Raw genomic sequence first — 112426 nt, forward strand, 5'->3', positions numbered from 1 at the left:
TTATGCCCTTATTCGCACTGTTCGTGAATCCTGCACCCTGCACCAAATGTGCGGAAGAACCTCGGAATGTCCGACCGACCCGCGAGCTGGCGCATGCCGACCCCAAAACAGATGGAAAAGCTGGCCGCTGAAGCCGTCCGCAGGCGGGCCCCCTCCGCTGCGGCGCCGGATGCTCCCCTCCCGGCGGAATATTGGGAATCGGTCCTCAAAGACCCGCGCGCCGACGCGACCGGGGCCCAGATACGGCTGCGGCGTCTTTCCGAGATACAGCGCCACGTGCTGCGCGTCTCCTGCCGTCGCTGCGAGCGGACGGTGGAAATCCAGACCGCCGATGCAGTCCGATTGTATGGCGCCAACGCGGTCTGGAAGGACGTCGCGCAGCGGCTGCTCGACAATACCTGTCAGCAGCGCACCGGCAGGCATGAAGAAGACGGGTGCTGGCCGGCGTTCGAGACGCCATAGCCCGCTCTGGAGTTGCCGGTCCGATCTCTTTGCGCCTGGATGTCCGGATGGCCCCGAAGTATCACCCTACGCCGCTGTCGGGCGGCGACCGCAAGGCTCTGGCGAAGGAGCTTGGCAAGGCGCGGGCAATGGCCAACATCCTGGCTACCCGATCGGCGGAGACACGAGCGAAGGGGGAAGCGCTCATCCAGCAGGCCGACAAGTTGCTATGCGAGAGTTGGAACGAACGCATGTGGTCAGACGGAGAACCGATTGATCCATCTCCGACGATCGATCAAGCGGTGAATGGCGGCTTCCCCTGGCTGGAGATCCAGTGCGCGCGCTGCAAGACGCCGAGCGACGTTGACCTCGCGGCGATGAAGCATCCGCCGACCACCTTCGTGCACGATCTCGCCAGCCGGCTGCGCTGCCGCAAATGCGCCAAGGCGGGCCGGCGTCCTTCCGCGATTCTGCTACAATTGGCCTGGCAGCCGCGCCACCCTCGGACCGAAGCCTGACCGATGTGCTGGTGTGGACGGCCTCTCATCCCCACGGTTTGATGGCGCTCTCGGCGTCACGGAAGATGAGAGGAAAGTCTAATGAATATTCCCGTTCGTATCGGCATGGATACTTCGAAGTCGGTGTTCCAGCTTCACGGTGTTGATGAGAATGAGGTAGTGGTCGTTCGGCGCCAGTTTCGGCGAGCCGAGATGATCCGCTACTTGCCAGTTCTCGTCGCCATAGAGTCCTGCGGCAGCTCGCACCATTGGGGGCGCCTGCTGCAATCGTTTGGACACGAGGTAAAGCTAATCCCACCTCAGTATGTGAAGGCCTACGTGAAACGCGGCAAGAACGACGCGGCCGACGCCGAGGCGCTGTGCGAGGCGGTCACCCGACCCAGCATGCGGTTCGTATCGAAGGAACGGCAAGCGGCTTGCATGCTGATGACCGTGCGAGAACGCCTGGTGAGCGTGAAGTCTCAGCTCTCCAATGCTTTCAGAAGCTATGCCGCTGAGTTTGGTATCGTCGGCCCCGTCGGCCGGCAGAACGTAGCCGCACTCATCAAACGTGTGCTGGAAGACGATAGCCTGCCGGAAATGGCGCGGGATCTCTTCCGCTTTCAGGCGGACGAGTATGCCGCGGTTGAAGCCCGCCTGGCGAAGATCGAGGCCAAGCTGATGAAGTGGCATCGCGAGGATGACATCAGCAGGCGTATTGCGACAATTCCCGGCATCGGTCCGATTGGGCCGTCGATGCTCAGCATGAAGGCACCGCCGCCCGAGACGTTCAGATCGGGTCGCGACTTTGCGGCATGGCTCGGACTGACACCCAAGGATCATTCAACTGGCGGCCGGCAAAGACTCGGCGGCATCACAAAGGCTGGAGATTCTGTACTGCGATCGACATTGATTGTCGGTGCCACCGCGCTGCTGAGGCATATCCGCAAGGGTCGTCATAAGCCCACACTATGGCTCGCCTCACTGCTGGAGCGAAAGCCGCCGAAGTTGGTTGCGGTGGCATTGGCCAACAAGTTTGCCCGCATCGCTTGGCGCTTGATGATATCGGGCGGCGTGTACAACCAGCCGGTAGCAGCCATGCCGACTTGATCTGAAATCGGACCGCGAGCGAGGTTGCTCGGCGGATTGCCCACGAACTTGCAGGACGCAGTAGATGGAAGGACCGATCGGTCGATACGCGCGAGCTTCCGAAGATTACACTGGCACCACGAGTGTCGCCCATGTGCTTGGAGCGTGCGTAGCGAACACCATCTCGGCCGGCGGACTTTGTCCGCGCAAACAGGCCGGACATCTGATAGCAAGCGATCTGGTCAGAAGTCTGCTACAATCCTGACAAGTGGGGGGCCGTCCACATCTGCAATCTCTACTCGATCACGACCAACCAAGCCGCAATCAGCGCGTTGTTCCGCGTCGTGAACCGATACGTCGGCAATCTGGCGCCGATGCCCGGGGTTTTTCCCGATTACAAGGCACCGATCGTACGCAACGGGGCCGAGGGCCGCGAACTCGCCACGGCGCGCTGGGGAATGCCGTCGTCGTCAAAAGCGCTGATGGACGCCACCAAGAAACGAGCCGAGAAGCTGCAGGCAAGGGCAAGACCGTCGATTTCAAGGAGCTGCTACGGATGGAGCCGGACGGCGGCACGACGAACATCCGCAACGTGAAGAGCAAGCACTGGACGCGATGGCTGGGGACCGAAAATCGCTGCGTGGTGCCTTTCAACTCCTTCAGCGAGTTCAACAAGGCCGAGGGCGGCGATATCTGGTTCTCGCTCGATGAGACCCGTCCCCTCGCCTGCTTCGCCGGCATCTGGACCAACTGGACGTCCGTCCGGACAGTCAAGGAAGGCGAGACGACCAACGACCTCTACGCGTTCCTCACGACAGAGCCGAATGCCGAGGTTGGTGCGATCCACCCCAAGGCGATGCCCGTGATCCTGACGACGCCGGACGAAGTCGAGGCCTGGATGACGGCCCCCCTGGACGAAGCCCTGAAGCTGCAGCGGCCGCTTCCAAACGACACGCTCCGGATCGTCGCCCGCGGCGTCAAGGAAGATCCGGCCGGACCAGCAAGGTGACGATCGAGGACGACGACCAGGCAGGGCCGCCGCCCCGTCAGCGCAAGATCATCCACATCGACATGGACGCCTTCTATGCATCCGTCGAGCAGCGGGACAATCCAGATCTCCGCGGCAAGCCCGTCGCCGTCGGCGGATCGCGGGAGCGCGGCGTCGTGCGGCGGCCAGCTACGAAGCGCGCACGTTCGGCGTCAGGTCGGCCATGCCATCGGTTACCGCGAAGCGGCAATGCCCAGACCTGATCTTCGTAAAGCCGCGCTTCGAGGTCTACAAGGCGGTCTCGCAGCAGATCCGAGAGATTTTCGCCGAGCACACCCCGATCATCGAACCGCTGTCGCTGGACGAGGCCTACCTCGACGTAACCGAAAATCTGCAAAGCATTCCATTGGCGCGGGACGTCGCATTGGCGATCCGTGCGAAGATCAAGGAGGTAAGCGGCCTCAACGCTTCGGCCGGCATCTCCTACAACAAGTTTCTGGCCAAGCTTGCCTCCGACCACCGCAAGCCGAGCGGCCAGTATGTCATCACGCCGGAGATGGGGCCGGCATTTGTCGAAGCGCTTCCGGTTGGCAAGTTTCACGGCATCGGGCCGGCGACCAGCACCAAGATGAACTCGCTCGGCCTGTACACCGGCCTCGACATGCGAAACCAGTCACTCGAATTCATGCAGGCGAACTTTGGGAAGGCCGGCAGCTATTACTACTGGATCTCGCGGGGCGTCGACAACCGTGAGGTCCGCTCTGATCGAATACGAAAGTCGGTCGGCGCAGAGAATACCTTCTCTAGCGACCTGACCGATTTCGAAACCATGGTCGCCGAACTTCAGCCATTGATAGACAAGATCTGGTTGCACAGTGAAGACAAGGGAGCGCGAGGGCGGAAGGTGACTCTGAAGGTCAAGTTCAACGACTTCGAGATGATTACGCGCAGCAGGTCGGTACCCGTCGCCGTTTCGAGTCGCGCGGACCTCGAACGCCTATCGGTCGCATTGCTTCAGAACGAGATGCCCTTTTCGAAGCCAGTCCGGCTGTTGGGGGTGTCGCTTTCGTCGTTACAAGGCAACGAGGCAGAGCTGCAGCTTGGTCTATCGATCTAACGATCGCAGCTGACGCATCATCGTATGCTAGCGCCGCCGCAGAAGCCTTCGCGCGAACCCGCGATGAGCGGAACGAGCCGAGGCTTCCGTTTGCTGTGTAGTGACGCTAGCGCGGCGATCCAGGTTATTCGTAGGGCAATTCGCCGAACAGACCGATCATGAGGTCACCGTCGAGTTGCGCAAACGGAATATCGACGTAGTGATCGGGGTGCCGTGGTTTGGCTCTGCCGTCATTCGGTCCGTTCCTGGTGTGCCCGCGCACCTGCTCGCCGCTCTCTTTGATATAAGGCAAAATGACCAATCGGCCGTGGTTGATCGAGCGGATTGTGCCTTCCTTCCACAAGGTGCTTCCCTCGGACTCTTTGGTGGACGTGGTCTGTTTGATCTGCCAACCGATGCCGCCATCTTCTTCGTACCAGAAGACGATGCCGTTCGAGACCAGCACCTTATGACCATTGGCCAACGCTTCCGCCAGCATACGCTGCACGCTTGCGAGTTGCAGCAACTGGTTGGCGCGGGGCAACAAGATCTGACGAATCTTGGCCTTGGTCTTTCCCCAATGGTCGTCGGCGCTGTAGCCGAAGCCGTTGGCGATTCGTGCTCGCATCGCCTTTGCCGCAGATCGCTCGCCGGCGATGTAAGGCTTGGACCATTTATTGTCGTGCGAGAGGTAAAGAATGGAGCGGTGCCAACTGCGATTCGTCTCCCGGACCGTCACGATCACGACCCTCAAATAGGGCATGTCTGAGAGCTGTTCGCTCAATTCCTGACGAAAAGGAACTGACTCCGCAGGCAGCACAATTGCAGAAGGGTCCGGTCGCGGATCATTGGCGTGCCGGCGGCGTGCCTCGGCGAGCATAAGCTCTTCTTCGTCGCGAAGGCGTTCTTTGGATTGCAGGTTCTTTGCGACTTTAAGCTGGAGCGAACGTTTCCTCGCGGCATCCATCTCGCGCGCTGCGAGCGCGTCGTGCAGCGTCTGATTGAGTGAGGCGGCGGCCGATAGTGCGGCCTCGCGGTCCGAATAGATGTCGCCGCGCACGCGTCCATTCTCGGTCGGCACCCTGCGGTCGCGCCAGATCGGAGCCTTGTCGCCTTGCTCCACCAGTTCCTGCATCAGCCAGTTATCGAAGAGTGGGCGATAGTGCGGCCACACCGCCAGTGCGGTATCAAAATCTCGGGCGTTGTCTCCCCATTTCATCGCATACCCTCAAGATCAATCAGCTATATTTCGCCCGGCTCGGTCGGGTCTGCGACACGGCGTTGGTGGAAGTGAAGCGCGGCGCGGAGAAATCGGATCGGACCGACGTCGGTATCGCATCAGATCCGTGACGAAGGTGTCGAACGGCTCATTCCACTCTCCGCTCAACCTTGGAGCCGGACACGAGCACGCAGCCGCTCATACAATTGCACTTCTGCTTGATGGGTCAACTCCACCACGATTGCAAAGCGTTGTTGCGTTTCGAACGTTCCCGCCCAGCCGCTATCGCAACGCACGACTAGATAATAATTGTCGCCATAGGCTTCGGTGCCACGCGTAAACGTTACGCTCGCGGTTTGCAGAGTTCCGCGTTCACGCTCGCGCGGGCCCGGCTTCAGGTCGCAGTCGAAACGATTATCGATATCCGGCTGACGCCCCTCCTCCTGGGTTCTCCGTCGGAAGTGCTCGAAGATCCGTTCGGGACTGCATCCTCGCACGAGACGAAAATTCATGCCAATTCCGGCATAGTCGGCGCGGGTGTGACGAACTGGGGGATCGAAGGCAAGCGTCACGCGGATGCTGCGACGACCGCCACTCTGGAACAGTTCGGGAATCGGCAACTGATAGACCGCAAAGTGGTCGAGCGCCAATTCATCCTCGGCATACAGCACGACGCGATGATCATCCGAATATGCTGCTCGCTCTGAATCAACAGCGCCATGGCCGCAGATTGAACGCATGGCATCGTCACCGAGGGTTTGAAGCCTGAGCTGGGCCTCATCCGGAATGCGCGCCGCGCCTGCAAGCAACGCACGGACAAGGTTCGCAGATGCACGGGGAAAGCGCGCAAGAATCTGAGCGGCTTTGTGGGCAACGCGAGGGGCCGCATAGGACGTGCCAGACCCCGCCGCAAACAACCGGTCAAGAAACAGATGATGGAGCGTGAGAACACCGGCGGTCGGCAAGTCTTCGCCCAGCCGCAGCCGTCCTACTGCGGGATCGAATACCATCGTGCCTCCGACATCGACTAGATCCGGCTTGATGGAACCGCCGATGCCGGGCCCTATCCTCGTAAAGGGCGCAGGCTCGAACGCACGCGTAATGGGTCGGATATGAACATGCTCGGCAAGATCGGGCCCAAGACCCTCGCCGTGCGCCAACGCGCCGACCGTGAGAACGTTCATGGCGCCCGCAGGCTCACACAGACGGTTGGCCGGCTCGAGCAGATAGCCGGGATACTCCGTGACGGCTTGTTCCAGACGGTTGCCGCTGCGGGGCGCGCGATTGCCGGCCGACACGATGATGAGGGAATCGAGTTCGCGGGCGAGTTCATCGAGCGTCGCTGCCCAAGGCCCAACCTTGCCTCCGTCATAGGTGCGCTTTGGATCACCGAGCGCGACCACAAAGAGCCGACAACCGAAACGCTGATTGAGAGTGGTCAAGGCTTCGCGCATCTGGGAGGGAACAAGGCGACGCTCGTCGAACTGACCACGTTCGTTCACGACCTTGGCCGAAGCAATGCGCCCCGCTCGTACCAACGCACCAACAGCAATCTGATCGCGCAGATCGCCAAATAGCGACACGCCGGCAACGCGCGTGCCGTGACCCCAATCGTCGGCCGTGCCGAGCCTTTCCGGCACGCCGATCGCACCGACGATGGCACCCGCCAGCAACGGATGATCGTTGACGCCGCTGTCGATGATACCAATGACCGGCGCGTCGTTGCCAAGGTCGTCCGTCTCCGGCAAATCGGCGATCGTCAACTCAAACGCCTCGCCGGTGGCGATATCAGGTTCAGGCGGCAGATCGACATCGGCAACGTCTTCGACCGTCAGAAGCGTTTGTATTACGGTGCCCAACATGCGCGCCCGCAGCATCGTAATCGACGGGCCAACGTAGCGGTCAAGCACTTCGCCTCCCCGCGCATCAATGTACTCGGCGATTTGCTCAAGCTTTCGGGTGCGGAGTTCACGCCGGCCAATGTCCCATAGCTCGAGGTCGAGGACGAAGATCCGGTCCGCATCGAAGTCTTCAGGCAGGGTCAGCCCTTCTTCACGCAATCGCAGCCCGATACGATCACGAGGTTCCACCGCGCCAATCTCTTCGATGCGGGTGATGAAGCCATTGTAGGACGGGGCGGCTTGTCCAGGCGGGACTCCCTGCGCATAGGCTTGCAGGCGATCGCGAAAACCCTGCAGATCGTCATTCGATGCGAAGAGGATCAGGGTTTTGTCTTCATCGCTGGCGAGGAGGGTCAGTCCAAGCCGCTCCCAGTCTTCCTCCATCGTCATTCCGGTCATGCGAACGCGCAGAATGAGCGACGGGTCGACGAATTCCGGACGCCGGCGGCGTTGCTGCTCCGCGATCGCGGTGTCGAGCTCGGCCCGAAGCTTGCGGCTATGTCCGCCGACATCTCGTTGAGGAGCAGCACCACCTCCTCCATGCTTCCGGCGCTCGAGACGCTCGGGAAGCCGCAGGAGCTGGAGGTGGTCGTAGCGCGGCACGCCGGATTAGTCTTCCAAATGCTGCAGGCGTGCGGTGCCGGATCGCCGTCGAATCTCATCAGCGACGGCGTGACAGAAGTCCAATTCACGGACCTCTTTGCGGCGCTCGATTACGGCGGCCTTGATCGCCTGCACGCAAATGCGTTCGATTTCGGCGAAAGAATAGCCATCCAGCGAACCGACATGAGAGACTGGATCGAAAGCCGTTTTGATATTCTTGAATTTCAGCGCCAGGAAGTGCTCGATCATCTCCCGGTCCGGCTTTTCGAACCAGATGACCTCGTCGAAGCGGCGCCAGACCGCGGGGTCAAGGGACTGGTCGAGATTGGTCGCCGCAACCAGAAAGCCCTTCGGCTTGATCCGGTCGATGAAGATCAAAAGGCTGTTGACCACGCGCCGCAGCTCGTTGTGCTCGCTCGTATCATCACGCGAGCGCGCCAGCGCATCAAATTCGTCGAGAAAGAGGACGCAGGGCTGCTTGCGCGCGAACTCGAAAATCTTGCGAATGTTGGTCGCGGTTTCGCCAAGATAGGAGGAGATCAGGCGGTCGATCTTGACCACGAACAGCGGAAGCCCGAGCTCGCCCGCGAAGATCTCGGTGCAAAGAGTCTTTCCGCAGCCCGGAGGTCCACAGAACAGCAGCTTCGAGCGCACCGGGAGTCCGCTGCGGCGGATGTCATCAGCGCGGCGAAATTCCTGAATTAGTCCGGAAAAGATCCGGATATTGGCCTTGCTGAGAACAATGTCGCCCTTGGTGTGCTCCGGCTCGACGCGCTCGACGAAATCGTTGGCGGCGTCCGGGAACGGAATGAGCGGTGCCAGCGCCCGCGGTGGGGGCGCGCGGTTCGAGGCATGGTCTAGGGTTTGGCGGAGCGACCGAGCTAGAACGCGGTTGTTCTTCTGCTCCTCCTCCAGAATGATCTGTTCAGCAATCGCCCGGAATTCGTCGTCCCGGCCGTAACTCGCTAACAGCTTTTTCATCAACTCGCCGCGAGCCATTAGCGGTCCACTTATCTAGCTTGGCGTCAAACATAGTTTGGATCGTCCGGTCCCACCATGCCTTTCAGCCGTTAAAACCACGTCAACCACAGCCAGATGCGGGCTGACGGCAGCGGCTCAGCGGGTTGGCTCCGACCAATCCGGCGGGCATGTACAGGTGCTTATGCGCCAAGCCCAACAGATAGCGAACAAAACGAGAATCCGCAATAGTCGGCTCGCGCCCAAGAATCGGGAATTTGTGCGCCACCTCTAATCGCTCGTATGAGGTCCAACCCGCTCCTCATTTTCGGCAACGCATCGTCCTTGGCGACACCGCCGTCGCGCAGCGAAGCGAAGCGGTGGGAAGCTGGCTTCGGATATGCGCGGTTGTTGGAGATTCGCTGGCTCAGCGCTCCGCGACCGAAGCTTGTTTTCGTTGCTTGGGCACGTCCACAAAAGCAGGTTTATCTTGTTGTTGGTAAGACTTAGGGACCAAGCAATACCGCGATCCCTCGCTTGACTGCTTAGGAAACGAGCACTCATTCTGGAAGCATGAATTATGACTTTTCAGGTCTGTCCCATAGCGAATTTGAAGATCTGGCCCGCGACCTCGTCGGGCGAGAGATAGACCTGCGCTTCGAGGCCTTTCCGGCAGGCCCGGACGACGGGATGGACGGCCGCCATGCGCGAGCCGACGGATCGATTGTGATGCAGGCGAAGCACTACCACGGGTCCGGTTTTGCGGCGCTGAAGTCAAAGATGGCGAAAGAGCGGCTCTCGATCGATCGGCTGGCAGCGACGCGCTATATCCTCGTGACATCGGCGCCGCTCACGCCAAAAAACAAGAACGCGTTAGCGCAGATCATCGGCCCGTCGCTGCAAACGCCGGGCGACATTTTCGGTCCCGGCGACCTCAACGCCCTGCTTCGAAAATATCCGGACATCGAGAAAGCCCATCAAAAGCTTTGGGCGCAGAGCACCTCGGTTCTGGAAACGGTTGTCACGGAAGCGGTTGGAAAGGCTCTGTCAAAGCCCGGGGTGGTTCCCGCAGTTCTTGCCAATCTCCTTCCGCCTGCGGAGGCTGCCGGGAATGCAGCGCCTGTCGAGAAAGTAGCGCGAGACACCATATTTCTGATCAAAGCATCGCCTGTCGACGATGAGTTTGCGCTTTGGCTCGCGCCCAAGCTTGAGGCTGAGGGGTACCGCGTGTTCGCCGACATCCTCACGCTTCAGCCCGGCGACCGATGGCGCCGACAGATCAATGAGGCGCTGCAATACCGGGCCGTGAAAGTTCTACTCATCTGCCGCGATGCCACGCTCGCTGACCCTCATGTCCAGGATGATCTCGACATCGCACTGGAGTTGTCCAAGGAGCTCGGCGATTCCCGGTTCATTATTCCGCTCCGGCTCGAACCGGGAAAGAAGGTCAAGGGCATCGGGGATGCGGTTCCCGTCGATTTTGTGCGCGGCTGGGGAGAAGGCGTCGGTCTCCTACTTGACGCGCTGCAGCGCCAGAAAGTCCCGCGTCCTTCCGGCCAGCCGGTGATCGATCCGAATTGGGAGATTTTCCGGCGGCGTGGCGCGATCCCGCTCGTCGAGGAGGCCGAGCGACTGACCTCGAACTGGCTGCGCGCCGCGGAAGCGCCCGACGTCATCCGATTCTTTGAGAGCACCGGGGTGATCGAGGACCGATTGCTGGATCGGGCGCTCGAGGATTTCGGCTATCCGTGCGCGAAACAGGGTGCCGGGATCATCACTTTTGCTGAACAATCCGAAGTCGACGTCGCGTTCGCGTCTGCCGGCCGATTCAAGCTGAAGTACGAGATCCCTCTGCTGGAATTTATCGACAATGGCTTTTCTGCGCTTGGGATTGAGCGTCAAGTCGCTTCCAACCTAGTCATTGCAATGATTAAGAAGGCCTGGCTGTCCTTCTGCAGAGAGAAAGGCTTCGTCGAGTATCAATATTCCAACGCTGTCGGCTTCCACGCTTCGGCCGCGCAGGCACCGACGGGACACCGCATCCCCTGGGGCAAGCAAGGCGACCGGCGGTCCTCGATGCTGCGCAATGTCGCGAAGGGACATATCTGGCAGTTCGGCGTTACTGCGATGCCTTATTTCTGGCCGTTCTGGCATCTGAAACTCAAGTCGAGGGTATTGTTCTCGGTCGACAACGATACGGCCGAGGGGCTCGGCATCGATGACGCAAGGAAGCTACACCGCCTGCGCCGAAGCATTTGCAAGGGTTGGCGTAACAAGCAGTGGCACGGACGCATGCTCGCATTCCTTGAGCTATTGTCCGGCGAGGCGGCCTATATTCGGCTAGCGCTGTCGGCGAACGCTCCGCTCCTAATCGAAGCCGCGCCGATGTTGTTCACTTCACCGGTGAGCACAGCGCTTCCCGATGTTCTTGACGCCGATGAGGAAGAAGCCGACATCAGTACCCTCGGTCGCCCCGACAACGATGACGAGGCCGACGCGTGAGATTTCCGGACAAATCGCTTCGGGTCGAACACTTTGGCGAACCGCCGCTGGAGTTTGCGTTTTCGCAGCGCAGTCCGCATCCCAAGGACGGACTGTTCCTGTATGGACCTCACGCCAAGGCGAAGAAAAGCCGGGAAATCCGGGTCGGCCTGGTTGGCACCACTGATGGGATCGCCCATTTTCGTGCATGGGGTCGCAAGCTCAAATCGGCTGTCCGTGTTCCGCCGCCCGGAAAAGGCGAGAAGGCCGATCGGTTGCACCTGACGAACTTCCCGGGCTTAGATGAGGCGTTCGGCATTTCATTCGATCCGGACGAATGCAGCGCGCTGTCGATCCCGTGGAAGGACATCGATCGCGCAACGCGCATCGTCAACCTCAACGAGGCCGTCGACAAGGTCGCACGGCTCTACATCGATCGCGTCAAGCAGCATCTGCGCAACGACGAACGATCCGTAGACGTCTGGATCCTGGCTCTGCCCGAAATCGTTTACGAGCGATGCAGGCCTCAGTCCAAGCGGACCGGCCTGCCGCTGGAAAAGGGCGAGTTCACGAAGCGGCAGAAGGCGAAGGAGAGTGTCCCGCTACTCGCTGCCATGGGCGCCATTGATCAGACCGAGGAGGCGATTTTCGAGGACGTTCCCGATTTTCATCGCAGGATCAAAGCCGAATTCCTGGCGATCGCGCCGACGCAGCTGGTCCGTGAGACGACGATTGCGCCCGACGCTTTCCTCAATAAGGCCGGTTATCCACTGCGCAAGACACAGGATGCCGCAACGGTCGCCTGGAATCTCGCGACCGGGCTTTACTACAAGACGCAGCCCAAGCCGCCGTGGCGGCTGGCCGACGTTCGACCGGGGGTCTGTTACATCGGCATGGTCTACAAGAGCCTGCCCAACGACCCCGATGGTCATGCCTGCTGCGCGGCGCAGATGTTCCTCAACGAGGGAGACGGTGTTGTCTTCCGGGGTGCTAATGGACCGTGGAAAACCGGAGATTACGAGTTTCATCTCAAGGCACCCGCGGCGAAAAACCTGCTCGCTTTGGTGCTGAAGACCTACGCCGAGACGCATGGCGGCCCGCCTAAGGAGCTTTTCATCCATGGGCAGACCTATTTTAACGACGAAGAGTGGAACGCCTTTGTCGAGGCGGCGCCGAAAGGAACCAACATCATCGGCGTCCGCATTCGATCGACAGGCGGCGAGACCAAGCTTTTCCGCGATGGCGACTATCCCGTGCTGCGCGGGACCGCGCTCCTGCTCGATGATCAGACGGCCTATCTCTGGACGACGGGTTATGTGCCACAGCTCGATACTTACATTGGGCCAGAGACACCCAATCCGCTGCATATCACCGTCATGAAGAGCAAAAACGCAAAGCCGGACATCCGCACGGTGCTCGCAGACATCATGGGTCTTACCAAAATCAACTACAATTCCTGCAACTTCAATGATGGCCTGCCCGTCACTGTCCGATTTGCGCGGATGGTCGGAGACGTCCTCACCATGGGGTCGGCGAAAGGAGAGGAACGTCAGCCATTTAAGTTCTATGTTTAAGGGTGCGCCAGTTTCCTTGCGACCGTGGTCATGGGCGCAGAGCATTGGTCGTCCGGCATGATCAGCTTTGAAGAAGACGACCGAGGATTAGTCCTCCTGTACGAAGTCGAGAACAACGATCCTGAGTGGGCCTCCAAACGGCTGAAGGACGGCGGCGAGGTCACCGTAAGTAATGGCTTCACCTTTGAATCCGCCGACCTGTTGAAGGCTCCTTCGAAGCGCGGCGGCGAAGAGCCGATCTACGAATTCCGCTTCGCGGAGAAGAAAGCTGGCTATTATCGGATTCCGGGCCGGATTTTGGGGTGCGACCACGATGTGCTGATTGCGGTCAACGGCCTCCGCCTCGAGCGCAGGACCTTCATCGCGGAGCGCAACATCCGCATTTTCCCGCGCATCGAGAAGGTGAAGCCAACCTCTGGCGAGATCGTCGTCGGAGGTTCGCGGCAAGACAGGATACCGGTCGAGATTTTCCGCGAGCTTCTGGCAAAATTCCCGAACTCGACCGAGCTTGATCGCTACGCCGCGCGCGAGTTGAGACGATAGTGGGAGAGTTTTTCGATGGCAATGCGGCAGCGCGAGAGAAATACGAGGCCTATCTTGATCGCCGAGGCTCCATTGTGTCGGCCGCTTCCTTGGATCAGCCTGACCTCATACAAGCCGAAATCGACAAGTACGTGCTGTTGCGCGAAACCATATTGGCTTGGCTCGGAGATGCAACATCGTACAGCGAGAAGGACTGGCAGCGGCTGATCATCAAGGTAATCCTCCTGCTCTTTCCAAAATACGTTGCCGTGCTCGAAGGCGTCACTGTGGCAGATTTTTATTCCAAGCCCGGAACGCGAAAAAACAGGTTCATCGACATCTGCCTCATCGTCGCCGGGGGAAGTATCGATGTCATCGAGATCAAAAAACCCTTTGACGACGTGCTGCTTAGTCGGGGCCTTTATCGGGGCAACAGCGTTCCGACGAAGGAGCTATCCGGAACGGTCATGCAGGCCGAGAAATATCTCTTTCACCTTTCGAAATGGGGCGTCGAAGGCGAGCGGCAGCTCACCAAAAAATACGCCAGCGTGGTCCCGAACGGCATGCAGATCCGAATTACTAACCCGAAAGCCATGGTCTTGTTGGGACGCGACAAACGATCGGACGGGACATCCGCGCTTACGGACGATCAACTGTTCGATCTCGAGGTGATCAAGCGCAAGTATTCTAATATGATGGACATCCTAACGTATGATGACCTGGTGCGCCGCCTTGATAATGTTATCGCGTCCCTGTCCCAACTTCGAGGCGCGGGTAGTTTTGTAGCGAAGAGCCTGAAACGCTAGGTTCTGGAGGTAAGGAGCAACAATACCATTCAATTTAGAGCATGAAGGCGCACTCAAAGATGGGTATTTGCATGATCGGAATAATTGCTTGATGTGCCGCTGGTGCATACGAGCGACGGCCAGGGCTCGAGATAGCTGTTCGGACGGAGCTTCAGAGGCGCAACACGCCATCACAACGCCTGCTTAAGGTGCACCGGAAACGATCAAGGCCTTGGGGGTCTCGGACGCTATGGGCTTGATGGTCCGTCCGAACAGCGGCTGATCTGGAATCGTCGGGACAAACGAGAAATCGATTGGATCGAGGGTGTGCGTGTAGTCCTTCAGGAGTTCCGGAACAAAGGGCGCCAAGTTGAGTGTCATGCCGTTGACCAGTTGCGCCGTGACCGGACAGGCCAAGTAGAAATTAATGTTCTGAAGGACGAGCGACGTTGGGTTCGGCTCGAAGTGTAAGCGAATGGGAGACGCCTTCAACTGCCCACGGTATTCGGGCTCACCAGGCGAGCGTGCCAGGGTAACATCAACGCCAATCGACTGAGACGGTACGGTCACGCGAATATTCTTGTCCGCCGTCCACGGCAACTGACAGAGAATGTGGCCCGCGACATCGAGCGGCGTAAATTTGAAGCTGGTATCGAGGCTTGCTGAGCCGGTCGTTTCAAGCTTCATTGAAAGCTTAGCGAGGTCCGGGGCGAATGCCACGTCGCGGAAACATATCCTAAGATCACCCGTGCCAGAAATGCTGCCGTCAAAGTTTCCGACATTGCCGGTGCGATGGAGTGCGTCAACCGCCCCTTTATACGTCTCGCAAGCCATCTTGCGGCCGGTCTTCTCCGCTTCGCAGGCGAGCTTCTTGGTCGACTTTTCCGCCTCGCACTGAGCCTTCTGCGTGGCATAGAGCCCATTCTGGGTCGCCTTTTGGGCTTCGCAGGCAGCATCATAGAGGGGACCCAAATTTACGCAGGCTGTATAATCCGCGTCATAGATGGCGTTTTGCGAAGCTTTCGCCGCTTCGCAAATCGGATCATTGGCGCAGACGCCCACGACGCATTTGCGGCACTCACGCGTATCATGATTGTGCTGGCAGTTGCGAGAACGGCGGCAATCTCGTGTGTCCTCTTTGAGGTCGCACGCCTGGGTCTGCGTACAGTCGCCCCTCGGAGTGCAATCAATTGCCGAGGCGTCCGGTGTAGGGATCTTCTGCTCGAAGGTCTGCTTCGGGATGGCGCCCGTACCTGCGATGCAAGCCTGTGCTTGTGCGAATGCGCTGTTGAAGGTGTCGGCAATCAGCGCCTTCGCAACCGCAACCCACGCGCCGGTTGATACCTCGCGAAGATCAAATCCGTCCGACATGCGGCGCGTGAAACCGGCAGCAAGATCGCTTAACGCTCCCTTCGACGCCGTCTTTGCGGTTAAAGTGTTCGCGGGCGGCGTGAGTTGCGCAAGCACTATCACGCGGCTGTTGTCGATGAGTAACGTTGCGCTTCCGAGTTCGTAGGGGCTGCGGACGGGTTGCGACGAAAGCGTGAGCTTGAAACTGCTCCCGGATGCAGGGTTGATTTTGATCGGCCCAGACGGATCGAATTGATCCTGAAGGCTGGCGGGCAACTCGGCATTGAGGACCGGCGCGTTCGTCAGCGTGCCGATGATATTGTCGGCATAACTCTCGAGAAGGCTCGCAAGGAGCGCGCCGGCAGCGGTGGCATCGTAACGCTCCGCGAGCGTTATCTTGTCGATGTGAAGCGATTTGAATGCCGGCAGGAGTTTCACCTGTATGGCGCGCTTTGGTGCGGTGACCATGGCGGTGGTGGCGCTCAGGAAGAATTCAGCCCGCCCGGCGAGTTGTGGCTTGAGGCGTTCGATCCACGCACGCTTTTGAGGATCGTCACCCGCGTCTTCGGGACGCAAGGAGAGATCGAAAGCTGCCGTCACCTTTAGGAGTTGGCGGTCGGTCTCGACCGACAATTTTGTGACGCCCTTGCCCTTGAGCAACTCGCCCGCGATCATCTCGATCGTTTTGACGTCGACGCCCGCGGCGACGTTGGGAGTCGGCATCGCCTCCAGGGCGCTAAGCGCGCCATCGATCGCGGTTTGGCGCTGCTGCTCGGACGTCACCGGAGGCCAATGCGTATTGACGATATCACGAAGATTATCGCCTGACAGCGCGTACCACGTGCCAGCGCCCGCGAGGACGCCAAGAAAGAGGAAGATACCCCAACGCATTGCCTCGCCCCGCAATCAGAGAGTGCAAATTGCGATCCTTACAGTATCCGCATGCAGCGCCCAAGGGCGCGACACCGCTTGTCGACAGCTTTGCACAGCCCCCCCGTGCCCGGGTCGAGCTCAAAATGCCGCTAACGCGGGCTGGCCTATTCAACGTGCTTCGGGCTTCGCCGGAACACGGCGCGCCAGTGTATCACCAAGGCGAGCGCTGCCACCGCGGTCAACACAGCGAACAGGGTTGGCTCCAATCCCGGCAATAGGGTGGCGTTTTTCTCGCACGTCATTTTCCCGCCCTCGCGGATAAGGTCGGTGCAGATGCGCGCGGGATCATCGAGTTTGGCCAGCGCGGACCAGTCCCAGATACTGCTCACGGGCCTTGGCGGATCATCGGTCGTGACGACCTTGGCGCTGTTGAAGATGCGCCAGAAATGAATGAGGACCGCGGCGGGAAGAAGGGAAAGAAGAAAGAGTATCACCCCTTGGTAAACCTTGCCTTCCGGCGAGTTCGTCACGATGCTTTCGAAGCCGACGATCGGGATACGATCGTGCCAGTGGCCGGGCGGCGTCCGCTGGGCGTAGCGCAGTCCAACCAGGGAATTCACAAGCAGAACGATGCAGGTCAGGGGAATGCCCCACATCGCGGCAGGAACGCGGTTGCCGACAATCAACTTGGCGCCGAAGATCTCTTGCCCGCCCTGAACAACAATCCAAGTATTCAGCGCGTAATAGAGCAGAAACAGGCCGACGAACGTCCATATCTTGCTAAGTTGTTGCTGAGTCATCCCGTTTCCCACTGTGTGCGGCCGTTTGGAAGCGGAGAGTAGACAAGTAAGAACACGACTACGCAACGGAGAACTCGCAATTCGAGAGCTCACCGCGGAACTAAATGCTGTCGATAACAAGAAAACGATGGAGCGCATTGTTGCCGGAGTTGCGCTGGCTCTCGAAAACTTGTTCTCGACCTAAGGAGCAACCGGATGAGCCGCGAAGCCCAATTTGGCTTGAACCTCGAAGCCACGCCGCACGTCAGAACACTGATGCTGCAGAGAAGAGCCGGATCGTCCAGTCACGTTTGTTGCTACTGCGCTTTTACTATTGCGCGTGCGGAGGCTCTTAGGTTCCGATGCGGGCAGTACAGCACTTAGTCCAGCGACATCTAACTGTTGACCGTGCTTTTCTTTTCTCGCTCCGTCGGTCCAGTCCATCTTCCCGGACCGGCTTACGATGCCCTATAGGGAATGTCGGATCGGCTGATCGGGAAGCTCCAGTCGATGCCGATGGAACGGAGCATGGTGCGCACCGTCCGCTCCGTGTCAGGCGGCGCCGCGGGACCGACGACGATTTCGGCGATCTTGTGTTGAACGCGGAGCGGCATTGGTTGGGCAATGTAGGGAACGATCTCGCTGCCGCGAAATCGCGTGGTGACGAAGGGCGAGACGGTGGCCAGCGTTCCCATCATCACCAGGCGAACCTCCTGCTCGTGTTCATAGGCAGGGTGCTTCGAGGTCAGACAATTCCAGATGAGCGGCGAAGCGATGATCTCGCGGACGAACTGGTCCATGAAGGGGATGCTGATAGATTTGTCAGCCAATAAATCGGCGTTGGCGTCAGCGAACGCGAGAAAGATCGCCGCGGCTTCTTCGAGACAGGCTTCATGCCGGCCGCATACATCGGCGAGACTGTAGCGCACCGGCCCGACAAACTCCGGGAGTTGACCGGGCGGCGGGGCATCGGCGAGAGCGAACAGCGAGGGGGAAAGCCCGATTGCGATGCCGCGTCCATTGTCCGCATAGGCGCGCCACTGCCCGAGATCGTCCCGTGCGCGGCTGAAACAGGCGATGAAGAATTCCAGGCTCGGCGCAAAATTATCGTGCCGAAAGAGATCGAGGAAGTAGTCGAGAAACAGCCGGACCCGGCCATCCGCTCCGGCGGCAATGTGGTGCGCGACATCGCGGGCCATATCGATGCCGTGGGTCAGTTCGCTGGGATCGTTGAGGTGGCGGTAGTCGGTGAACCAGATCTGTCCGGCTTCGAGGATGCCCTTGAGACCGCGCACGTCGGTGTAATGATAAAGAGTCTGCGTAATCGTGCTGTTGTTCTGCTCGGATAGCAGATGCTGGCTCGTCCAGCCCTTGAAGGTCTCGATGGCCTGTTGAAGCTGCGGCGGCAACGGCACACGGCTGTAGTCGGGAGGGTCGGTTTCGGACATGGGATCGCCGTCACGCTGGTGTGAGGAGACGGCCGCTGGCGTCCATCTCGAAATGAATGGGGTGGCTGATCGCCGCGAGGTCGAAATAGCTCCGGCCATCGACCAAAACCGGCCAGGCGTACCAGGGCGACGTGCAGGTCGAGACCAGGTAGGTCTCGTCCGGCGCGTCGGCGCGGACGGTGGCGAGCGGCAGGTAAGCCTCAGTGACGCTGGAGACATTGGTGAGCTGCACGTCATTGTCCTCGAACACGAGAACGGTCCGGGCGGCATCCGACTGTTTCCAGCGGGCGAGCTTGGGAAACTTCTTTTCGCAGGCGCGCGCGATGCGCTCTACCCGTGGCGTCTCGGCGCCGCGCGTCAGATGCTTGAGCTGGAAGCGGCCCTCCATGCCGGCGATGCCGGCGAACCGCACCAGCGACACCTGAAACGGCACACCGGTCGGCTGGGTTGTCACCAGCGTGCCCCGATAGTCGGCATAGCGTCGTGGCGGCAGCGTCGGCGCGGTGGCGGTGATCCATGTGAGCAACGCGATCTGAATGGCGCGGACCTCGGGCATCTTGCGGTTCGTGAAGGCGTCGATCGGCAGGTGCATTTCGATGACGGCGCCGTCGGCCAGCACGGCGCTCAGCGATGCAGTCGCAGCCGCCTGAAGCGGCAGGAACAGTGACGATGCGCGATTCTGGTGCGCCATGAAGCCGTCGAACGGCTCGATGCCTGTGTGCTCCAGGGCATAGAGCTGGCCGCCCAGACGGAACGTCATCTCGACGCGGGCATCCGCCGACGTCTCGCTTCCCCTGTCGCGGATCTGCACGTCCGAGCGCGGCACGCGCTCGCGTTGCTCAAGGTGCTGGATGATGCCCTCGCACGTCTCGGTTTCGTGAAAGGCCAGCATCGCCGAGTCCCTTCTCACTGACGCTGGAAAGCACCGGGCGGTTGCCGCGATTGCTGCAGACGTAGGTCCGCCCGGTGGACTCGCTTGAGATCATCACTGATCCGCGACGGGGCTGCAGCACAGCGCGGATCGCGCGCTTGAAATCGGCCCACGACATATCCTCTGGCCGCTCGATCCGCAGCGCGGTCCTGTGCGGGATCGATTCGACGTCGAGACCCCAGGATCGCAAAATTTTCTTTGCGTTGCGGATGCTGTCGCCGACGACGCGGTTGAACTCTCCAAAATAGGTACGCATGACATCACTCCTCATCTGAATCATCGGCAGCAAAAGCGATCGACACCGTCGCCAAGCCGTTGTTGCGGCTGAATCCAATCAAGACCCCTTCCCGATTCAGGGCGAGACGGATTGCTTTCAGTGTCTCAGGTCTGGAATCCCGCCCACGCTCGACGTTGGAAACCGTGCCTGCAGAAATGCCGGCCTGGGCCGCGAGTCCTCCCTGATCCAGACCCGCCATCATACGCGCGGCCGCGTAGGTGCGGCCCAGCGCCTGACTATTGGAAAGATTGAGCGGCATTTCCCATCCTCGGTTCCAAGATAATAGTATTACCTTAATAATGGTCAAAATATGGCGCATATCTTATGGCTGTAATTTGTGGCCGTGATAGGCTGATGGTGATCGGGCGTCTGGCAGATCAGCGGCGGTCCCCCCTCCCGTCCGGTCTGCTCGTTGCTGCATGGCAAGGATGTGAACGACTACGAGCGACACATTCGCTGGGCTGAATACTGCCAGTGATGCTGGAGCTCTCGCTCAGCATTCCGACCCGGCAGAGCGAACTCGACCCGCCGCGTCCGATGACGTGCGGATCAACGAGACCGAGCCGGTCATGCGCGCGGCCGGTAACGGAATCGAACTCGTGCCGATGAATTTAAGCTTCCCGCCCTCCGGCGCTCGGGGCGGGCCGGTATTCAATTTCAGGTCCAAGGGACGGCAGTTCGATACTAGCAACCGTTGCCTCATTCCTGCAGCAGCCTTCTTCGAATTCACCGGCAAGAAATATCCGAAGACCAAGCATCGGCTTACCCTGAATGGCGCGCCCTTCATGGCAATTGCTGGCATCTGGCGCGAGGGTCACGGCAATCATCCGCCGGCCTTTACAATGCTGACGACCGCGCCCGGCGCGGATATGGAGCCCATCACAATCGCCAGATCCTGGTGCTCCGACCCGAAGATTGGGCGGCTTGGATTCACCTCACAAAACCTGAGGATGAACTGCTTCGACCGCTCGCCGCGGGCGGGCTGGTGGTCCAGACTGTGCGCGAGGGACGCGCATGAGCTTTGAGCTTCCCACGCCTGAAGGATTTTCCGGGCTCTTTTGGCCGGCAAGGATCGTGCATCCTTTCGGCCATGAAAGGAGCCCATGCCGATGACGACCCAAGACCTGTTGGACAAGATCACACAACTGCCAGAGAGGCCAATCGACGTCCCGACGGCGCCGCCGATCGAACTGGTGGCGTTCGTGGTGCGCTGGAACCGCGGCCTGCGGCAATGGAAGACGACGACACTCGCCGACTTCGCGCGTGTCTCGGTCTCGACCGTGGAGCGCATCGAACGCGGCGAGCGCGTGAGCGACGACGCTCTGGATAGGATCGCCCAGGCATTCGGATATGAGGCGGGATATTTCACGGCGCCCCGCCTGCCATTGGGCGCCGAGGAAGCGGCCGCCAGCCTGGTGGAGACCTATTCCCATCTTGAAATCGTCCCGGTCGGGCCGATGACGACGCATCGCGCTGTTCGCGACGCCGCGCGTTGCGATGCCGTCCTGATTCATCGTCCGGAGGTCTCCGACGTCTATGACGATGACATCGCAGGTTTGCAGGAATGGCTCGATCTCGCGTCATTTATCCTGTCGGATATCGCCGATCCCCCGCCGTCCGCGCGGGGTCGGCGCGACCTCTACAACGACATCCTTGCCTGTGTCGGCGACCTCGAACGACGGGGCCTGACCGTCCTGTCGGGGGTGATGCCGGCTCCGCAAGATCGTTTGCCCGACTGGAAGGTCGCGGTCGTCTCGATCACGCCGCGGCTCACCGACCCCGGCGCGGCGAAGCGGCGGCACCTGATGGTCGATCGCCGCGTGGTGACGTTACCGTCCGGGCCGAAGACTACGTGAGGCGCCGGCCTCTGCGGCCGGCGATGATTGCGAGCATGTTCACGACCGACCAAGTCCCTTCGGCGCAGAGCGCGGCGGTTCTAAAATCGGCGAACCGCTTGTGCTGGAGCGCCAAGGCCAGGCGGACCGCCGCCTTGGCGTGAGCGCGGGCCTCTTCGTTGCTTGAGCCTTTCAGCTCCGCTTCGAAAATTGCCTCCAGCATCCGTTTGGCGTCGGTGTCGCTCGGGGTCTTGGCGTCGATGAGCGGATGCCGGGCGGGATCGTAAACCTCCTGCGCCACGGAGATCAGCGCCTCGCGGCAGAGCAGCCCGACGCCTTGATATTGCTCCTCCGTCTCGGCGCTATCGAGCCGAAGCCGCATCTCCTGGAGCTGGCGGTCGACTTTCTGCCAGCCGGTCGGCTCCTCGAAGACGACCGCGCGGCGGGCGGATTGCGCGACAAAGATCGGTTTGCCGGAAATGGTCTTTCCGGCCACCACTTGATAGCCGTCAGGCGTCAGCGCCTCGTTATAGACACGCACGAGCGTCGATACTTCATCGTCGGCGGGCCGTACGACCGGGTGCACGGTCTCGCAGAGAAAGCGGAGAAATTCGGCATCCGGTCCGTACATCAAATTGAACCGGCGATCGTAGAAGACCCAGTCGCTCTCCCAGTCGCTATTACGTACACAGTGCTGATAGATGTCGCCGGCGGCATCTTGATAGCGATAGTCATAGGACGGCAGCTTCGATAAGTCGTAAAGCCTTGCCAGAAATTCGTCGTCCTGCAGCCGGCCGGCCCAACTCAGCTTCGCAATGCTGAAATGGTCGATAACGGCGCGGCGCGTAACCTCCGAGATTTCCTTCGGCGCTTCATCTACATCGGAGGTCATCGGTGTCCTGTCCATAGTGACTAGGCGGGGGCAAGCACGGCCAAGCGCTCGCAGACGAATTGTGCGATCTGCGCCGGGCTGAACCTGCGCGCGTCGACGTAGCCGTCGGTCTTGAAAACGCCGTCGACAGCGCCGTCGTCGGTTCGCACGAACATGATGCGGGCGTTGTCGCGCTCCATGATGATCTCCCTGATCGCGCGAAACTCGATGCCACACCAGTCCTTCCTCTGATAATCGGAGCCCAGGAACACGACGATGAGCTTGGAACGATACCGATAGATCTCCTGCAACAAGGTGTCGAGCGATGGCCGCGCCAGTTGCGACACGTAGTTGCTGTCGTAGAAGTAGGAGTTCGGGCCGATTCTTGCCTCCAGCTCGCGCGCGACTTGTTCGACGATCGCTCTCACCTCTCCCGGAAAAGAAAGAGCCACGTCGAAATCATGCCTGGTGATATCGACAGTCTTGGTTGCCTGCCCGGTCCATGACGGCAGCGTAATACGCCGCGCGGCATGCAATTCCTTCGCAAGATTGACGTCCTTGACCGCCCAATGCGTCCGGTTCATCTCCCAATTACCGATGTCGAGCTCGAAGGTGAGCTGTTCCAGATCGTCGGCGGACAGAAATGGATCAATCGCTTGGAGCTCGTATTCGATCCGAACCTGTCCCTGCCGTTTGGCGATATCACGGATCAGGCCGAATTTCGGCGCGAGCTGGTTGAATGCTTCGTAGGCGAAGATACACGGCAGACGTTTGAGTTCCGAGACGGCGGCCTCGTCCAGTGCTCCGAACCGCTCGGTGATCGCGTTTTCGGTGTATTCGCGGACACAGCGCGAGAATTCGATCTGCCAGGGCTCGCCGTTCCAGGCCTGAGCATTGGAGGAAACAAGAAGATTGTACATCGAGACGACCGCTGTTGCCGGTTTCGGGATTGGGCTTCGTGCTTTAGAGGTGTTACCGGCGGTTTTATCGGAATTTTCACGCCGGCGCACTGATCCGATCGTCCAAGGTCCGACGAAGATGAGCAGAAATCCCCGCTGAGGCCGTTCGGCAAGGACAAGCGCAGATCGCCAGTGGCCTATTAGGGGTCAAATAGCCCATCGAGTCCGGGCCATTCATTCAGAACCCGCCCGGCTCTCGCGCCGATGACCGCCGGAGCGGTTGGCACCGCGAGCAGTACGACGCCGTAGGGCACAAAGAGCATGGAGACAGATCTCCAGCCCTGGGCTTGAAGCACGGCAGCGGCCCGCGCATGATCGGCGGGCTCAAGCGGCCACAGGTGCCGATTGTGAAGATCGACGTAGACCAAGGCGTCCAAGCTCGCGCACGTGGCGGTGCCATAACGCGCGGCTTTTTCCGACAGACGATCGGCGACGAGCTCTGCCGAGTCGCCGAACGACATCGGCTGCGATGGCGTGTACGGCTCCAGTACATCTGCGACACGTTGTGCATCGCGATATCGGTCCTGACGCTGACGCCACTCCAGTCCGCGTCTCTTGTTGCCAATGATCTCCATGATTTGGAAATCGGCGCTTCGGAATCTGACGTCGATCGGCTCTTCGCTGCTCGCGATGATCTCGCCGTCCTCGAAGGCTTCCCCGGCACAACGGAGGAATGCGCGCACGATCATGCGCTCACGCTCCGGCTTTTGCGGATTTGAGAAAAGGCGCCGGGCGCGATCAGCGTATTCGCGCAGTTTGGCGAGAATTGCGTTATCGGAAAAGGTCATTGTCTCCAAAGATAGCGCGCTTAGTCACGGAGCGTGTGTGACTTGTTCTTCACACGGCACCGCGGTCGCGGCAATCGCGTCGCGCAACTCGGCCAGCTCCTGGTGAATCCCGGCGCAGCGCCTGGTCGCGTCGCGCACCTGCTGGACATCGAAGACGTTTGGACCGTGGTCAGCGCGCTCGAATTCGTCGAGATATTCAAGGTTCTTTTTCACGAGCCCGACCCGATAGGGCTGGCGCGGCTTGCCCTTGAAGGCACCTTCCCATGTCTCGCCATGGACCAGGAAATTGCGTATCGGCCGCAACTCATCCAGGTCCTTGTAGAGGCGTTGCAGCGTCGCCTTGTGTTCATCGGGCACACCCCCGAAGTCACACCATTTCTTGAAGATCTTGATCTTGTCTGCGAATGTTCGCCCGGAATATTCGTCGAACAGAGCTTCGAGCGGTGCCTCATTGATGAGGTCCATCAACAGGAGCATCCTGAGCTCGACGCGGCCCATCTCGGTCAAAAACTCCCCGAGCGCCTGATGTATCGCATCGGACGGCGTTCGTACCCCAGACTTGAGGCGGCGCCGCCATTTCCGTCGCCGTTGAGCTTTTCTTGAGTTCCTCGACATAAATATCCCTTAAGCAGGACCGAGGCCCACTGGCCGGAGCGTGTTCACTTCGATATTCCAGCCCGGGGTGCCGCAATTCGGCGATCCCCTTTCAGTAGCAGGACAGTGCCGGGCGGCGTAGGGCTTAAGCTCGCGGCGGCGACGGTTGGTGACAATGGCTTGGCATAACACTTCAGACGGCTCGTTCCTGGATCATAGCGGTAATGTTCTGTTCTTCAGCAAAGATCGGTTCGTGAACGACATCTGTCTTGGCCGCTGCTGCTTTATCTGCGGCGCGCAGCCTGGGTCAAAAGTGTTCAACGACGAGCATGTTATTTCCGAGTGGGTGCTGCGGAAATTCAATCTGTTCGACAGGACGATCACCCTGCCGAATGGCGGGACCGTCAAGTATGGACGCTTCAAAGTCCCCTGCTGCCAGGACTGCAACTCGCTGATGGGACGCCAGATCGAAGAGCGGATCAGCAAGGTCGTCAATGCCGGCCCGGAGGCCGTGCAGAAGCACATCGCCGAGGGCAACGGTTTGGAGTTCTTCGTCTGGCTGGGCCTGATCTTTCTCAAGGTCCATCTCAAGGACAGGGAGTTTCGAATACACCACGATCTTCGCAAACCGGATGACAAGATCGGAGACCTGTATGACTGGCAGGCACTGCATCATATGCACTGCCTTGTGCGATGCTTTGTGAACGGAGCTTCTCTGGAGAAAGAAGTGTTTGGATCGTTGGGAGCTTTTGCAGCGAAGACCGCGGGATGGCGTGAGGAATTTGACTATGGCGACATATTCGACGCCCAGACCATGCTGCTGAGGCTCGGAAATGTTGCGCTGGTCACGACGTTCAACGACGCATGCGGAGCAATAAATGGCGCGATGCCAAAGCTCGAGAAAATCGAAGGATCGTTGTCAGAGATCCAAGCTCGCGAGGTCATGGTTGACTTCGCCTTCATGAATCTGAGTCTGAAAGAGCGCCCGCGTTTCTATACCGAGTGCGACATGGGGAACGAGACGATCACCGAGAAGGCCGTGATGCCAGATCCCTTCGAGTTGGGTGAACTCAACTTTGCACTGCGAGGACGCCTGCTGCGCGACTCGTTCGGCGAAAGCGTGAAGCAGATACGAGTCGCAGGGAAGACGCAGCAGGAGATCGAACAGGCGATCGACGGTGGACGCTTCAGCGTTTTGGTCGATGAAACTGGCAAGTTCATCAAGCAGAGTTTCACGCCTGATTCACCGTGAGCAGCGGGTGTGATGATCACCACAGCAGGTGCTCGTGACGATCTCAACGTACAGCAGAACACGACGAAGCCTAGCCGGCGATGGAAGCGAGAATATGCTGCGGCTGGGCCTAGTGATTAGCGCGGCGGAGTTCGCCAACGTTCGCCGACGCTTATTCAACGGATATTCGACGACTTCTCCAAAACGGATCTAAGTCATTGAAATTTCTGGCGCTCCCTAGGGGAATCGGACCCCTGTTTCAGCCTTGAGAGAGCATTGGTATCAACGCTCGTAACAAGTTGATTCGATCAACCGGCGCATCCGAGACGGTGCCGGTGCGAGTCAGTTCATCTTCATTCACACCGGCCGGACTAAGTGGCATCTGGACAACGTGCCTGGCACGTGAATTTCGGTCGCGCTCAAGCGAGCGCAATGCACCGGCGCTCTGGTGGTAGCTATCTGGTAGCTACAGCAACTCACAAGCCCTCGACGATTTCCATAAGCGTTTGATTTTGTTGGTACAGTTGGGTGGGCTCGAACCACCGACCTCCTGTTCCACAGACAGGCGCTCTAACCAACTGAGCTACAACTGCATCCTTGCGAGCCGCCCCTGGGGCTACCTGAAAAGGCCGGTCACCGAGCGGGGCTGGACGGGGCGGAAACTAGGTGCAACGGCCGTTTTTGGCAAGGCCGCAAACGGGCGGAATCCACCCTCAAACGACGTTATTTCCAAAGGAAAACCCGGGCCTGGGCCCGGGTTTCTTATTATTTGGGCATGATCTTGTCGGAAGACCGCCGTGCACTTCGCGCGCGGCCCTTCGGGTCCGGATCAGGCCCTGATCAAACCGGCCCCGTCGCTCAGGCGGCGGGCGGGTAGAGCTTCGAGGCGCTGGCCTTGATCGGCTCGGCGGCGGCGGTGGCGGCGCGCTGGGCGATCTCGGCGAGCTCCTTGGCCTGGGCCTGGAAGGTCTCGAGCTGCTTTTTGCCGTGGCTGCTCCACAGCGCGAACGCATCCGACGGCGACTTCACGCCGAGCAGCTCCTGGGTGAAGTCCAGATGGGCGGTCGTATTGGCCTTCATGAACTCCATCAGCTTGGCGGTGTACTCGTTCGCGCCCTTGCTGGCGGACGAGAACACGGCCTCGATGGTGCCGTTATGGCTTTCGGCCGCGTCCTTGAACTTGGCGTAGCTCTCGCGCGCCTGCGAAACGCCCTTTTCGGCGAACGCACGCACCTGCTCCGGCACCTCGAACGGGATGATGGAGGCGGAGAATGGATCAGTCGCACCTGTCATTGTTGTCCCTCACGATCATGGAAAATGGAGTGAGCCTTCTGGCGCGCCCGCCGGCCAACCGGGGCCATCTGTTGGCGGGTACGAAGACTGGATACGCGTAACGAAAAAGATGGCTCGTCCAACGCCCAGCAGTATCTCTGCGTAACATGTCAACATTGTGCAGCGCAACGCGATCCGGGGTGCGCAGGGAAAATTTAATCCCGGAGAGGATGAGGTTCCGGGGTACGGGAACCCGTGGTTGAGGTGCACTTCGTCATTCCGGGGAGCGAGCGGAGCGAGGGAGCCATGATGCGCAATTGCGCATCTGAGAATCCATCGGGCTACCGGAGATCGCGGGGAAATGGATTCCGGGTTCGCGCCAAGGGGCGCGCCCCGGAATGACATCCCCCGGAGGGGCTCGCGTGCTTCGGCCGGGCTACACCCATGCAGCGCGCGAATCCTGCGGATGCAGCGTCTGCGCGGCTTGCGGGGTTGGCCGGATTAAGGTTATCGCGGCTTTAGGGCTTCCCCCGTAGGCTGGGGCCGTGGACCTGCCCGCGCCTGCGCGCGATACTAACCCTTTCTTAAGGCTGTCATTCCCGGCAGCCCTAAGGCTAGAGGCGTGACAGCGAGACCAAAAGCCGGTTGGATGAGTCATTCGGATTTCCAGTTGCGAGGCGTGGGCGATCCCCGGCTGGCCGTGCATGCGACCTCCCCGCTGCCTGCGTGGCTCTGGTCGGTCGACGGCGCGCGCGTGCTGTGGGCCAATCCGGTCGGCGCAAAATTCTTCGGCGCGGCGCATGCCGCAGTGCTGGCGGAAAAGACGTTCGGCCCGGCCGACAGCCATCGCCGCCAGGTCGCCCGGCTCGCCCGGCAGCTGCCGGCGAGCGGCACGGTGCGGCTCGAACGGCTGCGCGGCTTCGGCGCCCGGCTCGGCACGTTGATGACCTGCGCCTGCACACGGCTGAGCTTCGCCGATGGCGGCCAGGCCGTGCTCGTCACCGCGATCGACCCTTCGGTGCGCACCATGCCGCTGGTCGAGCGCCTGCATCGCCTCGTCGCGGGCGCCAAAATGCCGATGGCGGCGTTCGCGCCCGACGGAATGTTCGTCGGCGCCAGCGAAGCCGCCCGCGCCCTGCTCGGCTTCCGCGATCTCGGCGAAGCCGGGCTCGAACGGGCCCGCGGCGATGCGCTTCGCAACGGCCGCGCCGAGACGCCGATCGGCATCGGCCAGATGGTGCTGCAACGGGTCGGCCTCGGTGCCGATATCGGCCTGGTCGCGCTGATCGAGCCGGCCGCCGCGCAAGCGGCAGCGGCGAGCGATGCCGCCCCGGCCGCATCCGCGCCGGAGAGCACGCCTGAAGTCACGCCCGCGGCGCCGATTGAATCCACGCCGCAAGCCGCCGAGGCTCCGAACGCACCGCCGCCGTCGAACCAAGCGCCGGCCGCTATCGCGATGTTCGACGCCTTCGCCGAGCCGGCCGAAACACCCGCGCCGGCCGAGGCGATCGCGCCCGCGTTGCCCGCGAGCGAGGCGGCGCCGGAGATCGCAACGGTCGAGGAGACTGTCGAAGAAGCCATCGACGACGCTCTCGAAGAGACGGTCCAAGAGCCGGCCGAACAACCGGCTGACGCGCCGAAAACTCCGGTTGAAAACCACCCCTCAGCCATTGTCTCGCCGCAGGCCGCGCCGATCTCTACCGGCATGGTCGAGCCGCTGTCGGGTCCCGCAGAGACGCCCGCGCCGCATCAGCATCCGCTGCGCTTCCTCTGGCAGATGGATGCAGAGGGCCGCTTTGTGCTGGCGTCCTGCGAGTTCATCCGCCTGATGGGCGCGCACACGGCCGCCGGCTTCGGCCGCCCCTGGCGCGAGATCGCCGAGCAATTCTCGCTCGACCCGGAGGGGTGCGTGGCGCAGGCGCTGGCCAGCCACGACACCTGGGCCGGGATCACCGTGAACTGGCCGGCGGACGGCGGCGAGCATCTGCCGGTCGAGCTCGCGGGCCTGCCGGTCTACGACCACGCGCGCAATTTTGCCGGCTTCAAGGGCTTTGGCGTCTGCCGCGATCTCGACGGCCTCAACCGGCTCGATGCGCTCCGGCGCTTCGAGCTGCTCGCCGAACCGCCGGCGCAGCACGGCCTGTCCGCCGACATCGCCGAGCCAGATCCGGAGCCCGTGGCAGAGGCGCCGCCGCCGCCGGCCGAGCCGCCTGCACCCGAGCCTGAGCCCGCACCCGAAGCTGAACTGCCCGCCCCCACCCTCGACGCGAATTCACATCCAACCGATCCGGAAACGCCAGTGGAAACGCCTCCCAACGTCGTGCCGTTCCGCCCGCCCGGCGATACCAGATCACCTGGTGATCAGAGATCGCCGACGCTGACGCCGATCGAGAACAGCGCGTTCAACGAGCTCGCCCGGCAATTGTCCGAGCGCCTCGAACGCGAGCGTGAGACGATCGCCACCGCGACGACCGAACCGCCGGCGGAGAGCACGCCCGAACCGCTGATCGAGGCGCCGCACGCGGCCGAATGGCTGACCGAGCCGGAGCCGCCGGCGCGCGGCCACAGCATGCGCGACCGCGCGCTGCTCGACCTCTTGCCGACCGGCATCCTGATCTATCGGCTCGACCGCCTGCTCTACGCCAACCCGGCGTTCCTCGCGCGCATGGGCCATGCCAACGTGAGCGCGCTGGAGAATGCCGGCGGCCTCGATGCGCTCTATGTCGAGCCGGGCGTATCGCCCGCCAGCAGCACCTCGCAAGGCGGCACGCCGGTCACGATCAGCGCGACGCTTCCCAACGGCGATGAGCCGCTTCCGACCACCGAGGCGCATCTGCACACGATCGACTGGGACGGCGAGAGCGCGCATGCGCTGGTCTGCGCGCTGCCGGCTGCTGCGCCTATCGTTGCTGCGCCCGCCGTTGCCGAGCCTGTCGTTGCGCCGTCCGTTGTCGCCGAGCCTGTCGTCACCGAGCCACTTGTCGCGGAGTCCTTCCCCTACGCGTCCGAGCTCGAGTCCCAGGCCGGCGATGCGGACGCCGAGGATCTCGCCGCGATCCTCGACACCACGGCCGAGGGCATCGTGATGTTCGATGCGGAAGGCAACATCCTCGTCTGCAACCGCAGCGCCGAAGCGCTGTTCGGCTACGACGGCGAAGCGCTGCTCGAGCAAAACCTGGTGTCGCTGTTCGCGCCGGAGAGCCAGCAGATCGTCGCCGACTATCTCGAAAGCCTGAAGAGCCAGGACATTTCGAGCCTGCTCGACCACGGCCGCGAGGTGCTGGGGCGCGAGAAGAAGGGCGGCGTCATTCCGCTCGCCATGATCATGGGCCGCACCAGGCCCGACGGCCCGAACTTCTTCGCCGTGTTCCGCGACCTCTCCCAGAGCAAGAAGGGCGAGAGCGAGCTGACGCAGGCCCGCCGTCTCGTCGACGGCGCGGCCAATGCCAAGGCCGACATGCTGGCACGGATCAGCCACGAGATCCGTACGCCGCTCAACGCCATCATCGGCTTTGCCGAGGTGATGATCTCCGAACGCTTCGGCACGCTCGGCAACGAGCGCTACGGCGAATACATGAAGGACATCCGCGCCTCCGGCGAGCGCGTCATCGCGATCATCGACGATCTGCTGGAGCTGTCGCGGATCGAGACCGGCAAGCTCGACCTCAACTTCGCCAACCTCAACCTCAACGACCTCGTCGAGGCCTGCGTCGTGGTGATGCAGCCGCAGGCCAACCGCGAGCGCATCATCATCCGCACCTCGCTCGGCCATGCGCTGCCGCAGGTGAGCGTGGACGCGCGCGCGATGCGGCAGATCACCATGAACCTGATCTCGAACTCGATCCGGCTCGCCAGCGCCGGCGGCCAGGTGATCGTCTCGACCGCGCTCAACGATCGCGGCGAGGTCGCGCTTCGCATCCGCGACACCGGCCATGGCCTCAGCGAGCGCGAGGTCGCGGCCGCGATGGAGCCGTTCCGCACCCCGCCGCCGGGCGATGCCGAGGACAACTCCGCGCTGAGCCTGTCGCTGACCAAGGCGCTGGTCGAAGCCAACCGCGCCCGGTTCAACATCAAGAGCGCAGGCCACGGCACGCTGATCGAAGTGGTGTTCGCGCCCGCGCTGGCGCGGGCGTGAGGCTCGGCGAAATCAAACCTGGTCGACTGGGCGAGGACCACCTCTCCCCAGCGGAGAGGTGGCGCGAGCCCGCGGTTCGACCGATCGAACCAAGCGCGAAGGCTCACGCCGCGCGGACGGTGTCGCTGCGCGGTACTCAGGGAAATGCTTGCGCCCCGATGGATTGGCCGAACCATCGGGACGCGGCCTGAGCAACCTCCTCATGGTCGGGCACACCATCGCAGGCCCACGCGACGAAGCCGTCGGGGCGCAGCAGCACGGCACTCAGGCCCAGCCGGTCCTTCGCGTCATCGGCGACATATGTGATCCGGTCGCTCCAGCGGCTTGCAAGCATCCGAAGCGGCGCACGGGCGCCGAAGTCCAGCAATATCCCTTTCGCCGTCCTGAGACGTTCTCCGACCGTCGTCCCGTCAGCGAATTCGAAATCGGGAACACTCCGGCCGACAAGCGGATGGCTGCCACCGAGATCGTAGTGGAGCGAAACGCCGCGCACGCGCTCGGCGAAATAGGTCGCACCGTCCCGCGTCCCGATGAGATCGCGAATGATGGCTTGAAGCGCGCGGGTGCTCGGCGTCGGCCGCATGATCGCGACCTGCGCGCGCGACCAGTCGAGGATTTGCGCGCCCACAGGATGCCGCTCGCGCGAATAGCTGTCGAGGAGATCGGCCGGTGCTTGCCCGCGGATCGTCGCCGCCAGCTTCCAGCCCAGGTTCATCGCATCGCCAAGACCAAGATTGAGGCCCTGGCCGCCCAGCGGCGAATGGATGTGGGCAGCATCGCCCGCCAGGAGCACCCGCCCTCTGCGATACGTGGTTGCCTGATGGGCTCGATCCGTCCAGCTGGCGGCGAGCCGAAGCGCCGTGACGGTGACGTCGGTGCAGGAGACGCGACGCAGGACGCTCTGCACATGCTCGCGCGTGATCGGCTCGGTCCGGTGGAAAGCTCCGCCGTCGAAATCGACCATCGCGATCGTCCCGGGCCGCGCATAGGTATACATGCCGGCGGGCGTGTGGTTGCGGCCCTGGCGAAGCCTGTCCGGATCGGCCAGCTCGACATCGATGGAATAGCCCGTGAACTCGGGGTCGGTGCCGACGAAGTCGAAGCCACCGATCTTGCGTACCGTGCTGCGGCCGCCGTCGCATCCGACAAGCCAGCGTCCCCGGAAGGTCTCGCCGGCCGCCTGCACTGTCACGTCTTCGCTCGAGGCGACAACGGCATTCACGGCAAAACCGCGCCGGATCTCGACGCCCATGCTGCATGCGCGCGCGGCCAGAACGGATTCGAGCGTTTCCATATCGACGGCGAGGTTGGCGTCGGCTGACGTTGGCAGACGCCAGGACCACTTCGCGGCATCGATGTTGTCCTGATAGAACTGGATGCCGGCGAAATGACCCGCGGGCCGTCGCGTCTGCTGCATCCAGTGGGCTGCACGCTTGATCGCGCCTGAGGCGGGCTGCTGCGCGGCCACGATCTCTTCCAGCAGGCCACGCCGGTGAAAGGCCTCGAGTGTGGAGATCGAAAGACCGCGCAGGCCATACGGGAGTTGCTTCAGGGCCGAATGCGAATCTTGCGATTGCTCCAGCACCAGCACCTGGAGACCGGCGAGCTGCAACTCGCACGCGAGAAACAGGCCGACGGGACCGGCACCGGCAATGACGACGTCGTATGGAATCGAGGATTGATCGTGCATGAGACGCTCCTGTGGTCGATGTTCGACCGGAGCGTTCCCTGGCTCGAGAATCACACGGACGAACGATTGGGCGCCCTGGTGGCGTCCGATGTTCGTCGCGGGGATCTCGTGCACAAGGCCAAAGACCAGAGCTTTCGTTACCGAAAGGACTTGGGCTTACCAGACCAAGTCTGCCTTTTCCGACGGAAGACGTATAGTTTCGTGACGATCGATCTGCAACGAAAAAGGCACGGCGCTTGCGGCGCCGTGCCTTTCACATTCATGTGGCCCGGATCAGCTGTAGATCTCGAACAGGCCGGCGCCGCCCTGGCCGCCGCCGATGCACATCGTCACCACGCCCCACTTCGCCTTGCGGCGCGCGCCTTCCTGGAGCAGGTGGCCGGTGAGACGTGCGCCGGTCATGCCGAAGGGATGGCCGATCGCGATCGAGCCGCCATTGACGTTGTACTTGGCGGGATCGATGCCGAGCTGGTCGCGGCAATACAGGCACTGGCTGGCGAAGGCCTCGTTGAGCTCCCACAGATCGATGTCGTCAATCTTGAGGCCGGTGCGCTTCAGAAGCTTCGGAATCGCGAACACCGGGCCGATGCCCATCTCGTCGGGCTCGCAGCCGGCGGTCGCCCAGGCGACGAAACGGCCGAGCGGCTTGAGGCCGCGCTTCTCGGCGTCCTTGGCTTCCATCAGCACGACGGCGGCGGCGCCGTCCGAGAGCTGGCTGGCATTGCCGGCGGTGACGAACTTGCCGGGGCCCTTCACCGGCTCGAGCTTGGCAAGGCCCTCCAGCGTGGTCTCGGGCCGGTTGCACTCGTCACGGTCGACGACGTAGTCGACGATGCTCTCCGCCTTGGTCTGCTTGTCGACGACCTTCATCTTCGTCTTCATCGGGACGATCTCGTCCTTGAACTTGTTCGCCTGCTGGGCCGCGGCCATGCGGCGCTGCGATTCCAGCGAGAACTCGTCCTGGTATTCGCGGCTGAGCTTGTAACGCTCGGCGACGATGTCGGCGGTGTCGATCATCGCCATGAAGATGTCGGGCGCGACCTTGAGCAGTTCCGGATCGATCGATTCCTTCGGCGTGCCACCGCCGGGCACCGAGATGCTCTCGACGCCGCCGGCGACGATGCAGTCGGCGCCGTCGGAGCGGATCGAGTTGGCGGCCATCGCGATGGTCTGGAGCCCTGAGGAGCAGAAGCGGTTCACCGAGACGCCGGCGGTGGTCTTCGGCAGGCCGGCGAGCAGAGCGGCCTGGCGGCCGATGTTCGGCGCGCCGTGGGCGCAATTGCCGAGGTAGCAGTCCTCGACATAGTCCTTGTCGACGCCGGCGCGATCGACCGCGTGGCGGATGGCGTGGGCCGCGAGCGACATCGGCGGCGTGATGTTGAACCCGCCGCGGCCGGATTTCGCAAGACCCGTGCGCGCATAGGAAACGATGACGGCTTCACGCATTGTTTTCTCCCTTGTCGAACGATTTTGAACGGAGCGTCCTGGTCGCCATTGGTACACAAAGTTGGAAGGCTGCGGGAGAAATAAAAACGCCGCCCCCGGTGAGGGAGGCGGCGTTGTTCCGCGGGTCGGAATATATGATACGCGTCATTCCGGGGCGGCTCGAAGAGCCGAACCCGGAATCTCGAGATTCTCAGGTGCGCAATTGCGCACCGGAGTTTACTCTTCGCGTGCCCCGGAATGACGGAGTGTCAGAACGTCAGCGCCTTGGCCTGCTTGACCTGCGGCAGCGCCTGCACCTTGGCGAGCACGTCGGCCGGCACCGCGCCGTCGACCTCGACCAGCGCGATGGCGTCGCCGCCCAGCTTGACGCGGCCGAGATGGAAGGTCGCGATGTTGAGCTTGGCGGCGCCAAGCAGGCTCGCGAACGCGCCGATGAAGCCGGGCTTGTCCTCGTTGGTCACGTAGATCATCGACTTGCCGAACTCGGCATCGACGCGGATGCCCTTGACGTCGACGAGGCGCGGCTTGCCGTCATGATACACGGTGCCGGAGACCGAGCGCTCCTGGCGCTCCGTCGCCACCGTGACGGTGATCAGGCTCTCATAGTCGCTCTGGGCGGCGCGCACGATCTCGTCCACCACCATGCCGCGCTCCTTGGCGACCACGGGCGCGGACACCACGTTGACCTCGCCCAGCATCGGCCGCAGCAGGCCCGACAGCACGGCGGAGGTGATCGCCTTGATCTTCATCTCGGCGACGTGGCCCTCATAGGTGATCTCGACCTTGAGGATGCCGCTCTCGGTGAGCTGGCCGGCGAACGAGCCGAGCTTCTCGGCGAGCGCGATGAACGGCTTCAGCTTCGGCGCTTCTTCCGCCGTGATCGAGGGGAAGTTGACCGCGTTCGAGATCGCGCCGGTGAGCAGATAGTCCGACATCTGCTCGGCGACCTGGAGCGCGACGTTCTCCTGCGCTTCGGTGGTGGAGGCGCCGAGATGCGGCGTGCAGATCACGTTGGGATGGCCGAACAGCACGTTGGTATTCGCGGGCTCCTCGACGAAGACGTCGAAGGCGGCGCCCGCGATGTGCTTGGAATTCAGCGCATCGACCACCGCCTGCTCGTCGACGAGACCGCCGCGGGCGCAGTTGATCAGGCGCACGCCCTTCTTCATCTTGCCGATCGCGGCAGCATCGATGATGTTCTTGGTCTTCTCGGTCAGCGGGGTGTGCAGCGTGATGAAGTCGGCGCGCTTGAGGAGGTCGTCGAGATCGACCTTCTCGACGCCGATGTCCTTGGCGCGCTCCGGCGACAGGAACGGATCGAACGCGACCACCTTCATGCGCAGGCCGAGCGCGCGGTCCGCGACGATCGAGCCGATATTGCCGCAGCCGACCACGCCGAGCACCTTGCCGGTGATCTCGACGCCCATGAAGCGGTTCTTCTCCCACTTGCCGGCCTGGGTCGAGGCGTCGGCCTGCGGGATCTCGCGGGCGAGCGCGAGCATCAGGGTGATGGCGTGCTCGGCGGTCGTGATCGAATTGCCGAACGGCGTGTTCATCACGATGATGCCCTTGGCCGTGGCGGCGGGGATCTCGACGTTGTCGACGCCGATGCCGGCGCGGCCGATCACCTTGAGGTTGGTTGCCTTCTCGAGGATCTTGGCGGTCGCCTTGGTCGCGGAGCGGATCGCGAGGCCGTCGTAATTGCCGATGATCTCGGCGAGCTTGTCCTTGTCCTTGCCGAGATTGGGCTGGAAGTCGACCTCGATGCCGCGATCCTTGAAGATCTGCACGGCGGCGGGCGAGAGCGCGTCGGAAATGAGAACTTTGGGTTTGGTCATGGGAATGATCCTCTACCTTCCTCGCAAAGAGGGGCGGCCTTCGGGAGCAGGGTGATGCTGTTTCTTCTCCCTCTCCTCGTTCTTACGGGGAGAGGGTTGGGGTGAGGGGCAGCCACAGGCGAAGGTACTCGCGGAGAGAGCCCCTCACCCGGATTGCTGCGCAATCCGGCCTCTCCCCGTAAGAACGGAGAGAGGCTAAGAAAGCTCACGCCGCCTTGGCGAGCTGCGCCTTGGTCTCGGCGAAGGCCCAGTCGATCCACTGGGTCAGGAGCTCGACGTCCCTGGCCTCGACAGTGGCGCCGCACCAGATGCGCAGGCCGGCCGGTGCATCGCGATAGTAGGCGAAGTCGTAGCCGGCGCCTTCCTTCTCGACCAGCGCGACCAGCTTCTTGGAGAACTCGGCCTGCGCGTCGTCCGAGAGCGCGGTGAGCGCGGGATCGATGAACTTCAGGCACACCGAGGTGTTGGAGCGGATCGAAGCGTCCTTGGCCAGGAAGTCGATCCAGGGCGTCTTCGCCTTCCAGTCGGCCAGCACCTTGGTGTTGGCGTCGGCGCGCGCGATCAGCGCCTTGAGGCCACCGATCGACTTGGCCCAGTTCAGCGCATCGAGATAGTCCTCGACACAGAGCATCGACGGCGTGTTGATGGTCTCGCCGACGAAGATGCCTTCGTTGATCTTGCCGCCCTTGGTCATGCGGAAGATCTTCGGCAGCGGCCAGGCCGGCTTGTAGGTCTCGAGCCGCTCCACCGCGCGGGGCGACAGAATCAGCATGCCGTGCGCGGCTTCGCCGCCGAGCGCCTTCTGCCAGGAGAAGGTGACGACGTCGAGCTTGGCCCAGTCGAGGGCCTGCGCGAACGCCGCCGAGGTGGCGTCGCAAATGGTCAGGCCTTCGCGGGTCGCGCTGATCCAGTCGGCGTTCGGGACGCGCACGCCTGAGGTGGTGCCGTTCCAGGTGAAGACGACGTCCGACTTCGGATCGACCTTGGAGAGATCGGGGATTTCACCATAGGCCGCATTGAGCTTGGTGACGTCCTTGAGCTTCAATTCCTTGACGATGTCGCTGACCCAGCCTTCGCCGAAGGATTCCCAGGCGAGCGTGGTGACGGGCCGCGCACCAAGCAGCGACCACAGCGCCATCTCGACCGCGCCGGTATCGGAGGCCGGCACGATGCCGATGCGATAATCGGCCGGCACTTCAAGCACTTCGCGCGTCAGATCGATCGCGAGCTTGAGCTTGGTCTTGCCGACCTTCGCGCGATGCGAACGGCCGAGCGCTGCGTCCTTGAGATTTTGGGCATTCCAGCCGGGGCGCTTGGCGCAGGGGCCGGAGGAGAAATGCGGCACGTTGGGCCGCGAAGCGGGCTTCGCTACAGTCATATTCTACCCTTCCAGATAGTAAGCCTCCCGTTGGGGGGAGGTGTCCCGCCGCGGCTGATACGGGAAACGGGAAGAGTCGTCAAGGAAGTTCCGGCACCTCACGCGCGAGTGATGGCGCTTCCGGCGCGATATCGGGGGATTCAACCCTGGCGAGCGCGTTCAGCAGGTCCGTGGCCTCGCTGATCAGTTGCGCGGCTTTGCGTCGGCTGCCGACCTTCAAAATGCATTTGTCATTGGCCTGCACAACGTAGTCGTTGCCGACCTTGATCATCGAATAGCTTGTCATCGAAATCCCCGAACCGACCGAGCTCGGTGTCTGACGCTGCCGTAGCACCGTTCGTTCCCGGCTCAACGTGAACGACGGCTGGGTAGTTTACCGGCTCTTAACATGAACGAATGCGCGATCCGAATTCGCTGATTACGCAAGGCGCGCGACCGGAGCCCCATTCCGATACAATCGGAATGGGGCTCTTGATTTTGGTGTTGACGCGTTTTCTTTACGCGAACCGGTATCCACTTCGCTCGAAAACGCTCTTACTGCCTCAAAAGCGGACAGTCATGCCGACATGACTCGCTGTGAATCCGAGCCGCTTGTAGAAGCGCTGCGCGTCTACTCGCGTCTGATGCGTCAACAGCTCGACCAGGTTGCAGCCACGCGCTTTCGCTTCCGCGATGGCCCATTGCACCAATTGCTCGCCGATGCCGCGGCTGCGACAATCGGCGGCAACGCGCACGTCTTCGAGCAGACCGCGGATGCCGCCTTGCGAGCTGATGCCTGCCAGCACAGCAAGTTGCAGGCAGCCGACCACCCTGCCCTCGCTCTCGGCAACCACCAGCGCGAGATTTGGATCGCGCTCGACCCGCGCGAACGCCTCGTAATAGGCGGCAGGCAGCGGCTCCTCCACGCGCTCGCGGCCGCGCCCGAGATGATCGTCGGCGAGCATCGCCACGATCGCAGCGACGTCCTCGCGGCGTGCGCGACGAATGGAGACGGATTCGGCGTTCATACGGAAACTCCAGGACTCAGCGCGCCGGCGGCAGGCCGAGAAAGGTCTCGACTTCGCCGATCCAGCGGCGGACCGCCGCGTAGCGACCAAGATCGAAGCCGCCCTCATGCGCGACGCGCGTATAGGCGAGCAGCGAGACGTCGGCGAGCGAAACCGCTTCGCCGGCGAAGAAGCGGCTACCGGAGAGATGCTGCTCCATGCGGTCGAGCGCCGCATAGCCGCGCTTGACCTTTTCGGGATCAAGCTCGGAGGCGTCCTTGCCGAGATAGACGAGCTGAAAGCGGCACACCGCGATATAGGGCTCGTGGCTGTACTGCTCCCAGAACAGCCATTCATCCATCTTGGCAGCAGTAAAGGCGTCGCGCGGGATCAGCGCGCTGTCGCGGGCGAGGTAGCGGATGATGGCGTTGGACTGCGCCAGCGTGCGGCCGTCGTCGAACGCAACGGTCGGCACCTGGCCGGCGCCGTTCATCGCCAGAAATTGCGGCGTGCGCGTCTCGCCCTTGCGGGTGTCGATGTCGATCCAGTCGTAGGGCAATGCGAGCTTGTCGCAGACCCACTTCACCTTGAGACAATTGCCGGAGTTGGTATCGCCGTAGATCTTCATCGCTGCCGCCCCGCTTCGGAGCGACAGAGCATCAGGACGGAGGGAAACTGTCAACCGCGCTGCGGCGATCCAGCGTCAGAACTTGTAGCCGAGTCCGACGCGCGCATTGTTCAGCGTCACCGAGGTGTTCATGACCGGCGAGAATTTCACGTATTCGTATTCCACGCGCGCGAACAGACCGTCCCAGATGCAGTATTCGACGCCGAGGCCGGCGGTCCAGCCCACCGCGAATGCGTTGGTTCGACGCTGAGTCTGCGACTGAGACTGAGCCGGAACGGCCTGCGGCGCTCCGAAGGTGGTCGTGGTCAACGTGGCGCCGCCGACGACAATCGTATTCGTCACATCCTGACGCAAATCCACAATGCTCGTCACCGAGCGGGACACGTCCATTCGGCCAACCGCAGCGCCCATGAAGGCATACGGCATGAAATCGCCGCCGTCCCAACCCACCCGGCCCCGGAGCGTGATCATGTCCTTGACTTTCGCCGCGGCAGTGCCGGTCAGCGTCACGTCATAATTGTCGGTGACGTTCGCAGCGTGTGCGTCGCCGGGCGGGTTGACGATCGTGAGCGAGTTGGTGCCCGACGTGAGCGTCGAGAGGTTGTTGAAGTAGCTGTAGGTGCCCTCAAGACCGAGAATGGCATCGTACCATTGCCAGTTGCGGCCGACGAAGGCGCCGAAATTTGTGCTCTGCGTGTTGGTCTTGTTCATCAGCGACCAATTCGCGGTCGGCTGCTGCAGCACGCTGTCGCGGAAAATGAAATTGGTCAGGCCGACGACGCTCTGGCTGAAATCGGTCGCGTCGGCCGTGTAGCCGCCATTGACGCCGACATAGGCGCCATCCCAACGATGGGACGTCTTGGACAGACCGTCGGTGAAGCCGCCGCGCAGGACGGGCAGATCCGGCATGTCGGCCGCGTGTGCGGCGGATACAGATCCGAACACCGCCGCCACCAACCAAAGCCTACGCATTGCAACGCTCCAAATCGAACTCGAACTTTCGCCATGATCATGGCTCGTTAACCTTAACCAATGGTTGCGCCGGAGCCCTTCGTCGCCGCGAGCAATGAAAAATACGCAAAGCAAAACGGCGCGGGATGATCCCGCGCCGTTAAGAAGTCCTAACCGATGAGGCTGACGATCAGCCCTTGGTGACGAGCGGCGGCGGCACGTAGGCCGGCGGGCTGTTGAGATCCCAGCGCACGCCGAGCTTGAGGTCGTGCGAGGTGAGCTCCTTGAGCTTGATCGAGGTCGGGCCCGAAGCGCTGTTGTCGAACAAGCGGAAGTTGCCGGGCGCCGCGTCGCCGAGGTTCATGTAGCTGTAGGCCAGTTCGACGGTGAACCCGGGATTGACCTTGTAGGCGAGACCGGCGTGGGCGGCCCAGGCGAAGTTCCACTTTCCGCTGTCGGCGAAGTAGGCAACGCTGGCGCTCGGGGTCGGGGTCAGTGCGGCGAGATAGGCAATGCCGTCGTCGCGGAAGCCGCTGATCTTGTTGTAGGAGCCGCCGACACCGGCGCCGATGAACGGGGTGATGCACCACCAGGTGCCGAGATCGACATAGGCGTTGGCCATGACGACCCACTCGGACTTGCTGCCGCTGTAGTTGTCGGAACCGACGAAGCCGGGCCCAATGACGTTGTCCGCACCATGCAGGTTGGCCTTGCCCCGGTACTGGCCGATCACGTCCGCACGAAACCAGTTGTTGAAGCGATAGCCGACGCCGAGGTCGAACAGCGGGGACGAGTCGAAGCCGAGTCCCTCCGTCGTCTTCGTAAACCCGGGCGCTACGGTGGCCTCGATGCTCTTGGCGCGCTGGTTGGTCATGCCGATGTCACCGCGCAGATACCAGCCGCCGAAGTCGGCGGGCGGAGCCGGCGGCGCGTACATGGGAGGGGGCGCCGCGATCGGCATATCGGCGGCGAACGCCATCGACGAGATCAGGGATGCCGCACCCGCGGCAAGGAGAGACTTAACGCTACGCATTGGCTTCGTCCTTATGGCCGGTGAGGCAAAATGCAGACGCCTCACGTTCTGGAAACTCACGGCCCGGACGATGGCAGCAAATGTTTAAGCGCCACTTAACCCTAATTTTTAAGGTTGATTTTTTCTGACTGTACACGCGGATGCGGCGGAAGCGTTGCAAAAATGCAGCGCCCTTTGTCCTCATTTGCTAACGATGTATGAAGCCGCGTTGCTGCAAAAAAGGATCTGTTAACGCGCGTGCCGCGGCAGTTTTGGCAGGAACACGGCGAGCAGCCCGATCGCCGGGAGGTAAGCGCAGACCTGATAGACGAACTCGATCGAGGTGTGGTCGGCGAGCTTGCCGAGCACGGCCGCGCCGAGGCCTCCGATGCCGAAGGCGACGCCGAAGAACACGCCGGAGATCATGCCGAAGCGGTGCGGCACCAGTTCCTGCGCGAACACGATGATCGACGACGTCGTCGACGAGATGATCAGGCCGATGATGACGCTGAGCACCGCGCTGGCGTGGAGCCCGGCATAAGGCAGCGCCAGCGTGAACGGCAGCGCGCCCAGAATCGAGATCCAGATCACGATCTTGCGCCCGAAGCGATCCCCGAGCGGACCACCGAGAAACGCGCCGACCGCGTTCGCGGCAAGGAAGACGAAGAGATAGATCTGCGCGGCCTGCGTCGACACGCCGAAGCGGTCGATCAGATAGAAGATGTAGTAGCTCGACAGGCTCGAGACGTAGAGCTGCTTCGAGAACAGCAGGGCCACCAGCACGAGCAGCGCGACCGCGACGCGGCGCGAGCTCGGCGCGTCAGGATGGGCTTGAACCGCCGCCGTCTTCTTCGCCTTGATCTGCGGCGCGTACCAGCGGCCGATGCGCCAGAGAACGACGATGGCAAGGAACGCGATCGAGGAGAACCAGGCGATGCTGCCCTGCCCGAACGGCACCACGATCAGCGCCGCCAGCACCGGGCCCATCGACGTGCCGAAGCTGCCGCCGAGCTGGAACACCGATTGCGCGAAGCCGTAGCGGCCGCCGGAGGCGAGCCGCGCGATGCGCGCGGATTCCGGATGAAACACCGCCGAGCCGAGACCGACCAGCGCAGCGGCGACGAGGATGACGAGATATTGGTGCGCGGCGCTGAGCAGCAAGAGACCGAAGAAGGTCGAGGCCATGCCGATCGCCAGCGAATAAGGCTGCGCCTTCTTGTCGGTGTAGTGCCCGACCACCGGCTGAAGCAGCGAGGCCGTGAACTGGAAGGCCAGCGTGATCATGCCGATCTGCGCGAAGTCGAGCGCGTAGGTGTCCTTCAGGATCGGGTACACCGAGGCGATCAGCGACTGCATGGTGTCGTTGAGGAAGTGCGAGAAGCTGATGCCGGCGAGCACGACATAGGCCGGCCCCGCAGCCTTGGCGGCAGCGGGCGCCACGTCGCTGACGACGACGGGCTCGGTCAGCGTTTCCGCAGGTACGACGACAGGCTTGTTCAACGGACCAATCCCGGCAGGCGCGGCGAACCGCCGCATCCGCTAGTTACGATGCAAGCGGCGGTGGAACCACCGCCAAACGTCGATGGCTGGGATGCGCTCGTCTGGCCCTCTCCCCTTGTGGGAGAGGGTGGATCGCCGCGCAGCGGCGAGACGGGTGAGGGGTCTGCCTCCGCGAGTCGATCTAGCAGCTGTGGTCGGGGATAGAACCCCTCATCCGGCGCTTCGCGCCACCTTCTCCCACAAGGGGAGAAGGAAGAGCTCAGGCCGCCGCCTGTCCGAGCGCCGAGACGATGGTGTCGACGACGTCCTCGACCAGGATGCGGTCCTCGCCTTCGCCCATGACGCGGATCACGGGCTCGGTGCCGGAGGAGCGGATCAGCAGGCGGCCATGGCCGTTGAGGCGCTTCTCGCCGTCGGAGATCGCCGATTTGACGTCGGAATCGTCGAGCGGCTTGCCGCCCTTGTGCCGGACGTTCTTGAGGATCTGCGGCAGCGGATCGAAGCGGTGGCAGACTTCCGACACCGGCCGGCGCGACTTCTGCACCACGGCCAGCACCTGCAAGGCGGCAACGAAGCCGTCGCCGGTGGTGGCGTAGTCGGACAGGATGATGTGGCCGGACTGCTCGCCACCGAGATTGTAGCCGCCGCTCAGCATCTGCTCGAGCACGTAGCGGTCGCCGACCGGCGTGCGCACGAGATCGAGCCCCTGCCCTTTCAGGAAGCGCTCGAGCCCGAGATTGGACATCACGGTGGCGACGATGCCCGGCCGCGACAGCCGGCCGTCTTCCTTCCAGCTCTGCGCGATCACCGCGAGCAGCTGGTCGCCGTCGACGACATGGCCGCGCTCGTCGACCAGGATGACGCGATCGGCGTCACCGTCCAGCGCAATGCCGATGTCGGCGCGCATCTCGCGCACCTTCTTCGACAGCGCTTCCGGCGAAGTCGAGCCGCAATCCTTGTTGATGTTGAAGCCATCGGGCTCGACGCCGATCGGCACCACGTCGGCGCCCAGCTCCCACAGCGCTTCCGGCACCACCTTGTAGGCGGCGCCGTTGGCGCAATCGACGACGACGCGCAGCCCGTCGAGCGACAGATCGCGCGGCAGCGTGCGCTTGGCGAATTCGATGTAGCGGTCATGCACGCCGTCGATACGGCGGGCGCGGCCGAGGCTCGCGCTCTGCGCCAGCCGCTTGTCGATGGGCTCGTCGAGCAGCTGCTCGATCTGCTTCTCGACGTCGTCGGAGAGCTTGAAGCCCTGCGGACCGAACAGCTTGATGCCGTTGTCCTCGAACAAATTGTGCGAGGCCGAGATCATCACGCCGAGATCGGCGCGCATCGACTTGGTCAGCATCGCAACCGCCGGCGTCGGCATCGGGCCGACCAGCAGCACGTCCATGCCGACCGAGGTGAAGCCGGCGACCATCGCATATTCGATCATGTAGCCGGACAGGCGGGTGTCCTTGCCGATCACGACCCGATGGCGGTGGTCACCGCGCTGAAACGCAAGGCCCGCGGCCTGGCCGACCTTGAGCGCGAGCTCCGGCGTGATCAGTCCGTTGGCGCGGCCCCTAATCCCGTCCGTCCCGAAATATTTGCGGCTCATATCGTCCCCCACGCAACAACCAGGGAATCCCCTCTACAACCACGGAGTGCCCGAACGGGCCCCGCATCCCTGATTTGCTGAGGTCTTATAAGGCCATCACGGCTAACTTGGCTTCAAAAAATGTGATTAATCATTACGGAATAGGGGCCGCCTTCGCCCCGCTAACTAATTGTTAACACTATATTTCCCGTTAGGGAACCGAAATGGGGCGGAACCCGCCCCTATTTGGAGCGCTTCACATGGCCGTCGCCGCGGCTCGGCGCCGGCTGGGTGACGTTGACGGGATCCGAGCCCGGGAAGGTCTCTTCGAGGCCCTCTTCCAGGGCGTCCTCGAGGTCCTTTTTCTCCTTGATCTCTTCCGGTGTCGGTGCGGCGTGCGGTCTCGTCATGGCACCCTCCTCTCAAACGATTTGGCTGTGCATCCAACCATGCTAGATGACCCCTCGATCTTCCGATGCAAGACTTTCGGATACGAGACGGGCCCGGGGACACGTTCATGAAGCACATCACCTGTATCGACGATCTTCGCGCGCTGCATAAGCGCCGCGTGCCGAAGGCGTTCTTCGATTATTGCGACCGCGGCTCCTATGCCGAGGAGACGCTGCGCGCCAACCGCGAGGACATGCAGGCGATCAAGTTTCGCCAGCGCATCCTGGTCGACGTCTCCAAGCGCGACACCTCGACCACGATCCTCGGCGAGCCCTCGACCATGCCGCTGGTGCTCGCGCCCGTGGGCCTGCTGGGCATGCAGCATGGCGACGGCGAGATCCACGCCTGCCGCGCCGCACAGGCCGCCGGCATCCCGTTCACGCAGTCGACGATGTCGATCTGCTCGATCGAGGACATCGCCGCCAGTGTCGAGAAGCCGTTCTGGTTCCAGCTCTACGTGATGAAGGACCGCGGCTTCATCAAGGCGCTGATCGAACGCGCGATCGCGGCGAAATGCTCGGCGCTGGTGCTGACCGTCGATCTCCAGGTGATCGGCCAGCGCCACCAGGACATCAAGAACGGCATGACCGTGCCGCCGGAATGGTCGCTCTCGAAGCTGATCGATTTCGCCACCAAGCCGGCCTGGGTGTCGGGTGTGTTGCAGGGCAAGCGCCGCACCTTCGGCAATCTCGCCGGCCACCTGAAGGTCAGCGACGACATCACGTCGCTGTCGACCTGGATCAACTCGCAGTTCGACACCTCGCTGAACTGGAACGACATCGATTGGATCCGCAGCATCTGGCCGGGCAAGCTGGTCCTGAAGGGCATTCTCGACGTCGAGGACGCCGAGCTCGCCGCGAAGACCGGCGCGCAGGCGATCGTGGTCTCCAACCATGGCGGCCGGCAGCTCGACGGCGCACCGTCCTCGATCGAGGTGCTGCCCGAGATCGTCGATGCCGTCGGTGACAGGATGGAGATCATGTTCGACGGCGGCATCCGCTCCGGCCAGGACGTGATGCGCGCGCTCGCGCTCGGCGCAAAGTCCTGCATGATCGGCCGCGCCTACGCCTACGGCTTAGGGGCCGGCGGCCAGGCCGGCGTCGCCAAGGCGATCGACATCATCCAGAAGGAACTGCTGACGACCATGGGCCTGTGCGGCGTCAACAGGATCGAGGAAATCGACGATCACATCATTGCGGTGTGACCGCAGCGTCGGTGCCGTAGGGTGGGCAAAGCGAAAGCGTGCCCACTATCCTGCAGGTCTGCGGATCGATGGTGGGCGCGGCGCAGGCACACCTTTGCCCACCCTACGATTCCGAGGCGCTCGAAAGCCTCCACAATCTCGGCTGTCGTCCCGGCGCAGGCCGGGATCGATGACCACAAGCAGGCGCGGTTACGGGGACTCGGAGTGACCTGCTTCGCGCAACAACTTCATCTTGTGGTTATGGATCCCGGATCTGCGCGCGCCTAGGGGCGCGCTTGTCCGGAACGACGGAATTTGTGGCAGTAGTCGCGCCTCATATCTCGCACCCTCACATCGGCGGCGTGATCCCGTCCCTGCCGACGTTGACGCGGTTGGCTTCCAGCGAGCCGTCCTCCTTCTTCGCCGCGCCGAAGATGATCAGCTTGGCGCCCGGCTTGATCTCGGACCTGTCGCTGGCGACGAAGCTGACGATCGGGGTATCCGGCGGCACCACGACTTTCTTCTCGCCGTCCTTGTATTTCACCGTGATGTTCTGACCGTCGGTGCCCTTCACGGTCTGCGTCACGGTGGCGTTGGTCATGGTCGAGTTGGCGCGCGCGTCCCAGGGCCGAAAACCTTCGGCCGCGCCGCGCTGGTTCTCCGGGAAGATATGCACCGCGATCGCCCTCTGGGTGCCGTCGGGCTCCGGCATGGCGGTGACGCCGATATAGGAGCCTTCCTTGATCTCCGACAGCTCCGTCTTCACCACGGCGAAGACCGCGACGTTGTCGGTCATGCGCACATTCACGTCGCTGCCTTCGCGCGTCTTGATGTCGAGCATGTTGCCGTCGACGTTCGCGATGGTGCCGCGGATGCGCACCGTCGGCGCCTGCTGCGCCGAGACAGAGGAAACAGCGATAAAGGTCGCGAAGGCTGCCGCGACGGCGCGCGGCATCCAGTTGTTCGGCTTCGGCATGATTATCCCCTCCAGGGAGTTGCGACGGTCAAACACGGCAACCCCGTGTGACCGCCGCTATTCCCGGCCGTGACGATCACATCGGCGGCGTGAGGCCGTCGCGCCCGACGTTGACGCGGTTGGTCTCGAACGAGCCGTCCGGCAACTGCTTCATGAAGGCGATCACCTTGGCGCCGGCCTTCAGGTCGGTCTTGTCGCCGGGCACGAAGGTCACCACCGGCGTGTTGTCGGGGACGAACACCTTCTTCTCGCCGTCCTTGTACTTGACCAGCAGCGTATGGCCGTCACTGCCGACCACGCTCTCCGACACCGTGGCGTTGGTCATGCTCGAGTTGGGCTTGAGGTCATAGGGGCGCGAGCCTTCGCCGGTGCCGCGCATGCTCTCCGGAAACACATGCACCTCGACGGCGTTGTCGCCGCCGTCAGGCCCCGGCACGGTGGTGGCGCCGACGAAGGAGCCGGGCTTGATGTCGGCGAGTGAAATTTTGGTAATGCCGGACACGCGCACATCGGATGCGATGTGGAGCTTGACGTCCTCGCCGCTGCGCGACTTGACCTGCAGGATGTCGCCGTTGACGCTCTCGATCGTGCCGCGCACGCGCGTCGGCACCGGCGCCCTCTGCGCGAAGGCATAGAGGGTGGAAGCGGCCACCATCGCGACGGCGATGAGCGGACGTGTGAAAGTTGCACGTTGAACAGGCATGATTGTCTCCGATTGTCCCACTGGGATAGAACTCCGGAGGTGGTGCGCTATTCGCCGTTACCCTCTCAAGACTTTGTGAGATCGGCCTCGACCAATGCGCGCAGCTCGTCCGTGACCCGCGGCCGCCGGCCGAACCACAGCTCGAAGCCGCGCACGGCCTGGTGCAGCAGCATGCCGAGACCGTCGGCGGTCCTGAGGCCGCGTGCCTTTGCTGCGGCGAGCAGCGGCGTCACCAGGGGGACATAGACGAGATCGGCGACGACGGCCGCCTGCGGCAGGCGTGCAACATCAACATCGAGTGAAGGCTGACCGCGCATGCCGAGCGAGGTCGTGTTCACGAGAAGTTTTGCACGCGGCAGCACGTCGTCGATCCCGTCCCACGTAACGGGCTGCACGTTCGGCCCGAACTGCTTCGCCAGCGTCTCGGCCCGCGCGATGGTGCGATTGGCGAGATGGATGCGTTTGATGCCGCGCTCGCGCAGGCCGAACACGACCGCGCGCGCGGAGCCGCCGGCCCCGAGCACCAGCGCCTCCTCGGCCGTGTCCCAGCCGGGCGCGCTGGCATCGAGATTGTTGATGAAGCCCTCGACGTCGGTGTTGGTCGAGCGCAGCTCGCCGTCCTCGAACCACAGCGTGTTGGCGGCGCCGACGGCCTTGGCGCGCGCATCTGGCGTCGACAGCGCCAGCACGCCCTCCTTGTGCGGGATGGTGACGTTGGCGCCGACGAAGCCGCGCAGCGACAGCCGCAGCACGAAATCGCGGAGATCCTCGGGCGGGACGGCCTCGATGACATAGCCGCCGGCGATACCGAGCGTGCGCAGCCAATAATGATGGATCAGCGGCGAGCGCGAATGCGCGGCGGGCCATCCGATCAAACAGGCTGCGGGAGCCTTGGTCACGGTCATCTTCTCCCCGGATCGTATCGGAGGCGATCCATTTCGCGTCCCGCGGGCTCTGTCAAGCGCGCGGGCACGATTCCCGCACAGCGCTTCCGCAAGGCCGTGATGCGGCGCCGGCTTGAGAAGGTGCGCGCCGTCAGGTCGCGGCCATATCATCGGCCGCGGACAGAGCCGCGCCGCCCTTGATGTCGGCGACCGCGCGCGCGATGGTCACGCGATAGCGCGCACGGGGCGGGACGCCATATGGGTGAGCAGCGCGCGGCGGACGGCGGGCGAGGCGCCGGTGATGAACAGCCGGATGCCCCGGCGGTGGGCCTTGGCGGCGACGCGGCCGAGCACGTTGGCCGCCGTCGAATCCAGGAACGGCACCGCGGCGAAATCGACCACCATGCCCTTGCGCTTGTCGGCGATGCCGTCGAGCACGCTTCCGATCGCGGAGGCGGCGCCGAAGAAAAACGCGCCGGTGATGCGATAGACCAGCACGTCGCGATCGACCAGACAGTCTGGATTGCTTCGCTGCGCTCGCAATGACGGAGAGGAGGAGGCTGCGTGAGTCCAACTTTCGCCGCACGCGTGGATACAGCCCCTCACACCCTCTCCCCGTAAGAACGGGGAGAGGGTGTGAGAGAGCGTGCTTCCCTCACTGCGCGAGAGACAGACTCACGCCGCGTGCTGATGCGCGGCGATGATCTGGTCGGCGGCGCGGCCCGTGACTTCGGCCATGTGGTCGAACGTACGGGTGAAGCTGCCGGCGCCGGCCGTGGCCGAGCGCAGCTCGACGATCAGCTCGCCGATCTCGGCTTCCGGCATCATGGCGCGGACGCAGTCCCAGCCGCTCCAGCCGTCGCGGGTGTCGAAGCCGAGGATCTGGCCGCGCCGCGCCGACAGGATCGCGTTGATCTTGGCGGTGGCATCCGTCGGGCAGACGATCTCGACCACGTGGATCGGCTCCAGCAATACCGGCTGGCATTGCGGCAGGCCTTCATTAAGTCCGACCCGCGCGGCGGTGCGGAAGGCGAGATCGGAGGAATCGACGCTGTGATAGGAGCCATCGGTCAGCGTCACCTGCACGTCGGTGACGGGGAAACCGAGCGGACCGCGCGTGAGCCCGTCGACGACACCTTCTTCCACCGCCGGGATGTAGTTGCGCGGCACCGCGCCGCCCACCACCTTCTCGGCGAATTTGAAGCCGTCGCCACGCGGCAGCGGCTTGATGTCGAGCACGACATCGCCGAACTGGCCGTGGCCGCCGGACTGCTTCTTGTGACGGCCGCGCTGGGTGATCGGCTTGCGGATTGTCTCCTGATAGCCGATCGCGGGCGGCTGCGCGGTGACCTTGACGCCGAAGCGATCGCGCAGGCGTTCGCTGGCGACGCGCAGATGCATCTCGCCCTGGCCCCACAGCACGGTATCGTGGGTCTTTGCGTTCTGCACGACCATGAGCGAGGGATCCTCCTCATGCAGCCGCGTCAGCGCCTGGCCGAGCTTGACGTCGTCCTTGCGGTCGGTGGCCGCAACCGAGATCGCGAGCACAGCCGATGTTGGTTCTGCCGTGACCAGCGCCGCCGGCTGGGTCTTGCCGCTCGAGACCATGTCGCCGGTCTTGACCGGATCGAGCTTGGCGAGCGCGACCGTGTCGCCGGCTTCCGCCGCGGCGCGCTTGGTGTCGTAGGCACCGTTGACGGCGAGGATGCCGGAGATGCGCCCCGCGCCGCCGGAGGAGGATTGCAGCGTGGCACCGTCGTCGAGATGGCCGGCGAGCAGCCGCGTCAGCGACAGCTTTCCGCCATGCTGCGAATGCAGCGTCTTGAAGACGTAGCCAAGCGCGTCCTTGCTCTCCGGTGCGCCGAGACGCTTTGCAGTCTCCGCAACACCCGGCGCCTCGTGGCGCAGCGCCTTCATCAGGCGCAGCACGCCGTTTTCGCGCGCCGCGGCGCCGAGCAGCACCGGGCAGATCAGCCCTTCGCGCAACTCGCGGGCGAGATCGTCGAACACGGCATCGCGCGGCGGCTGGATGTCTTCGAGCAGTTGTTCCATCAGCGCATCGTCGTGGTCGGCGAGCTTCTCCAGCATCGAGAAGCGGGCCTCCTTCTCGCGGTCGCGATCGCCGCCTGCGAGCGCGATGACCTCGGAGGCCTTGTGCTCGCGATAGATGAAAGCGCGCTCCAGCGCGAGATCGACGAAGCCCTCGATCAACTCGTCCTTCCAGATCGGGATCTGGCGCAGCACCAGCGGCACGCGCGAGGCGGGCTGGAGCGTTGCGAGCGTCTCGCGGATGCGCTTGTTGGCGCGGTCGATCTTGTTGAGGAACAGGAAACGCGGAATCTTCAGCTCCTCCAGCTCGCGCAGGATGATCTGAAGCTGGGGCAGCTTCTTCTCGTCGGCTTCGCAGACTACGACCGCGGCATCGACCGCGGGCAACGCGGCGCGCATGTCGTGGGCGAATTCGACGGAACCGGGACAGTCGAGGAAGGTGTAGCTGTCGCCCATGAAACTCGTGGTGGCGGCAGTGAGGCCGACGGTCATCTTGTGATGACGGGCCTCGGGCGTGGCGTCGCCGACGGAAGTTCCGGCATCGACGCTGCCGGCACGCGGGATAGCGCCCGTTCGTGCCAATATCGCTTCAAGAAGTGTGGTTTTACCGCTTTGGAATGGGCCCACCAGCGCAATGCACCGTGGACCTCGGGGACTTCTGACGTCTTGTCCCATTCGCCGCCTCCTTGGTGTGGAGCTCGGCCCATGATTGGGTCGGCAAACGTGGATGCTCTGCCCGTCCCCGAGATTTGGCAAGCGTCAAACGTCGCTGCGGTGCGTCCTTGTGATCGCGCCGGTGGAACGGCGCGATCACACGCATAATTGTTAACGGCCGGGGCGGAGTTCCAGGCTTTCGAGGCCGGCGGCGACGTTGAGTCCGACCTGGCCCTGCACGCTGAGCGGCTGGAGCGCGATCGAATTGTTGGAGCCGCCGACCAGCGCATTGCCACCGATACCGACGCCGACCGAAGCGCTACCCTGCGCGCCGGCATAATTGCCGGAGAGATCGCCGGGGCCGAGCCGGTCGACCGGCGCGAACACGCCCCAGGCCAGCGTCGTCTCCTGGGTGATGCCGATGTCGAGACCGACTTTGCGGATGGTCGCGACATAGCGATCCTCCGGCAAACCGTCGGCACGCAGGACGCAGCCGAGATTGGTCACCGATCCCACGATGAAGCCAACGCTGGCACCGCCGCGGCATTCGAGCACGCCAACCCGGACCATCCGCTGCTGCTGAGCGTCGCTGTTTGCGACGGAGACAACGAGGCTGGCGGCAGTGAGCCCGGCGAAGATGAACGAACGGCGCATGAATGTCTCCGGCGATGAATGTGATGCGAGCAGAGAGTCGCGCCTGCAAGCGAGGCGCGACGTTCTATGCCACAAGAGTCGTAGTGGTGCCAGATCACGCGTGACGATAAGCGTGCAAACAATAAAAGGCCCGCCAGAGGCGGGCCTTTTCGATAGGTATTTGCGACAGGCTCAGCGGAGATTGCCGCAGAAGCGCTGGATGCGCTTGCAGGCGTCTTCAAGGTCCGAGGTCTTGGTCGCGTAGGAGATGCGGAACGCCGGGCCGAGGCCGAAGGCCGAACCCTGCACCACGGCGACGCCTTCGGTCTCCAGCAGCTCGGTGACGAACTGCTCGTCGTTGGAGATCACGTTGCCCGACGGCGCTTTCTTGCCGATCGTGCCGGCGCAGGACGGATAGACGTAGAACGCACCCTCGGGGCGCGGGCACTCGATGCCGTTCGCCTGGTTGAGCATGGAGACGACGAGGTCGCGGCGCTCCTTGAACACCTTGTTGTTGGCGGGGATGAAGTCCTGCGGACCGTTCAGCGCCTCCACCGAGGCCCACTGCGCGATCGAGCACGGGTTCGAGGTCGACTGCGACTGGATGGTCGCCATCGCCTTGATGAGCTGGGCAGGGCCGCCGGCATAGCCGATGCGCCAGCCGGTCATGCAATAGGCCTTCGACACGCCGTTCACGGTGAGCGTGCGGTCGTAGAGGCTGGGCTCGACCTGCGCGACCGTGGTGAACTGGAAGTCGTCATAGACGAGGTGCTCGTACATGTCGTCGGTCATCACCCACACATGCGGGTGCTTGACCAGCACGTCGGTGAGCGCCTTCAGCTCGGCCCTGGTGTAGGCAGCGCCGGTCGGGTTCGACGGCGAGCACAGGATCACCCATTTGGTCTTCGGCGTGATCGCGCGCTCGAGCGCTTCCGCCCCGAGCTTGAAGCCGGTCGCCGCGGTGCAGACCACCGGCACCGGCTCGCCGCCGGCGAGCGCCACCATCTCGGGATAGCTGACCCAGTACGGCGCCGGGATGATCACCTCGTCGCCAGGATTGATGGTCGCCATCAGCGCGTTGTAGAGCACCTGCTTGCCGCCGGTGCCGACGATGACCTGGTTCGGCTTGTAGACGACGCCGTTCTCGCGCTGAAACTTCGCGATGATGGCTTCCTTCAGCTCGGGGATGCCGTCGACCGCGGTGTACTTGGTCTTGCCGGCTTCGATGGCGTGGATCGCCGCCAGCTTGATGTTGGCGGGCGTGTCGAAGTCGGGCTCGCCGGCACCTAAGCCGATAACGTTGCGGCCCGCCGCTTTCAGCGCGCGTGCTTTATCCGTGACCGCGATGGTCGCGGACGGCTTCACACGGTCGAGCGCAGCGGCAAGGAAGGACATCGTCATCTCCTGACAAGCGTCGTGACCCATGGGTCGTCACGACTCTGATTGTGGGAATGAAGCCACCCTAAAACGTGTGCCGCTGCGCCGCAAGAAACTTCGGCCCGATCTCGAAAAAGTTTACGGATTCCGGCGTTTCGAGGCGGGATTTCCCGCAATATTCCGTAACTTTGCCGTCCGAATCCCTCATATCCGGCAAGGCCTGTCCTCGGAGCAATTTTGCGTGTTTGCCGTCGCCAAACCAGACCGTCGTCATGCCCAGGCTTGGCCGTCCGAAGGACGGCGTCGCTTTCGCTCTATGTCCCGGGCATCCACGTTCTTTCTGCCATGCGGCGAGGCGTGGATGGCCGGGACATAGGCGAGCGAAAGCGACGCCGTCCTTCGGACGGCTATGCCCGGCCATCACGATGTGGAAGCATGGCGCCCTGAACCGATCGCCCCTCTCGCGGAGCAACGCATCCACACGTTGACGCAAGCGTGATCTGATTTGCATCGTCGCGTGGAAATGATCTTCCGTGGCGTTGCAGTGCGGTAGGGTTTTCGAGTTTTTCTATTGGCTGGCTCTTGCGGCGGATTCGCATCGGCATCATTGTTTAGCCGCGTTGCGGGGCAACAAGCGCCGCGCCTTCCCGTCCTCGGTTTAGAACTCCCAGAATGTACAAGCTCTATTCGATGCAACGCTCCGGCAACAGCTACAAGGTCCGCCTTGCGCTGGCGCTGTTGAACTTGCCTTACGAAGCGGTCGAGGTGGACATTCTGCGCGGCGAGAGCCGGACGCCGGACTTTCTGTCCAAGAACCCGTCAGGCCAGGTGCCGCTTCTCGAGGTCGACGGCAACCGTTATCTCGCCGAGTCCAACGCCATCCTCTGGTACGTCGCCGTCGGCACGCCGCTCGCGCCGGAGAACCGCATCGATCGCGCCGAGGCGCTGCAATGGATGTTCTTCGAGCAGCACGCGCTCGAGCCGAACATCGGCGCCGCCTATTTCTGGCTGTCGCTGGTCAAGGGCGGCCGCGACCTCCAGACCCATTCGCTGGAGGACTGGATGGAACGCGGCTATGGCGCGCTCCAGGTGATGGAGAACCATCTCAAGACCAACGCCTATTTTGCCGCGCGCCAGCTCACGGTCGCCGACATCGCGCTGTACGGATACACCCATCTCGCCGACCGCTGCGATTTCGACCTTTCGACCTTCCCGGCGATCCGGGACTGGCTGAAGCGCGTCGAGGCCGCGCCCGGCTTCGTCGCGATGGACTGGCGGCCGGCCGACGTCGACGACCCCGCCAGCATCGCCGCCAGCGCCTGATGGCGCGGGCCCGGGCGAATAGCGGGCATAAGGGTCGTCTTTGCCGCAATACCGCCATTTTCGTTGCGGCAGCCGCCGCAATATTGCCGGTTGAAACTGGGAAATTCTGGAAAGTCGCGGGTGATTCGCTCGCACGTTGAAGGATTTAGACCCATGATTCGGGCGTCCGGCACGGCAGGCTTTCAGGGCCAACCCGCTACCGTTTCGTCTTCCCGGCTGACCAACGCGGTCGCGGCCTCGCTCGCCGTCGCCGCGCTCTCGCTGTGCCTGATCGTCACCCTGACGGTGCTGTCGACCAAGGCGACCATGGCGATGGGCCTGCCGGTCTGATTCCCGTTTCATCCTGGACCAGCCTTCAGGGCGCCGCGTGACCCGCGCCGACCGGCATCGCGACAGGACGTCGATGAAGTCACCTGTGGTAGTCGTTGCAATCACCCTGACTGCGGCCATCCTGGTCGCGGCGTCGCTGTTGATTTTCACCGGCATGCGCAAGAGCTCGGGCACCTCGACGCTGAATGCGCCCGCGTCGCAGCAACGCGTCAGGCACGCGCACTTGGTCTAAAATCATCCGAAAGCTTTGCGCACCGCCGCAAGCCGCCCTTAAGCACTTCGCACGAATTCGCACCGCACCGGTGCAACCATCAGTCACTGTTGCCGCCTTACCTCGTTCAGGGAGGAACGAGACAGGCCCATGCGATACGGATGGCGTGCGATCTGTGGTCCGGTGCTGACAGCGGCGACCCTGCTGCTGGCGATCCTTTTCGATCGCGCCATCCCCTCGCCCGCACCGCTGCTCGTCTGCATCGTGGCGCTCGCGGGCGCGCTGTCGGGTTTCGCCTCCGCCATCACCAGCGCAGCCCTCGCCGTGACCGGCACGGTGCTGCTCCTGTTCCTCCACCGCGCAATGCCCTTGGCGACCGCGGATCTGGTGCAGCTCGGCCTCCTCGCGGTGACGACCGCCGGCACTGCCGCGATCACCGGCCTGATGCGCGAGCGGCTGCTCGGCACCTTTGCCGCCGAGCGCCAGAGCCACGCCACCGCCGCGCGGCTGTCGGCCGCGCTCGACCAGGTCGATATCGGCATCGTGCTGCTGGATGCCGAGACGCGCGCCGAATTCATCAACCGCGCGTTCCGCGATTATTTTGCGGTGCCGGACGACATCGCCGACGGCAAACCGCCCTTCGTCGCGCTGATGTATCACGGCCGCGACACCGGCGCGTTCGAGCTGCCGGAGGACGAGCTCGCCACCTTCATCGCGCAGCGCATGGAGATGGTGCGCATCGGCGATGCCACGCCGATCAACATCGCCTTGCGCAGTGGCGAGGTGCTGCGCTTCGTCTGCGCCGCGCTGCCCGATGGTGGGCGCATGCTGAGCTACACCCCGGTAACCGACCTCGTGCGCCACACCGATGCGCCCTCGCGCGCCGACTATTACCGTTCGCTGCGTGACCCCACCGGCCGCAGGCTGATCCGGCACCTGCGCGCCGCTGAATAGCGTCACAGCACGATTGATCGACGCGCCCTTCATCACGTATGAAGGTTGCTTCATCGATCGCGGAATTTCCAGATGTCGCTCACGGTTCGCTCCGTCACCAAGCAGGACTACGATCAATGGCTGCCGCTGTGGGACGGCTACAACGCCTTCTACGGCCGCTCGGGCCCGACCGCGCTCGCGCCCGAGATCACGCGGATGACGTGGCAGCGCTTCTTCGATGCCTATGAACCCGTGCATGCGCTGGTCGCCGAAAGCGACGGCCGGCTGCTCGGGCTGACGCACTACCTGTTCCATCGCAGCACCACCGCGATCGAGCCGTCATGCTATTTGCAGGATCTGTTCACGCTGGAGGCCGCGCGCGGCAAGGGCGTCGCCTCGGCGCTGATCCATGGCGTGTACGAGCGGGCGAAACTGGCGGGATCGCCGCGGGTCTACTGGCAGACGCACGAGACCAACGTCACGGCGCAGCGCCTGTACGACAAGGTCGCGGAGCGGTCCGGCTTCATCGTCTATCGCAAGCTGTTCTAATCCCGCGCGCAGCCTGTGGATAACTCCCGCTGTCACCTACGCGTTACATAGCGGGACTAGGCTCCACCTGCGTCTGATCAGGCCCCCCGTCACCGATCAAGCGCCCCAAAGCGGTCCCCGTCAGTCGCCGCGTCTGACAGGGGCCGCATTTTTTTGTCCGCTCTGCCGGCATGGCAGCAGCGCGGCGAGCAGCTTGCTGGCGCGGTGCACCGCGGTCACAATGCGCCGCTGCTCGTCTCACAGGATCTCCCATGGAAATTCGCAATCTCGGCGCCTCCGGCCTTCGCGTGTCTGCGGTCGGGCTCGGCTGCAACAATTTCGGCCAGCGCACCGACCTCGAGACCTCGCGCAAGGTGATCCATCGCGCGCTCGACCTCGGCATCACGCTGTTCGACACCGCCGACATCTATTCGAACATGGGCGGCTCGGAAAACGTGCTCGGCACTGTCCTGGGCGATCGCCGCAAGGACATCGTGCTGGCGACGAAATATTCCAAGCCGATGGCGGAGGACGGAACCAAGCAGGGCGCCTCGCGCCGCTACATCATGGCCGCCGTGGAAGCGAGCCTGAAGCGGCTGAAGACCGACTACATTGATCTCTACCAGCAGCACGACTATGACCCGCTGACGCCGATCGAGGAGAGCTTGCGCGCGCTCGACGATCTCGTCCGGCAGGGCAAGGTCCGCTACATCGGCAATTCGAACTTTCCGGCCTGGCGGATCGCCGAGGCCGAGTACGTCGCACGCGCGATGAATGTCAGCCGCTTCGTCTCCTGCCAGGACGAATATTCCCTGGTGGTGCGCGACATCGAGAAGGACTTGCTGCCGGCAGCAACGGAATACAAGCTCGGCCTGTTGCCGTTCTTCCCGCTCGCCAGCGGACTCCTGACCGGAAAGTACCGGAAGGGCGAGAGCGCGCCTGACGACACCCGCTTCGGCAAGGTGCCGCGGCTGCGCGACCGCTACGTCACTCCGCGCAACGAGGACATCGTCGAGAAGCTCCAGGCCTTCGCCAAGGCGCGCGGCCACAGCATGCTCGAGCTTGCCTTCTCCTGGCTCGCCGCGCGCCCGCAGGTGTCGAGCGTGATCGCCGGCGCCACCCGCGTCGAGCAGATCGAGGAAAACGTCAAGGCGATCGCGTGGAAGCTCAGCACTGATGATCTTGCCGAGATCGACACGATCACCCTGGGCTGACGTTTGAAGCGCGGCGCTATTTCGCGCCGCGCCCCACCGTCTGCATCACTTCGAAGCCTTCGAATTGCGGATGGCCAAGATAAAGCGGCTTGTTGTCGCCGGCCTTGTGATGCGCGGCCCGAAAAGCCTCCGACTTGGTCCACGCCTCGAACGCCGCGTGGTTCGCCCACACGGTGTGCGAGGCATACAGCGTGTGGTCCTCGAGCTCGGGGCCGCGCAGCAGATGGAATTCGACGAAGCCCGGCACCTTGTCCAGATGCGTGTCGCGCGAGAGCCAGACCTGCTCGAAGGCGGCCTCGGAGCCCTTGGCGACGCGGAAGCGGTTCATGGCGATGTACATGGGTGGTCTCTCCTGATGCTCAGGCGATTATCTCGTCATTCCGGGATGCGCCGCAAGGCGCAGGCCCGGAATCCATAGCCCCGATCGGGAGTATGGATTCCGGGCTCGCGCCAAGAGGCGCACCCCGGAATGACGGCGTTTGTGGATTAGGCCACCAATCCCTTCATCGGCCTTGCGCTTGCGCTGTCCGGGAACACCGTCTCGGCCAGCACGCGATCGGACAGGCCGAACTGGCCTTGCAGCACGCCCTTGATCACGGAGCGCAAGTCCGTGGTGGGCTTGAGGTCGCGGGCCTCATAGAGGTTGGCGGGCTTGAGGCCCGGCCAGTCGGAGATGACGCGGCCACCCTTCACCGCGCCGCCGGCGAGCAGCGCGACGGTGGCGGTGCCGTGATCGGTGCCGTCGGTGCCGTTGATGCGCGCGGTGCGGCCGAATTCGGTGGCGACGACGACGACGGTATCGCGCCAGCGCTCGCCGAGGCCGTTCTCGAATTCGGCGAGCGCGCCGTCGAGCCCGCCGAGCAGGAAGGCGAGGCGCCCGACCGGGCCGCCTTCATTGGCGTGCGTATCCCAGCCGTCGAAGGCGAGCGCGGCGATGCGCGGGCCGTCGTCGGCCGCCATCAGCTTGGCTGCGCCGCGCGCGACCTGGCGCATCTGCGCGACCTGATTGCCGCCCTTCGGCTTCATGTCGTCGCCGCTTGCGGCCTTCTCCAACTGGAGGCCCTGCGAGAGGGCCATCGCCAACGCGGGATCGCGGTGACGGTAGAGATCGACGAGCCGCATCGCGGTGTCGTCGTCGGCCTGCGGCAGCGCCACCGGCGCCCAGCCGACGGTGGGCGCATTGCCGCGCAGCACCAGCGGCGTGGTCGGCCCGACGGCAAGGCCGCTCGACACGCGCTCGCCGCGCGGCAGCGCTTCCAGCGCGCGGTTGAGCCAGCCGGACTGCACCCGGCCGGGGCCGGCATAGCCGCTTTCGAGCACGTCCTGGCCGTCGAAATGCGAACGGTCGCGGTAGGGCGTCGCCACCGCGTGGATCACCGCGGCATGCATGTCGCGATACATGCGCGCGAATTCCGGCATTGCCGGATGCAGCGCGAAGAAGGAATCGAGCATGATCGCGGGATGCGCGCCGTCCGACGCGAGCGCGATCGACCCGTGCAGGCCGGCATAATCGGGGTCGCCGACCGGCGCGACGGTCGAGAGCCCGTCGAGCGCACCGCGCAGGATCACCACGATCAGCCGGGGATCGCGACCGTCGGCCGCGCGCGCGAATTTCGGCAAATAGGCCCAGGCCGCGAAGGAGGCCCCGCCGAGCAGGAGGCCGCGGCGCGAGGTGAGGAGCCGGTTCTCGACGCAGTCGATCATCATCATCTCCTCTGCATTTCCGGCGACATCAGCAGCAGCGCCAGCGCCTGCTGGCGCGATTCCGCGCGCTCGATGGTCCGCCGCGTTTCGATCGACGCCGCGTCTGCCGCTGCGAATTCCAGCAGGTCGAGCGGGTCGATGTTGTTGCCGAGCCGCGCGCCCATCTGCGCGGCGATGTCGAGCCGCAGCTTCATGCCTTCGGGCGCGGCCCAGGCCGCAACGGTGTCCGGGAAACCGTTGGGACCGGACGGCGACCACAGCGGCTGGCCGAGCAGATTGAGACCGTTCAGATAGGCGCCGGGATCCTCCGGCACGCGCGCGAGCAGCCGGCCGCTCGCGACCAGGAAATCGTAAGGGCTGCGCATCTTGGTCAGCGGCGCCTTCCAGGCCTCGTCAGAATCGACCAACGCGGTCGCCATGGCCTTGAGATCACCGTCGGTCTTGACGAAGACGTCGCGCAGGCGCGCGACCAATGCCTGAGGCGGATCGTCGGCGACAAAATGACGGACGAGCTTGGTCGCGATGAAATTCGCGGTCGACGGATGCCGGGCGATGTCGGCGAGCGCCGCCTCGCCCTGCGCCAGCCCCGTCGGCTCGTAGGTCTTGCCGAGCAGCACTTGCGGCCCCGGCTGGTGCGCGTTGACGTTGAAGGCGAAGGAGCCGGGTGTACCGAGCCCGCCTTGCCTTCCGGCAAAGGTCCAGCCCGTGATGATGCGCGCGAGCGAGGTGACGTCCTCCTGCGAGTAGCCGCCGCCGACGCCGAGCGTATGCAGCTCCATGATTTCGCGCGCGAGATTTTCGTTGAGCCCGCGCTTGCGGCTTTGACCCGCGCGCGAGTCCGGCCCGAGCGATTGCTGGTTGTCGAGGAAGAACAGCATGGCCGGATGCTGCTCGGCCGCCTTGAGCATGTCGGCGAAGCGCCCAAGCACGTGCGGCCGGATCGCCTCGCGCTCGAACGCGCCGGCCCAGATTCGCGCCAGCTCGCCCTTGCTCGCGGAGATGCAGAAATGGTTGGACCAGAACACGACCAGCCGCTCGGTGAAGCCGCACTCGACCAGCGTGGCACGCTGCAAGCGCGCCAGCGCTTCGGCACGAAAGGTTTTCTGGATCACGTTGAGCGGCTGCGGTGCAGGTTTTGCGGCCGGCGGTGCAGCCATGTTCGGCTGCATGGTCTCGGGCTTCGCCGCAGTGTCGGCCGGCTTGGCTTCGGCCATCTGGCCGGCGATCTCGGTCGCAGCCGTGTTCAGCGAGAGATTGCGGCGCGGCCCGGGCTTCTGATCAGCCGGCGCCTGCAGTGGCGGCGCTTCGGGCGGCGTTCCGGCCTTGGCGGCGGCCTCGCGCGCCTGCTTGACCTGGTCCTGATAGGCGAACACGGCCTGGCCGAGTTGCGGCGTCGATAGCAGGCCGGGCGCTTCCAGCAGCACGCCGTTGGGGCGCGCCAGTTCCGCCTTCACGAAGCCGCGCGGATCGGACGCCGCGTTGATCAGATCGCCGGATGCCCCGCCGCGGGCGCCGAAGCCGAAGCGGTTGAGCGCGACGAGGGCGGCTTGCGAATCGCGGGCCATCGATTTGTCCTTCGCGGATTGCCAACCGCTTTCCTGGTCTGTGCGCGGCGGATAATATACCGCGGCGGGAGATGAACCCGACATGAAAATGACGGCACAGCTTTTGCGCAAATCATGACAATTCCGAAAGAATCCTCAATGCAGGAACCGCGCCGTCTCACCTGCTCCCGCTGCGGCACCGAGTTCGGCTGCGACCTCTCAGGCACCTGCTGGTGCGCGGAGGAAACCGCGCGACTGCCGATGCCGGTCAAGGGCGAGGACTGTTTGTGCCGGGACTGTCTGCGCAAGGCGGCGGCGCGTAGCCCGGATGGAGCGCAAGCGTAATCCGGGCTACGGCAGTATCGTAGGGTGGGCAAAGCGAAGCGTGCCCACCATTTTCATTGCGCGTGTGGGGAGATGGTGGGCACGGCGCTTTGCGCCTTTGCTCACCCTACGAAGCGACAAAACTTACACCGCATGCCCCGGCGAGGTCCGCGCCATGCCGTCGAACGCATCGAGCAGCTTCTCGCGCCAGGCGTAGACCGGATCATCCGCCTCCAGCAGCTTGAACGGGCTCGTCACGCGCGCCCACTGAAAACCGCCGAACACGATGTAGTCGGCATAGTTCGGCGCGCCGCCGCCGATGAAGGGCTGCTTCTTCAACGTTTGCCGCATCATCTCCAACGATTTGCGGAAGGCGACCACGCCGGCATCGCGGCTGGCCATGATCTCTTCCAGCGTCTTGCCGCCAAAGCGCGCCTCGCGCGATTGGCGGAAATAGGCGGCATCGACGTCGGCGAGATTCTTCGCGATGTCGGCGATGATCAGCGGAAAGATGCCGCCGACGATGGCGATGTCGCCGAAGGCGTTGATCATGCGCGCCATTGCGCGGCCGCCCTCGCCGCCGAACAGCGACGGGCGATCCGGAAACCTGTCTTCGAGATAGTTCGCGATCGTCCAGGAATCGACGACGGGCTTGTCATCATGCAGGAGCACCGGGACCTTCTCCGAGCCGTGCGGCGCGATCGCGCTCTTCTCGGTGAAGCGCCAGGGCAGTGATTCCGCCGCCAGCCCCTTGTGCGCCAGCGCCATCCGCGTGCGCCAGCAATACGGGCTGAAGGGACGCGAGGCGTCGGTGCCGACGAGTTCGAACAGTTTGAGCGACATGGCCGGTGCTCCGTCATCGCGAACGCAGCGAAGCAATCCAGACTGCCGCCGCGGAGACATTCTGGATTGCTTCGCTGGCGCTCGCAATGATGATGTGGAGACCTCACCGCCCGTGCGTGCGCAAGAACCTCTCGCCGTCCTCCGTCACCGCGATCACCAGCCCGAGGCCTGCAACCGTCTCGCGCGCGACGTAGCCGCGGTCGGCGGCGTCTTCCCAGATGGTGAGGCGCGGGCACGAGGTCTTCCAGGTCGAAATCACCTCGGCATAGGCGCGCGGCTCGCGCGCGACCCATTCGACGAAGTCCAGCACCAGCGGATCGGCAGTCTCGCTCATTGCAAACCTCCCTTGTCGAAGGCCGCCAGCACCGGGGTGCGAACCAGGAGCCAGCCGCCATAGGCGACGTAGTAGCAGGCGATGGTGGTGATCAGCTTGTTCGACCAGACGATGAATTGCTGGTCGGTCATGGCTTCGAGAATGCGGCGCGCGAGCGTGGTGCCGAGCATGGATGCTGCGATCGCGACGCCGGCGAGCACGGGATCGAGGCTCGCGGCCTGGTCGATGATGCCGCCGAAATAGATCAGCTTGGTGAAGTGGCTGACGAGCTGGCACATCGCCTTCGTCGCCACCTTCTCGCGCCGGCCGAAATCGCCGCCGAGGAAGAAGGTGTCGAGCAGCGGCCCCGACACGCCGGTCATCAGCATCAAGCCCATGCAGATCGTGCCATAGACGGTGCCCTGCCAGAGCCTATCAGGGTCCGGCTTGATGTTCGTCGGCAGCAGCCGCGCCATGAACGGGGTGATGCCGAGCAGCAGCAGCGCCATCGGCTTGTCAGGCACGTAGCGGGTGAGCGACCAGGCCGCGAGCGCGATGGTCGCGCCGACCATATAGTTCGCGACCGGCCGCCAGCGGATATGCGCCCGCCACAGGAACGCACGCCAGCCGTTCGAGGCCATCTGCGTGATCGCATGCAGCACCATCGCGGTCGGCAGCGGCATCAGGGCCAGCAGCACGCCGATCAGGATCAGCCCGCCCGCCATGCCGAACAGCCCCGACAGGAACGCGGTGGCGACCATCAGCAATCCAAGGGCAGCGATCATCATGGGCGTCACGCGGGGTCTCCGTGGCAAGTGAGGGACGCAGACTGTGCGCTCTCCCTCGCCCCGCTTGCGGGGAGAGGGTGGGATGAGGGGGAGCCTCCACAAGGGAGGTGGCAGTTGGACTCGCGGAGACTCCCCCTCACCCGGAATTTGCTGTCGCAAATTCCGGCCTCTCCCCGCAGGCGGGGAGAGGCGAAGAAGCAGCCTCCCGCTCAACAAAATCAGCGTGGATTACGCTGATATTTCTGCCTCGCTTGCTCCCCTCGCGCAAACTGAGTTATCTTGCCCTGGCATCAGCTTTCCTGAGGGTCGGTCATTTGCGGCGGCTGCTCTTTCTCAACGGCATCAAGGCATTCGAGGCGGCGGCGCGGACCGGCAGCTTTGCTGCGGCGGGCGTCGAGCTCAACGTGTCGGCGGCCGCGGTCAGCCGCATGGTGCATCTGCTGGAGGAGCGGCTCGGCGTCGCGCTGTTCGAGCGCAAGGCCAACCGGCTGGTGCTGACGCAGGCGGGACGCGCCTATCAGAGCGGGCTGACGCCGATCTTCGATGCGCTCGCCAGCCTGACCGCGCAGGTGACGGCCCCCTCCAGCGTCCGCGTGCTCACCATCGGCGTCGGCCACACCTTTGCGATGCGCTGGCTGATCCCGCGCCTGTCGGAGTTTCGCAACGAGGAGCCCGACATCGAGGTGCGCTTCACCACCGGCGGCGCGTCGGTGCCGTTCGGCGAGGACTGGAGCTGCGGCATCAAGCTCGGCACCGGCGACTGGCCCGGGCTGGTCGCCGAGCCGCTGTTCGCCGGCGACCTCACGCCGGTCTGCGTGCCCCGTCTCGCCGCGAGCCTGAAGCGTCCGGCCGATCTCAGGGGACCCAGCCTGATCCGCGTCGCACATTCGGCCGAGGACTGGCCGATCTGGCTGAAGGCCGCCAACCTCGCGCGCATCAATGCGCGCGGGCCGGAATTCCAGTTTTACGGCCAGGCGCTCCAGGCCGCCGCCGACGGGCTCGGCATCGCCATGGGCATCCGGCCCTACATCGACGACGATCTCGCCGCCGGGCGCCTGGTAGCGCCGTTCGACCTCTCGGTGCCCAAGGGCATGCGCTGGTATCTGGTCTATCGCAGCTTCCAGACCGAGCAGCGCGACTTTGCAGCGTTCCGCCGCTGGATCATGCGGGCAGCGTCGGAACCCGCCGCCCGTCCGGCGAGGCGCACCGGCCGCACCACCGCGCGGAACTGAAATTCAGCGGTTCCGCGGGCAAAAAACCCCGTCGCATGTGAACCGCTTCACATCCTGAAATCCGCAAACGTGGTCCCCTGACCCTCCAACAAGGCGCTCGAGCAACAGACTCGACCAAGACACTCCGGGGACTACCAATGACGACCATCTATGACGGCTTTGACATCGAATCCTTCGAAGCTGGCAAGGGGCTGTGGCACGCCCGCATCCGGCGCGCCGATTTCAGCCTGGTTGCCATCGACGGCGTGCTGTTTCCGGCCATGGAGGTCGGCTTCGCCTGGCCCGATCGCGACGCCGCGATTGCCGATGCCAAGCACCACATCGATCGCTTCCGCCGGCGGGCCGACAGCGACGACGAATAATCGGTCAGGGACGGCGAAGGGGAACCGGTCATGTCAATCACCGAATTCGACGACGGAGCGCGGCCTCGGATCTACAACCGCGCCGTCCTGTCGAATTGTCCCGAATGCGACGGCGATCTCACGGTGCTCCGCGTGATCGGCGGCCGCGCCGGGTGCGAGTACTGGACCATGCGCTGCACCGATTGCGGCGGGATCCACCTCGACATCCTCAAGCCGCATGGGACGGCCGAGGACAACGAGGGCCCGCTGCCGGCGGCGTGACGTTTCGGCCTGCTGCCAACCTGCTGTCAGCAGCCTGCGCACGGACGGGCATTCGCCCTTTCCTGAGGGGCGGACTCGTCCCATATTCGCCTCATGGCGAAGAAACCTGCATCCTCCGAAAAATCCGGCAAATCCCCCAAGTCCAAGGCTCCGTCCAAGGCCCCGAACTCGAAGGCGCACCGCCCTGACGTGCAGCCGATCGGGCCGGCGCTGGCCGAGCTGCTCAATCCCGCCATCAACCGCGGCGATGCCGGGCTTGGATCGGGCACCGGCCTCCAGCCGCCGCCGGACAATTCGCGCGACCGCCGCGCCGGGGGCGAGGCCGCCGCGCATCGCGCGCGTGCCTCGACGCCGAAGGACTTTCCTCCCCCTCCCAACCCTCCCCCGCGTGCGGGGGAGGGAAAGGGTGGGGTCGGACTCGACGAGGCGCCGCAGGCCAATTACGGCACCGCGGCCACGATCCCGACGCTCGATCCGGAACTGGCGCGGCAGCTCGGCCTGCCCACCGAGGAGGACGATGCCGAGGCGCTGGCGCGTCCGCCGCGCAGCAAAATGGAGGCGCTCGGCGTCAAGGCGACCGCGGATGCGCTGGAGTCGCTGATCCGCGAGGGCCGGCCGGAGTTCCGCAAGGACGACGGCTCCACGAAGGTATGGACCCCGCATCGGCCGCCGCGCCCGGAAAAGTCCGAAGGTGGCGTGCGCTTCGAGATCAAGTCGCACTACGAACCGCGCGGCGACCAGCCGACCGCGATCGCCGAGCTGGTCGAGGGCATCCAGCGCAACGACCGCAGCCAAGTGCTGCTCGGCGTCACCGGAAGCGGCAAGACCTACACCATGGCCAAGGTAATCGAGGCGACGCAGCGCCCCGCCATCATCCTGGCGCCGAACAAGACGCTGGCCGCCCAGCTCTATGGCGAGTTCAAGAACTTCTTCCCCGACAACGCGGTCGAATATTTCGTCTCGTATTACGACTACTACCAGCCGGAAGCGTACGTCCCGCGCACCGACACCTATATCGAGAAGGACTCCTCGATCAACGAGCAGATCGACCGCATGCGCCACTCGGCGACGCGCGCGCTGCTCGAACGCGACGACGTCATCATCGTCGCCTCGGTGTCCTGCATCTACGGTATCGGCTCGGTCGAGACCTACACCGCGATGACCTTCGCGCTGAAGAAGGGCGAGCGCATCGACCAGCGCCAGCTGATCGCCGACCTCGTCGCGCTCCAGTACAAGCGCACCCAGGCCGATTTCACCCGCGGCACCTTCCGGGTCAGAGGCGACGTCATCGACATCTTCCCGGCGCACTATGAGGACCGCGCCTGGCGCGTGAACCTGTTCGGCGACACCATCGAGACCATCGAGGAGTTCGATCCGCTCACCGGCCACAAGCAGGACGAGCTCGAATTCATCAAGATGTACGCCAACTCGCACTATGTGACGCCGCGCCCGACGCTGGTGCAGGCGATCAAGTCGATCAAATCGGAATTGAAGCAGCGGCTCGATCAGCTGCACGACCAGGGCCGCCTTTTGGAAGCGCAGCGGCTGGAGCAGCGCACCACCTTCGACCTCGAGATGATGGAGGCGACCGGAAGCTGCGCCGGCATCGAGAACTATTCGCGCTATCTCACCGGACGCCTGCCCGGCGAGCCGCCGCCGACGCTGTTCGAATACGTGCCCGACAACGCGCTGGTGTTCGCCGACGAAAGCCACGTCACCGTCCCCCAGATCGGCGCCATGTTCAAAGGCGACTTCCGCCGCAAGGCGACGCTCGCCGAATACGGTTTCCGCCTGCCCTCCTGCATGGACAACCGCCCGCTCCGCTTCGAGGAATGGGACATGATGCGGCCGCAGACCATCGCGGTGTCGGCGACGCCGAGCGGCTGGGAGCTGAACGAGAGCGGCGGCGTGTTCGTCGAGCAGGTCATTCGCCCGACCGGACTTATTGATCCTCCGGTCAACATTCGCCCCGCCCGCACCCAGGTCGACGATCTCGTCGGCGAAGTCCGCGCCACCGCGCAGGCCGGCTATCGCTCGCTGATCACGGTGCTGACCAAGCGCATGGCGGAGGATCTCACCGAATATCTGCACGAGCAGGGTATTCGCGTCCGCTACATGCACTCGGATATCGACACCATCGAGCGCATCGAGATCATCCGGGATCTCCGGCTCGGCGCCTTCGACGTGCTGGTCGGCATCAACCTCCTGCGTGAAGGCCTCGACATTCCCGAATGCGCGCTGGTCGCGATTCTCGACGCCGACAAGGAAGGCTTTTTGCGCAGCGAAACGTCCTTGATCCAGACCATCGGCCGCGCCGCGCGCAACGTCGACGGCAAGGTGATACTCTATGCCGACCAGATGACCGGCTCGATGGAGCGCGCCATCGCGGAGACCAACCGCCGCCGGGAGAAGCAGGTCGAGTACAACACCGCCAACGGCATCACGCCGGAGAGCGTGAAGAAGCAGATCGGCGACATCCTCAATTCCGTCTACGAGCGCGACCACGTGCTGGTCGAGGTCGGCGGCCACGACATGACCGACGACGTCATCTCGATCGGACACAATTTCGAAGCCGTGCTCGCCGATCTCGAAACCCGCATGCGCGAGGCCGCGGCCGATTTGAACTTCGAGGAAGCCGCGCGCCTGCGCGACGAAGTCAAGCGCCTGCGCGCCACCGAGCTCGCGGTGGTCGACGACCCCACCGCCAAGCAGCGCACCGTCCAGGGCAAGGCCGGCGCCTATGCCGGCACCAAGAAGTACGGCGACGCGGCGAACCTGCCCGTCAGCGCGATGAAGAGGAAAACCGTGAGCTCCGCGCTGAAGGCCAGCGGCGGCGGCAGCGGCTCGAAGGTGCACAAGCCGCATCTCGACGAGATGCACGGCCCGGAATCGCTGCCCTACCGCGAGAAGCCGAGCCTGCCCGCAAAGCCGTTCGGCAGCACGAGCCGGATCATCCAGCCGACGGACTCGCGACAGTCAGGACCGGAGTTCGGCCCCACCCCGCGCTCCAGCGGCGGCGCGCCGGGGCATCGCGGCGGGTGGAAGAAGAGGTAAGGGGCGCGGGGTCATCCGCGTTGTTCGTGGTTATGGATTCCGGGCTCGCGACTTCGTCGCGCCCCGGAATGACGAGGGAGAGATATGCTCCCTCACCCCACGCTCGCCGTCACCACGGCCATTACCGACAGCAGCAGCACGATGGTCACGAGCTGGAGCGAGGCGACCGGCTGGGTGCGCCAGGCGGTGATCTTGTCGCCGAGCGACAAATGGGCTTCGAAGAATTTCGGTTCGTAGACGGTCTTGAAGACGGCGGGGAAGCTCGGGCCCAGGGCCACCGCGAGCAGCGCGTGGGCGAGCTAGGCGATTGCGACGAAGATGGCGACGCCGGGGTCGCCGACGCGGTCGTGGTTACCGAGCAGCTTGAGCAGCATCGCGGCCGTGGCGAAGGTCGGGAAGCACTGGAGGGTCGCGGTCAGCGCGAGGCCTTCGAGCGCGTTGTGGAGGCGGGACTTTCTCGCGGCGATCGTGGCGGCTATGGCACGTCTCCCTGGTGACATGGGCATGACGTTAGTCGCGATGCCGCACGGGTGATGTGAGTTGGGTCACGCGCCTTTTTGGCGCCGGAACAAGAGGCGAGATGGATTCCGGGTTCGTGCCAAGTGGCGCGCCCCGGAATGACAGGGAGCTACAGCTTCCCCTGCCCGTTCACCTGGCCCTGCTGTTGCCGCTGCCTTTCCTGTTCCTTGGCGTGGTGCCGGCCGTAGAGGCAGCCGGCGGCGGCCCCGAGGACGCCGTGGTGGCCGGCATAGTGGCCGGCGACGCCGCCGACGACGGCGCCCTTGATGCAGCCCTTGGCGTTGGCGGTGGAGGTTGCGCCGAGCACGAGAAGCGCGGCAGCGACGGCGAGAAGCGGGGATTTCATGGATCGATGTCTCCGGATGCGGTGTCGGCGTCTCAACGGGCGCGGGCGCATCGCGGTTCCACGCGCCTGCGCGGCCCCGGCATTGCGCATTGGTCCACGCGCCTCGCGCGCCATGCAGCCCAATGCAGGGCGATTTCGTGCAGGCGCACGGGCGCTCAACCCATAATTGCAGCCATGAACCTGGCATTGCGCTTGCGCGTCATATCGACTGCAACATTCCTGTGGTTTCGCGGATTGCCGGTGCGCGAAACCGCGCGTTAGCGTTGCGCAACGCCATGCGGCCAATGAGGACGGGCGGAATGACAGTCGAGAAGCTCAATCGCCAGCGCGTCGTGCATCTGCTCGACGCCTTCGCGCGCGGCGACATCGAGGCCGCGCTGTCGTGCTGCACCGACGACGTCGACTTCCTCACCCACGCGCCGATCGACATCCTGCCGCACATGGTGCCGCGCCACGGCAAGGCCGAATTGCGCGCGCTCTGGCAGACGGTCTGGGTGCGCTATTCGGAGATCCGCTACAAGGCGCCGCACATCGTCGCCGAGGGCGACGAGGTCGCCACCTACATGCAGACCTATTTCAGGAAGCGCAGCAACGACCGCGTCGTGCAGTTCGACATGGCGGTGTTCTATACCTTCCGCAACGGACAGGTGGCGCAGATCCGCGAGATTATCGATTCCTACGATCTGGTGCAGCAGGTGCTGGAGCGCGAGATCGGACCGCTGATCGTGGGGGCGCGGGTGGACGGGAGTTAATCCCGACCGCGCTCTTCGCGACGTCGTCCTGGCGAAAGCCAGGACCCATTACCCCAACTGCCGATATGGTGGCACCTTGCTAACCGCTAGCGTGCCCATTGCAGGATTCGGTGGCTATGGGTCCTGGCTTTCGCCAGGACGACACCGAGAATGCGGGAACCAGCGCTCGTACGCTTGAGCCCCCCGGAAGATTACGGGGTTCTGTTGTAAATCTCACAAAACGCGATCAATTGTGCATTGCGAAAACGTGAATTGCGTTTTGGCCGAAATTCCGTATTTTGTTCGCATACAAACGAGTTGAGCGGCCCCGAGGCACGTTTCCTGTGCATCGGGCTGTTTTCCGTTTTTTTGCAAGCCAGCTTCAGGACTGCCCAAAATGACAGAGCACAGCCTCTGGCGTTTCTCGCGCGCATTGCACCGCGCGATCAACGACCGGCATTTCGAGGATATCGAGGCCCTGATCGACGAGGACGTCGAGTGGGCGCTCTATGGCCCGATCGACATGTTTCCGTTCCTCGGCGCACGCCAGGGCAAGGACGCCGTGCTCGACGTCATCCGCCAACTCGCCGACAATTTCCAGGTCCGCCGCTTCGATCGCGAGAGCATCATGCTCGGCGTCGATTCCGCCGCCTCGATGCTGCGCTATTCGCTGACGGCGCTGGATTCCAACAAGCCGATTTCCTTGCGGGTCGCGCAGTTCGCCCAGTTCAGGGCGGGCAAGCTCGTCAGCTTGCGCGTGCTGATCGACACCTTCGACCTGGTCGAGCAGGCACTCGGCCGTGCCATTCATCTGCCGAAGATGAGCAGCGTCGGCTGAGGGGGGACGCCAACGGGCCCCGCTCTTCGGGACCGATGACGATGCGTGGCGCGACGTCCTGGCCTCCAGCCCCGCCGGATGCCGTCGTGCCGGAAGCCCGTCGTCGGACGCGCGCCTTTCGCGCGGCCCGTTGGTTCGCGTCCCCAGGCAAGCGTCCAAAGGCGAGCCGCCACAATTTCGCAACGATAGGTCAGCATCCTCGCTGCAGAATGGCGCATGGTCATTGCGGAAGTCCGCTATATATTATCGGACAGCATGCGCTGGGGTTCGCGGGCAGGACGATGGAATTCTCGACAGGTTTTGGCTGGACCAGGCTGCCGGCGCTGGCGGCCGCGTTCATTCTGGGCTCGGTGCTGACGGTCTCGGCGCAGATCATCCCGCCCTTCTCCCCACCCGCGGCCGCGCCCGACGAGGACGCCGAGGCGGCCGAAGCCCCCGACGCCAACGACCCCGACGTGCTCAAAGGCATCGACGTCGACAAGCTCGACTGGGGCCAGCTCGCGATCGACGCCGGCACGCTCAACGACCTCATCGCCGCCAAGAAGCGCGCGCAGGCCGCCGCCAATGACGGGATGAACTGGGCGTCGAACGCCAATGCCAACGGCTCCTCGGCGGTGACGGTGAAGCAGTCGGTATCCTCGTTCTGGGACGCCCGCATCGGCGCCGACATGACGGTGACGAGCGAGCCGCGGACGATGTCCGAGCTCTTGGCGCAGAAGGCCGCCAATGGCGGCAACCTGCCGCAATCCTCCGGCAGCGCCTGGGCGGCGGCGACCGCGCCCGGCGCGGGCCCGATCTGGGACAAGACGGCGGTGGAAGCCCGCGTCGACCCCGGCGCCGAGCAGAGCAAGCTCGGCGCGTCGCTGACCAAATCGGTGCCGCTGTCGGGCGACACGTCGCTGACGCTGCAGAACGGCTACAGCGTCAACCAGCAGGGCACGACCGCGGTCCCCGGCATCGGCGGGCACATCACCCGCAATTACGAGACCGACCAGTCCGCCAAGGTCACCCTCACCGACACCGGCACCAGCATCACCGCCGGCCAGACGCTCTCGACCACCGACGACAAATGGCTGCGCAAGTTCGGCGCCGAGCAAAAGCTGTTCGACAACGTCACCGTCTCCGGCTCGGTCGGCGAGACCTCGCAGGGCGCGATCAACAAGAGCCTGACGGCGGGGTTCAAGAAGAGCTGGTGAGTGTGTTTTCGCCTCCCCCCGCAAGCGGGGCGAGGGAGTCAGACACCGGCCGTGCCGCGAAGGCGCTCCGCCGCAGCCGCCGTTCAGACATTCCTAACCATACGCCACGGCAAAACCCCCGAATGGTCCGCCCTTGCCGCATCTCGGCCTAGTTACGGTCAAAATCCGACGCCCTGATGGGGATCGCCTTACAGACGTCGTCGTGCGGGGGACACTCGCGCTGCGCTCAACGCGAACAGGGGAACAACGATGAACGCCATTCGTCCGGAAAAGATCGAAGCCGCCGAGACCGAGACCGTCGACAGCAATCTGGCCGCGGTGACCGAGGTCGAAGCCGGCATCCGCGACTTCGTCCGCAACGACATCGCCTATCTGCGCCGGCCGGCGGCGACGAGCGCCGACGCACCGCCGCTCGATCCGAGCGCGGAGGCCACCGTCACCAACGTCAACTCGCTGATCCAGCGCGTCGCCGGCACCTCGCTCGCCGAGATCGAGAATCTGATCTCCGAGCTCGAGAGCCTGCGCGACCTGCTCCATGCCGAAGGCCAGCGCGTCCAGCGCGAGATCTCCGGCTACGCCCAGCTCAGCCAGGCCGCGATGAAGTCGACCCGCATGATCGCCGACAACGTCGCGCAGTGGAAGCGCGCCGCCGACGGCCTGCGCAACAGCTGATCGGTCAGCACCCGGCATCACCGGCCGCCGCGTTCCGAAAGGGGCGCGGCGGTTTTGATTCCGGGGCGGTGTGAATGCGCGTGTCCGCACGCTGTCTCCCCAATGCAGGCGTCATCGCCCGCCTTGTGCGCACTTGCGCACTGGAGCGGGCGATCCAGTATTCCAGAGACGGCGGTGATTGAGCGGAGACGCCGCGGCGTACTGGATGCCCCGGACAAGCCGGGGCATGACAGCGGAGGGCTTGGCAGGCGGCCACGCAAGTACGTCGGCCAGAGCCCCCCTTTGAACCCTCCACCCCTCCCCGGCGACCAATGCCAGGCGCCCGTCGGTTTACGCGGGCTCAGGGGGACATTTCATGGAAAGCATTCGGCCCGACACCACGGAGCCCATACCGCTGCGACCCGCGCCGAACCAGTTCGGCACGATCATGCTGCGCTTCGTTGGATTATTGGCGGTTGCGATCGCGGTGCTGGCGTTCGTCTATAGCCGCTGAGGGGAAGCCGGACACCGGCCCCGAAACGTTAACGAGCTCTTACCGGGCGGCTTCCACGGTCGAGGCTTCCAGGGTGTAGGCGCCATCGGCATAGCCCTTCACCACCATGCCGGCGACCAGCATCACGGCCAGCGTCGCGGTCGCAAAGATAAATCCGACAAACTTGAGTGCGCCGCGGTCAGCCATGGTCCTCGTCCCCTGTCCTCTGCCTATTCGTTCAAATAGACAGCGACAGGTTCATAATTGGTTAGCAACTCGATGGTTCCCCCAACTGCTTCGCGGGCAACCATGTTGCGCAGGCTTATGGCAGCCGCCCGGAATCGCGTCCATAGCGCGCGGGCAACACTCGCGCTCTTTTCAGCCCTTCATCTTGGAACTGATCTAACCGCCCTTCCGCATCGGCACGAAGGCTGAGGCGGTGATGGCGTAGACCTCTTCGCCGCGCTGGTTGGTGCCGGTGGTGCGGGCCGTCAAAATGCCCCAGCCGGGGCGCGAGGCGGAGCTGCGCTTGTCGATGACGACATTGGCGTAAGAGACGGTGTCGCCGGCGAGCACCGGCCTGATCCAGCGCAGGTCGCGAAAGCCCGGTGACGGGCCCCACACCGCGACCTCCTCGCCGCGCGCTGCGGCCTCTCGCGCCAGACGCTGGCCGTCCGCGACAAGCAGGCTCATGCAGGCCGAGCCGACATGCCAGCCCGAGGCCGCGAGCCCGCCGAACAGCGAGTTCTTGCCTTCCTCCTCGTCGAGGTGAAAGCGCTGCGGATCGAATTTTTGGGCGAATGTCTTGATCGACTCCGCGGTGAACGTATAGGCGCCGATCTCACGGCGATGGCCGATCTCGATCTCCTCGAAAAACGGCATCAGACCGCCCCCTCGCGCCGCTCGATCAGGATCGGCGAGGTCATCTCGCACAGCGCCTGCCCCTTGGCGTTGCGCACGGTGCATTTGAACTTGACGATGCCGAGGTCGGGGCGGCTCTTCGAGGCGCGCGCCTCCATGACATCGACGTCCAGCATGAGGTCGTCGCCGGGCCTGAGCGGCGACAGCCAGCGCACCTCGTCAACGCCGGGGGAGCCGAGCGAGGCGGCGCGGGTGATGAAGCCGTCGGCCATCATCCGCATCATCAGCGAGCACAGGTGCCAGCCCGAGCCGGACAGGCCGCGCAGCATGCTCTTGCTGGCGGCGTCCTCGTCCAGGTGCATCGGTTGCGGATCGAACTCGGCGGCGAAGGCCAAGATCTCGTCGCGGGTGACATGGCGCGGGCCGAACGTTCCGAACCGGCCGGGCGGGAAGTCTTCAAAGGTCAGGGTCATCTTGGGATTGCTGGCGGAAATGACAGATTGTGGCCGCACTTTGCGGCAATCTCAACCCGCCGGCCCGCATGGCTCGTGCTACATTCGACGCGGCGATTCTGGCCTTGAGTCGGGTCAACCGAGGGCCGAAGCCCGATTTGACAAGGCCCGATTTGTCCGGGGGAGAGCGATGTTTTCATTCAGCGACCTGTTTCAGTGGGACCGCTTTATCACGCCGACGATCATCAAGACCTTCTACTGGCTGGTGATCGCGCTGATCTGCCTGTTCGGCCTCTCCGGCATCTTCTCCGGCCTAGCTGCGATGGCGATCAGCCCGTTCGGCGGCTTCCTGGTGCTGCTGTCGTCGATCGCGAGCGTCGTCGTCGGCATCGTGTTCTCGCGCATCGTCGCGGAACTGATCCTGATCGTCTTCCGCATCAACGAGCATCTCGGCGCGATCCGGGATCAGGGCGGCGGGATGCGGTAGCCCGTCATTCCGGGGCGCGCGCAGCGCGAACCCGGAATCCATCGGGCCTCAGAACAAGTGGATGAATGGATTCCGGGCTCGCGCCAAGAGGCGCGCCCCGGAATGACAACTCCGGCTTACGTATTGAACCGGAAATGCATCACGTCGCCGTCGGCGACGACGTATTCCTTGCCTTCGAGGCGGAGCTTGCCGGCATCGCGGGCGCCGGCTTCGCCGCCGAGCGCGACGTAGTCGTCAAACGCGATCGTCTCGGCGCGGATGAAGCCTTTCTCGAAATCGGTGTGGATCACGCCGGCCGCTCCCGGCGCCTTGGTGCCGCGATGGATGGTCCAGGCACGCGCTTCCTTCGGGCCCACCGTGAAATAGGTGATGAGGTCGAGCAGCGTGTAGCCGGCGCGGATCAGGCGGTCGAGGCCGGCCTCTTCGAGACCCAGCGTCTCCAGGAAGTCGGCGCGTTCTTCGCGCGAAATGGTGGCGATCTCGGATTCGATCTTGGCCGAGATGACGACGGCGACGGCGCCCTCCTTGGCAGCCTGCTCCTGCACCGCCTTCGAGAACGAATTGCCGGTCGCGGCCGAACCTTCCTCGACGTTGCAGACATAGAGCACGGGCTTGGACGACAGCAGGCCGAGCATTCCGAAGGCGCGCTCCTCCTCCGCCTTGCGCTCGACGAGGCGCGCGGGCTTGCCCTCGCGCAGCAGCACCAGGGTGCGGTTGACGAGGTCGAGCTGCTCCTTGGCGTCCTTGTCGTTGCCCTTGGCCTTCTTGGTGAGGTTGTCGACGCGCTTCTCGAGGCTGTCGAGGTCGGCGAGCATCAGCTCGGTCTCGATGGTCTCGATGTCGGCGAGCGGGGCGATCTTGCCCTCGACATGGGTGATGTCGGAGTCTTCAAAGCAGCGCACGACATGCGCGATGGCGTCGACCTCGCGGATGTTGGCGAGGAACTGGTTGCCGAGGCCTTCGCCCTTGGAGGCGCCGCGCACGAGGCCCGCGATGTCGACGAAGGTCAGCCGGGTCGGAATGATCTGGCCGGACTTGGCGATCGCCGCAAGCTTGTCGAGCCGCGGATCGGGCACGGCCACCTCGCCGACATTCGGCTCGATGGTGCAGAACGGATAGTTCGCGGCCTGCGCCGCGGCCGTCTCGGTCAGCGCATTGAACAAGGTCGACTTGCCGACATTGGGCAATCCGACGATCCCGCATTTGAATCCCACGAGCGTTATTCCTTGCCGTTGTCGTCCTTGGTCAAAAACCCCTTCGCCTGCATGGCAAGATGCACCCTGTTGGCGAAGGTCGCGTCCGTGCCCTTGGCGATCAGCGCGGCGTGCTCGGCGACCGCGTCGCAGAGCGTCGCCACCCAGTCGTTGTCGGCCTTGGCGAAGTCCGACAGCACGTGGCCGTGCACCAGTTCCTTGACGCCGGGATGACCGATGCCGAGCCTGACACGGCGGTAGTCGTTGCCGATATGCGCCGAGATCGAGCGCAGACCGTTGTGGCCGGCGATACCGCCGCCGACCTTCACCCGCACCTTGCCCGGCGGCAGCTCGAGCTCGTCATGGAACACGGTGACGTCGCCAGGGGCGATCTTGAAGAAGCCTGCCGCCTCCTGAACGCTCCGGCCGGAATCGTTCATGTAGGTCGTCGGCTTGAGCAGGATCACGCGCTCAGTGCCGAGCGCGCCTTCCGAGGTCTCGCCCTGAAACCTGCGGCGCCATGGCGAGAAACCATGACGCCGCGCGATCTCGTCGACGGCCATGAAGCCGATATTGTGCCGGTTACGTGCGTATTTCGCGCCGGGATTGCCGAGCCCAACAAAGAGTCGCATGACGCGGCGCGCCCCTCGCTCGGCGCGCGGGTCACAGGACCGCGCGCCAGCTCTTTGAGAGATTACTTCTTCTTGTCGCCGCCGGCGGGAGCCTTGGCAGCCGCTGCCGGAGCAGCAGCAGCCGGAGCAGCCGCACCAGCCGCAGGAGCTGCCGCAGCCGGAGCCGCGCCACCAGCAGCTGCCGCAGCAGCAGCCTTCTGCTCTTCGGCGTAGCCGGACGGCGGCACGATGGTGACGAGGGTCGCGTCCTCACGGGTCAGCGCCTTCACGCCGGCCGGCAGCTTGACGTCCGACAGATGCAGCGAGTGACCGATTTCGAGCGAGCCGACGTCGGCCTCGATGTACTGCGGGATGCTCTCGACGCCGCATTCGAGCTCGATCGCATGGGCAACGATGTTGACGGTGCCGCCGCGCTTCACGCCCGGGGAGGCTTCCGACTTCACCACGTGCAAGGGAACGCTGATGCGGATGGTGGCGCCTTCGCCGAGCCGCATGAAGTCGACATGGATCGGGAAGTCCTTGACCGGATCGAGGTGATAGTCGCGCGGAATCACGCGGTGCTTCTTGCCCTCGAGGTCGATGTCGACCAGCGTGGTCAGGAACCGGCCGGCGAGGATGCGCTGGCGCAGTTCGCGATCTTCAATCGAGATCGTGACGGGGGGCTGGTTGTTGCCATAGATCACTCCGGGCACTCTGCCGGCGCGACGCTCAGCCCGGGCGGCCCCCTTGCCGCTCTTCGGACGTGCGGTCGCCTTCAATTCCTTGACGGTCGTCGCCATGTCGTTAAGTCCTTGTTTTTGCAAAAGTTAATGGGCCGCAGCGCGGCCCATGGCATCGTCCACAGCAAGCCTCCAGGGGTGCGGGGGCCGCGGACGTGGCGGGCTTTTACCCGGAAGATGCGGAAATGACAAGAAGAATGGGCTGGCGGGCCGCGCCGGACTAGCCGTCATTCCGGGGCGGTCGCGACAGCGACCGAACCCGGAATCTCGAGGTTCCGGGTTCGATGCTGCGCATCGCCCCGGAACGACAAATACCTATCCCCCCAGCTTCGCCTCCAGCGCCGTGATGCGCGCCTTCAGGGCCTCGTTCTCCTCACGCGCCAGGCGGGCCATGTCCTTGACCGCCTCGAACTCCTCGCGCTTGACGAGGTCCATGTCGCGCAGGAATTTCTCGGCCTGGGTCCGCATCACCGTGTCGAACTCGCGCTTGACGCCCTGAGCCGCACCGGCGGCGTCGTTCATCAGGCGGCCGATCTCGTCGAAAAACCGGTTGTTGGTCTGGGTCATGTCGGTCTCCTGGCGGCTCCGATAAACTTTGCGCGAACTCTCGGAAAGACAATGGCAATCCGATCGGGCCGGATCAAGGGCCGATCGGCCGTATCCTTGTCATGCCCCGGTTTCCTTGCAATCGTATTCAACGTCCCGGCATAAGAAGAATCACAAGGCGCACGAGATGATCGACCAGCAGATCGCGATTCCCACCAAGGACGGCCACACCGCAACCTTCATCAGCCATCCCGAGCGTGGCGGGCCGTTTCCGGTCATCCTGTTCTACATGGATGCGCCGGCGATCCGCGAAGAGCTGCGCGACATGGCGCGCCGGCTCGCGACATCAGGCTATTACGTGATGCTGCCGAACCTCTATTACCGCTCCGGCGTGATGGAGCTGGGCGCGCTGCCGGCCGACCCGAACGCACCGGAGCGCAAGCGCATGTTCGCGCTGATGAGTTCGCTCTCCATTCCCATGATCATGGACGACACAAGCGCGCTGCTCACTTACGCCGAGGGCCAGGCCGCCGCGAACACGAAGATTGTCGGCACCGTCGGCTACTGCATGAGCGGCCGCTACGCGGTCAACGCCGCCACGCATTTCCCCGATCGCGTCAAGGCCGCCGCCTCGGTCTATGGAGTGCAGCTCGCAACCGACCAGGACGACAGTCCGCATCTGGCCCCAGCCAAGACCAGGGCCGAGCTCTACTTCGCCTGCGCCGAGACCGATGTCTACGCGCCGCCGGAGATTATCGAAAAGGTCAAAGAGGGCATGAAAGGTGCCAAGGCCGAGGTCGAGATCTATCCCGGCACGCATCACGGCTTCGCCTTCCCCAAGCGCCCGGTCTATGACCGCGACGCCGCCGAGCGGCACTGGGAGCGTCTGCTGGCGCTCTATCGCCGCAATCTCGTGTGAGCAGCAGTATGATCGGCCTATCCGCGAACTCGGTGCACCTCTCCCGCTTGCGGGGGAGGTCGGCGCGAAGCGCCGGGTGGGGGTTCTCTCCACACGGAGATTATCTCGATTGCGGAGACACCCCCTCCCCAACCCTCCCCCGCAAGCGGGAGAGGGGGCGCAGCTCCGTCGGGGCCGCAGCTTGCCCATCAAACTCTAGAAACAAGGCGTGATGCCCTTTCTTCTCATCGACTTTCCCGCCTTCAAGCCGATCGCGATCGAGATCGGTCCGTTTGCGATCCGCTGGTACGCGCTGGCCTATATCTGCGGCATCGTGTTCGGCTGGCTCTATGCGCGCTCGCTCCTGAAGAACGAGCGCTTGTGGGGCGGGCCGGCGCCGATCTCGCTGGTGCAGGTCGACGACTTCATCCTGTGGGTCACGCTCGGCATCATCCTCGGCGGCCGCACCGGCTACGTGCTGTTCTACAATCTGCCCTTCTTCATCGAGCACCCCGCCGCGATCTTCCGACTGTGGGAGGGCGGCATGTCGTTCCACGGCGGCTTCCTCGGCTGCGTCGTCGCGGTGATGTGGTTCGCCTACCGCAACGGGATCCCGATCCTGTCGCTCGGCGACATCACCACCGCGGTCGCGCCGGTCGGGCTGCTGCTCGGGCGCATCGCCAATTTCATCAACGGCGAATTGTGGGGCCGTGCCACCGATGCGAGCCTGCCCTGGGCGATGGTCTTCCCCAACGATCCCACCCAGCTGCCGCGCCATCCGAGCCAGCTCTATGAGGCCGGCATGGAGGGCATCCTGCTATTCACGGTGCTTGCGATCATGATCCGCCTCGGCGCCCTGAAGCGACCCGGAATGATCCTCGGCGCCTTCATCCTGATCTATGGTCTGACCCGGATCGCCGGCGAGCATTTCCGCGAGCCGGACGTCCAGCTCGGCTTCCTCTGGGGCGGATTAACCATGGGCATGCTGTTGTCGATCCCGATGCTTATTGTAGGTCTCATACTTATTGTATTGGCTATCAGGCGCGGGGCGCCGAGGCCGATCGAGGCCATTCGTTAATTCCTTTCGAGAAGAAGGCCGTGACCGAACAGCCGCTACTCAACGAGATCAAGGCGCTGATCAAATCCTCAGGCCCCATGCCGGTCTGGCGGTACATGGAACTGTGCCTGATGCATCCGCGCTATGGCTATTACGTCTCTCGCGATCCGCTCGGGCGTGAGGGCGACTTCACCACCGCGCCCGAGGTCAGCCAGATGTTCGGCGAGCTGCTGGGCCTGTGGACCGCCTCGGTGTGGAAGCAGATGGGCTCGCCGCAATCTTTGCGGCTGATCGAGCTCGGCCCCGGCCGCGGCACCATGATGGCGGATGCGCTGCGTGCGCTCCGCGTGCTGCCGCCGCTCTACCAGGCGCTTCAGATCCACCTGGTCGAGGTCAATCCCGTCCTGCGCGAACGGCAGAGTGCGACGCTGTCGGGCGCGCGCAACGTCGCCTGGCACGACAGCATCGACGACGTGCCCGAAGGCCCGAGCATCATCCTCGCCAACGAATATTTCGACGTACTGCCGATCCACCAGATGGTGAAACGCGAGAACGGCTGGCACGAGCGCGTGATCGAGATCGATCCCAACGGCAAGCTTCAGTTCGGCGCGGCCTCCGAGCCGACGCCGCGCTTCGACGTGCTGCTGCCGCCCCTGGTGCGCGCCGCGCCGGTCGGCGCCGTGTTCGAATGGCGTCCCGACGGCGAGGTCATGAAGCTCGCCACGCGCGTGCGCGATCAGGACGGCGCGGCGCTGATCATTGATTACGGCCATTTGCGCAGCGATGCCGGCGACACCTTCCAGGCGATCGCGCGCCACACCTTTACCGATCCCTTGAAGGCGCCGGGTCAGGCCGACGTCACCGCCCATGTCGATTTCCAGGCGCTGGCGCGTGCGGCCGAGGATGTCGGCGCCCGCGTGCACGGGCCGGTGACGCAGGGCGATTTCCTCAAGCGCGTCGGCATCGACACCCGCGCGGCCGCCTTGATGCAGAAGGCAACGCCCGAGGTCGCCACCGACATTTCGGTGGCGCTGAAGCGCCTGACCGACACCGGGCGCAGCGGCATGGGCTCGATGTTCAAGGTGCTCGGCATCTCCGAGCCGCGGCTAACTGGCCTTGCCGGCCTCAGCGATCTCGAACACGCCGGAGGGAACTGATGACCCTCGCTTCGTCACTGCTGTCGGCGGTGCCAGGGCTGCGCCATTCCTTCTTCACCCGTGAAGGCGGCGTCTCCGGCGGCATCTACTCGGCGCTGAACGGCGGCCTCGGCTCCAACGATGATCAGGCCCTCGTCGCCGAGAACCGCCGCCGCATGGCCGAGCATGTCGGCGTGGCGCCGGAACGTTTCCTCAGCCTGCACCAGATCCATTCGCCCGACGTGCTCATTGCCGAGACGCCGTGGCCGAGCGGGCCGCGGCCGAAGGGCGACGCGCTGGTCACCAGGACGCCCGGCATCGCGCTCGGCGTCTCCACCGCCGATTGCGGGCCGGTGCTGTTCGTCGATCCCAATGCGCGCGTGATCGGCGGTGCCCATGCCGGCTGGAAGGGCGCGCTCACAGGCGTGCTGGAGTCCACGATTCTAGCGATGGAAAAGCTCGGCGCCACGCGCGGCGGCATCATCGCCGCGATCGGCCCGCTGATCCGGCAGGAGAGCTACGAGGTCGGCAACGAGTTCGTGGCACGCTTCATCGAGGCGGACGCGGACAACGCGATGTTCTTCATCCCGTCGGTGCGCGAGGGCCACGCGATGTTCGACCTCGCCGGCTTCATCCGGACGCGGCTGGAGGCCGCCGGCATCCTGATGATCGACGACCTCGGCCTCGACACCTATGCCGACGAGCGCTTCTTCAGCTATCGCCGCTCGGTGCATCGCAAGGAGCCGGATTACGGCCGCCACGTCCACGCGATCGCGCTCGAGGGGTGAACACACAGGCAACACGCCGTCATTCCGGGGCTCGCGAAGCGAGAACCCGGAATCATCGTGCAGCAATTTATGCGGAGAAATGGATTCCGGGTTCGCGCCAAGTGGGCGCGCCCCGGAATGACAGTGGGATGTGTCGCCCCTGCCCTAGACGTTAATGCGTTTTAACGATATCGCTGCCCTCCATAATGAGGGACGCGTCATTCATCCTGGGCCGCGCGGGTTCGCGCGTGCTGGCGGTCATGCTGCTGGCAGCGGCGACCGCGCTTGGCGGTTGCGCCGGCGGCGGCGGTGCCGCCAACTCCTATGCGATGGCGCCGAGCGCCGGCAGTGGAGCGACGGTGGCGTTCGAATCCATCGACGGGCCGCCGCCACAGGTGTTCGACCGCATGGTCGGCGTGCTCGACAGCGAATCCAAGCTGCGCAGCCTGTCCGTGGTCTCCCGCGAGGGGACGGCTGCCTATCGCGTGCGCAGCTACCTCTCCGCCCAGATCGTGCGCGGCAGGACCGTGATCGCCTGGGTCTGGGACGTCTACGACGCCAACCAGCAGCGGGCGCTGCGCCTCTCCGGCGAGGAACCCACCTCGGCCAAGGGTGGCCGCGATGCGACGCGCGATCCTTGGAGCGCCGCCGACGACCTGGTGCTGCGGAAGATCGCCCAGGCCGGATTCAGCGGACTTTCCAACATGATCAACGGCACGCCGGAGGCGCCGAGCGCTGCTCCGGGCCTGCGGGGACCTGCGGTGGCAAGCGTCACCCCGGAGGCTCCGGCACCGGAGATGCCGGCCTCGGCGCTCGGCTACGCCGAGCGATAACCCCCGCTAAACCACGGCCTCAAGTTGCGGCCAAACCGTTGGCCCGACTCAGGATTTTCAAAGGGAAAACGTAGCATCCCGGGTTGCCATTGCAGCCCCCGGCCTGATATTTCCTCGCCCGTCGTAACCGTGCTTCGAGTGGGTATTCCCAGATGTTGAACGTCCTATCCAGCAAAGCGCGGGAGGAAGCGTCCATGTCGGCCAAGAACGGCTCCATCAAGCTTGTCGCCGGCAACTCCAATCCGGCTCTCGCCCAGGCCATCGCGCAAGGCCTCCACCTGCCGCTGACCAAGGCGGTGGTCCGGCGCTTCGCCGACATGGAGATCTTCGTCGAGATCCAGGAGAACGTCCGCGGCTCGGATGCCTTCATCATCCAGTCGACCTCGTTCCCGGCGAACGACCATCTGATGGAGCTCCTGATCATCACCGACGCGCTGCGCCGCTCCTCGGCGCGCCGCATCACCGCGGTGCTGCCCTATTTCGGCTACGCCCGGCAGGACCGCAAATCGGGCTCGCGCACGCCGATCTCGGCCAAGCTTGTCGCCAACCTGATCACGCAGGCCGGCGTCGACCGCGTCATGACGCTCGACCTGCATGCCGGTCAGATCCAGGGCTTCTTCGACATCCCGACCGACAATCTCTACGCGGCACCGCTGATGGTGCGCGACATCAAGGACAAGTTCGACCTGTCCAAGACGATGGTGATCTCGCCCGACGTCGGCGGCGTGGCCCGCGCGCGCGGCCTCGCCAAGCGCATCAACACCCCGCTCGCCATCGTCGACAAGCGCCGCGAGCGGCCGGGTGAATCCGAGGTCATGAACGTGATCGGCGACGTCGCCGGCTACACCTGTATCCTGGTCGACGACATCGTGGACTCCGGCGGCACGCTGGTGAACGCGGCCGACGCGCTGATCGCCAAGGGCGCCAAGGACGTCTACGCCTACATCACGCACGGCGTGCTCTCCGGCGGCGCGGCCGCCCGTATCACGAACTCCAAGCTGAAGGAGCTCGTGATCACCGACTCGATCCTGCCGACGGACGCGGTGAGCAAGGCGCCGAACATCCGCACGCTCCCGATCGCCAGCCTGATCTCGGACGCGATCGCGCGCACCGCCGCGGAAGAGTCGGTGTCGAGCCTATTCGATTAATTCATCTACGCCGTCACGATCGCAAGGTGGGCAAAGGCGCGGCGCGCCGTGCCCACCTTTTTTGTTGCCATGCCTTTTATTGCCATGACGGTCATGGGCACGCTTCGCCCCACCCTGCCAGCTCGTGCTCCGACTGCACCGCAGCACAAGCCCCACGGGTTGTTGCCAATCGCGGCCCATGACATCATCCGGACGCCGAGTCATCTCTGCCCTCTGGATGCCTGATGCCACGCCGGAAATTTGCCTGGGAGAAGCTGTCGGACGACGAATTGCTCGCGCAACGTCTCTCTAGCCTGAGGGTTACGGTCGAAGGCACCTGGCTCGAGGATTGCGTCGCCACCCTCCACGAGGAGCTCGAAGAGCGGGGCATCCGGCTGCGACCGCATACATGGATCTCGAGCGAATGGTTCAGTCCGGGCGATGTACCCGGCATCGCCATCCCATTCTATCTCGCCCATCCCCGCCTGATGAAGCTCGAGAAGAAGATGATGTTCGACGTCGAGGGCGGAACCTGGCGCGAGTGTATGGCCATACTCCGTCACGAGGCAGGCCATGCCATCCAGCACGGCTATCAGCTGCAGCGCCGCCGGCGCTGGCAGCAGCTGTTCGGTCCGTCGTCGAAGCACTATCCGCGCTACTACCGGCCCAATCCGGCGAGCCGGCGCTACGTCCAGCATCTCCGGCTCTGGTACGCGCAGAGCCATCCTGACGAGGATTTCGCCGAAACTTTTGCGGTGTGGCTGCGGCCGCGTTCGAACTGGCGAACACGATATGCCGGCTGGCCCGCACTGAAGAAGCTCGAATATGTCGACGAGCTGATGGGCGAGATTGCGGGAAAGCGGCCGCTGATCACGACACGGGAGCGTGTCGACCCGTTGAGCAAGCTCGGCCAGACGCTCGAAGACCACTACAAGAAGAAGCAGGCGTTCTACGCCTTCACGCCGCCGAAGACCTACGACCGCGACCTCTCGAGGCTGTTTTCCGCCGATCCACGGCATCACCGCTCAAAACCGGCTTCGAGCCTGATCAGACGGCACCGCGCCCAGATCAGGCAATTGGTCGCGCGGTGGACGGGCGAGAACCAGCTCACGCTCGATGCCGTGCTTGACGACATGATCTCCCGCTGCCGCGAGCTCGATCTGCGCGCGGTCGGCCCCGAACAGAAGCTCGTTCTCGATTTCACCGTCCTCGTGACCGCCAAGACGATGCACGCGCTGTTTGGCCCGTCTCGGCGCAAATGGATCGCGCTATGAGACGCTTGCGCATTCTGGTCCTGATGCATCCGGATTTCATGCCTCCGGATTCAAGCGACGGATACACCGCGCAGGAAATCAACGCATGGAAAACGGAATACGACGTGGTGAGCACCTTGCGCACGGCCGGCCACGAGGTTCGCGCCCTCGGCGCGCAGGACGAAATCAAGCCGGTGCGCGAGGCGATCGAGGAGTTCAAGCCGCACGTGGTTTTCACGTTACTGGAGGAATTCCACAACAACGTCGCCTACGACCAGCACATCGCCAGCTATCTCGAGCTGATGAAAGTCCCTTATACCGGGTGCAATCCGCGCGGCCTGATCCTGGCGCGCGGCAAGGATTTGTCCAAGACGCTGGTGCATCACCGCCGGATCGCGGCGCCGGCCTTCGCCGTCTTCCCGATGCGCCGCAAGGTGAAACGCCCGACGCGCCTTGCGCTGCCGCTGATCGTCAAGAGCCTGAACATGGACGGGTCCTTCGGCATCTCGCAGGCATCGATCGTCGATACCGACGAGAAGCTCGCGGAACGGGTCGCCTTCATCCACGAGCGGGTCGAATCCGCCGCGATCGCCGAGCAGTTCATCGAGGGGCGCGAGCTTTACGTCGGCGTGCTCGGCAACAACCGGCTGCGCGTCCTGCCGATCTGGGAACTGAAATTCGGCAGCATGGGCGGGCGCAGGTCACGGCACATCGCCACGGAGAAAGCCAAGCACGACACCGACTATCAGGAGAAGGTCGGCATCGTCGACGGGCCGGCGAAGGACCTCGCGCCCGAAGTCACCGCGCGCATTCAGCGCGCCGCGAAACGCATCTACCGAGCGCTTGGCCTCGACGGCTACGCCCGTATCGATTTTCGTCTCGCCGCCGACGGCACGCCGTATTTCATCGAGGCCAATCCCAACCCCGAGATCGCCAGGAGCCAGGAGTTCGCCACGGCGGCTCAACATGCCGGGCTCAAATATCCGGATCTCCTGCAGCGCATCCTGGCTCTCGGAATAAGCCGGGCCAAGGCGGGGGTGTCGCTGGGGTAATGCAAGATGGCAGCGATCATAAGGTAACCCCTCATCCTTCGAGACGCGCTACGCGCTCCCTGGGATGAGGGGTGATGGTCGTTGCGTTGGGTTAGGCAATTCCCGCCGCGACCTGGCCGCGCAAACGCTCCAGGCCTAGCAGCGTGTTGGCGCAGGCTTCCGCGACCTCGACGCCCTTGATCGCAAAATGCCTGCGGAAGAAATCGTAGTGCACTTCGGTCTCGTGGAATTGCTGCGGCGTCAGCACCGCCGAGAACACCGGCACCTCGGTGCGCAGCTGCACGTCCATCAGCGCCTTGATCACGGTGTCGGCGACGAACTCGTGGCGATAGATGCCACCGTCGACGACGAGGCCGGCCGCGACGATCGCGGTGTAGCGCCGCGTCTTGGCGAGGATCTGCGCGTGCAGCGGGATCTCGAACGAGCCCGGCACCTCGAACACGTCGACATGGGTGAGGTGACGCGCCTCGGCCTCCTTCATGAAGGCGATGCGGGCCTCCTCGACCACGTCGCGGTGCCAGCAGGCCTGCACGAAGGCCACCCGCTGCGGCTTTGCAAAACGCGGATGCTCGATTGCCGGCGGGTCCACGGGAACCGGCGGCTGGGTTGTCTCGGCAGTTTCGGCTTTGGAAGTTTGGACTTGGGAAGTTTGGACTTGGGGATCTTGCAACATCTGATTCATGGCTTTCCTCAGTTAAGGACCAGAATCAGGGCACACGGAACGACAAACAGCCGCACCTTGCGATGCGTCTGCCACCGACCGTTCTCTTTCATCCGGACTTTAACCGTCGGCTTCGGAGTTGCACCGAATCTGCTGACCCTTCCCTCTCAAGGGGTCCCCGAGGGAATCCCTATCAAGGAGAAGGCGCTCGCGGGCTTGGGCCTTTCGGCCCTTACCGCCGGTGGGGACTTTCACCCCGCCCTGAGAACTTATCCACCCGATATGGGTGGACTATTTCGAATTATGACGAACAGGGAGGCGGCCAGCAAGAACCTTCCTTATGGGTACTACGCATGTGCCTATGACGTCAGGGCGAAACTCTGCGAAAATCCTGCGGGGCAGAAGGTCGAACAGGGCGGGACCGATCCGGACCCGCAAGGAGGGCACCGGCACGTGGAACGCAGCAGGCGCCGGCGGATCCGATTCCGGTTTGTTCTCCTCCGTTAAGAATTGTGGCGGAGATGAGCTGTGGACGAACGAGTCCTGACTTGTGGACGGACTCGGCAGCCAGTTGCGCAGATTCCGCAAATCACATCAGTTGATCCGCGACAAGCCCGCGCTGATCCCGGGATCGCGAGAGCGACGCCAAGGGATCGCCTTAGCAATATTAAGGGAGCGCGCGCCGGACCAACCGCGTGCGTATCAAAGACAACAAGAAGGCAAGAGGTCGAGACGGCATGTCCCTGCTCGAAGGCGCTATCGATTCCCGAAATCACCCGCTCGCGGTGGTCGAGGATATCGCTGCCAGCAACAACTGGCCGTTCGAACGCTCCGGCGAAGACGAACTCACGATTGTCTCGAAGGGACAATGGACCGACTACCAGCTCTCCTTCACCTGGATGGGCGGGATCGAGGCGCTGCATCTGGCCTGCGCGTTCGACATGAAGATTCCGGTCGCGCGGCGGAGCGAAGTGCAGCGGCTCGTCGCCGCCGTCAACGAGCAGTTGTGGGTCGGCCATTTCGACCTGTGGACCAACACCGGCATGGTCATGCACCGCCAGGCCCTGGTGCTGCCGGGCGGGCTTACCGCCTCGACCGCGCAATGCGAAGCCATGCTCGCCGGCGCCATCCACGCCTGCGAGCGCTACTTCCCGGCGTTCCAGTTCGTGGTGTGGGCGGGCAAGACCACGACGGAAGCGATGGACGCGGCGATGTTCGACACGGTGGGAGAGGCGTAGGGCCTCTCGTGACGTAAGGGCGCTCCCTCCCCACATCATCCCGGACAAGCGCGCCCAAAGCGCGCGCAGATCCGGGATCCATACCGCGTGATTTCGTTTGTGGCACGCGGCTTGTTGCCAACAGCTGCATCCACTAGAAACATTCGTGGTTATGGGTCCCGGCCTTCGCCGGGACGACACCGAATTTGTGGTGACCACAGTGGCGAACAGCACTCTTCAAAACATCACCGGCACCATCCTTCTCGCCGGCGCCGGCAAGATGGGCGGCGCGATGCTGACCGGATGGCTGGCGGGCGGACTCGATCCGCGCCGCGTCGCGGTGGTCGACCCGCACATCGCACCTGAGATCAGCGCGCTTGCCGCCAAGGGCGTGGCGCTCAATCCCGATGCGAAGGCGGCAGGCCAGGTCGAGACGATGGTCGTCGCGGTGAAGCCGCAGACGTTCCGCGAGGCCGGCGCGAAGCTGAAGCCCTTCGTCTCGGAGAAGACCTCCGTGGTCTCGATCATGGCGGGAACCACGATCGCCTCGCTTCAGGAGGTCTGCGGCGGCGCTGTCGTGCGCGCGATGCCGAACACGCCGGCCGCGATCGGCCGCGGCATCACGGTGGCGGTTGCGGCGAAGAACGTCAGCACCGCGCAACGCGCGGTGGCCGACGCGCTGCTGCGCGCCACCGGCTCGGTCGAATGGGTCGAGGATGAGAGCCTGATGGATGCGGTGACCGCGGTGTCCGGCTCGGGACCGGCCTATGTGTTCCTGCTCGCCGAGGAACTTGCGCGCGCCGGTGTCGAAGCGGGATTGCCCGAGGCGCTGGCGACGAAGCTCGCGCGCGAAACGGTGGCAGGCTCGGGCGAGCTGCTGCATCAATCCGAGCTGCCCTCCGGCACGCTGCGCCAGAACGTCACCTCGCCCGGCGGCACCACGGCCGCAGCGCTCGGCGTGCTGATGGGCGAGCCCGGCCTGCGCGACCTGATGATCCGTGCAATCGCAGCGGCGACGCAGCGGTCGAAGGAATTGGCGAAGTAGCAAGATGCCGTAGGGTGGGCAAAGCGAAGCGTGCCCACCACATCTGTCTTGCACGCTGAGCAATGGTGGGCACGGCGCTTCGCGCCTTTGCCCACCCTACGATTTCGAGCCTGCCCCGAGCCGCTTGTTGAACATCTCGACATTGACGAGCCCGCGCGCGTGGCGGCCCTCGCCGAGCTTGCGCGTGCCCTCGAACGCCTCGACTTCGAAACGGATGACGCGGCGCTCGACCGCGACCACCTTCGCGGTGGTCCGCACCGTCGCGCCGACCAGGGCGGCTGCGAGATGGCGGATGTCGACCTCGGTGCCGACGGTGACCCAGCCCGGCTGAAGCGCAGGGCGGATCGCATCGCCCGACGTCATCTCCATCTCGAGGATCATCATCGGCGTCGCATAGACAAAAGGCATGCCCGGCACGAAGTGCCCGACCGTGCGCTCCACTGGGACCACCAGCGTGCGCTCCGCGCTCATGCCTGTCGTGATGAAGTCGCGTGCGTCCATGGTGCTTGCTCGTCATTCCGGGGCGCGCGAAGCGCGAACCCGGAATCCAGAAGTTTACAGCTCGAGATTCCGGGTTCAGCCCTAACGGGCTGCCCCGGAATGACGCTAACGCGTCACTTCTTCGCAGCCGCCGCGCGCTCCACGAACGTCTTGCCGCCCTTCATCTTGTGGCGGAGCGGGGCTTCGTTGATCTGGATGACGACGGCATCGGCGTCGACGCCGAGATTCTTCACCAGTGCCTGCGTGATGTCACGCATCATGCCGGCCTTCTGTTCATCGGTGCGGCCTTCGGCCATGCTGACGGTGATCTCAGGCATCGTTTTCTCCCTGCTGCTGTCGTCATGATCGGGCTTGTCCCGATCATTCAAAGTCGTGTGCATCAAACAGGACGTGGATGCCCGGGACAAGCCCGGGCATCAGGCGATGCGCGAATAGCTAGCCCCAGCTCACGTCATGGCGCGCCAGCACCTCGCGCACCTTTGCGACGAGATCGGCTTCGCCGCACGAGAACTGCGCCGGGCGGCTCTCGCGCCATTCCTGGTTGGAAGCAATCGCAGCGGCCGCTTTCGCGCCTTCGATCAGGTCCTTGATCTGCAGCTCGCCGCGCGCCTTTTCGTCCGAGCCCTGGATGATGACGCAAGGGCTGTTGCGGCGGTCGGCATATTTGAGCTGGTTGCCCATGTTCTTGGGATTGCCGAGATAGAGCTCGGCGCGGATGCCGGCGGTGCGCAGGCTTGCCACCATCTTCTGGTAGTCGGCGACGCGGTCGCGGTCGAACACGGTGACGACGACGGGACCGAACTCGGGCCGCGTGTCGAGCTTGCCGAGCAGCGTCAGCGCAGCCTGGAGCCGCGAGACGCCGATCGAGAATCCGGTCGCCGGCACCGGCTCGCCGCGGAAGCGCGAAACGAGGCCGTCGTAGCGGCCACCGCCACCGACGGAGCCGAAGCGTACCGGGCGGCCCTTCTCGTCCTTGGTGTCGAGCAGGAGTTCGACCTCGTAGACGGGGCCGGTGTAGTATTCGAGGCCGCGCACAACGGAGGGGTCGATCTTGATGCGGTCCGCACCGTACCCCGACGCCATGACCAGCTTGGCGATCTCTTCCAGCTCGCTCACGCCGGCCTGACCAACTTCGCTCTTGGCGAGGTAAGCTTCCGCCGCGGCAATGGCTTCTTTCCAATCGTCGCGCGGTTTGGTGATGGCCAGAACAACGTCGGCCTCCGCCGCGCTCAAATTGGCGCCTTTCGTGAAGTCGCCCTTGCCCTCTTCGCCACCATCCCACCTGCCGGGACCGAGCAATTTACGCACCTCATCGGCGGGAAACTTGTCGAGCTTGTCGATTGCGCGCAGCACAGTCAGCCGGCGTGCGGCATTCTCGTCGCCGGCAAGTCCAATGGCTTCCAGAACACCGTCGAGCACTTTTCGGTTGTTCACCTTCACCACGTACTGGCCGCGCTGAACGCCAAGCGCCTCCATCGTGTCCGCAGCCATCATGCAGATCTCGGCATCCGCCGCCGGCGTTGCCGAGCCGACCGTGTCGGCATCGAACTGCATGAACTGGCGGAAGCGGCCGGGGCCGGGCTTCTCGTTGCGGAAGACGTAGCCGACGCGGTAGCTGCGGTAGGGCAAGACCAGACCGTCCGTCCCGTAGCGCTCGCCGACATAGCGGGCGAGCGGCGCGGTCAGATCGTAACGCAAGCTGATCCACTGCTCGTCGTCGTCCTGGAACGAGAACACGCCCTCGTTCGGGCGGTCCTGGTCGGGCAGGAACTTGCCGAGCGCGTCGGTGTATTCCATCGCCGGCGTCTCCACCGGCTCGAAGCCGTAGAGCTCGTAGACGGCGCGGATCTTCTCGACCATCTCGCGCGTCGCCCGGATCGCGGCGGGATCGCGATCCTCGAGCCCGCGCGGCAGGCGCGCCTTCAGTTTCTGGGGTTTTTTGGGTTTTTCGGCCATGCGCGGCGTTTACCAGCCGACGCGCGAGGCGGCAACCGGGGCGGCAAGCCGGGGGGCCCCAAGTCCACCCGCCTCGGCGTCATTCCGGGGCGATGCGCAGCATCGAGCCCGGAATCTCGAGATTCCCCGGTGCGCAACTGCGCACCTCAGGTCTGGTCCTTCGGACCATCCCGGAATGACGACTGCTTCCCTACGGCTGCTCCATGCGCGCCCGGAGGGCGTCCGCGTCCGCCTTCGGCAGCGACTTCAGCGTCGGCTTGATGGTTTCGCCGCCGACGATCTTGCCGTTGCGCATGAACATCCAGTCCGAGATGTCGGCTTCGCTGAATGTGACCTTATCGCCTGCCCGCTTGCCGGGCAGATCACGCGGTTCGTTGGCGAACACGCCCGAATAGGCCCCGTTCGGCAGTTTCTTCACCTCGGCGATCCAGATGTGCTCGCCGCCTTTGCGGGTGAAAAAGCGCACTTTCAGGGCGTGCCCGGTTTCCGACGGCTTGGGCGCCTCATAGGACGCCCAGAAGGTCGGGAGGGTGCCGCGGGCGCGTGCGATCGCGGTGTTCATCTCGGGGTCGGTGGTGCGCACATCGACAACGGGCGAGCGGTCTTCGGCTGCGACCTCCGGCTTGGGGCCGATGGTCAGGATGCCGAAGACGGTGATGCCGGTGATTGCGGCGAGGACGACCCATTTCAGGGGCTGGGAAAGCGTGGATGCCATGATCGCGATGTCCGGATGCGTCAATATCTCCGGGCTTTGTCGCGGGATCGTGGCGGGGCGTTCATGATGCCCGCTCTTCGCCTCTCCCCGCTTGCGGGGAGAGGCCGGAATGCGCGCAGAACGCGCGGATTCCGGGTGAGGGGTACTCTCCGCGAGTCCAACTGCCAGCGTCCCCGTGGAGACTCCCCCTCATCCCGACCCTCTCCCCGCAAGCGGGGAGAGGGAGAAAAATCAAAACACCTTGCGGATCCAGTTGTGGGGATCGTTGGTGCGGCCGTACTGGATGTCGACGAGCTGCTTGCGCAGGCCCATGGCGACCGGGCCGGCGGCGCCGCCGCTGATCTCGAAATCGCCGCTCACCGAGCGCACCTTGCCGATCGGCGAGATCACCGCCGCGGTGCCGCAGGCGAAGGCTTCCTTCAACTTGCCCGAGGCCGCATCCTTGCGCCACTGGTCGAGCGAGTACGGCTCCTCGCGCACCGTCTTGCCGGCATCCTTCGCCAGCGCGATGATGGAGTCGCGGGTGATGCCGGGCAGGATCGTGCCGAGCGGCGGCGTCGACAGCGAGCCGTCCTCGAACACGAAGAAGATGTTCATGCCGCCGAGCTCCTCGACGTAGCGGCGCTCGATCGCATCGAGGAAGACCACCTGATCGCAGCCGTGCTGAATGGCTTCCGCCTGCGCACGCAGACTCGCGGCGTAATTGCCACCGCACTTGACGGCGCCGGTGCCGCCGACCGCGGCGCGCGTGTAGTTCTCCGAGACCCAGATCGACACCGGCGCAGGTCCGCCCTTGAAATAGGAGCCGACCGGTGAGGCGATCACCGCGAAGATGTATTCGGACGACGGCTTGACGCCGAGGAAGGTCTCGCTCGCGATCATGAAGGGGCGCAGGTAAAGGCTGCCCTCGCCGCCCGGCATCCAGGCACGATCGATGCGCACGACCTGCTCGACCGCCTCGATGAAGACGTCTTCGGGCAGCTGCGCCATCGCCATGCGATCGGCCGAGTCCCTGAAGCGCCGCGCATTGGCGTCGGGGCGGAACAGGTTCACGCCGCCGTCGTCGCGCTTGTAGGCCTTGAGGCCCTCGAAAATTTCCTGGGCGTAGTGCAGGACGGCGCCGGCCGGATCGAGCTGGAAGTTGGCGCGCGCCTCGATGCGCGCCTCGTACCAGCCGCCCTTGGCCTGGTTGTAACGGACGATCGCCATGTGGTCGGTGAAGACCCGCCCGAACCCGGGGTCCACCAGCTTGGCGACGCGGTCCTTTTCTGGAGTAGGATTGGATGCGGGCTGGATGTCGAATTTCATGCTCATGTCCTTGGCTCCCGCTGCCGGTAGCGGCGCTGTTCTGGCGCCCGCCTGCCCTGTTTCGGGTCCGGCTGGCTTGATTAGAGTTGTGGCCGGGCCACCGCCAGCCTTGTTACGGCCGGTTTCCGTGGCCAGCATGTCGCCGAGGACATGCTTTTGCGGAAGGCGGAAGTCCAGTATGTTTTGTCGAAATGCCGCTCGACAATCGCACGGTAGATCTGATCCGGCCGTCGCCGCCTGTCCGGCTCTCTCCGGCCGCCTCAGCTTCGATGCCACCCGACGCGAAACGATCTAAAATTTCGTGCGGGCTGATCGTTTTGTAACATTGAACCCAAGATACGTCAATATGCCTGACATAAATTTCGCGACTCCCCCTCAAGACGCTGCCGAGCCCCGGCCGGCGGCAGGCGATGGAGGCAATTTGCGCTGGGATATCATCGAGCTGCTGTTCTTCGCCTATCGCGACTTCGTCGGCGATCCCGACCAGGAGCTGGAGGCGTTCGGCTTCGGCCGGGCCCATCACCGCGTCATGCACTTCGTCTACCGCTATCCCGGGCTCAAGGTCGCCGATCTCCTCGACGTCCTGCGCATTACAAAACAGTCGCTCGGCCGGGTGCTCAAGCAGCTCCTGGACGAGGGCTATATCGTGCAGAAGACCGGCGACAATGACCGCCGCCAGCGCCTGCTCTACGCAACGCCGAAGGGCGAGGCGCTGGTGCAGAAGCTCGCCGGGCTCCAGACCACGCGGATCACCAAGGCGCTCGCCGAGATGGCGCCGCAGGATGCGGAGACCGTCAAGCGCTTCCTGCGCGCGATGATCGATCGCGACGATCCGGACAAGGTGCTGGAGACGATCTTCGCCTCCGTCAATCAAGACCCAAAGGAGTGACCGTGCCACTCGCTGCCACGCTCGCCCGTCCGCCGGTGCAACCGGCCGACGACGCCCCGCATCTCCTGCTGGTCGACGACGACCGCCGCATCCGCGATCTGCTGTCGCGCTTCCTCGCCGGCGAAGGCTATCGCGTCTCGACCGCGGCGAGCGCCAGCGATGCGCGTTCGAAGCTCATGGGCCTGCATTTCGACCTCTTGATCCTCGACGTCATGATGCCTGGCGAGACCGGCTTCGACCTCGCCCGCTTCATCCGGACGTCCTCCTCGGTGCCTATCGTGATGCTGACGGCGCGCCACGAAGCGGAAGCCCGCATCGAAGGCCTTCAGATCGGCGCCGACGACTACGTGGCAAAGCCGTTCGAGCCGCGCGAGCTCGCGCTGCGCATCAACAACATCCTCAAGCGCGCCGCCCCGCCGCCGCAGGCAGCGGTGGTGGAGAAGATCGCGTTCGGCCCCTACGTCTACCATCTCGATCGCGGCGAATTGCGCCAGGGCGAAGAGGTCATTCACCTCACCGACCGCGAGCGCGAGATGCTGCGGATTCTCTCGGAGACGCCGGGCGAGACCGTGCCGCGCAGCGCACTGACCGGCAATGGCAGCGTCAACGAGCGCGCCGTCGACGTGCAGATCAACCGCCTCAGGCGCAAGATCGAGACCGATCCCGCCAATCCGCTGTTCCTCCAGGCGGTGCGCGGCATCGGCTATCGCCTGGTGGCCTCGCCTTAAACCGCAGTGAAGCGCGACCGATGAGCACGATCGATACCGGCCTGACGCTGCTGAAGAGCGCCGCCGGCCGCGTCTCCGCCGCCAATGGCTGGATGGGCAATGCGTTCAAGGGCTGGATGCCGACCGGCCTCTATGCCCGCGCGCTCCTCATCATGATCGTGCCGATGGTGATCCTGCAATCGGTCGTCGCCTTCGTGTTCATGGAGCGGCACTGGAACACGGTGACGCGCCGCCTGTCGGCCGCAGTGGTGCAGGACATCGCCGCGCTGATCGACATCTACAAGGGCTATCCGCAGGACAAGGATCGCGACCAGATCCGCCGCATCGCGCAGCAACGCCTCGGACTCGTGGTCGACTTCCTGCCCGCCGGCGACATGCCGCCGCCAGGACCAAAGCCGTTCTTCTCGCTGCTCGACCAGACGCTGTCGGTGCAGCTCGGCCGCCAGATCGGGCGCTCGTTCTGGATCGACACGGTCGGCCGCTCCAACCTCGTCGAGATCCGCATCCAGCTCGACGACGCCGTGATGCGCGTGTTCGCGCAGCGCAGCGCCGCTTACGCTTCGAACTCGGAGATCTTCCTGTTCTGGATGGTCGGCACGTCCTCGATCCTCTTGATCGTCGCAGTGCTGTTCCTGCGCAACCAGATCAAGCCGATCCTGCGCCTTGCCGATGCCGCCGAAAGCTTCGGCAAGGGCCGCGAGGCGCCGAACTTCAGGCCGCGCGGCGCGCGCGAAGTGCGACGCGCGGCGGTCGCCTTCCTCGAGATGAAATCGCGCATCGAGCGCACGATGGAGCAGCGCACCGCGATGCTGGCCGGCGTCAGCCACGACCTGCGCACCATCCTGACCCGCTTCAAGCTCGAGCTGGCGCTGATCGGCGACAGCCCGGAGCTCGAAGGCATGCGCAAGGACGTCGACGAGATGTCGATGATGCTGGAGGACTACCTTGCGTTTGCCCGCGGCGATTCCGGCGAGCAGTCGCAGCCGACCGACATGGCGCAGGCGCTCGAGGAGCTGCGCAGCGATGCCGAACGCCACGGCCACGCTGCAACCGTCGCATTCAACGGACTGCCGGTGGTGACGGTGAAGCCGGCCTCGTTCAAGCGCTGCCTCGCCAACCTCGTCACCAATGCGGCGCGCTACGGCAAGAGCATCGCCATCACCGGCCAGCGCGATCACCGTTATCTGACCGTCACGGTCGACGACGACGGCCCGGGCATCCCCGCGCATCTGCGCGAAGAGGTGTTCAAGCCGTTCCTGCGGCTGGACAACGCCCGCAACCAGGACGAAGGCGGCACGGGCCTTGGCCTCGCCATCGCCCGCGACATCGCCCGCTCGCATGGCGGCGACATCACGCTGGGCGACAGCCCGATGGGCGGATTAAGGGCGAGCGTGCGGATACCGGTGTAACTGCCGTAGCCCGGATTTCGCTACGCTCCATCCGGGCTACAATCTCGCCTACTTCGGCAGCAGGGCCTTCAGCTTGTCGACGTCGCGCACGTTCATCTTGAAGCCGCCGGGCATCACGATGTCGCCGGGCTTCTGGTCCGGCTTGCAGGCGCCCAGCCATTTCGCTTCGAGCGTCATGGTGGTGTCGCGCCCCGCCGCGCCGGCGGCGCCGCCTTGCGCGTGCGAGGTGGTCTTCACCGTATAGGCCGAGTTGAAATCGCCGGTGATCTCGGCGTGCGAGGTGGTGCTGATGCCGGCGACGCTGCACTCGGAATCGCTGACATAACCGGTCGCGGTCTTCTTGATGTCCTGCTTGGCGCAGATCTGCTTGGCCATCGGGGAGACGTTGTTGTTCATCTCCTTGTCGACGGTCTCGTCGGTGCAGTGCTGCATGGTCATTTCCGGCATCTGCGAGCCGGTCCTGACCATTTTCAATTCCCACAGGCCGGCCTTGCGCACCGGCAGATCGTCGGCACTGGCGCCGCCTGCCGACACCACAAGGCAAAGGGCCGAGCCGAGCAAAGCAAGTTTGCGCGTCATGTGGGAAGCTCCCGGCTGAGAGATCGCTGCGTTACGAAAACGCCTCAGTACAGCGTGCGGATCGGCTGGCTGGCGGCGCCATAGGGCACCCAGCGGCAGGAGAACGAGATGTAGCCGCCCTCATAGGCCTGCACGCCGAGGAATTTGACGACCTTGCCGTACCGCGCGCAATGATCGACCGCGACCTGCCGCGCGTCGACCTGATTGGCCATCGAATAGGCGATGATGCCGCCGGTGTCGTTGCCCTTGAACGGGGGTACAGGAAGGATATCGGCGCGCGCCGACTGGCCCGCCATCATACCCAGGGCAAGAAGGCCCGCGGCCGCAATGATTCGCATTTCCCGTTACTCCAATTGGTTGGCGCCAGTTTACGGTGCCGGGACGGAAGTGAAAAGAACTGAAGCCCTGTCGGATGCGACGTTCTGGTCAACTCCTGGCCAAGTGTTGCCGCGCTGCACTTGACCTCACCCGCCCTTCGCGGCACCGTCCGACCTCCGCAGATCATCTGTCTGGATTGCCCATGCGCGCCTCGACCTCCCTGAAATCGCTCCGCTTTGCCGCCGTGCTCGGCCTCATGTTCGGGGCGCTGTCGCTCGGTGAGGCCAGGGCCGCCAATCCGCTGGAGCTGAATTTCTGGCTGAGCGGACCGCGCTATGACGGCAATGTGGCAGATTGCGACAAGGCGCTGCCGACGATCGCCACCCAGTTCTGGGAGAAGGAAAGCGCCTTCTGGAATTCCTCGTTGAAGATCACCGGCTTCTCCGCCGTGCACGAGACCGCGTTCCGACCCTGGCAGTCCGACAATATTCCGCGCCGTTATTGCACCGGCGAGGCCATGCTGAACGACGGCAAGGTGCGCAAGGTGCATTTCTCGATCATCGAGGATGGCGGCTTCGCCGGTTACGGCAATGGTGTCGAATGGTGCGTGGTCGGGCTCGACCGCAACTGGGCCTACAATCCGGCCTGTCGCGCCGCCAAGCAGTAATTCGACAGCCCTGATTCGGACCGGGCCAGCGGCCTGACGAGGGCCGCCCGAATTTTGTTCTTGAAATGTTCTTATCGCCTGCTAGGCTCGATTGCACAGTCTAGTTGAGGGGCGTCGCCATGTTTCATTCCAGATTGCATTCGTTCTCCCGCCTGATGATCTCGCTGACCCTGGCCTTGACCTTTGCCGCCGGGCTGGTCTTGCCGGCGGGCGTCGCGACAGCGCAGGACAGGCGGCAGAACGCGCCCGGCGAATTCGATTTCTATGTGCTGTCGCTCTCGTGGTCGCCCTCCTTCTGCGAGGAGGCGGCGGAGCGCGGCGGCCGCTCCCAGATCCAGTGCAGCGGCCGGCCCTATTCCTTCGTGGTGCACGGGCTGTGGCCGCAATATGAGAACGGCTTCCCGGAATATTGCCAGCGGCCGGCGCCGCGGCTGAACCGCAGCATCGTCTCCTCGATGCTCGACCTGATGCCGGCGCCGGGCCTGATCTTCAACGAGTGGGACAAGCACGGCACCTGCTCGGGGCTCGCCGACCGCAGCTATTTCGAGACGATCAGGAAAGCGCGCGCCGCGATCAAGATTCCGGCCGAATATCTCGAATTGTCGCAGGCCAAGACCGTGGCGCCTGCCGACGTCGAGGAGGCCTTCATCAAGGCCAATCCGGGCCTCGGCAGCGCCGCCGTCTCGGTCACCTGCAACCGGACGCGGCTGTCCGAGGTCCGCATCTGCCTCAGCAAGGACCTGCAATTCCGCGCCTGCGAGGAGATGGACCGCCGCGCCTGCCGCCGCGACCAGGTGACGATGCCGCCGATCAGGGGTGGGTAGCTGCAAAATCAGCTCCGTCATTCCGGGGCACGCGAAGCGTGAACTATGGTGCGCAGTTCGGTGCTACGTACCGCCCGGGAATGACGGGAGTTACTTTCATCGCGCGATGTCGTAACTCTCCGCCATGAACTACCGTCACGCCTTTCATGCCGGCAACTTTGCCGATGTCATCAAGCACATCGTGCTGGCGCGCATCCTCACTTATTTGCAGGACAAGCCGGGGGCGTTCCGCGTCATCGACACCCATGCCGGCGCCGGCCTCTACGATCTCGAAAGCGACGAGGCGCGGCGCGGTGGCGAATGGCTAACCGGCATCGCGCGACTGATGCAGGCGCGCCTGTCGAACGAGACCGCGGCGCTGACAAAGCCTTATCTCGACATCGTCCGCGCCTTCAATCCGAAGGGCGAGCTCAAGGCCTATCCAGGTTCGCCGCTGATCGCGCGCGGCCTGCTCAGGCCGCAGGACCGCCTCGTCGCCTGCGAACTCGAGCCGAAGGCACGCAAGGCGCTGATCGACGTGCTGCGCCGCGACGAGCAGGCACGCGTGGTCGATCTCGACGGCTGGGTGGCACTGCCGGCCTTCGTGCCGCCGAAGGAGCGGCGCGGGCTCGTGCTGATCGACCCGCCGTTCGAGGCAAAGAACGAGTTCGAACGGCTGGGCGAAGCCTTCTCGGAGGCTTTCGCAAAATGGCCGACCGGTATCTATGTAATCTGGTATCCCGCCAAGAGCCGGCGCGCCACCGATGCGCTGGCACAGCTCGTGGCGCGGCTCGCAGCCGCAGCAAAGCCACCGGGCAAATGCCTGCGCCTCGAATTCAGTGCCGCGCCGCAAGCGGACGGCGCAGCCCTCACCTCCACCGGACTGCTGATCGTCAATCCCCCTTACACGCTGCACGGCGAGCTCAAGACGATCCTGCCCGAGCTCGAAATGCCGCTCGGCCAGGGCGGCGCTGCCAGATTCCGATTAGAGGTGCCGAGGCCGTAACACTCCGGCATTCTTGGGAAAAATATGCAGGAGCGGTAGTCAATCTGCAAAGAACCGTATTATGCTATTTCCGTGACTGGCTTTACGTTCCGCTTCCGCGAATGGTTGCGGCGGAGTGAAGGCCTAAGAAAGATCCGGCCGGACCGAAAGGTCCGCCCAAGGATGGCCAGCTCCCGGGCTCCGTACGGCCCGGTCATGTCGTGACGTGAGTCTGCGTCACGACGGAGGAGCAATGAGGGGGAGTTTCCCGATGGCCATGACGGGAACGGTCAAGTTCTTCAACGGCGAGCGCGGCTACGGCTTCATCAAGCCGGATGACGGCGGTCGCGATGTCTTCGTTCACATCACTGCTGTGGAGCGAGCGGGACTGAAGGACCTTGCCGAAGGACAGCGTATTACTTTCGAAGTCGAACCGGACAAGAAGGGGAAGGGACCGAAGGCGGTCAATTTGGTCATCCTCTCCTAGCGGGCCTGACGCAAAAAAACCTGGCGCAAAAAAAGTCCCGGCCGCGAGCGGCCGGGAGGTTATTGTCCGGTATTTTCTTATTTGGCTATCAGAAGTGATAGTTGACGCCTGCGCGCACAACGCTGGCGGTATAGCCGTTTGACACGCCTGTAATTGCGAACTGACTCGTCGACAGATCGATGTAGAGATATTCGAGCTTGGCGCTCCAGTTCGGCGCGAGGCCGACTTCCGCACCGGCACCGATGGTCCAGCCGGCGCTGGTGTGCGACTCCGTCCAGCCGAAGGTCTGCGCGCGCAGTTCGCCGAAGGCGAGGCCGGCGGTGCCGTAGAACAGCACGTTGCTGAAGGCATAGCCGGCGCGGCCGCGCAGGGTGCCGAACCACGGATTGGAGAACTTCCAGGGCGCGAAGGTGTCGTCGGCGCCAGCGGCCTGGATGTCGCCCTCGACGCCGAACACCCACGGGCCGTTCTGGAAATTGTAGCCGGCCTGAATGCCGCCGACGAAGCCGGACGGCTTTGAGGGATTGTTGTCGACCGAGCCCCACTCATAGCCGATGTTGCCGCCGAGATACGGACCGGCCCAGCTATACGCGTTCAGCGGCTGGTTGACGGTATAGGGGGCACGCTGCCCGTAACTGAGATCGGCGGCCTCTGCCGAAGCTGTCCAGCCGGCGGCAACCAACGCGGCTGCGCCCACAACGAGCCTCTTCATCACACACTCCAACGCAACTGCCGCAACCGGTGCGATGCCGGCGCCGCCGCGCCATGTCGCGTGGTTACGGAACCAAGACTTTTCGCGTAAGATTTATCGAGAGTTTTAAGTTAAAGGGCTGTTAAGACCCGTTACCGCGCGCTTAACAGACTTAAGGAAGCGTTACCGGGAACTGCGCCGCCATCCTGTGCGTGCAGCATGGCCGGAACTTCAAATCGGTCCCCCCAGCGCCTAAATTCGTCCCATGGTTCACGATTCCACCGACGATCCGGACGACACCCGCGTTCGCAAATCAAGGCGCGGCACGGCACCGGACGCCCCGTCCCAGGAGACGGCACCGCCCGACCTCGATCCCGCCACCACGGGCGGCGACGACGAGGACGACGCGCTTCTGCCTGACATCCTGGAAGAGAGCGGCGCAGTCGGCGAGGAGCCGCTGGCGAGCGGCCATGAGGCGATCGAGCGCGCGGTCCGGCTCGCGCCGACCTCGCCCGGCGTCTATCGCATGCTCAACGCGAATGCCGACGTGCTCTATGTCGGCAAGGCCAAGAACGTCAAAAAGCGCCTGTCCAACTACGCGCGCCAGAGTGCGCCGCAACCGGCGCGCATCCTGCGCATGATCGCCGCCACGGTGACCGTGGAGATCGTCTCGACCAACACCGAGACCGAAGCGCTGCTGCTGGAAGCCAACCTCATCAAGCAGCTCCGGCCGCGCTTCAACGTGCAGCTGCGCGACGACAAGTCGTTTCCCTATATCCTGATCACCGGCGACCACTGGGCGCCGCAAATCCTGAAGCACCGCGGAGCGCAGACCCGGCCCGGACGCTATTTCGGCCCGTTCGCCTCCGCAGGCGCCGTCAACCGCACCATCACGGCGCTGCAGCGAGCGTTCCTGATCCGCTCCTGCACCGATTCCTTCTTCGAGAGCCGCAGCAGGCCCTGCCTGCTCTACCAGATCCGCCGCTGCGCCGGTCCCTGCACCCGCGAGATTGATTTCCCCGGCTATACGACCCTGGTGCGCGAGGCGACCGACTTCCTCTCCGGCAAGAGCCATGCGGTGAAGCAGGAGCTCGCCGGCGAGATGGAGAAGGCGGCCAATGAGCTCGAATTCGAGACCGCCGCGCTCTATCGCGACCGCCTTGCCGCGCTGTCGGCGATCCAGTCGCAGCAGGGCATCAATCCGCGCACGGTGGAGGAGGCCGACGTGTTCGCCATCCACCAGGAGGGCGGCTTCTCCTGCGTCGAGGTGTTCTTCTTCCGCACCGGCCAGAACTGGGGCAACCGCGCCTATTTCCCGCGCGCGGAGAAGACCTTTACGCCCGAAGAAGTGCTCGGCTCCTTCCTCGCCCAGTTCTACGACGACAAGCCGCCGCCGAAGAACATCCTGCTTTCGCATGAGATCGAGGAGAGCGAGCTGCTTGCCAACGCGCTGTCGATCAAGGCCGGCCACAAGATCGAGGTCACCGCGCCGAAGCGCGGCGAGAAGAAGGAGCTCGTCGCCCATGCGCTGACCAATGCGCGCGAGGCGCTGGGCCGGAAGCTCGCGGACACCGCGACGCAGGGCCGCCTGCTCGACGCCATGGCGACGACGCTGAGCCTGCCGCATGCTCCCAAGCGCATCGAGGTCTACGACAACAGCCACATCCAGGGCACCAATGCGGTCGGCGCCATGATCGTCGCCGGCCCGGACGGCTTCGTGAAGAACCAGTACCGCAAGTTCAACATCAAGTCGGAAGGGGTCACGCCCGGCGACGACTACGGCATGATGCGCGAGGTGCTGGAGCGCCGCTTCAAGCGCCTCATCAATCCGCCCGAGGAGGGCGCCAAGGTCAAGGACGACGATTTTCCGCAATGGCCCGACCTTGTCATCATCGACGGCGGCCGCGGCCAGCTCAACGCCGTCCGGGAGATCTTTGCAAATCTCGGCCTGACCCAGGTGTCGCTGATGTCAGTCGCCAAGGGGCCGGACCGGGATGCCGGCCGCGAGACCCTGTTCATGCCGGAGCGCGAGGCGATCAAGCTCGAGCCGCGCGACCCCGTGCTCTATTTCATTCAGCGCCTGCGCGACGAGGCCCACCGCTTCGTCATCGGCTCGCACCGCAAGCTGCGCAAGAAGGACATCCGCGAGGCCGGTTTGCAGGAGATTCCGGGCATCGGCCCGTCACGCAAACGTGCCTTGCTGCATCATTTCGGAACCCTGAAGGAGATCGAACGGGCCTCGATCGCCGATCTCGGCAAGGTTCCGGGGGTGAGCGCCGAAAGCGCCCGCAGGATTTTCGAGTATTTCCATCCCCAGCCGGGGTGAACTAAGGGGTCCGCAGTCATATGGTCGTCGCATCCTGCACTCCATTTGGGAGCGGGACGGTTGACCTTCAGGCTTGAGCGGTATTGGTAGGACGGATGAACATCGCCACGACACGAGGGACGACCAGCCGCGCGATGTCCCTCCCGAACATCCTGACCTATGGCCGGATCGCCGCGATCCCGGTCGTGGTCGGGTGCATCTACGCGCAGTCGATTCTGGATCAGCCGCTGTGGCTGCGCTGGGTCGCGGTCGCCATTTTCATCGCGGCGGCAGTCACCGATTACCTCGACGGCTATTACGCGCGGATCTGGAATCAGCAATCGGCGTTCGGCCGGATGCTCGATCCGATCGCCGACAAGCTGCTGGTCGCCTCCTGCCTGCTGATGCTGGCCGCCGACGGTATCATCCATGGCTGGTCGCTGTGGGCCGCCATCGTGATCCTGTGCCGCGAGATCCTGGTCTCGGGCCTGCGCGAATATCTCGCCGCGCTGCGCGTCAGCGTGCCCGTCACCAAGCTTGCCAAGTGGAAGACCACGGTCCAGCTCGTCGCCATCGGCTTCCTGCTCGCGGGCGAGGCCGGCGACCAGGTCGTGCCCGTCGTGACCCAGATCGGCCTCTTGCTGCTGTGGGCCTCGGCGATCCTCACCATGTACACCGGCTACGATTATTTCCGCTCCGGCATCCATCACCTCATCAAGGAGGATGAGGTATGAAGGTGAAATATTTTGCCTGGGTGCGCGAACGCGTCGGCAAGGCCGAGGAAACCATCGAGCCGCCCGCGACCGTGCGCACCGTCGAGGAGCTGATCGCCTGGCTGTCCGGCCGGAGCGAGGCCTATGCCTATGCGTTCGAGAAGCCGAAGGTCATCCGCGCCGCGATCGACCATGCCCATGTCAAGTCGGACGCCGCAATCGCGGGCGCCCGCGAGATCGCGTTCTTCCCGCCGATGACCGGCGGCTAGGCCCATGACTTCCCCTGCGACCACCGGCCCCGTCACCATCCGTATTCAAGAGGACGATTTCGACATCGCGCGCGAGATCGCGCTCCTGACCAGGAGCCGGACCGACATCGGCGCGGTCGTGAGCTTCTCCGGCATCTGCCGCGGCGACGAGGATAGCGCGAAGATCGCCGCGCTGACGCTCGAACATTATCCCGGCATGGCCGAGGAAGAGATCAAGCGTCATGTCGACGAGGCAACCACGCGCTGGCCGCTCAACGGCGTCACGGTCATCCATCGCGTCGGGCGGTTCATGCCCGGCCAGAACATCGTGCTGGTGCTGACCGCCTCGCAGCATCGTCAGGCCGCATTCCAGGCGGCCGAGTTCCTGATGGACTATCTCAAGACCAGCGCGCCGTTCTGGAAGAAGGAAGAGAGCGTCACCGGCACCGGCTGGGTCGAGGTCCACGCCCGTGACGACGAGGCCGCCGCACGCTGGACGAAATCCTGATGGCAAGAGCTTCGAAAAAGACCGCGCGCGGCCGCGCCGCGCCAAAGCTTGCGAAGGTCGGCCGCGGCGAGCTTGTCACGCTCATCGACTACGTCCGCTATGCCGTGAGCCGCTTCAATGAAGCCAAGCTCTCCTTCGCGCACGGCACCACCGATCCGGTGGCGGAAGCGGCCTTCCTGGTCTGCGAGGCCCTGCATCTGCATCCCGACCAGTTCGAGGCCTTTGCCCACGCCCGCGTCACCGCCGCGGAAGGCAAGACCCTCCTCGACCTGATTCATCGGCGCGTGACCACGCGCAAACCGGCCGCCTATCTCGTCAACAAGATCTACATGCGCGGCCTGCCCTTCTATGTCGACGAGCGCGTCATCGTCCCGCGCTCCTACATCGGCGAACTGCTGGATTCGCATTTCGGCGGCGACGGCGAGGCCGGCTCGCTGATCGACGACCCCACGGCCGTCGAGCGCGTGCTCGACCTCTGCACGGGTTCGGGATGCCTTGCCATCCTCGCCGCGTATCACTTCCCGAATGCAACGGTCGATGCCGTCGACATCTCCAAGGGCGCGCTCGAAGTCGCCGCGCGCAATGTCGGGGAGCACGGGCTCGATGAGCGGGTCACGCTCCATCGCGGCGACCTGTTCGCCCCGCTCGGCGATAACAGATACGACCTTATCATCACCAACCCGCCTTACGTCGATGCGGAAGGCATGGCGGCCTTGCCGCCGGAATGCCGGGCCGAGCCGAAGCTTGCCTTCGACGGCGGCGTCGACGGTCTCGACGTGGTGCGCCGGATCCTGCGCGACGCCCCTGAGCACCTGACGCCGGACGGCGGGTTGATCTGCGAGATTGGCCGCGGCCGCGAATTGGTCGACGAGGCCTTCCCGGAACTGCCGCTGCTCTGGCTGGACACCGAAGACTCCGAAGGCGAGGTGTTCTGGATCGCGGCCGCCGATCTCGGCTGATCGGCCGCCGCGGCGGCACTCCGCGCGGAACAAGTCAAATCCCGTCACGTTCATCCCCGACGAATGTCTCGCTCTCGGAGGATGTCCGCATGCTCGCGCCATCGGGCGAATTGCTGCGCGTCGGCGTGGCGCTGAAACTCAACCATCTCAAGCGTGCCGCCCGGTCCTACTTGCGTGACCGCACCAGCCAGGCCACGGGACGGGCGACGTCCTATGCGGTCGCGGCCGGCCTGTTCGCAGTGGCCGGGCTGTTCCTGATCGCGGCCTTCTTTGTCGGCCTGGTCGCCCTGTACCGCTGGATCGCGATCACCTACGGACAGTTCTGGGGCTTCGGTGCCGTCGGCGCCGTGCTGTTGGTCCTGGCTGCATGCTGCGGCGGCGCGGCTCTGGCCCAGATGAAGCGTCGGGACAAGCCGATCGTGCCGCTTGCCAGCCGCCTGCGCGTTGCGATCGCCACCCCGCGGATTCCGCGCGGAACGGTCAAGCAGGCGGTGAAAGAGGTCGCGACGACGATTCCCCTGGCGCCGCTCGCGCCCGGCGAACGCAGCCACGGCGGCAACACCCGGCCCCTGCGCGCCACCCGTCCCGTGCAGCTGGGTCTGATGCTCGCAGCCGTCGGGCTGCTGGGCTTCACGGCCGCGCGTCGGAGACGGCACGGGCACGGACTGGACGCTTGAGATGCCCGCGCGGCGCTCAGGGCAGCTCGACTCCTGGCTGCTGATCGCCACCACGGCCGTCTTCGTGCTGGCCGCAGAGCGCTACTTCCAGGACCCCGACGTGGTCCGGCCGGGGCCTCTGCAAGACCACCGCAACGGCGAGGCGAATGCACCGGAAACGAGCCCGGCGCGTGCGGCCGTGCAGCCCGGCCATGGCCGCCGTGCGAAGAGTCCCCTCGCTATCCCCTGGGCCGGCTGGAAGGATATCTTCTGGCGTACCTATCAGCGCATCGACAACGATCGCCTGCTCGCCACGGCGGGCGGTGTCGTGTTCTTCGGGCTGCTCGCGATCTTCCCCGCAGTCACCGCGCTGGTCTCGTCCTACGGCCTGCTCGCCGATCCCTCGACGATCAGCGCCAACCTGCAAACGCTTGCGACGATGCTGCCCGAGGGCTCGTTCCAGATCGTCGAGGACCAGGTCGCGCGCGTGGTGTCGAAGGGCAATACAACGCTTGGTGTCACCTTCCTGCTCGGCCTCCTGCTTGCGATCTGGAGCGCCAATGCCGGCGTCAAATCGATCTTCGATGCCCTCAATGTCGCCTATGAGGAGCGCGAGAAGCGCAGCTTCATCCGGCTGAACTTGGTGTCGCTGGCCTTCACGGCCGGCGGCATCGTGGCACTGCTGCTGATGGTGGGCGCCGTCGTCGCCTTCCCGCTCGCGCTCGATCATCTCGGCATGGCGCCCGAAAGCAAGCTGATCGTGGCGCTGGCACGATGGCCGCTCCTGTTCCTCATCCTGCTCGTGGCGCTTGCCATCCTCTACCGCTTCGCACCCAGCCGCGATGCGCCGCGCTGGCAATGGCTGAGCCTCGGCGCGGTGGCGGCCGCCCTGCTCTGGATTGCCGGCTCTGCCTTGCTGTCCTGGTATCTGTCCGAGTTCACCAATTACAACGCCACCTACGGCTCGCTCGGCGCGGCGATCGGCCTGATGATGTGGATGTGGATGTCCGCGATCGTTATCATGTTCGGCGCCGAGCTGAACTCGGAGATCGAACGGCAGACCCTGCGCGACACGACCACCGGGCAACCGAGGCCGCTCGGAAGCCGCGAGGCGGTCTCTGCGGATACGGTCGGCGCCGCCGCTCCGGCCTGACCTCGCCGCGAACGGACCGCTATCCCCTCGAATCAACAATGATGTTAGGGTCACGCGGCTTGGGGGAGCATGAGGCGTGACGGGTTCGCACAGTAACCCGTGTTTTCCCGGGTGAGGCAGTCAGCTCTTGAGGCGTAACGCGCGGCATGATTCGCATTTCGACGATCTTCATCGCCATCTGCATGGTTCTGGTCGCGGCCTCGCTCGGGCTGGCGCTCTACGCGGTCGCCGGCATCAGCGGAACCGAATCCGCGATCGTGGCGCTGACCGCGCTGACCTTCCTGATCCTCTACAACGCGGTGTCGATGCGGCTACGCGACCGCAGCGACGTCGGCGGCCAGATCGCCGACCTCTCGCGCGGCACCGCCGACCTCGCCCGCCAGGTGGCGGAATTCGGCCGCCGGTTGGCTGCGATCGAAGGGCGTATCGCCTCGTCCAATTCGACCAATTCCGACCGCATCCAGTCGGTGGTCGGCGAGATCAACGAGCTCGGCGGGCTGGTCAAGCAGCTCGCGTCCACCGTGTCGACCCATGAGGACCTGCTGGCCGGCGCGACGCCGCCCTCTCCCGCTCCGGTCGCAAGGGCGGAACCGGAAGCACCGATCGACCTGATCGCGCCGCTCGGGGAGCGGCCGGTGGCGCCGCCACCGCTTCCCGCGGCTCCCCCGCCTCCCGCAGCGCAGCCGCGGCCGGCACCGTCAGTTCAGGCCCAAGCCGCCCATCCGGTTCAGACTCCCAACGGACGCAACCAGACCCAATTGCTGGCGACGCTGCGCAGCGCGATCGACGAGAACCGCGTCGACATCTTCCTCCAGCCGATGGTGACGCTGCCGCAGCGCAAGGTGCGGTTCTACGAGGCGGTGACACGGGTCCGCGACGAGCGCGACCAGTTGATCGCCGCCGAGGAGTTCATCAGCATCGCGGAGGCCTCGGGCCTGATCGGGCGTGTCGACAACATGGTGATGCTGCGCTGTGTGCAGGTGCTGCGCCGCCTGATGGTCCGCAACAAGGACGTCGGCGTGTTCTGCAACGTCGCGGCCTCCACGCTCGGCAATTCCACCACCTTCGCGCAATGCCTCGACTTCCTCGAAGCCAACCGGGCGCTGGCGCCGTCGCTGGTGCTGGAGTTCAAGCAGTCGACCTTCCGCAATCTCGGCCCGGCCGAGTCCGAGAACCTCGCCGCGCTCGCCCAGCGCGGCTTCCGCTTCTCGATCGACCATGTCACGGATCTGCGCATCGAGCCGCGCGAGCTCGCCGACCGCGGCGTGCGCTTCATCAAGGTGCCGGCCACGCTGTTGCTCGATCCGAGGCAGGCCTCGACCTCCGACATCCACCCGTCCGACCTCTCCGACCTGCTCGGCCGCTTCGGTATCGACCTGATCGCCGAGCGGATCGAAGGCGAGCGCGCCGTGGTCGATCTGCTCGACTATGACGTGCGGTTCGGCCAGGGGTTCCTGTTCGCGCCGCCCCGGCCATTGCGGCCGGAGGGGGCATCTGCTACCGGCGGGGCCTCGCCGAACCAGGCGCAGGACATTCAGGGATCCAATGTCTCCGGCACACCCAGCCCAGGCGCGACGTCAGCCGCTCCTCCAGCACAACGCATCACCGGCAACGCGGCGCTCGCGCGCCGTATCTGATCGGCCGTGCGCATCATGACCACGCTGCATTTCGCCGAAAGCCTGCGCGAGCTCGTGGGCGATGTGGACGTCGTGCTCAGCGACATCTGGGGTGTGGTTCACAACGGCCTGGAATCTTTCCCCGAAGCCTGCGAAGCGCTGCACACCTATCGCAGCCGCGGCGGTACGGTAATCCTGATCACCAATGCACCGCGCCCCGCCGACTCCGTGCAGCGGCAATTGCGCAAGCTCGGCGTCGCCGACGAGACCTATGACGCGATCGTCTCGTCGGGCGATCTGACCCGGCTCTATGTCGCCGAGCATCCCGGCCGCAAGATGTTCTGGGTGGGCCCCGAGCGCGACAACTCGATCTATCGCGGCCTCGATGCGGTGACCGCACCGCTGGAAGAGGCCGACTACATCGTCTGCACCGGCCTCTATGACGACGAGACCGAGACGGCGGAAGACTATCGCGGCATGATGCTGAAGGCGCGCGAGCGCAAGCTGACGCTGGTCTGCGCCAACCCGGACATCGTGGTGGAACGCGGCGACCGGCTGATCTATTGCGCCGGCGCGATCGCCGAGCTCTATCGCGAGCTCGGCGGCGAGGTGATCTTCTACGGCAAGCCGCACCGGCCGATCTACGAGCGCGCGATGGCGCTCGCCGGCGAACGCCAGGGCCACCAGATCGACCGCAGGCGCGTGCTGGCGATCGGCGATTCCGTCCGCACCGACCTCACCGGCGCGCGCGAATTCGGCATCGACTGCCTGTTCGTCACCCGCGGCATCCATGCCGAGGAGTTCGAAGGTCTTGACCAGCTCGACCCGGCATCCGTGATGGAATTGTTCGGCCACCCGCCGAAGGCGCTGATGCGCGAATTGAAGTGGTGACGGCATAGCCGTCATCCCGGGATAGTCCGAAGGACCAGACCTCAGATGCGCAATCGCGCATCGGGGGATCTCGAGATTCTCAGGTGCGCAATCGCGCACCATAGTTCGGTGCTGCGCACCGCGCCGGAATGACACTCGCAACGCAGAAGGCCCGGGACGAGCCCGGGCCTTGCGAATTGAACCGATAGCCCAGGCGCGCTTACGCGCTCGCCATGTCCGGAAAGACCGCCTCGATCTTGGTCTTCAGCGTCGCCGCGTTGAACGGCTTGACGATGTAGTTGTTCACGCCGGCCTTCTTGGCCGCGATCACATTCTCGGTCTTCGATTCCGCCGTGATCATGATGAAAGGCGTGGTGGCGAGGTTCGGATCCGCGCGCACTTCGCGCAGCAGGTCGTAACCCGTCATCGGCTCCATGTTCCAGTCGGAGATCACGAGGCCGTACTTCTTGCCGCGCATCTTGTTCAGCGCCGCCGAACCGTCGCTGGCATCGTCGATGTTCTCGAAGCCAAGCTGCTTCAGCAGATTCCTGATGATACGGATCATGGTGCTGTAGTCATCCACCACCAGAACCGGCATCGACAAATCAACCGCCATCTCGACTCCCCCAACGCAAACCCAGGAATATTACGATTGGAGCCGCCAGGCCGGAGGCCCGTGCAGTTCCACGTTTCAAGGACTAGCACCAAGGCGTTAAACAGCGCGTTAACTGCCGCCGCCCCCGAAGAATTGAAATCGCGTTCAATGCCGCCGCCTCCCCCCGCTTGACTTCGCCGGGCGGGTCACGCCACGGTCCCGGCCGGTCCCGCCGGCTCGAGAATTTCCCCTGATGGCCCCGCATTTTACCGTTATCCGCGACACCACGCCGGATTCCGCGATCCCCCGGGGCGCCGTGGTCGCCATGGGCAATTTCGACGGGGTTCATCTCGGCCACCGCGCCGTGATCGCGGCGGCGCTGGAAATGGGCCGGACGCATGGCCGCCCTGCGCTGGCGTTGACCTTCGAGCCGCACCCACGGCGGTTTTTCAGCCCGAATACCCCGCAATTCCGCCTGACGGACGAGCGGGCCAAGCTGCGGCTTCTGGCCGGGACCGGGCTCTCCGGCGCCGTGGTCATGACGTTCGACAAGGCGAGAGCCGGCACCAGCGCGCAAGATTTCATTCACCATGACCTGATCGGGCGTCTCGGCGTCAGCGCGATCGCGGTCGGCTACGACTTCCATTTCGGCAAGGGACGGGTCGGCTCGCCCAGCCTGCTGGTCAATGAAGCGCCCCGGCTCGGCATCGAGGTCGACGTCCAGCCGCATGTCGATTTCGACGAGCGGCCGGTTTCCTCCAGCGCCATCCGGATAGCACTTGCCGAAGGGCAGCTCGACGAGGCCACCACCATGCTCGGCGCCCCCTGGTTCATCACCGGCGAGGTGATCCATGGCGAAAAGCGCGGCCGCGACCTCGGCTACCCCACCGCCAATATCCGCCTGGACGCCAATTGCGGCCTCAAGCACGGCATCTATGCGGTGCGGGTCGGTCGCGGGACCGAGCGCCTGAACGGGGTGGCCAGCTTCGGCCGCCGCCCGACCTTCGACAATGGCGCGCCGCTGCTGGAAATCTTCCTGTTCGACTTCAAGGGCGACCTCTACGGGCAGGCGCTCGACTGCGCCTTCATCGGCTTCATCCGCGAGGAGCTGAAATTCGACAGCATCGAGGCCCTGATCCGCCAGATGGACGACGATTCCGCCCGCGCCCGCACCATGCTGGCCGCCGCCCCGGACGCGTTTCCACGGCTTGGAATCATCGATTGAGACCGAAAGCCGGCCCGCCGGACCTTTGCGCTTCCCTTAGCCCCCTGCTATGGAGTGCCCATGTTTGCGCGGCGCATCATAGGGATTAGCGGCCCGGCTTCCGCCTGAGCCTCCGGCTCGGCGCAAGACCGGGATTTTGTCGTTTCACCCCGCGATTCCGCATCGCCGTCCGTTCCCGCGCCCTTCCGAGCCAGTCAGCCTCATGTCCGAAAAGCCGCAAAAGTCCGACGCCCAAAAATCCGACGCCAAGGACTATTCGAAAACCCTGTTCCTGCCGCAGACCGAATTCCCGATGCGCGCCGGCCTGCCGCAACGCGAGCCGGAGATCCTCAAGCGCTGGCACGACATCGACCTCTACGGCAAGTTGCGCAAGGGCGCGGAGGGCCGGGCCAAATTCGTGCTGCATGACGGCCCGCCCTACGCCAACGGCAACATCCATATCGGGCACGCGC

115 protein-coding genes, 1 tRNA gene, 4 pseudogenes and 1 riboswitch (1 of these 121 cut by a window edge) are annotated in these 112426 nt (G+C 64.2%); of the genes and pseudogenes, 59 read left to right on the top strand and 61 right to left on the bottom strand.

From position 1 onward, the window contains the following. Positions 1–66 precede the first annotated feature (66 nt). The 5 genes and pseudogenes from WN73_RS23990 (at position 67) to dinB (ending at position 4132) form a co-directional block, all read left to right on the top strand. A complete protein-coding gene (locus WN73_RS23990) occupies positions 67–462 on the top strand; it encodes a hypothetical protein (RefSeq protein WP_271555126.1) in 396 nt (131 codons plus the stop codon). 47 nt (positions 463–509) lie between these two features. Beyond that, positions 510–959, top strand: coding sequence for a hypothetical protein (locus WN73_RS23995; protein ID WP_271555276.1), 450 nt, complete (start codon positions 510–512; stop codon positions 957–959). 81 nt (positions 960–1040) lie between these two features. Beyond that, entirely contained in the window at positions 1041–2048 is a 1008-nt protein-coding gene (locus tag WN73_RS24000) for an IS110 family transposase (protein ID WP_271555127.1), read from the top strand. Positions 2049–2311: 263 nt separating this feature from the next. After that, positions 2312–3036 (top strand): annotated as a pseudogene (locus WN73_RS24005) (SOS response-associated peptidase). 62 nt (positions 3037–3098) lie between these two features. Beyond that, positions 3099–4132: pseudogene (dinB, locus tag WN73_RS24010) on the top strand (DNA polymerase IV). Positions 4133–4256: 124 nt separating this feature from the next. Here dinB and WN73_RS24015 read toward each other — a convergent pair. The 3 genes from WN73_RS24015 to WN73_RS24025 all read right to left on the bottom strand — a co-directional run bounded on the left by WN73_RS24015 (position 4257) and on the right by WN73_RS24025 (position 8833). After that, on the bottom strand, positions 4257–5330 hold the full coding sequence (locus WN73_RS24015) for a hypothetical protein (protein ID WP_271555128.1): 1074 nt from the start codon (positions 5328–5330) through the stop codon (positions 4257–4259). A 164-nt stretch (positions 5331–5494) separates the two neighbouring features. Beyond that, complete coding sequence (locus tag WN73_RS24020) at positions 5495–7834, bottom strand: S8 family peptidase (RefSeq protein WP_271555129.1); 2340 nt, start codon at positions 7832–7834, stop codon at positions 5495–5497. A gap of 6 nt (positions 7835–7840) precedes the next feature. Then, positions 7841–8833, bottom strand: a complete 993-nt coding sequence (locus tag WN73_RS24025) for an AAA family ATPase (protein ID WP_271555130.1) — start codon at positions 8831–8833, stop codon at positions 7841–7843. Between the two features lie 531 nt (positions 8834–9364). Between WN73_RS24025 and WN73_RS24030 the strand changes: the two genes are divergently transcribed. From WN73_RS24030 to WN73_RS24045, 4 genes are read left to right on the top strand one after another with little or no spacing between them, the layout of a single operon-like run. Further along, positions 9365–11293, top strand: a complete 1929-nt coding sequence (locus WN73_RS24030) for a toll/interleukin-1 receptor domain-containing protein (protein WP_271555131.1) — start codon at positions 9365–9367, stop codon at positions 11291–11293. Further along, positions 11290–12846: an argonaute/piwi family protein gene (locus WN73_RS24035; RefSeq protein ID WP_271555133.1), complete on the top strand. Its 1557-nt coding sequence runs from the start codon at positions 11290–11292 to the stop codon at positions 12844–12846. Before WN73_RS24030 ends, WN73_RS24035 begins: the two co-directional genes overlap by 4 nt. A 30-nt stretch (positions 12847–12876) precedes the next feature. Beyond that, positions 12877–13389: a hypothetical protein gene (locus tag WN73_RS24040; protein ID WP_271555135.1), complete on the top strand. Its 513-nt coding sequence runs from the start codon at positions 12877–12879 to the stop codon at positions 13387–13389. Continuing rightward, positions 13389–14174: a Shedu immune nuclease family protein gene (locus WN73_RS24045; protein ID WP_271555136.1), complete on the top strand. Its 786-nt coding sequence runs from the start codon at positions 13389–13391 to the stop codon at positions 14172–14174. The genes WN73_RS24040 and WN73_RS24045 overlap by 1 nt, the downstream gene beginning before the upstream one ends. 183 nt (positions 14175–14357) lie before the next feature. On the opposite strand, the gene WN73_RS24050 is transcribed toward WN73_RS24045, so the two are convergent. The 6 genes from WN73_RS24050 to WN73_RS24075 all read right to left on the bottom strand — a co-directional run bounded on the left by WN73_RS24050 (position 14358) and on the right by WN73_RS24075 (position 20070). Then, the gene (locus WN73_RS24050) at positions 14358–16394 is read right to left on the bottom strand and encodes a hypothetical protein (protein ID WP_271555137.1); all 2037 of its coding nucleotides are present in this window, start codon (positions 16392–16394) and stop codon (positions 14358–14360) included. Positions 16395–16540: 146 nt separating this feature from the next. After that, a complete protein-coding gene (locus tag WN73_RS24055) occupies positions 16541–17176 on the bottom strand; it encodes a hypothetical protein (RefSeq protein ID WP_271555139.1) in 636 nt (211 codons plus the stop codon). Positions 17177–17613: 437 nt separating this feature from the next. Continuing rightward, positions 17614–18702: a DUF2971 domain-containing protein gene (locus tag WN73_RS24060; RefSeq protein ID WP_271555141.1), complete on the bottom strand. Its 1089-nt coding sequence runs from the start codon at positions 18700–18702 to the stop codon at positions 17614–17616. After that, complete coding sequence (locus tag WN73_RS24065; RefSeq protein ID WP_271555142.1) at positions 18614–19495, bottom strand: hypothetical protein; 882 nt, start codon at positions 19493–19495, stop codon at positions 18614–18616. Before WN73_RS24065 ends, WN73_RS24060 begins: the two co-directional genes overlap by 89 nt. Further along, the gene (locus WN73_RS24070) at positions 19443–19790 is read right to left on the bottom strand and encodes a hypothetical protein (RefSeq protein WP_271555143.1); all 348 of its coding nucleotides are present in this window, start codon (positions 19788–19790) and stop codon (positions 19443–19445) included. The genes WN73_RS24065 and WN73_RS24070 overlap by 53 nt, the downstream gene beginning before the upstream one ends. Before the next feature lie 4 nt (positions 19791–19794). Further along, entirely contained in the window at positions 19795–20070 is a 276-nt protein-coding gene (locus WN73_RS24075) for a helix-turn-helix domain-containing protein (protein ID WP_035972320.1), read from the bottom strand. 171 nt (positions 20071–20241) lie between these two features. Between WN73_RS24075 and WN73_RS24080 the strand changes: the two are divergent. After that, a pseudogene (locus tag WN73_RS24080) lies at positions 20242–20829 on the top strand (SOS response-associated peptidase family protein). Positions 20830–20914: 85 nt separating this feature from the next. Continuing rightward, the gene (locus tag WN73_RS24085; protein ID WP_271555147.1) at positions 20915–21667 is read left to right on the top strand and encodes a helix-turn-helix domain-containing protein; all 753 of its coding nucleotides are present in this window, start codon (positions 20915–20917) and stop codon (positions 21665–21667) included. Here the strand turns inward: WN73_RS24085 and WN73_RS24090 are convergent. The 4 genes from WN73_RS24090 to WN73_RS24105 all read right to left on the bottom strand — a co-directional run bounded on the left by WN73_RS24090 (position 21660) and on the right by WN73_RS24105 (position 24732). Then, entirely contained in the window at positions 21660–22553 is an 894-nt protein-coding gene (locus WN73_RS24090; protein ID WP_271555148.1) for a hypothetical protein, read from the bottom strand. The genes WN73_RS24085 and WN73_RS24090 overlap by 8 nt on opposite strands. Positions 22554–22558: 5 nt before the next feature. Continuing rightward, on the bottom strand, positions 22559–23437 hold the full coding sequence (locus tag WN73_RS24095) for a toll/interleukin-1 receptor domain-containing protein (RefSeq protein WP_271555277.1): 879 nt from the start codon (positions 23435–23437) through the stop codon (positions 22559–22561). A 179-nt stretch (positions 23438–23616) separates the two neighbouring features. Next, the gene (locus WN73_RS24100) at positions 23617–24264 is read right to left on the bottom strand and encodes a DUF1780 domain-containing protein (protein WP_271555149.1); all 648 of its coding nucleotides are present in this window, start codon (positions 24262–24264) and stop codon (positions 23617–23619) included. A 24-nt stretch (positions 24265–24288) separates the two neighbouring features. Next, positions 24289–24732: a hypothetical protein gene (locus WN73_RS24105; protein ID WP_271555151.1), complete on the bottom strand. Its 444-nt coding sequence runs from the start codon at positions 24730–24732 to the stop codon at positions 24289–24291. Between the two features lie 379 nt (positions 24733–25111). On the opposite strand from WN73_RS24105, the gene WN73_RS24110 reads away from it, so the two are divergent. Further along, positions 25112–26110, top strand: a complete 999-nt coding sequence (locus tag WN73_RS24110) for a hypothetical protein (protein WP_271555152.1) — start codon at positions 25112–25114, stop codon at positions 26108–26110. A 495-nt stretch (positions 26111–26605) separates the two neighbouring features. On the opposite strand, the gene WN73_RS24115 is transcribed toward WN73_RS24110, so the two are convergent. Both WN73_RS24115 and WN73_RS24120 read right to left on the bottom strand, forming a co-directional pair. Next, a tRNA-His gene (locus WN73_RS24115) sits at positions 26606–26682 on the bottom strand. Between the two features lie 265 nt (positions 26683–26947). Further along, the gene (locus WN73_RS24120) at positions 26948–27382 is read right to left on the bottom strand and encodes a phasin (protein ID WP_011090130.1); all 435 of its coding nucleotides are present in this window, start codon (positions 27380–27382) and stop codon (positions 26948–26950) included. A gap of 628 nt (positions 27383–28010) precedes the next feature. On the opposite strand from WN73_RS24120, the gene WN73_RS24125 reads away from it, so the two are divergent. Then, positions 28011–31496: a PAS domain-containing sensor histidine kinase gene (locus tag WN73_RS24125; RefSeq protein WP_271555153.1), complete on the top strand. Its 3486-nt coding sequence runs from the start codon at positions 28011–28013 to the stop codon at positions 31494–31496. 136 nt (positions 31497–31632) lie between these two features. On the opposite strand, the gene WN73_RS24130 is transcribed toward WN73_RS24125, so the two are convergent. The 12 genes from WN73_RS24130 to WN73_RS24185 all read right to left on the bottom strand — a co-directional run bounded on the left by WN73_RS24130 (position 31633) and on the right by WN73_RS24185 (position 44917). Continuing rightward, the gene (locus WN73_RS24130; protein ID WP_271555278.1) at positions 31633–33186 is read right to left on the bottom strand and encodes an FAD-dependent oxidoreductase; all 1554 of its coding nucleotides are present in this window, start codon (positions 33184–33186) and stop codon (positions 31633–31635) included. A 273-nt stretch (positions 33187–33459) separates the two neighbouring features. Further along, the gene (locus tag WN73_RS24135; protein WP_011090135.1) at positions 33460–34632 is read right to left on the bottom strand and encodes a thiolase family protein; all 1173 of its coding nucleotides are present in this window, start codon (positions 34630–34632) and stop codon (positions 33460–33462) included. A gap of 248 nt (positions 34633–34880) precedes the next feature. Further along, the gene (gene serA / locus WN73_RS24140) at positions 34881–36470 is read right to left on the bottom strand and encodes a phosphoglycerate dehydrogenase (protein ID WP_028174707.1); all 1590 of its coding nucleotides are present in this window, start codon (positions 36468–36470) and stop codon (positions 34881–34883) included. A gap of 205 nt (positions 36471–36675) precedes the next feature. Beyond that, a complete protein-coding gene (locus WN73_RS24145) occupies positions 36676–37848 on the bottom strand; it encodes a phosphoserine transaminase (protein WP_011090137.1) in 1173 nt (390 codons plus the stop codon). A gap of 79 nt (positions 37849–37927) precedes the next feature. Beyond that, the gene (locus WN73_RS24150; RefSeq protein WP_236842134.1) at positions 37928–38119 is read right to left on the bottom strand and encodes a hypothetical protein; all 192 of its coding nucleotides are present in this window, start codon (positions 38117–38119) and stop codon (positions 37928–37930) included. Positions 38120–38390: 271 nt separating this feature from the next. Further along, on the bottom strand, positions 38391–38855 hold the full coding sequence (locus WN73_RS24155; protein WP_028174705.1) for a GNAT family N-acetyltransferase: 465 nt from the start codon (positions 38853–38855) through the stop codon (positions 38391–38393). 16 nt (positions 38856–38871) lie between these two features. Continuing rightward, positions 38872–39462, bottom strand: a complete 591-nt coding sequence (locus WN73_RS24160; protein ID WP_011090139.1) for a glutathione S-transferase family protein — start codon at positions 39460–39462, stop codon at positions 38872–38874. A gap of 75 nt (positions 39463–39537) precedes the next feature. Next, positions 39538–40434: an outer membrane protein gene (locus WN73_RS24165; protein ID WP_011090140.1), complete on the bottom strand. Its 897-nt coding sequence runs from the start codon at positions 40432–40434 to the stop codon at positions 39538–39540. Between the two features lie 169 nt (positions 40435–40603). After that, positions 40604–41446 carry an outer membrane protein gene (locus tag WN73_RS24170; protein WP_028174704.1) on the bottom strand — a complete coding sequence of 281 codons (843 nt, stop codon included), beginning with the start codon at positions 41444–41446 and terminating at the stop codon, positions 40604–40606. 228 nt (positions 41447–41674) lie between these two features. After that, entirely contained in the window at positions 41675–42925 is a 1251-nt protein-coding gene (locus WN73_RS24175; RefSeq protein ID WP_028174703.1) for an MFS transporter, read from the bottom strand. A gap of 259 nt (positions 42926–43184) precedes the next feature. Next, positions 43185–44528: a phosphoglucosamine mutase gene (glmM, locus tag WN73_RS24180; RefSeq protein ID WP_028174702.1), complete on the bottom strand. Its 1344-nt coding sequence runs from the start codon at positions 44526–44528 to the stop codon at positions 43185–43187. 221 nt (positions 44529–44749) lie between these two features. After that, positions 44750–44917, bottom strand: a complete 168-nt coding sequence (locus WN73_RS24185) for a hypothetical protein (protein ID WP_165448176.1) — start codon at positions 44915–44917, stop codon at positions 44750–44752. Positions 44918–45024: 107 nt separating this feature from the next. On the opposite strand from WN73_RS24185, the gene WN73_RS24190 reads away from it, so the two are divergent. Further along, positions 45025–46161, top strand: coding sequence for an alpha-hydroxy acid oxidase (locus WN73_RS24190; protein ID WP_161536686.1), 1137 nt, complete (start codon positions 45025–45027; stop codon positions 46159–46161). A gap of 328 nt (positions 46162–46489) precedes the next feature. On the opposite strand, the gene WN73_RS24195 is transcribed toward WN73_RS24190, so the two are convergent. From WN73_RS24195 to WN73_RS24230, 8 genes and pseudogenes are all read right to left on the bottom strand, one after another. Continuing rightward, entirely contained in the window at positions 46490–47095 is a 606-nt protein-coding gene (locus WN73_RS24195) for a hypothetical protein (RefSeq protein ID WP_162185899.1), read from the bottom strand. Between the two features lie 97 nt (positions 47096–47192). After that, positions 47193–47819 (bottom strand): hypothetical protein, encoded by a 627-nt coding sequence (locus WN73_RS24200; RefSeq protein WP_028174699.1) that lies wholly within the window; start codon positions 47817–47819, stop codon positions 47193–47195. Between the two features lie 65 nt (positions 47820–47884). Continuing rightward, the gene (locus WN73_RS24205) at positions 47885–48724 is read right to left on the bottom strand and encodes a shikimate dehydrogenase (protein ID WP_039187079.1); all 840 of its coding nucleotides are present in this window, start codon (positions 48722–48724) and stop codon (positions 47885–47887) included. A gap of 130 nt (positions 48725–48854) precedes the next feature. Further along, positions 48855–49228: pseudogene (locus WN73_RS24210) on the bottom strand (sodium-independent anion transporter); the annotation flags it as partial. Between the two features lie 150 nt (positions 49229–49378). After that, a complete protein-coding gene (locus tag WN73_RS24215; RefSeq protein ID WP_271555157.1) occupies positions 49379–51427 on the bottom strand; it encodes an elongation factor G in 2049 nt (682 codons plus the stop codon). Positions 51428–51577: 150 nt separating this feature from the next. After that, the gene (locus tag WN73_RS24220) at positions 51578–52060 is read right to left on the bottom strand and encodes a DUF992 domain-containing protein (protein WP_028174695.1); all 483 of its coding nucleotides are present in this window, start codon (positions 52058–52060) and stop codon (positions 51578–51580) included. A 171-nt stretch (positions 52061–52231) separates the two neighbouring features. Further along, entirely contained in the window at positions 52232–53434 is a 1203-nt protein-coding gene (locus WN73_RS24225; RefSeq protein ID WP_028174694.1) for a pyridoxal phosphate-dependent aminotransferase, read from the bottom strand. Between the two features lie 67 nt (positions 53435–53501). Beyond that, on the bottom strand, positions 53502–53690 hold the full coding sequence (locus tag WN73_RS24230; RefSeq protein WP_038965400.1) for a hypothetical protein: 189 nt from the start codon (positions 53688–53690) through the stop codon (positions 53502–53504). Positions 53691–54088: 398 nt separating this feature from the next. Here WN73_RS24230 and WN73_RS24235 point away from each other — a divergent pair, with 398 nt between their 5' ends. From WN73_RS24235 to WN73_RS24260, 6 genes are all read left to right on the top strand, one after another. Further along, positions 54089–54739, top strand: a complete 651-nt coding sequence (locus WN73_RS24235) for a glutathione S-transferase family protein (RefSeq protein WP_271555158.1) — start codon at positions 54089–54091, stop codon at positions 54737–54739. A gap of 153 nt (positions 54740–54892) precedes the next feature. Further along, positions 54893–55069 carry a hypothetical protein gene (locus WN73_RS24240; protein WP_007596747.1) on the top strand — a complete coding sequence of 59 codons (177 nt, stop codon included), beginning with the start codon at positions 54893–54895 and terminating at the stop codon, positions 55067–55069. A gap of 37 nt (positions 55070–55106) precedes the next feature. Further along, positions 55107–55301 carry a hypothetical protein gene (locus WN73_RS24245; RefSeq protein ID WP_074077493.1) on the top strand — a complete coding sequence of 65 codons (195 nt, stop codon included), beginning with the start codon at positions 55107–55109 and terminating at the stop codon, positions 55299–55301. Positions 55302–55430: 129 nt separating this feature from the next. Then, the gene (locus tag WN73_RS24250; RefSeq protein WP_271555161.1) at positions 55431–56234 is read left to right on the top strand and encodes a PAS-domain containing protein; all 804 of its coding nucleotides are present in this window, start codon (positions 55431–55433) and stop codon (positions 56232–56234) included. A gap of 72 nt (positions 56235–56306) precedes the next feature. After that, a complete protein-coding gene (locus WN73_RS24255; protein WP_027548413.1) occupies positions 56307–56762 on the top strand; it encodes a GNAT family N-acetyltransferase in 456 nt (151 codons plus the stop codon). A gap of 251 nt (positions 56763–57013) precedes the next feature. Next, positions 57014–57955: an aldo/keto reductase gene (locus WN73_RS24260; protein WP_161536689.1), complete on the top strand. Its 942-nt coding sequence runs from the start codon at positions 57014–57016 to the stop codon at positions 57953–57955. Positions 57956–57971: 16 nt separating this feature from the next. Here WN73_RS24260 and WN73_RS24265 read toward each other — a convergent pair whose 3' ends face one another. From WN73_RS24265 to WN73_RS24275, 3 genes are all read right to left on the bottom strand, one after another. Then, positions 57972–58295: an antibiotic biosynthesis monooxygenase family protein gene (locus tag WN73_RS24265; protein WP_008544592.1), complete on the bottom strand. Its 324-nt coding sequence runs from the start codon at positions 58293–58295 to the stop codon at positions 57972–57974. 146 nt (positions 58296–58441) lie between these two features. After that, complete coding sequence (locus WN73_RS24270; RefSeq protein ID WP_161536690.1) at positions 58442–59659, bottom strand: DUF1501 domain-containing protein; 1218 nt, start codon at positions 59657–59659, stop codon at positions 58442–58444. A gap of 2 nt (positions 59660–59661) precedes the next feature. After that, positions 59662–61224: a DUF1800 domain-containing protein gene (locus WN73_RS24275; protein WP_271555168.1), complete on the bottom strand. Its 1563-nt coding sequence runs from the start codon at positions 61222–61224 to the stop codon at positions 59662–59664. A gap of 114 nt (positions 61225–61338) precedes the next feature. Between WN73_RS24275 and WN73_RS24280 the strand changes: the two genes are divergently transcribed. Next, positions 61339–61548: a cysteine-rich CWC family protein gene (locus tag WN73_RS24280; protein WP_053815149.1), complete on the top strand. Its 210-nt coding sequence runs from the start codon at positions 61339–61341 to the stop codon at positions 61546–61548. Between the two features lie 123 nt (positions 61549–61671). Here the strand turns inward: WN73_RS24280 and WN73_RS24285 are convergent, their stop codons facing one another. The 3 genes from WN73_RS24285 to WN73_RS24295 all read right to left on the bottom strand — a co-directional run bounded on the left by WN73_RS24285 (position 61672) and on the right by WN73_RS24295 (position 63480). Beyond that, positions 61672–62370: a glutathione S-transferase family protein gene (locus WN73_RS24285; protein WP_271555172.1), complete on the bottom strand. Its 699-nt coding sequence runs from the start codon at positions 62368–62370 to the stop codon at positions 61672–61674. A 103-nt stretch (positions 62371–62473) separates the two neighbouring features. After that, entirely contained in the window at positions 62474–62704 is a 231-nt protein-coding gene (locus tag WN73_RS24290; RefSeq protein ID WP_011090162.1) for a hypothetical protein, read from the bottom strand. Then, complete coding sequence (locus tag WN73_RS24295) at positions 62701–63480, bottom strand: sulfite exporter TauE/SafE family protein (RefSeq protein ID WP_271555175.1); 780 nt, start codon at positions 63478–63480, stop codon at positions 62701–62703. The genes WN73_RS24290 and WN73_RS24295 overlap by 4 nt, the downstream gene beginning before the upstream one ends. A 305-nt stretch (positions 63481–63785) precedes the next feature. Here WN73_RS24295 and WN73_RS24300 point away from each other — a divergent pair, with 305 nt between their 5' ends. The 4 genes from WN73_RS24300 (at position 63786) to uvrB (ending at position 68380) form a co-directional block, all read left to right on the top strand. After that, entirely contained in the window at positions 63786–64703 is a 918-nt protein-coding gene (locus WN73_RS24300) for a LysR substrate-binding domain-containing protein (protein ID WP_028174686.1), read from the top strand. Between the two features lie 137 nt (positions 64704–64840). Further along, the gene (locus WN73_RS24305) at positions 64841–65065 is read left to right on the top strand and encodes a hypothetical protein (protein ID WP_028174685.1); all 225 of its coding nucleotides are present in this window, start codon (positions 64841–64843) and stop codon (positions 65063–65065) included. Between the two features lie 30 nt (positions 65066–65095). Continuing rightward, complete coding sequence (locus tag WN73_RS24310) at positions 65096–65326, top strand: hypothetical protein (RefSeq protein WP_060910467.1); 231 nt, start codon at positions 65096–65098, stop codon at positions 65324–65326. Positions 65327–65419: 93 nt separating this feature from the next. Then, a complete protein-coding gene (gene uvrB, locus WN73_RS24315; protein WP_271555179.1) occupies positions 65420–68380 on the top strand; it encodes an excinuclease ABC subunit UvrB in 2961 nt (986 codons plus the stop codon). A gap of 92 nt (positions 68381–68472) precedes the next feature. On the opposite strand, the gene WN73_RS24320 is transcribed toward uvrB, so the two are convergent. The 3 genes from WN73_RS24320 to WN73_RS24330 all read right to left on the bottom strand — a co-directional run bounded on the left by WN73_RS24320 (position 68473) and on the right by WN73_RS24330 (position 69245). After that, on the bottom strand, positions 68473–68658 hold the full coding sequence (locus tag WN73_RS24320) for a hypothetical protein (protein WP_236842135.1): 186 nt from the start codon (positions 68656–68658) through the stop codon (positions 68473–68475). A gap of 21 nt (positions 68659–68679) precedes the next feature. Continuing rightward, positions 68680–68886, bottom strand: coding sequence for a hypothetical protein (locus tag WN73_RS24325; RefSeq protein ID WP_271555183.1), 207 nt, complete (start codon positions 68884–68886; stop codon positions 68680–68682). Positions 68887–69008: 122 nt separating this feature from the next. After that, entirely contained in the window at positions 69009–69245 is a 237-nt protein-coding gene (locus WN73_RS24330) for a hypothetical protein (RefSeq protein WP_028174683.1), read from the bottom strand. Positions 69246–69544: 299 nt separating this feature from the next. On the opposite strand from WN73_RS24330, the gene WN73_RS24335 reads away from it, so the two are divergent. The 5 genes from WN73_RS24335 (at position 69545) to WN73_RS24355 (ending at position 73175) form a co-directional block, all read left to right on the top strand. After that, positions 69545–69997: a nuclear transport factor 2 family protein gene (locus tag WN73_RS24335; protein ID WP_161536697.1), complete on the top strand. Its 453-nt coding sequence runs from the start codon at positions 69545–69547 to the stop codon at positions 69995–69997. A gap of 376 nt (positions 69998–70373) precedes the next feature. Next, complete coding sequence (locus WN73_RS24340) at positions 70374–70814, top strand: nuclear transport factor 2 family protein (protein WP_011090168.1); 441 nt, start codon at positions 70374–70376, stop codon at positions 70812–70814. 281 nt (positions 70815–71095) lie between these two features. Continuing rightward, positions 71096–72010, top strand: coding sequence for a hypothetical protein (locus WN73_RS24345; protein ID WP_271555185.1), 915 nt, complete (start codon positions 71096–71098; stop codon positions 72008–72010). Positions 72011–72259: 249 nt separating this feature from the next. Then, positions 72260–72682, top strand: a complete 423-nt coding sequence (locus WN73_RS24350) for a hypothetical protein (RefSeq protein WP_060910463.1) — start codon at positions 72260–72262, stop codon at positions 72680–72682. Positions 72683–73037: 355 nt separating this feature from the next. Then, the gene (locus WN73_RS24355) at positions 73038–73175 is read left to right on the top strand and encodes a hypothetical protein (protein WP_165448177.1); all 138 of its coding nucleotides are present in this window, start codon (positions 73038–73040) and stop codon (positions 73173–73175) included. Positions 73176–73214: 39 nt separating this feature from the next. Here WN73_RS24355 and WN73_RS24360 read toward each other — a convergent pair whose 3' ends face one another. From WN73_RS24360 to WN73_RS24370, 3 genes are all read right to left on the bottom strand, one after another. Continuing rightward, positions 73215–73361 carry a hypothetical protein gene (locus tag WN73_RS24360; RefSeq protein WP_027545961.1) on the bottom strand — a complete coding sequence of 49 codons (147 nt, stop codon included), beginning with the start codon at positions 73359–73361 and terminating at the stop codon, positions 73215–73217. A gap of 195 nt (positions 73362–73556) precedes the next feature. Further along, on the bottom strand, positions 73557–74036 hold the full coding sequence (locus WN73_RS24365; protein ID WP_060910462.1) for a MaoC family dehydratase: 480 nt from the start codon (positions 74034–74036) through the stop codon (positions 73557–73559). Then, complete coding sequence (locus WN73_RS24370) at positions 74036–74488, bottom strand: MaoC family dehydratase (protein ID WP_271555187.1); 453 nt, start codon at positions 74486–74488, stop codon at positions 74036–74038. Before WN73_RS24370 ends, WN73_RS24365 begins: the two co-directional genes overlap by 1 nt. Before the next feature lie 169 nt (positions 74489–74657). On the opposite strand from WN73_RS24370, the gene WN73_RS24375 reads away from it, so the two are divergent. Next, entirely contained in the window at positions 74658–74954 is a 297-nt protein-coding gene (locus WN73_RS24375; RefSeq protein ID WP_018648333.1) for a DUF4282 domain-containing protein, read from the top strand. A 116-nt stretch (positions 74955–75070) separates the two neighbouring features. Here WN73_RS24375 and ychF read toward each other — a convergent pair whose 3' ends face one another. The 4 genes from ychF to WN73_RS24395 form a co-directional block, all read right to left on the bottom strand. Beyond that, positions 75071–76168: a redox-regulated ATPase YchF gene (gene ychF, locus WN73_RS24380; RefSeq protein WP_011090173.1), complete on the bottom strand. Its 1098-nt coding sequence runs from the start codon at positions 76166–76168 to the stop codon at positions 75071–75073. Positions 76169–76173: 5 nt separating this feature from the next. Then, entirely contained in the window at positions 76174–76779 is a 606-nt protein-coding gene (gene pth / locus WN73_RS24385; protein WP_011090174.1) for an aminoacyl-tRNA hydrolase, read from the bottom strand. Between the two features lie 62 nt (positions 76780–76841). Then, positions 76842–77558 (bottom strand): 50S ribosomal protein L25/general stress protein Ctc, encoded by a 717-nt coding sequence (locus WN73_RS24390; protein WP_011090175.1) that lies wholly within the window; start codon positions 77556–77558, stop codon positions 76842–76844. Between the two features lie 255 nt (positions 77559–77813). Further along, on the bottom strand, positions 77814–78065 hold the full coding sequence (locus WN73_RS24395) for an accessory factor UbiK family protein (protein ID WP_011090176.1): 252 nt from the start codon (positions 78063–78065) through the stop codon (positions 77814–77816). A gap of 166 nt (positions 78066–78231) precedes the next feature. On the opposite strand from WN73_RS24395, the gene WN73_RS24400 reads away from it, so the two are divergent. From WN73_RS24400 to WN73_RS24435, 8 genes are all read left to right on the top strand, one after another. After that, positions 78232–78963, top strand: a complete 732-nt coding sequence (locus WN73_RS24400; RefSeq protein ID WP_271555194.1) for a dienelactone hydrolase family protein — start codon at positions 78232–78234, stop codon at positions 78961–78963. Between the two features lie 211 nt (positions 78964–79174). Continuing rightward, on the top strand, positions 79175–80020 hold the full coding sequence (lgt, locus tag WN73_RS24405) for a prolipoprotein diacylglyceryl transferase (protein ID WP_038967285.1): 846 nt from the start codon (positions 79175–79177) through the stop codon (positions 80018–80020). A 20-nt stretch (positions 80021–80040) separates the two neighbouring features. Continuing rightward, positions 80041–81156 carry a class I SAM-dependent methyltransferase gene (locus WN73_RS24410; protein WP_011090179.1) on the top strand — a complete coding sequence of 372 codons (1116 nt, stop codon included), beginning with the start codon at positions 80041–80043 and terminating at the stop codon, positions 81154–81156. Beyond that, positions 81156–81923: a peptidoglycan editing factor PgeF gene (gene pgeF / locus WN73_RS24415; protein ID WP_011090180.1), complete on the top strand. Its 768-nt coding sequence runs from the start codon at positions 81156–81158 to the stop codon at positions 81921–81923. The genes WN73_RS24410 and pgeF overlap by 1 nt, the downstream gene beginning before the upstream one ends. 185 nt (positions 81924–82108) lie before the next feature. Next, positions 82109–82735, top strand: coding sequence for a hypothetical protein (locus WN73_RS24420; RefSeq protein ID WP_011090181.1), 627 nt, complete (start codon positions 82109–82111; stop codon positions 82733–82735). A 194-nt stretch (positions 82736–82929) separates the two neighbouring features. Continuing rightward, the gene (locus tag WN73_RS24425) at positions 82930–83883 is read left to right on the top strand and encodes a ribose-phosphate pyrophosphokinase (RefSeq protein ID WP_028174674.1); all 954 of its coding nucleotides are present in this window, start codon (positions 82930–82932) and stop codon (positions 83881–83883) included. Between the two features lie 224 nt (positions 83884–84107). After that, positions 84108–85136, top strand: a complete 1029-nt coding sequence (locus tag WN73_RS24430; RefSeq protein ID WP_011090184.1) for a putative zinc-binding metallopeptidase — start codon at positions 84108–84110, stop codon at positions 85134–85136. Beyond that, positions 85133–86167, top strand: coding sequence for a D-alanine--D-alanine ligase family protein (locus WN73_RS24435; RefSeq protein ID WP_271555198.1), 1035 nt, complete (start codon positions 85133–85135; stop codon positions 86165–86167). Before WN73_RS24430 ends, WN73_RS24435 begins: the two co-directional genes overlap by 4 nt. Positions 86168–86258: 91 nt before the next feature. On the opposite strand, the gene WN73_RS24440 is transcribed toward WN73_RS24435, so the two are convergent. Then, the gene (locus WN73_RS24440) at positions 86259–86849 is read right to left on the bottom strand and encodes a 6,7-dimethyl-8-ribityllumazine synthase (RefSeq protein WP_011090186.1); all 591 of its coding nucleotides are present in this window, start codon (positions 86847–86849) and stop codon (positions 86259–86261) included. A gap of 76 nt (positions 86850–86925) precedes the next feature. After that, positions 86926–87101: riboswitch (FMN riboswitch) on the bottom strand. Positions 87102–87565: 464 nt separating this feature from the next. Here WN73_RS24440 and WN73_RS24445 point away from each other — a divergent pair. Together WN73_RS24445 and proC are read left to right on the top strand one after the other, a co-directional pair. Beyond that, entirely contained in the window at positions 87566–88066 is a 501-nt protein-coding gene (locus tag WN73_RS24445) for a YbjN domain-containing protein (RefSeq protein ID WP_028174670.1), read from the top strand. Between the two features lie 151 nt (positions 88067–88217). Further along, a complete protein-coding gene (gene proC, locus WN73_RS24450) occupies positions 88218–89090 on the top strand; it encodes a pyrroline-5-carboxylate reductase (protein WP_271555279.1) in 873 nt (290 codons plus the stop codon). A gap of 96 nt (positions 89091–89186) precedes the next feature. Here the strand turns inward: proC and WN73_RS24455 are convergent, their stop codons facing one another. The 5 genes from WN73_RS24455 to WN73_RS24475 all read right to left on the bottom strand — a co-directional run bounded on the left by WN73_RS24455 (position 89187) and on the right by WN73_RS24475 (position 93576). Next, positions 89187–89591 carry a thioesterase family protein gene (locus WN73_RS24455; RefSeq protein ID WP_011090189.1) on the bottom strand — a complete coding sequence of 135 codons (405 nt, stop codon included), beginning with the start codon at positions 89589–89591 and terminating at the stop codon, positions 89187–89189. Between the two features lie 113 nt (positions 89592–89704). After that, positions 89705–89971 carry a tautomerase family protein gene (locus WN73_RS24460; protein ID WP_011090190.1) on the bottom strand — a complete coding sequence of 89 codons (267 nt, stop codon included), beginning with the start codon at positions 89969–89971 and terminating at the stop codon, positions 89705–89707. A gap of 55 nt (positions 89972–90026) precedes the next feature. Continuing rightward, positions 90027–91547, bottom strand: a complete 1521-nt coding sequence (gene hisS / locus WN73_RS24465) for a histidine--tRNA ligase (RefSeq protein ID WP_028174668.1) — start codon at positions 91545–91547, stop codon at positions 90027–90029. Between the two features lie 190 nt (positions 91548–91737). Continuing rightward, positions 91738–92262 carry a YegJ family protein gene (locus WN73_RS24470; protein ID WP_011090192.1) on the bottom strand — a complete coding sequence of 175 codons (525 nt, stop codon included), beginning with the start codon at positions 92260–92262 and terminating at the stop codon, positions 91738–91740. A 231-nt stretch (positions 92263–92493) separates the two neighbouring features. Further along, positions 92494–93576 carry a branched-chain amino acid aminotransferase gene (locus tag WN73_RS24475; RefSeq protein ID WP_028174667.1) on the bottom strand — a complete coding sequence of 361 codons (1083 nt, stop codon included), beginning with the start codon at positions 93574–93576 and terminating at the stop codon, positions 92494–92496. A 340-nt stretch (positions 93577–93916) separates the two neighbouring features. On the opposite strand from WN73_RS24475, the gene WN73_RS24480 reads away from it, so the two are divergent. The 3 genes from WN73_RS24480 to WN73_RS24490 are packed head-to-tail and all read left to right on the top strand — an operon-like array spanning position 93917 to position 96596. Beyond that, on the top strand, positions 93917–94459 hold the full coding sequence (locus WN73_RS24480; RefSeq protein WP_028174666.1) for a MarR family winged helix-turn-helix transcriptional regulator: 543 nt from the start codon (positions 93917–93919) through the stop codon (positions 94457–94459). Next, a complete protein-coding gene (locus tag WN73_RS24485) occupies positions 94456–95187 on the top strand; it encodes a response regulator (protein ID WP_028174665.1) in 732 nt (243 codons plus the stop codon). Before WN73_RS24480 ends, WN73_RS24485 begins: the two co-directional genes overlap by 4 nt. Positions 95188–95207: 20 nt before the next feature. Beyond that, positions 95208–96596 (top strand): ATP-binding protein, encoded by a 1389-nt coding sequence (locus tag WN73_RS24490; RefSeq protein ID WP_011090196.1) that lies wholly within the window; start codon positions 95208–95210, stop codon positions 96594–96596. Positions 96597–96644: 48 nt separating this feature from the next. On the opposite strand, the gene WN73_RS24495 is transcribed toward WN73_RS24490, so the two are convergent. Together WN73_RS24495 and WN73_RS24500 are read right to left on the bottom strand one after the other, a co-directional pair. Further along, on the bottom strand, positions 96645–97175 hold the full coding sequence (locus tag WN73_RS24495) for a DUF3617 domain-containing protein (protein WP_011090197.1): 531 nt from the start codon (positions 97173–97175) through the stop codon (positions 96645–96647). Positions 97176–97219: 44 nt separating this feature from the next. Next, positions 97220–97513: a hypothetical protein gene (locus tag WN73_RS24500; protein ID WP_271555207.1), complete on the bottom strand. Its 294-nt coding sequence runs from the start codon at positions 97511–97513 to the stop codon at positions 97220–97222. A 182-nt stretch (positions 97514–97695) separates the two neighbouring features. Between WN73_RS24500 and WN73_RS24505 the strand changes: the two genes are divergently transcribed. From WN73_RS24505 to WN73_RS24520, 4 genes are all read left to right on the top strand, one after another. Next, complete coding sequence (locus WN73_RS24505) at positions 97696–98160, top strand: hypothetical protein (protein WP_028174664.1); 465 nt, start codon at positions 97696–97698, stop codon at positions 98158–98160. 119 nt (positions 98161–98279) lie between these two features. After that, positions 98280–98984 carry a ribonuclease T2 family protein gene (locus tag WN73_RS24510; RefSeq protein ID WP_028174663.1) on the top strand — a complete coding sequence of 235 codons (705 nt, stop codon included), beginning with the start codon at positions 98280–98282 and terminating at the stop codon, positions 98982–98984. 124 nt (positions 98985–99108) lie between these two features. After that, complete coding sequence (locus WN73_RS24515; RefSeq protein ID WP_271555209.1) at positions 99109–99969, top strand: 23S rRNA (adenine(2030)-N(6))-methyltransferase RlmJ; 861 nt, start codon at positions 99109–99111, stop codon at positions 99967–99969. A gap of 250 nt (positions 99970–100219) precedes the next feature. After that, complete coding sequence (locus tag WN73_RS24520) at positions 100220–100435, top strand: cold-shock protein (protein WP_008544396.1); 216 nt, start codon at positions 100220–100222, stop codon at positions 100433–100435. Between the two features lie 88 nt (positions 100436–100523). Here WN73_RS24520 and WN73_RS24525 read toward each other — a convergent pair whose 3' ends face one another. Then, positions 100524–101147, bottom strand: a complete 624-nt coding sequence (locus WN73_RS24525) for an outer membrane protein (protein WP_028174662.1) — start codon at positions 101145–101147, stop codon at positions 100524–100526. A gap of 244 nt (positions 101148–101391) precedes the next feature. Here WN73_RS24525 and uvrC point away from each other — a divergent pair, with 244 nt between their 5' ends. The 9 genes from uvrC to WN73_RS24570 all read left to right on the top strand — a co-directional run bounded on the left by uvrC (position 101392) and on the right by WN73_RS24570 (position 110175). Then, a complete protein-coding gene (uvrC, locus tag WN73_RS24530; RefSeq protein WP_271555210.1) occupies positions 101392–103452 on the top strand; it encodes an excinuclease ABC subunit UvrC in 2061 nt (686 codons plus the stop codon). Between the two features lie 95 nt (positions 103453–103547). Further along, positions 103548–104165 carry a CDP-diacylglycerol--glycerol-3-phosphate 3-phosphatidyltransferase gene (pgsA, locus tag WN73_RS24535; protein ID WP_011090204.1) on the top strand — a complete coding sequence of 206 codons (618 nt, stop codon included), beginning with the start codon at positions 103548–103550 and terminating at the stop codon, positions 104163–104165. Beyond that, a complete protein-coding gene (gene moaD, locus WN73_RS24540) occupies positions 104162–104413 on the top strand; it encodes a molybdopterin converting factor subunit 1 (protein WP_011090205.1) in 252 nt (83 codons plus the stop codon). The genes pgsA and moaD overlap by 4 nt, the downstream gene beginning before the upstream one ends. A 4-nt stretch (positions 104414–104417) precedes the next feature. After that, complete coding sequence (locus tag WN73_RS24545) at positions 104418–104900, top strand: molybdenum cofactor biosynthesis protein MoaE (protein ID WP_271555213.1); 483 nt, start codon at positions 104418–104420, stop codon at positions 104898–104900. Beyond that, a complete protein-coding gene (gene prmB / locus WN73_RS24550) occupies positions 104900–105859 on the top strand; it encodes a 50S ribosomal protein L3 N(5)-glutamine methyltransferase (RefSeq protein ID WP_271555214.1) in 960 nt (319 codons plus the stop codon). The genes WN73_RS24545 and prmB overlap by 1 nt, the downstream gene beginning before the upstream one ends. Before the next feature lie 89 nt (positions 105860–105948). Further along, complete coding sequence (locus WN73_RS24555) at positions 105949–106536, top strand: phage holin family protein (RefSeq protein WP_271555215.1); 588 nt, start codon at positions 105949–105951, stop codon at positions 106534–106536. 1 nt (position 106537) lies between these two features. Then, positions 106538–107668: a YihY/virulence factor BrkB family protein gene (locus tag WN73_RS24560; protein WP_271555217.1), complete on the top strand. Its 1131-nt coding sequence runs from the start codon at positions 106538–106540 to the stop codon at positions 107666–107668. Positions 107669–107814: 146 nt separating this feature from the next. Next, positions 107815–109305 (top strand): EAL domain-containing protein, encoded by a 1491-nt coding sequence (locus tag WN73_RS24565; RefSeq protein ID WP_161536721.1) that lies wholly within the window; start codon positions 107815–107817, stop codon positions 109303–109305. A 15-nt stretch (positions 109306–109320) separates the two neighbouring features. Next, positions 109321–110175, top strand: coding sequence for a TIGR01459 family HAD-type hydrolase (locus tag WN73_RS24570; protein ID WP_271555218.1), 855 nt, complete (start codon positions 109321–109323; stop codon positions 110173–110175). Positions 110176–110374: 199 nt separating this feature from the next. On the opposite strand, the gene WN73_RS24575 is transcribed toward WN73_RS24570, so the two are convergent. Next, complete coding sequence (locus tag WN73_RS24575; RefSeq protein WP_008567674.1) at positions 110375–110770, bottom strand: response regulator; 396 nt, start codon at positions 110768–110770, stop codon at positions 110375–110377. 232 nt (positions 110771–111002) lie between these two features. Between WN73_RS24575 and WN73_RS24580 the strand changes: the two genes are divergently transcribed. Both WN73_RS24580 and ileS read left to right on the top strand, forming a co-directional pair. After that, positions 111003–111974: a bifunctional riboflavin kinase/FAD synthetase gene (locus WN73_RS24580; protein ID WP_161536722.1), complete on the top strand. Its 972-nt coding sequence runs from the start codon at positions 111003–111005 to the stop codon at positions 111972–111974. 202 nt (positions 111975–112176) lie between these two features. Next, positions 112177–112426 carry the 5' end (the start) of an isoleucine--tRNA ligase gene (gene ileS / locus WN73_RS24585; protein ID WP_271555221.1) on the top strand. It continues 2765 nt past the right edge of the window, so 250 of the gene's 3015 nt are visible here — the first part of the coding sequence; its start codon is at positions 112177–112179; the stop codon falls past the right edge of the window.

Origin of the sequence: Bradyrhizobium sp. CCBAU 45394, assembly GCF_028128655.1 — a bacterium.
Classification (GTDB): Bacteria; Pseudomonadota; Alphaproteobacteria; order Rhizobiales; family Xanthobacteraceae; genus Bradyrhizobium; species Bradyrhizobium diazoefficiens.

Bases quoted from the DNA above. Each gene is read 5' to 3' on its own strand.
- WN73_RS23990 (WP_271555126.1), top strand. From the start codon at position 67: ATGTCCGACCGACCCGCGAGCTGGCGCATGCCGACCCCAAAACAGATG.
- WN73_RS23995 (WP_271555276.1), top strand. From the start codon at position 510: ATGGCCCCGAAGTATCACCCTACGCCGCTGTCGGGCGGCGACCGCAAG.
- WN73_RS24000 (WP_271555127.1), top strand. From the start codon at position 1,041: ATGAATATTCCCGTTCGTATCGGCATGGATACTTCGAAGTCGGTGTTC.
- WN73_RS24015 (WP_271555128.1), bottom strand. From the start codon at position 5,330: ATGAAATGGGGAGACAACGCCCGAGATTTTGATACCGCACTGGCGGTG.
- WN73_RS24025 (WP_271555130.1), bottom strand. From the start codon at position 8,833: ATGGCTCGCGGCGAGTTGATGAAAAAGCTGTTAGCGAGTTACGGCCGG.
- WN73_RS24030 (WP_271555131.1), top strand. From the start codon at position 9,365: ATGAATTATGACTTTTCAGGTCTGTCCCATAGCGAATTTGAAGATCTG.
- WN73_RS24040 (WP_271555135.1), top strand. From the start codon at position 12,877: ATGGGCGCAGAGCATTGGTCGTCCGGCATGATCAGCTTTGAAGAAGAC.
- WN73_RS24050 (WP_271555137.1), bottom strand. From the start codon at position 16,394: ATGCGTTGGGGTATCTTCCTCTTTCTTGGCGTCCTCGCGGGCGCTGGC.
- WN73_RS24055 (WP_271555139.1), bottom strand. From the start codon at position 17,176: ATGACTCAGCAACAACTTAGCAAGATATGGACGTTCGTCGGCCTGTTT.
- WN73_RS24060 (WP_271555141.1), bottom strand. From the start codon at position 18,702: ATGGCCGGAGCTATTTCGACCTCGCGGCGATCAGCCACCCCATTCATT.
- WN73_RS24065 (WP_271555142.1), bottom strand. From the start codon at position 19,495: ATGCTGGCCTTTCACGAAACCGAGACGTGCGAGGGCATCATCCAGCAC.
- WN73_RS24070 (WP_271555143.1), bottom strand. From the start codon at position 19,790: ATGCGTACCTATTTTGGAGAGTTCAACCGCGTCGTCGGCGACAGCATC.
- WN73_RS24075 (WP_035972320.1), bottom strand. From the start codon at position 20,070: ATGCCGCTCAATCTTTCCAATAGTCAGGCGCTGGGCCGCACCTACGCG.
- WN73_RS24085 (WP_271555147.1), top strand. From the start codon at position 20,915: ATGCCGATGACGACCCAAGACCTGTTGGACAAGATCACACAACTGCCA.
- WN73_RS24090 (WP_271555148.1), bottom strand. From the start codon at position 22,553: ATGGACAGGACACCGATGACCTCCGATGTAGATGAAGCGCCGAAGGAA.
- WN73_RS24095 (WP_271555277.1), bottom strand. From the start codon at position 23,437: ATGTACAATCTTCTTGTTTCCTCCAATGCTCAGGCCTGGAACGGCGAG.
- WN73_RS24100 (WP_271555149.1), bottom strand. From the start codon at position 24,264: ATGACCTTTTCCGATAACGCAATTCTCGCCAAACTGCGCGAATACGCT.
- WN73_RS24120 (WP_011090130.1), bottom strand. From the start codon at position 27,382: ATGACAGGTGCGACTGATCCATTCTCCGCCTCCATCATCCCGTTCGAG.
- WN73_RS24125 (WP_271555153.1), top strand. From the start codon at position 28,011: ATGAGTCATTCGGATTTCCAGTTGCGAGGCGTGGGCGATCCCCGGCTG.
- WN73_RS24130 (WP_271555278.1), bottom strand. From the start codon at position 33,186: ATGCACGATCAATCCTCGATTCCATACGACGTCGTCATTGCCGGTGCC.
- WN73_RS24135 (WP_011090135.1), bottom strand. From the start codon at position 34,632: ATGCGTGAAGCCGTCATCGTTTCCTATGCGCGCACGGGTCTTGCGAAA.
- serA (WP_028174707.1), bottom strand. From the start codon at position 36,470: ATGACCAAACCCAAAGTTCTCATTTCCGACGCGCTCTCGCCCGCCGCC.
- WN73_RS24145 (WP_011090137.1), bottom strand. From the start codon at position 37,848: ATGACTGTAGCGAAGCCCGCTTCGCGGCCCAACGTGCCGCATTTCTCC.
- WN73_RS24150 (WP_236842134.1), bottom strand. From the start codon at position 38,119: ATGATCAAGGTCGGCAACGACTACGTTGTGCAGGCCAATGACAAATGC.
- WN73_RS24155 (WP_028174705.1), bottom strand. From the start codon at position 38,855: ATGAACGCCGAATCCGTCTCCATTCGTCGCGCACGCCGCGAGGACGTC.
- WN73_RS24160 (WP_011090139.1), bottom strand. From the start codon at position 39,462: ATGAAGATCTACGGCGATACCAACTCCGGCAATTGTCTCAAGGTGAAG.
- WN73_RS24165 (WP_011090140.1), bottom strand. From the start codon at position 40,434: ATGCGTAGGCTTTGGTTGGTGGCGGCGGTGTTCGGATCTGTATCCGCC.
- WN73_RS24170 (WP_028174704.1), bottom strand. From the start codon at position 41,446: ATGCGTAGCGTTAAGTCTCTCCTTGCCGCGGGTGCGGCATCCCTGATC.
- glmM (WP_028174702.1), bottom strand. From the start codon at position 44,528: ATGAGCCGCAAATATTTCGGGACGGACGGGATTAGGGGCCGCGCCAAC.
- WN73_RS24185 (WP_165448176.1), bottom strand. From the start codon at position 44,917: ATGACGAGACCGCACGCCGCACCGACACCGGAAGAGATCAAGGAGAAA.
- WN73_RS24190 (WP_161536686.1), top strand. From the start codon at position 45,025: ATGAAGCACATCACCTGTATCGACGATCTTCGCGCGCTGCATAAGCGC.
- WN73_RS24195 (WP_162185899.1), bottom strand. From the start codon at position 47,095: ATGCCGCGCGCCGTCGCGGCAGCCTTCGCGACCTTTATCGCTGTTTCC.
- WN73_RS24200 (WP_028174699.1), bottom strand. From the start codon at position 47,819: ATGCCTGTTCAACGTGCAACTTTCACACGTCCGCTCATCGCCGTCGCG.
- WN73_RS24205 (WP_039187079.1), bottom strand. From the start codon at position 48,724: ATGACCGTGACCAAGGCTCCCGCAGCCTGTTTGATCGGATGGCCCGCC.
- WN73_RS24215 (WP_271555157.1), bottom strand. From the start codon at position 51,427: ATGGGACAAGACGTCAGAAGTCCCCGAGGTCCACGGTGCATTGCGCTG.
- WN73_RS24220 (WP_028174695.1), bottom strand. From the start codon at position 52,060: ATGCGCCGTTCGTTCATCTTCGCCGGGCTCACTGCCGCCAGCCTCGTT.
- WN73_RS24225 (WP_028174694.1), bottom strand. From the start codon at position 53,434: ATGTCCTTCCTTGCCGCTGCGCTCGACCGTGTGAAGCCGTCCGCGACC.
- WN73_RS24230 (WP_038965400.1), bottom strand. From the start codon at position 53,690: ATGACGACGGTCTGGTTTGGCGACGGCAAACACGCAAAATTGCTCCGA.
- WN73_RS24235 (WP_271555158.1), top strand. From the start codon at position 54,089: ATGTACAAGCTCTATTCGATGCAACGCTCCGGCAACAGCTACAAGGTC.
- WN73_RS24240 (WP_007596747.1), top strand. From the start codon at position 54,893: ATGATTCGGGCGTCCGGCACGGCAGGCTTTCAGGGCCAACCCGCTACC.
- WN73_RS24250 (WP_271555161.1), top strand. From the start codon at position 55,431: ATGCGATACGGATGGCGTGCGATCTGTGGTCCGGTGCTGACAGCGGCG.
- WN73_RS24255 (WP_027548413.1), top strand. From the start codon at position 56,307: ATGTCGCTCACGGTTCGCTCCGTCACCAAGCAGGACTACGATCAATGG.
- WN73_RS24260 (WP_161536689.1), top strand. From the start codon at position 57,014: ATGGAAATTCGCAATCTCGGCGCCTCCGGCCTTCGCGTGTCTGCGGTC.
- WN73_RS24265 (WP_008544592.1), bottom strand. From the start codon at position 58,295: ATGTACATCGCCATGAACCGCTTCCGCGTCGCCAAGGGCTCCGAGGCC.
- WN73_RS24270 (WP_161536690.1), bottom strand. From the start codon at position 59,659: ATGATCGACTGCGTCGAGAACCGGCTCCTCACCTCGCGCCGCGGCCTC.
- WN73_RS24275 (WP_271555168.1), bottom strand. From the start codon at position 61,224: ATGGCCCGCGATTCGCAAGCCGCCCTCGTCGCGCTCAACCGCTTCGGC.
- WN73_RS24280 (WP_053815149.1), top strand. From the start codon at position 61,339: ATGACAATTCCGAAAGAATCCTCAATGCAGGAACCGCGCCGTCTCACC.
- WN73_RS24285 (WP_271555172.1), bottom strand. From the start codon at position 62,370: ATGTCGCTCAAACTGTTCGAACTCGTCGGCACCGACGCCTCGCGTCCC.
- WN73_RS24290 (WP_011090162.1), bottom strand. From the start codon at position 62,704: ATGAGCGAGACTGCCGATCCGCTGGTGCTGGACTTCGTCGAATGGGTC.
- WN73_RS24305 (WP_028174685.1), top strand. From the start codon at position 64,841: ATGACGACCATCTATGACGGCTTTGACATCGAATCCTTCGAAGCTGGC.
- WN73_RS24310 (WP_060910467.1), top strand. From the start codon at position 65,096: ATGTCAATCACCGAATTCGACGACGGAGCGCGGCCTCGGATCTACAAC.
- uvrB (WP_271555179.1), top strand. From the start codon at position 65,420: ATGGCGAAGAAACCTGCATCCTCCGAAAAATCCGGCAAATCCCCCAAG.
- WN73_RS24325 (WP_271555183.1), bottom strand. From the start codon at position 68,886: ATGCCCATGTCACCAGGGAGACGTGCCATAGCCGCCACGATCGCCGCG.
- WN73_RS24330 (WP_028174683.1), bottom strand. From the start codon at position 69,245: ATGAAATCCCCGCTTCTCGCCGTCGCTGCCGCGCTTCTCGTGCTCGGC.
- WN73_RS24335 (WP_161536697.1), top strand. From the start codon at position 69,545: ATGACAGTCGAGAAGCTCAATCGCCAGCGCGTCGTGCATCTGCTCGAC.
- WN73_RS24340 (WP_011090168.1), top strand. From the start codon at position 70,374: ATGACAGAGCACAGCCTCTGGCGTTTCTCGCGCGCATTGCACCGCGCG.
- WN73_RS24345 (WP_271555185.1), top strand. From the start codon at position 71,096: ATGGAATTCTCGACAGGTTTTGGCTGGACCAGGCTGCCGGCGCTGGCG.
- WN73_RS24350 (WP_060910463.1), top strand. From the start codon at position 72,260: ATGAACGCCATTCGTCCGGAAAAGATCGAAGCCGCCGAGACCGAGACC.
- WN73_RS24355 (WP_165448177.1), top strand. From the start codon at position 73,038: ATGGAAAGCATTCGGCCCGACACCACGGAGCCCATACCGCTGCGACCC.
- WN73_RS24360 (WP_027545961.1), bottom strand. From the start codon at position 73,361: ATGGCTGACCGCGGCGCACTCAAGTTTGTCGGATTTATCTTTGCGACC.
- WN73_RS24365 (WP_060910462.1), bottom strand. From the start codon at position 74,036: ATGCCGTTTTTCGAGGAGATCGAGATCGGCCATCGCCGTGAGATCGGC.
- WN73_RS24370 (WP_271555187.1), bottom strand. From the start codon at position 74,488: ATGACCCTGACCTTTGAAGACTTCCCGCCCGGCCGGTTCGGAACGTTC.
- WN73_RS24375 (WP_018648333.1), top strand. From the start codon at position 74,658: ATGTTTTCATTCAGCGACCTGTTTCAGTGGGACCGCTTTATCACGCCG.
- pth (WP_011090174.1), bottom strand. From the start codon at position 76,779: ATGCGACTCTTTGTTGGGCTCGGCAATCCCGGCGCGAAATACGCACGT.
- WN73_RS24390 (WP_011090175.1), bottom strand. From the start codon at position 77,558: ATGGCGACGACCGTCAAGGAATTGAAGGCGACCGCACGTCCGAAGAGC.
- WN73_RS24395 (WP_011090176.1), bottom strand. From the start codon at position 78,065: ATGACCCAGACCAACAACCGGTTTTTCGACGAGATCGGCCGCCTGATG.
- WN73_RS24400 (WP_271555194.1), top strand. From the start codon at position 78,232: ATGATCGACCAGCAGATCGCGATTCCCACCAAGGACGGCCACACCGCA.
- lgt (WP_038967285.1), top strand. From the start codon at position 79,175: ATGCCCTTTCTTCTCATCGACTTTCCCGCCTTCAAGCCGATCGCGATC.
- pgeF (WP_011090180.1), top strand. From the start codon at position 81,156: ATGACCCTCGCTTCGTCACTGCTGTCGGCGGTGCCAGGGCTGCGCCAT.
- WN73_RS24420 (WP_011090181.1), top strand. From the start codon at position 82,109: ATGAGGGACGCGTCATTCATCCTGGGCCGCGCGGGTTCGCGCGTGCTG.
- WN73_RS24425 (WP_028174674.1), top strand. From the start codon at position 82,930: ATGTCGGCCAAGAACGGCTCCATCAAGCTTGTCGCCGGCAACTCCAAT.
- WN73_RS24430 (WP_011090184.1), top strand. From the start codon at position 84,108: ATGCCACGCCGGAAATTTGCCTGGGAGAAGCTGTCGGACGACGAATTG.
- WN73_RS24435 (WP_271555198.1), top strand. From the start codon at position 85,133: ATGAGACGCTTGCGCATTCTGGTCCTGATGCATCCGGATTTCATGCCT.
- WN73_RS24440 (WP_011090186.1), bottom strand. From the start codon at position 86,849: ATGAATCAGATGTTGCAAGATCCCCAAGTCCAAACTTCCCAAGTCCAA.
- WN73_RS24445 (WP_028174670.1), top strand. From the start codon at position 87,566: ATGTCCCTGCTCGAAGGCGCTATCGATTCCCGAAATCACCCGCTCGCG.
- proC (WP_271555279.1), top strand. From the start codon at position 88,218: ATGGGTCCCGGCCTTCGCCGGGACGACACCGAATTTGTGGTGACCACA.
- WN73_RS24455 (WP_011090189.1), bottom strand. From the start codon at position 89,591: ATGGACGCACGCGACTTCATCACGACAGGCATGAGCGCGGAGCGCACG.
- WN73_RS24460 (WP_011090190.1), bottom strand. From the start codon at position 89,971: ATGCACACGACTTTGAATGATCGGGACAAGCCCGATCATGACGACAGC.
- hisS (WP_028174668.1), bottom strand. From the start codon at position 91,547: ATGGCCGAAAAACCCAAAAAACCCCAGAAACTGAAGGCGCGCCTGCCG.
- WN73_RS24470 (WP_011090192.1), bottom strand. From the start codon at position 92,262: ATGGCATCCACGCTTTCCCAGCCCCTGAAATGGGTCGTCCTCGCCGCA.
- WN73_RS24475 (WP_028174667.1), bottom strand. From the start codon at position 93,576: ATGAGCATGAAATTCGACATCCAGCCCGCATCCAATCCTACTCCAGAA.
- WN73_RS24480 (WP_028174666.1), top strand. From the start codon at position 93,917: ATGCCTGACATAAATTTCGCGACTCCCCCTCAAGACGCTGCCGAGCCC.
- WN73_RS24490 (WP_011090196.1), top strand. From the start codon at position 95,208: ATGAGCACGATCGATACCGGCCTGACGCTGCTGAAGAGCGCCGCCGGC.
- WN73_RS24495 (WP_011090197.1), bottom strand. From the start codon at position 97,175: ATGACGCGCAAACTTGCTTTGCTCGGCTCGGCCCTTTGCCTTGTGGTG.
- WN73_RS24500 (WP_271555207.1), bottom strand. From the start codon at position 97,513: ATGCGAATCATTGCGGCCGCGGGCCTTCTTGCCCTGGGTATGATGGCG.
- WN73_RS24505 (WP_028174664.1), top strand. From the start codon at position 97,696: ATGCGCGCCTCGACCTCCCTGAAATCGCTCCGCTTTGCCGCCGTGCTC.
- WN73_RS24510 (WP_028174663.1), top strand. From the start codon at position 98,280: ATGTTTCATTCCAGATTGCATTCGTTCTCCCGCCTGATGATCTCGCTG.
- WN73_RS24515 (WP_271555209.1), top strand. From the start codon at position 99,109: ATGAACTACCGTCACGCCTTTCATGCCGGCAACTTTGCCGATGTCATC.
- WN73_RS24520 (WP_008544396.1), top strand. From the start codon at position 100,220: ATGGCCATGACGGGAACGGTCAAGTTCTTCAACGGCGAGCGCGGCTAC.
- WN73_RS24525 (WP_028174662.1), bottom strand. From the start codon at position 101,147: ATGAAGAGGCTCGTTGTGGGCGCAGCCGCGTTGGTTGCCGCCGGCTGG.
- uvrC (WP_271555210.1), top strand. From the start codon at position 101,392: ATGGTTCACGATTCCACCGACGATCCGGACGACACCCGCGTTCGCAAA.
- pgsA (WP_011090204.1), top strand. From the start codon at position 103,548: ATGAACATCGCCACGACACGAGGGACGACCAGCCGCGCGATGTCCCTC.
- moaD (WP_011090205.1), top strand. From the start codon at position 104,162: ATGAAGGTGAAATATTTTGCCTGGGTGCGCGAACGCGTCGGCAAGGCC.
- WN73_RS24545 (WP_271555213.1), top strand. From the start codon at position 104,418: ATGACTTCCCCTGCGACCACCGGCCCCGTCACCATCCGTATTCAAGAG.
- prmB (WP_271555214.1), top strand. From the start codon at position 104,900: ATGGCAAGAGCTTCGAAAAAGACCGCGCGCGGCCGCGCCGCGCCAAAG.
- WN73_RS24555 (WP_271555215.1), top strand. From the start codon at position 105,949: ATGCTCGCGCCATCGGGCGAATTGCTGCGCGTCGGCGTGGCGCTGAAA.
- WN73_RS24560 (WP_271555217.1), top strand. From the start codon at position 106,538: ATGCCCGCGCGGCGCTCAGGGCAGCTCGACTCCTGGCTGCTGATCGCC.
- WN73_RS24565 (WP_161536721.1), top strand. From the start codon at position 107,815: ATGATTCGCATTTCGACGATCTTCATCGCCATCTGCATGGTTCTGGTC.
- WN73_RS24570 (WP_271555218.1), top strand. From the start codon at position 109,321: ATGACCACGCTGCATTTCGCCGAAAGCCTGCGCGAGCTCGTGGGCGAT.
- WN73_RS24575 (WP_008567674.1), bottom strand. From the start codon at position 110,770: ATGGCGGTTGATTTGTCGATGCCGGTTCTGGTGGTGGATGACTACAGC.
- WN73_RS24580 (WP_161536722.1), top strand. From the start codon at position 111,003: ATGGCCCCGCATTTTACCGTTATCCGCGACACCACGCCGGATTCCGCG.